This is a genomic window from Flavisolibacter ginsengisoli DSM 18119, from assembly GCF_900129295.1.
GTDB lineage: Bacteria > Bacteroidota > Bacteroidia > Chitinophagales > Chitinophagaceae > Flavisolibacter > Flavisolibacter ginsengisoli.
Genome location: NZ_FQUU01000013.1, coordinates 57,672 through 144,039 on the forward strand (window position 1 = coordinate 57,672; position 86,368 = coordinate 144,039).

The 86,368-nt window shown below is 39.5% G+C and carries 81 protein-coding genes, 1 tRNA gene, 1 pseudogene and 1 riboswitch (1 of these 84 running past the window's edge); of the genes and pseudogenes, 47 read left to right on the plus strand and 36 right to left on the minus strand.

Translation table 11 applies throughout. The annotated features are described in order from the left end of the window. Window positions 1-719, plus strand: partial view of an amylo-alpha-1,6-glucosidase gene (locus BUA53_RS14685; RefSeq protein WP_072836144.1) — the 3' end only. The gene continues 1,447 nt to the left of window position 1, outside the view; the window shows 719 of its 2,166 coding nt (coding positions 1,448-2,166); the start codon falls outside the window, past its left edge; it ends in the stop codon at window positions 717-719. A 49-nt stretch (window positions 720-768) separates the two neighbouring features. Here BUA53_RS14685 and BUA53_RS14690 read toward each other — a convergent pair whose 3' ends face one another. Beyond that, the gene (locus BUA53_RS14690) at window positions 769-1,203 is read right to left on the minus strand and encodes an RDD family protein (RefSeq protein WP_084080102.1); all 435 of its coding nucleotides are present in this window, start codon (window positions 1,201-1,203) and stop codon (window positions 769-771) included. Window positions 1,204-1,266: 63 nt separating this feature from the next. After that, window positions 1,267-1,818: a YqgE/AlgH family protein gene (locus BUA53_RS14695; RefSeq protein ID WP_072836145.1), complete on the minus strand. Its 552-nt coding sequence runs from the start codon at window positions 1,816-1,818 to the stop codon at window positions 1,267-1,269. 108 nt (window positions 1,819-1,926) lie between these two features. On the opposite strand from BUA53_RS14695, the gene BUA53_RS14700 reads away from it, so the two are divergent. Beyond that, window positions 1,927-3,264, plus strand: a complete 1,338-nt coding sequence (locus tag BUA53_RS14700; protein WP_072836223.1) for a sensor histidine kinase — start codon at window positions 1,927-1,929, stop codon at window positions 3,262-3,264. 57 nt (window positions 3,265-3,321) lie between these two features. Here BUA53_RS14700 and BUA53_RS14705 read toward each other — a convergent pair whose 3' ends face one another. Next, window positions 3,322-4,536, minus strand: a complete 1,215-nt coding sequence (locus tag BUA53_RS14705; protein WP_072836146.1) for an S-adenosylmethionine:tRNA ribosyltransferase-isomerase — start codon at window positions 4,534-4,536, stop codon at window positions 3,322-3,324. 253 nt (window positions 4,537-4,789) lie between these two features. Here BUA53_RS14705 and mraZ point away from each other — a divergent pair, with 253 nt between their 5' ends. From mraZ to ftsZ, 13 genes are all read left to right on the plus strand, one after another. Next, entirely contained in the window at window positions 4,790-5,260 is a 471-nt protein-coding gene (gene mraZ, locus BUA53_RS14710; protein WP_072836147.1) for a division/cell wall cluster transcriptional repressor MraZ, read from the plus strand. A gap of 35 nt (window positions 5,261-5,295) precedes the next feature. Beyond that, window positions 5,296-6,201, plus strand: coding sequence for a 16S rRNA (cytosine(1402)-N(4))-methyltransferase RsmH (gene rsmH / locus BUA53_RS14715; protein ID WP_072836148.1), 906 nt, complete (start codon window positions 5,296-5,298; stop codon window positions 6,199-6,201). 94 nt (window positions 6,202-6,295) lie between these two features. Beyond that, window positions 6,296-6,625: an FtsL-like putative cell division protein gene (locus BUA53_RS14720; RefSeq protein ID WP_245793158.1), complete on the plus strand. Its 330-nt coding sequence runs from the start codon at window positions 6,296-6,298 to the stop codon at window positions 6,623-6,625. Window positions 6,626-6,663: 38 nt separating this feature from the next. Then, the gene (locus BUA53_RS14725) at window positions 6,664-8,772 is read left to right on the plus strand and encodes a penicillin-binding protein (protein ID WP_072836149.1); all 2,109 of its coding nucleotides are present in this window, start codon (window positions 6,664-6,666) and stop codon (window positions 8,770-8,772) included. Next, window positions 8,773-10,239 carry a UDP-N-acetylmuramoyl-L-alanyl-D-glutamate--2,6-diaminopimelate ligase gene (locus BUA53_RS14730; protein ID WP_072836150.1) on the plus strand — a complete coding sequence of 489 codons (1,467 nt, stop codon included), beginning with the start codon at window positions 8,773-8,775 and terminating at the stop codon, window positions 10,237-10,239. A gap of 26 nt (window positions 10,240-10,265) precedes the next feature. Further along, window positions 10,266-11,543: a phospho-N-acetylmuramoyl-pentapeptide-transferase gene (gene mraY / locus BUA53_RS14735; RefSeq protein WP_072836151.1), complete on the plus strand. Its 1,278-nt coding sequence runs from the start codon at window positions 10,266-10,268 to the stop codon at window positions 11,541-11,543. Window positions 11,544-11,662: 119 nt separating this feature from the next. After that, window positions 11,663-13,003, plus strand: a complete 1,341-nt coding sequence (murD, locus tag BUA53_RS14740; protein WP_245793160.1) for a UDP-N-acetylmuramoyl-L-alanine--D-glutamate ligase — start codon at window positions 11,663-11,665, stop codon at window positions 13,001-13,003. A gap of 62 nt (window positions 13,004-13,065) precedes the next feature. Next, complete coding sequence (locus BUA53_RS14745) at window positions 13,066-14,406, plus strand: FtsW/RodA/SpoVE family cell cycle protein (protein WP_072836152.1); 1,341 nt, start codon at window positions 13,066-13,068, stop codon at window positions 14,404-14,406. Window positions 14,407-14,409: 3 nt separating this feature from the next. Next, complete coding sequence (murG, locus tag BUA53_RS14750; RefSeq protein WP_072836153.1) at window positions 14,410-15,513, plus strand: undecaprenyldiphospho-muramoylpentapeptide beta-N-acetylglucosaminyltransferase; 1,104 nt, start codon at window positions 14,410-14,412, stop codon at window positions 15,511-15,513. A gap of 130 nt (window positions 15,514-15,643) precedes the next feature. After that, window positions 15,644-17,017, plus strand: coding sequence for a UDP-N-acetylmuramate--L-alanine ligase (murC, locus tag BUA53_RS14755; RefSeq protein ID WP_072836154.1), 1,374 nt, complete (start codon window positions 15,644-15,646; stop codon window positions 17,015-17,017). Continuing rightward, window positions 17,014-18,123, plus strand: a complete 1,110-nt coding sequence (locus BUA53_RS14760; protein WP_139256458.1) for a cell division protein FtsQ/DivIB — start codon at window positions 17,014-17,016, stop codon at window positions 18,121-18,123. Before murC ends, BUA53_RS14760 begins: the two co-directional genes overlap by 4 nt. A 108-nt stretch (window positions 18,124-18,231) precedes the next feature. After that, window positions 18,232-19,602 carry a cell division protein FtsA gene (gene ftsA, locus BUA53_RS14765; protein ID WP_072836156.1) on the plus strand — a complete coding sequence of 457 codons (1,371 nt, stop codon included), beginning with the start codon at window positions 18,232-18,234 and terminating at the stop codon, window positions 19,600-19,602. A 204-nt stretch (window positions 19,603-19,806) separates the two neighbouring features. Then, entirely contained in the window at window positions 19,807-21,708 is a 1,902-nt protein-coding gene (ftsZ, locus tag BUA53_RS14770) for a cell division protein FtsZ (protein WP_072836157.1), read from the plus strand. Between the two features lie 897 nt (window positions 21,709-22,605). Here ftsZ and BUA53_RS14780 read toward each other — a convergent pair. Beyond that, window positions 22,606-23,421, minus strand: a complete 816-nt coding sequence (locus BUA53_RS14780) for an ABC transporter permease (protein WP_072836159.1) — start codon at window positions 23,419-23,421, stop codon at window positions 22,606-22,608. A 48-nt stretch (window positions 23,422-23,469) separates the two neighbouring features. Beyond that, entirely contained in the window at window positions 23,470-24,366 is an 897-nt protein-coding gene (locus tag BUA53_RS14785; RefSeq protein ID WP_072836160.1) for an ABC transporter ATP-binding protein, read from the minus strand. Window positions 24,367-24,491: 125 nt separating this feature from the next. Here BUA53_RS14785 and BUA53_RS14790 point away from each other — a divergent pair, with 125 nt between their 5' ends. Further along, window positions 24,492-25,412, plus strand: coding sequence for a TIGR01777 family oxidoreductase (locus BUA53_RS14790; RefSeq protein ID WP_072836161.1), 921 nt, complete (start codon window positions 24,492-24,494; stop codon window positions 25,410-25,412). 2 nt (window positions 25,413-25,414) lie between these two features. Here the strand turns inward: BUA53_RS14790 and BUA53_RS14795 are convergent, their stop codons facing one another. The 8 genes and pseudogenes from BUA53_RS14795 to metG all read right to left on the minus strand — a co-directional run. After that, entirely contained in the window at window positions 25,415-26,074 is a 660-nt protein-coding gene (locus BUA53_RS14795; protein WP_072836162.1) for a peptidase M10, read from the minus strand. 17 nt (window positions 26,075-26,091) lie between these two features. Next, a complete protein-coding gene (locus BUA53_RS14800) occupies window positions 26,092-28,473 on the minus strand; it encodes a 3-hydroxyacyl-CoA dehydrogenase/enoyl-CoA hydratase family protein (protein ID WP_072836163.1) in 2,382 nt (793 codons plus the stop codon). A 194-nt stretch (window positions 28,474-28,667) separates the two neighbouring features. Continuing rightward, complete coding sequence (locus BUA53_RS14805; protein WP_072836164.1) at window positions 28,668-29,543, minus strand: DUF5777 family beta-barrel protein; 876 nt, start codon at window positions 29,541-29,543, stop codon at window positions 28,668-28,670. A gap of 7 nt (window positions 29,544-29,550) precedes the next feature. Next, complete coding sequence (locus BUA53_RS14810; protein WP_072836165.1) at window positions 29,551-30,105, minus strand: YceI family protein; 555 nt, start codon at window positions 30,103-30,105, stop codon at window positions 29,551-29,553. 21 nt (window positions 30,106-30,126) lie between these two features. Further along, a complete protein-coding gene (locus BUA53_RS14815; protein WP_072836166.1) occupies window positions 30,127-30,564 on the minus strand; it encodes an OB-fold protein in 438 nt (145 codons plus the stop codon). 96 nt (window positions 30,565-30,660) lie between these two features. Next, entirely contained in the window at window positions 30,661-31,044 is a 384-nt protein-coding gene (locus tag BUA53_RS14820) for a hypothetical protein (protein ID WP_139256459.1), read from the minus strand. Next, window positions 31,025-31,744, minus strand: coding sequence for a c-type cytochrome domain-containing protein (locus tag BUA53_RS14825; protein WP_084080115.1), 720 nt, complete (start codon window positions 31,742-31,744; stop codon window positions 31,025-31,027). Before BUA53_RS14825 ends, BUA53_RS14820 begins: the two co-directional genes overlap by 20 nt. A 158-nt stretch (window positions 31,745-31,902) precedes the next feature. Continuing rightward, window positions 31,903-34,068, minus strand: a pseudogene (gene metG, locus BUA53_RS14830) (methionine--tRNA ligase); the annotation flags it as partial. Window positions 34,069-34,210: 142 nt separating this feature from the next. On the opposite strand from metG, the gene BUA53_RS14835 reads away from it, so the two are divergent. Then, entirely contained in the window at window positions 34,211-35,122 is a 912-nt protein-coding gene (locus tag BUA53_RS14835; protein WP_072836169.1) for a S66 peptidase family protein, read from the plus strand. Window positions 35,123-35,167: 45 nt separating this feature from the next. Here the strand turns inward: BUA53_RS14835 and BUA53_RS14840 are convergent, their stop codons facing one another. Both BUA53_RS14840 and BUA53_RS14845 read right to left on the minus strand, forming a co-directional pair. After that, entirely contained in the window at window positions 35,168-36,304 is a 1,137-nt protein-coding gene (locus BUA53_RS14840) for a hypothetical protein (protein ID WP_072836170.1), read from the minus strand. A gap of 431 nt (window positions 36,305-36,735) precedes the next feature. Then, on the minus strand, window positions 36,736-38,751 hold the full coding sequence (locus tag BUA53_RS14845) for a KUP/HAK/KT family potassium transporter (RefSeq protein ID WP_449401671.1): 2,016 nt from the start codon (window positions 38,749-38,751) through the stop codon (window positions 36,736-36,738). A 207-nt stretch (window positions 38,752-38,958) separates the two neighbouring features. Between BUA53_RS14845 and BUA53_RS14850 the strand changes: the two genes are divergently transcribed. The 5 genes from BUA53_RS14850 (at window position 38,959) to BUA53_RS14870 (ending at window position 44,747) form a co-directional block, all read left to right on the plus strand. Beyond that, entirely contained in the window at window positions 38,959-40,479 is a 1,521-nt protein-coding gene (locus tag BUA53_RS14850) for a hypothetical protein (protein ID WP_072836171.1), read from the plus strand. 12 nt (window positions 40,480-40,491) lie between these two features. Continuing rightward, window positions 40,492-41,475 carry a hypothetical protein gene (locus BUA53_RS14855; protein WP_072836172.1) on the plus strand — a complete coding sequence of 328 codons (984 nt, stop codon included), beginning with the start codon at window positions 40,492-40,494 and terminating at the stop codon, window positions 41,473-41,475. 49 nt (window positions 41,476-41,524) lie between these two features. Next, window positions 41,525-42,202 carry a phosphoribosylformylglycinamidine synthase subunit PurQ gene (purQ, locus tag BUA53_RS14860; RefSeq protein ID WP_072836173.1) on the plus strand — a complete coding sequence of 226 codons (678 nt, stop codon included), beginning with the start codon at window positions 41,525-41,527 and terminating at the stop codon, window positions 42,200-42,202. 71 nt (window positions 42,203-42,273) lie between these two features. Continuing rightward, the gene (locus BUA53_RS14865; protein WP_072836174.1) at window positions 42,274-42,729 is read left to right on the plus strand and encodes a protein-disulfide reductase DsbD domain-containing protein; all 456 of its coding nucleotides are present in this window, start codon (window positions 42,274-42,276) and stop codon (window positions 42,727-42,729) included. 65 nt (window positions 42,730-42,794) lie between these two features. Next, entirely contained in the window at window positions 42,795-44,747 is a 1,953-nt protein-coding gene (locus BUA53_RS14870) for a protein-disulfide reductase DsbD family protein (protein WP_072836175.1), read from the plus strand. A gap of 87 nt (window positions 44,748-44,834) precedes the next feature. On the opposite strand, the gene BUA53_RS14875 is transcribed toward BUA53_RS14870, so the two are convergent. Further along, window positions 44,835-45,056 (minus strand): DUF2795 domain-containing protein, encoded by a 222-nt coding sequence (locus tag BUA53_RS14875; RefSeq protein ID WP_072836228.1) that lies wholly within the window; start codon window positions 45,054-45,056, stop codon window positions 44,835-44,837. Between the two features lie 210 nt (window positions 45,057-45,266). Between BUA53_RS14875 and BUA53_RS14880 the strand changes: the two genes are divergently transcribed. Next, the gene (locus BUA53_RS14880; RefSeq protein ID WP_072836176.1) at window positions 45,267-45,944 is read left to right on the plus strand and encodes an ABC transporter ATP-binding protein; all 678 of its coding nucleotides are present in this window, start codon (window positions 45,267-45,269) and stop codon (window positions 45,942-45,944) included. 18 nt (window positions 45,945-45,962) lie between these two features. Here the strand turns inward: BUA53_RS14880 and BUA53_RS14885 are convergent, their stop codons facing one another. From BUA53_RS14885 to gatC, 3 genes are read right to left on the minus strand one after another with little or no spacing between them, the layout of a single operon-like run. Further along, the gene (locus BUA53_RS14885) at window positions 45,963-46,529 is read right to left on the minus strand and encodes a cob(I)yrinic acid a,c-diamide adenosyltransferase (protein WP_072836177.1); all 567 of its coding nucleotides are present in this window, start codon (window positions 46,527-46,529) and stop codon (window positions 45,963-45,965) included. Between the two features lie 8 nt (window positions 46,530-46,537). Further along, a complete protein-coding gene (locus BUA53_RS14890; protein ID WP_072836178.1) occupies window positions 46,538-47,239 on the minus strand; it encodes an ABC transporter ATP-binding protein in 702 nt (233 codons plus the stop codon). A 10-nt stretch (window positions 47,240-47,249) separates the two neighbouring features. Continuing rightward, complete coding sequence (gatC, locus tag BUA53_RS14895) at window positions 47,250-47,546, minus strand: Asp-tRNA(Asn)/Glu-tRNA(Gln) amidotransferase subunit GatC (protein WP_072836179.1); 297 nt, start codon at window positions 47,544-47,546, stop codon at window positions 47,250-47,252. Between the two features lie 238 nt (window positions 47,547-47,784). Between gatC and trpS the strand changes: the two genes are divergently transcribed. Next, complete coding sequence (gene trpS / locus BUA53_RS14900) at window positions 47,785-48,786, plus strand: tryptophan--tRNA ligase (protein WP_072836180.1); 1,002 nt, start codon at window positions 47,785-47,787, stop codon at window positions 48,784-48,786. A gap of 88 nt (window positions 48,787-48,874) precedes the next feature. Continuing rightward, window positions 48,875-49,510 (plus strand): deoxynucleoside kinase, encoded by a 636-nt coding sequence (locus tag BUA53_RS14905; protein ID WP_072836181.1) that lies wholly within the window; start codon window positions 48,875-48,877, stop codon window positions 49,508-49,510. 38 nt (window positions 49,511-49,548) lie between these two features. Here the strand turns inward: BUA53_RS14905 and BUA53_RS14910 are convergent, their stop codons facing one another. Both BUA53_RS14910 and pckA read right to left on the minus strand, forming a co-directional pair. Beyond that, window positions 49,549-50,148 carry a DUF922 domain-containing protein gene (locus tag BUA53_RS14910; protein WP_072836182.1) on the minus strand — a complete coding sequence of 200 codons (600 nt, stop codon included), beginning with the start codon at window positions 50,146-50,148 and terminating at the stop codon, window positions 49,549-49,551. A gap of 332 nt (window positions 50,149-50,480) precedes the next feature. After that, on the minus strand, window positions 50,481-52,085 hold the full coding sequence (gene pckA, locus BUA53_RS14915) for a phosphoenolpyruvate carboxykinase (ATP) (RefSeq protein ID WP_072836183.1): 1,605 nt from the start codon (window positions 52,083-52,085) through the stop codon (window positions 50,481-50,483). Window positions 52,086-52,356: 271 nt separating this feature from the next. Here pckA and BUA53_RS14920 point away from each other — a divergent pair, with 271 nt between their 5' ends. From BUA53_RS14920 to BUA53_RS14945, 6 genes are all read left to right on the plus strand, one after another. Further along, window positions 52,357-53,646 carry an aminopeptidase P N-terminal domain-containing protein gene (locus tag BUA53_RS14920; protein WP_072836184.1) on the plus strand — a complete coding sequence of 430 codons (1,290 nt, stop codon included), beginning with the start codon at window positions 52,357-52,359 and terminating at the stop codon, window positions 53,644-53,646. A gap of 72 nt (window positions 53,647-53,718) precedes the next feature. Continuing rightward, on the plus strand, window positions 53,719-54,525 hold the full coding sequence (locus tag BUA53_RS14925; RefSeq protein ID WP_084080124.1) for a CDP-alcohol phosphatidyltransferase family protein: 807 nt from the start codon (window positions 53,719-53,721) through the stop codon (window positions 54,523-54,525). Window positions 54,526-54,626: 101 nt separating this feature from the next. Further along, window positions 54,627-54,872, plus strand: a complete 246-nt coding sequence (gene purS / locus BUA53_RS14930) for a phosphoribosylformylglycinamidine synthase subunit PurS (RefSeq protein WP_072836186.1) — start codon at window positions 54,627-54,629, stop codon at window positions 54,870-54,872. A 126-nt stretch (window positions 54,873-54,998) separates the two neighbouring features. Further along, entirely contained in the window at window positions 54,999-55,682 is a 684-nt protein-coding gene (rsmI, locus tag BUA53_RS14935; RefSeq protein WP_245793161.1) for a 16S rRNA (cytidine(1402)-2'-O)-methyltransferase, read from the plus strand. 36 nt (window positions 55,683-55,718) lie between these two features. Further along, window positions 55,719-56,165 carry a PepSY-like domain-containing protein gene (locus BUA53_RS14940; RefSeq protein WP_072836187.1) on the plus strand — a complete coding sequence of 149 codons (447 nt, stop codon included), beginning with the start codon at window positions 55,719-55,721 and terminating at the stop codon, window positions 56,163-56,165. Between the two features lie 164 nt (window positions 56,166-56,329). Beyond that, window positions 56,330-58,339: a M1 family metallopeptidase gene (locus BUA53_RS14945; protein ID WP_072836188.1), complete on the plus strand. Its 2,010-nt coding sequence runs from the start codon at window positions 56,330-56,332 to the stop codon at window positions 58,337-58,339. 119 nt (window positions 58,340-58,458) lie between these two features. Here BUA53_RS14945 and rsmG read toward each other — a convergent pair whose 3' ends face one another. Together rsmG and BUA53_RS14955 are read right to left on the minus strand one after the other, a co-directional pair. Beyond that, window positions 58,459-59,106, minus strand: a complete 648-nt coding sequence (gene rsmG, locus BUA53_RS14950) for a 16S rRNA (guanine(527)-N(7))-methyltransferase RsmG (RefSeq protein WP_072836189.1) — start codon at window positions 59,104-59,106, stop codon at window positions 58,459-58,461. A gap of 66 nt (window positions 59,107-59,172) precedes the next feature. Next, window positions 59,173-60,252 carry a glycosyltransferase gene (locus BUA53_RS14955; protein ID WP_245793162.1) on the minus strand — a complete coding sequence of 360 codons (1,080 nt, stop codon included), beginning with the start codon at window positions 60,250-60,252 and terminating at the stop codon, window positions 59,173-59,175. 143 nt (window positions 60,253-60,395) lie between these two features. Between BUA53_RS14955 and tgt the strand changes: the two genes are divergently transcribed. Beyond that, window positions 60,396-61,535, plus strand: a complete 1,140-nt coding sequence (gene tgt, locus BUA53_RS14960; protein WP_072836230.1) for a tRNA guanosine(34) transglycosylase Tgt — start codon at window positions 60,396-60,398, stop codon at window positions 61,533-61,535. 484 nt (window positions 61,536-62,019) lie between these two features. On the opposite strand, the gene BUA53_RS14965 is transcribed toward tgt, so the two are convergent. Continuing rightward, window positions 62,020-63,108, minus strand: coding sequence for an LptF/LptG family permease (locus BUA53_RS14965; protein ID WP_072836191.1), 1,089 nt, complete (start codon window positions 63,106-63,108; stop codon window positions 62,020-62,022). A 180-nt stretch (window positions 63,109-63,288) separates the two neighbouring features. On the opposite strand from BUA53_RS14965, the gene BUA53_RS14970 reads away from it, so the two are divergent. Continuing rightward, on the plus strand, window positions 63,289-64,614 hold the full coding sequence (locus BUA53_RS14970) for a citrate (Si)-synthase, eukaryotic (RefSeq protein WP_072836192.1): 1,326 nt from the start codon (window positions 63,289-63,291) through the stop codon (window positions 64,612-64,614). A gap of 109 nt (window positions 64,615-64,723) precedes the next feature. Here BUA53_RS14970 and BUA53_RS14975 read toward each other — a convergent pair whose 3' ends face one another. Next, the gene (locus BUA53_RS14975) at window positions 64,724-65,068 is read right to left on the minus strand and encodes a response regulator (RefSeq protein ID WP_072836193.1); all 345 of its coding nucleotides are present in this window, start codon (window positions 65,066-65,068) and stop codon (window positions 64,724-64,726) included. Between the two features lie 202 nt (window positions 65,069-65,270). Here BUA53_RS14975 and BUA53_RS14980 point away from each other — a divergent pair, with 202 nt between their 5' ends. From BUA53_RS14980 to BUA53_RS14995, 4 genes are all read left to right on the plus strand, one after another. Next, complete coding sequence (locus tag BUA53_RS14980; RefSeq protein ID WP_072836194.1) at window positions 65,271-65,528, plus strand: YtxH domain-containing protein; 258 nt, start codon at window positions 65,271-65,273, stop codon at window positions 65,526-65,528. A 61-nt stretch (window positions 65,529-65,589) separates the two neighbouring features. After that, the gene (locus BUA53_RS14985; protein WP_072836195.1) at window positions 65,590-65,973 is read left to right on the plus strand and encodes a phage holin family protein; all 384 of its coding nucleotides are present in this window, start codon (window positions 65,590-65,592) and stop codon (window positions 65,971-65,973) included. Continuing rightward, window positions 65,960-66,367: a hypothetical protein gene (locus tag BUA53_RS14990; protein WP_072836196.1), complete on the plus strand. Its 408-nt coding sequence runs from the start codon at window positions 65,960-65,962 to the stop codon at window positions 66,365-66,367. The genes BUA53_RS14985 and BUA53_RS14990 overlap by 14 nt, the downstream gene beginning before the upstream one ends. 139 nt (window positions 66,368-66,506) lie before the next feature. Next, window positions 66,507-66,722, plus strand: coding sequence for a hypothetical protein (locus BUA53_RS14995; protein ID WP_072836197.1), 216 nt, complete (start codon window positions 66,507-66,509; stop codon window positions 66,720-66,722). Between the two features lie 256 nt (window positions 66,723-66,978). Here BUA53_RS14995 and BUA53_RS15000 read toward each other — a convergent pair whose 3' ends face one another. Then, the gene (locus BUA53_RS15000; protein ID WP_072836198.1) at window positions 66,979-67,146 is read right to left on the minus strand and encodes a DUF1328 family protein; all 168 of its coding nucleotides are present in this window, start codon (window positions 67,144-67,146) and stop codon (window positions 66,979-66,981) included. Window positions 67,147-67,834: 688 nt separating this feature from the next. On the opposite strand from BUA53_RS15000, the gene rpoN reads away from it, so the two are divergent. The 3 genes from rpoN (at window position 67,835) to BUA53_RS15020 (ending at window position 72,508) form a co-directional block, all read left to right on the plus strand. Further along, entirely contained in the window at window positions 67,835-69,250 is a 1,416-nt protein-coding gene (gene rpoN / locus BUA53_RS15010; RefSeq protein ID WP_072836200.1) for an RNA polymerase factor sigma-54, read from the plus strand. A gap of 42 nt (window positions 69,251-69,292) precedes the next feature. Continuing rightward, complete coding sequence (locus BUA53_RS15015) at window positions 69,293-70,777, plus strand: sigma-54-dependent transcriptional regulator (RefSeq protein ID WP_072836201.1); 1,485 nt, start codon at window positions 69,293-69,295, stop codon at window positions 70,775-70,777. A 288-nt stretch (window positions 70,778-71,065) separates the two neighbouring features. Further along, complete coding sequence (locus BUA53_RS15020; RefSeq protein ID WP_072836202.1) at window positions 71,066-72,508, plus strand: hybrid sensor histidine kinase/response regulator; 1,443 nt, start codon at window positions 71,066-71,068, stop codon at window positions 72,506-72,508. A 93-nt stretch (window positions 72,509-72,601) separates the two neighbouring features. Here the strand turns inward: BUA53_RS15020 and BUA53_RS15025 are convergent, their stop codons facing one another. Next, complete coding sequence (locus BUA53_RS15025) at window positions 72,602-72,889, minus strand: PLD nuclease N-terminal domain-containing protein (RefSeq protein ID WP_072836203.1); 288 nt, start codon at window positions 72,887-72,889, stop codon at window positions 72,602-72,604. Window positions 72,890-72,970: 81 nt separating this feature from the next. Beyond that, window positions 72,971-73,876: a YihY/virulence factor BrkB family protein gene (locus BUA53_RS15030; RefSeq protein ID WP_245793163.1), complete on the minus strand. Its 906-nt coding sequence runs from the start codon at window positions 73,874-73,876 to the stop codon at window positions 72,971-72,973. Between the two features lie 227 nt (window positions 73,877-74,103). Between BUA53_RS15030 and BUA53_RS21060 the strand changes: the two genes are divergently transcribed. Further along, window positions 74,104-74,250, plus strand: a complete 147-nt coding sequence (locus BUA53_RS21060) for a lmo0937 family membrane protein (protein WP_139256461.1) — start codon at window positions 74,104-74,106, stop codon at window positions 74,248-74,250. A gap of 152 nt (window positions 74,251-74,402) precedes the next feature. On the opposite strand, the gene BUA53_RS15040 is transcribed toward BUA53_RS21060, so the two are convergent. The 3 genes from BUA53_RS15040 to BUA53_RS15050 form a co-directional block, all read right to left on the minus strand. Next, window positions 74,403-74,738 carry a four-helix bundle copper-binding protein gene (locus BUA53_RS15040; protein ID WP_072836206.1) on the minus strand — a complete coding sequence of 112 codons (336 nt, stop codon included), beginning with the start codon at window positions 74,736-74,738 and terminating at the stop codon, window positions 74,403-74,405. 2 nt (window positions 74,739-74,740) lie between these two features. Next, window positions 74,741-75,121 carry a hypothetical protein gene (locus BUA53_RS15045; RefSeq protein ID WP_084080119.1) on the minus strand — a complete coding sequence of 127 codons (381 nt, stop codon included), beginning with the start codon at window positions 75,119-75,121 and terminating at the stop codon, window positions 74,741-74,743. A 154-nt stretch (window positions 75,122-75,275) separates the two neighbouring features. After that, window positions 75,276-75,740, minus strand: coding sequence for a ferritin-like domain-containing protein (locus tag BUA53_RS15050; RefSeq protein ID WP_072836207.1), 465 nt, complete (start codon window positions 75,738-75,740; stop codon window positions 75,276-75,278). 220 nt (window positions 75,741-75,960) lie between these two features. On the opposite strand from BUA53_RS15050, the gene BUA53_RS21575 reads away from it, so the two are divergent. Then, entirely contained in the window at window positions 75,961-76,422 is a 462-nt protein-coding gene (locus BUA53_RS21575) for a DUF6496 domain-containing protein (protein ID WP_245793165.1), read from the plus strand. 46 nt (window positions 76,423-76,468) lie between these two features. Here BUA53_RS21575 and BUA53_RS15060 read toward each other — a convergent pair whose 3' ends face one another. The 3 genes from BUA53_RS15060 to BUA53_RS15070 form a co-directional block, all read right to left on the minus strand. Further along, the gene (locus BUA53_RS15060) at window positions 76,469-77,566 is read right to left on the minus strand and encodes a DNA topoisomerase IB (protein WP_072836208.1); all 1,098 of its coding nucleotides are present in this window, start codon (window positions 77,564-77,566) and stop codon (window positions 76,469-76,471) included. A 2-nt stretch (window positions 77,567-77,568) separates the two neighbouring features. Continuing rightward, the gene (locus BUA53_RS15065) at window positions 77,569-78,114 is read right to left on the minus strand and encodes a low affinity iron permease family protein (RefSeq protein WP_084080120.1); all 546 of its coding nucleotides are present in this window, start codon (window positions 78,112-78,114) and stop codon (window positions 77,569-77,571) included. Between the two features lie 94 nt (window positions 78,115-78,208). After that, the gene (locus BUA53_RS15070; protein ID WP_072836209.1) at window positions 78,209-78,775 is read right to left on the minus strand and encodes a YciE/YciF ferroxidase family protein; all 567 of its coding nucleotides are present in this window, start codon (window positions 78,773-78,775) and stop codon (window positions 78,209-78,211) included. A gap of 208 nt (window positions 78,776-78,983) precedes the next feature. Between BUA53_RS15070 and BUA53_RS15075 the strand changes: the two genes are divergently transcribed. The 4 genes from BUA53_RS15075 (at window position 78,984) to BUA53_RS15090 (ending at window position 84,128) form a co-directional block, all read left to right on the plus strand. Beyond that, window positions 78,984-79,472 carry a hypothetical protein gene (locus BUA53_RS15075; RefSeq protein ID WP_139256462.1) on the plus strand — a complete coding sequence of 163 codons (489 nt, stop codon included), beginning with the start codon at window positions 78,984-78,986 and terminating at the stop codon, window positions 79,470-79,472. 15 nt (window positions 79,473-79,487) lie between these two features. Next, a complete protein-coding gene (gene ku, locus BUA53_RS15080) occupies window positions 79,488-80,267 on the plus strand; it encodes a non-homologous end joining protein Ku (protein WP_072836211.1) in 780 nt (259 codons plus the stop codon). Window positions 80,268-80,446: 179 nt separating this feature from the next. Continuing rightward, window positions 80,447-83,242: a DNA ligase D gene (ligD, locus tag BUA53_RS15085; protein ID WP_072836212.1), complete on the plus strand. Its 2,796-nt coding sequence runs from the start codon at window positions 80,447-80,449 to the stop codon at window positions 83,240-83,242. 1 nt (window position 83,243) lies between these two features. Next, window positions 83,244-84,128 carry an SMP-30/gluconolactonase/LRE family protein gene (locus tag BUA53_RS15090; RefSeq protein WP_072836213.1) on the plus strand — a complete coding sequence of 295 codons (885 nt, stop codon included), beginning with the start codon at window positions 83,244-83,246 and terminating at the stop codon, window positions 84,126-84,128. Window positions 84,129-84,137: 9 nt separating this feature from the next. Here the strand turns inward: BUA53_RS15090 and BUA53_RS15095 are convergent, their stop codons facing one another. Both BUA53_RS15095 and BUA53_RS15100 read right to left on the minus strand, forming a co-directional pair. Continuing rightward, window positions 84,138-85,022, minus strand: coding sequence for a trypsin-like peptidase domain-containing protein (locus BUA53_RS15095; protein WP_072836214.1), 885 nt, complete (start codon window positions 85,020-85,022; stop codon window positions 84,138-84,140). An 87-nt stretch (window positions 85,023-85,109) separates the two neighbouring features. Continuing rightward, a riboswitch (TPP riboswitch) is annotated at window positions 85,110-85,207 on the minus strand. Between the two features lie 73 nt (window positions 85,208-85,280). Further along, entirely contained in the window at window positions 85,281-86,147 is an 867-nt protein-coding gene (locus BUA53_RS15100; protein WP_072836233.1) for an SDR family oxidoreductase, read from the minus strand. An 85-nt stretch (window positions 86,148-86,232) separates the two neighbouring features. Here BUA53_RS15100 and BUA53_RS15105 point away from each other — a divergent pair. After that, window positions 86,233-86,306, plus strand: a tRNA-Ala gene (locus BUA53_RS15105). Window positions 86,307-86,368: the final 62 nt, after the last annotated feature.

Consider the following 86,368-nt stretch of genomic DNA (forward strand, 5'->3'; position numbering starts at 1 on the left):
TTTCCACTGAAGCCGGGAATCTCAAAAAACAATTCAATGAAAATTTCTGGGATTCTGAATTAGGATGCTATGTACTGGCACTTGATGGAAATAAAAAGCCTTGCAGGGTAATATCTTCAAATGCTGGTCAATGTTTATTTACAGGCATTGTAGATGAAGATAAAGCCCGGATGCTCACTGATACATTAATGAATGCGAATATGTTCAGTGGGTGGGGCATAAGAACATTGGCAGATGGTGAAAAAAGATATAATCCTATGTCGTACCACAACGGATCCATCTGGCCTCATGATAATGCATTGATTGCTTACGGACTTTCCTTGTACGGATTCCAGGAAGAATCTTTACGCATCATGAATGCTTTGTTTGATGCTTCCTTGTTCATCGATCTTCAGAGATTGCCTGAACTTTATTGTGGTTTTGTAAGAAAGGCCAATGAAGGACCAACTGCCTACCCGGTAGCTTGTTCACCACAGGCATGGTCGGTGACAGTCTTGTTTATGCTATTGCAGTCTTGTTTGAAGATCAGTATCAATGCAAGCACAAAAACCATTGTTTTTGATAAGCCCGATCTTCCTGCTTACCTGGAGAAGATCCACGTTTCTAAACTTATGGTAGGCGAGCATGAATTAAGTTTTGATGCATACCGCCATGAATTTGATATTGGTTTCAATGTTATACAAAAACCTCCCGGATGGGAAGTGATCATCAAGAAATAATACAAAAGCCCATTTTCATGGGCTTTATATTTTATTAGAATAAATTAACTTATGATTTAACAACCAGGGTCCCGGCCATTTTATCGTGAAGTGTTTGTTTCTTATCATCCCACAACATCATCAGGTATCCTATACACAGGATAATAGCAGATACATATTTTCCAAAAAAACGCCCGCTTGCATTGGCAAAGCTGATACGCTGACCATTCATATCAGTAACCTTCAATCCTAAGGCTCTTTTGCCTAATGTAGCCTGGTTCTCGCTGGATTCAAGAAAAGCACTATATAGCCAATTGATAAGAATGCTAACCATATAACTTGAAATATTATCCATCATATATTGCAAAATATAGGTTGGTATAATCAGGATGAAACCATCAAGTAGTGCTGCTGCAAATCGTTCCCAAAAGCTTCCATATACAATATTATGCTGTGGGAAAAGATCTGTAGTGGGGGGTTCAGAGGTGTAGTTTTGGTAATCCATTATAAAATGTTTTAACTAAGAAAAGAATTCTTTTTTAAAACATAAAGTAAAAATAAAAGATATTTAATTCAACTGGGGATCTATAGGAAAATTGATCATCATTTCATATTCACCGCCAAGGTGTTTTAAGGAATCCTTCCAAATCTCTTCGGCATTGGAATGGAATACAAGATTCCTGACTGCCTCTACTGTAAGCCATGTTTTTTCATTCATTTCTGTTTGTAATTGACCAGAACTCCAGCCAGAATACCCTATATAAAAACGGATCTTTTCAGGATCGGCTTTACCCTTATTAATGAGATCCACAACTGCGTCAAAGTCTCCACCCCAGAAAATTCCTTTTAATACTTCCACTCCACCTGGTATTTCTTCCGGATAACGGTGAAGAAAATGTATAGTGTTCATCTGCACCGGCCCTCCATAGTAAACGGGCAACTTATGACCTTCCACTTCGGGGATCAATTCATCCAGCGTGTTTTCATACTGGCGATTTAATACAAAACCGATAGTACCATCTTCACGGTGTTCGGTTAAAAAAACAACAGTGCGCATGAAGTTGGGATCTTTCAAAAAAGGGTCGGCTATTAATAATACTCCTGTTGCTGGCTGTACCATACGCTAACAATATGTGTTAAATATAATCCATAACAAACTTATGCCAACGCGAATGAGGAGCACATCAATATTTTTGCAATAGCGATTTTTTTCGCCATCTTGCTGTTAGTGAAAAGAATATTCCCCATCATATTAGTTTTAATAACGGTTTCTTTATTAGGGATCATATTTATCCAGTTGTCCTGGTTAAATAACATGGTTGCGCTCAGAAAGGACCAGGTAGAACAAAAAGTGGAAGAAATTGCTAAACAGGTAGGTGAGGACCTTGCCCAGTATAAATCTGCCCCTCTGCCCAATAGCTCCAAACCTTTTCCGGACCTCAATAACTTTTCTCTTGATTTTCCGAAAAATTATAATGTAAGCCAGCGCCTGACCACCCAGGAATTATACGATAAGATCAGGTCAACTTTTGTGGCGCAGAAAATAGAGAACATTCCATTTGAATTTGCCCTTGTTACACTTAAGAACGATGCTATTGGACAAATAGAAAGACAGTCAAATAATTTTACTACCTGGTATGAGGATTCTGCCAATTACTATCCTAAAGTTTTTCCTGTAGTCCCTCTCAGCGCTTCTGCTGCTGAAAACCTTGCTGCAGATGAATGGATCATTATTGTTGTGCCCAACGTAACGGATATTGTTTATAAAAGTTTACGAATGCCCATTGTAATAGCTATTTTGTTTACCCTGGTTATTTGTGCAGCTTTTTACCTTACCATTCATACCATGTTGCGTCAGAAAAAAGTAAGTGAAATCAAGAACGATTTCATAAATAATATGACGCATGAATTTAAGACACCTATTGCCACCATTTCACTAGCGGTAGATGCCATCAGGAATGAAAAAGTACAGAGAGATACCCAAAAACTATCTTACTTCAGCGAGATCATAAAGGAAGAGAATCAACGCATGAACCGGCAGGTGGAAACCATACTTAAATCAGCATTGATGGACAGGCAGGAGGTACAATTAAATGTAAAGCCACTGCATATTCATACCATTATAAGGGACGTTGCGGATAACTTTATGCTGCGTCTTCAGGAGAAGCAAGGCACTTTGGAATTAAACCTGGAGGCACCAAATGATTTGATTGAAGGTGATGAAGTGCATATGTCAAACCTTATCAATAACCTGATGGATAATGCAGTTAAATATTCGAAGGATAATGTCCCGCCTAAAATATGTATTACCACCAACTCCAATCAAAAGAAGTTCATAATAAAAATTGAAGACAATGGTATAGGGATGACAAGAGAAACCGTTAAGCGGATATTTGAAAAATTCTACCGGGCACATACCGGGAATATCCACAATGTGAAAGGATTTGGCCTGGGTCTGAGTTATGTGAAAACTGTTGTGGAAGGACATGAAGGAACTATCAAGGCAGATAGTACGCCTGGCAAAGGCAGTTGTTTCACAATAGAACTTCCATTAAAACAGCCATAAGCAATATCAATATCCCTAAGGACCAATAATTGCTTTAAGATTTACAGCTTTAGTATTTTATCTCCAAAGCAAACTGCTGTCACCATAACTTAAAAACCGGTAATTGTTCTGCAATGCATGGGAATAAACTTTTTTCCAGTTATCTCCAATGAATGCTGCAATCAGAAGTAATAGGGTGGAGTGAGGTTGATGAAAGTTAGTGATCAATCCGTGGGCTACTTTAAATTGATAACCAGGGATAATTATAAGGCTTGTCCGGCAATGCAGTTCAGTAACTGCATGCTCATTCATCCACTGTAACAAATATTCGAAACTTTCTTTGGCTGGTATATTTGGCAACTGTTCATCAATAGCATATGCTTCCCATTGATCAAGCATTAGCTCTGCATTGGGAGATAATTTTAACTTCAGACTGATCCAGTAAAGGCTTTCCAGGGTTCTAAGTGAGGTGGTCCCGGTAGCAATAATCTTAGCTGCTTTTATAAGTTCTTCTATCACTTGTTTTTTTACACTGAATGGTTCAGCATGCATGCTGTGGCCAGCTATAGTAGCCGATTTCACAGGTTTAAACGTTCCGGCACCTACATGCAATGTTATATAGTCATAAGCCACATTTCTTTCTTTTAATTGCTGAAATGTATTTTGAGTAAAATGCAAAGCTGCTGTCGGGGCTGCTACTGATCCTTCCTGTTCACTAAAAACTGTTTGATATCGTTCCCAATCTAATTTTTCCGCCTTTCTTTTAATATAGGGTGGTAATGGAATGGCCCCGGTTTCATGAAGTACTTCAACAAAAGAAGCTGCAGCATTATTCCAGCTAAATTCTATGAGAAAATAATCTTCTCTTTTTTCGATATAACGGGCTGTTAATATATAACCTGAATTTTCCCCGATGGGTTTGGTAAGTAACTGACCAGGTTTCCATTTAGAGGCACCACCAATTAGGCATTTCCATATAATTTTCTCATGCTGCTGCATGGCCTGTTCAATAGATAATTCATAAGGCTCGAGACAAAATAACTCTATTGTCGCCCCTGTATCTTTCTGAAATAAAAGCCGTGCTTCTATTACCCTTGTATTGTTTAGTATTAATGTGGAGCCCGGTTCAATATAAGAAGGTAATTGATGGAATACCGAGTCTATAATTTTCCCTTTCTCATAAATCAAAAGTTTTGAGTCGTCCCTGTTTAACAAAGGCACCTCTGCAATATTAGCTGAAGGGAGCTCATAGTTATAATCGCTGATATAGACTGTTTCTGGTGAAATTTTCATGCGCTATACTTGGGTATTCACAATTGGAAAATGATGATATGCACAGGCTTATTCAGGTTTAAATTAGGTTATCCACAGTTCATCCACACTGTTTTTGCTCAAAAACAATTTTTTCGGGGTAAAACCCTTGTTCCGTCTGGCTTTTATAGGTTTTAAACATGTGGAAAAATTAACTAAACGAAAAATGCTATGGCAAAGTGGGAAAAAGTGTTATTTTGTGTTAAATGAGCTCCATTCTTCCAAACCATTGATAATGACAGGTTTTCTAGGTGAATTCGAAGCTACTCTGGACACAAAAGGTCGCTTTCTCCTACCTGCAGGCTTAAAAAAGCAACTGCCGGAAGGCGAAAATACACGTTTTGTTATCAACAGGGGATTCGAGAAATGCCTGAGCTTGTATCCTTTACAAAGCTGGGAGCCACTTTTTGCCCGTATCAGCAGTTTGGATGATTTTGACCCTGATGTGAGAAAGTTCAGAAGGTTCTTTTTAAATGGAGCTATTGAAGTTGAGCTTGATTCTGCAGGAAGGCTTTTAATGCCGCCCAACCTAAAGGAATATGCCGAATTGTCGAAAGATATAGTTCTGGCTTCTGCGGTGGATAAAATAGAAATCTGGTCTACTGAAAACTATAATAAGTTCTTTGAATCCTATTCGCCTAGTGATTTTAGTTCTCTGGCGCAGCAGGTAATGGTAAAGAAAACAGAAAAAGAACAGGGGAGTTAACAATTTATGTTACCGGTTAAAACACCCTGTTCAAAATGAATGAAGCCTACCATATACCTGTTTTGCTGGATGAGGTGATTGAAAACCTCAACATTAAGCCTAATGGAATATATGTCGATTGCACATTTGGTGGCGGCGGACATTCCAGGATGATTTTGGAAAAGTTGGGAGAGAATGGCCGTTTAGTAGCCTTTGACCAAGATGCTGATGCCAGGAAAAATGTGCCTGCGGATGATCGTGTGCTGTTTGTACCACAAAATTTCAGACATCTCCAACGATTTTTAAAGCTTAATGGGATAGAAAAGGTAGACGGTCTGCTGGCGGATCTTGGAGTAAGCAGTCACCAGTTTGATGAAGGGGAAAGAGGTTTTTCAACCCGTTACGATGCTCCGATGGATATGCGGATGGATCAGCGGCAGACAAAAACGGCTTACGACGTAGTCAGTGAGTATAGCGAGCAGCAATTACACAAGTTATTTGAACAATACGGTGAGGTGACCAATGCAAAAACGCTGGCAAGGACCATTGTTGAGGTGAGAAAAACCACATCTCTTAAAACCATAAATGGTTTTAAGGCAGGAGTGAGTGGCGTGGTAAAGGGAAATCCGAACAAATATTTCGCCCAGGTTTTCCAGGCCTTGCGCATAGAAGTGAATGATGAAATGGGTGCATTAAAGGAATTACTGGTGCAATTGCCAGTTGTTTTAAAGCCAGGGGCAAGGGTAGCAATTATCACCTTTCATTCAATTGAAGACAGGTTGGTGAAAGTGTATTTCAGGGACAACAGTTTTGACCTTTCGGAAGACAACCCTTTTACGATGAGTGAAAAGGAAGTAACCCTGAAACCGGTGAATAAAAAACCAATCGTGGCTTCGCAACAAGAGTTGAAAAGGAATCCAAGATCCAGGAGTGCCAAGCTAAGGGTGGCAGAAAGGGTTTGAAGTAAAAAGATAAATTAAAAAGAAGGAGAGATTCAATACTCGCCTCCTTTAAATAAATAAAGAGTGGTCATTTAATGGCCAATGAAATTATTAAATGATGCCAGAAATAAAGAAAGGAAAAGAAAAGAAGTACCGCTGGAAAAAATGGTTGAATTATCAATCCATTGTAAAGCAGGTTCCTTTTTTCGTTTTCCTGGCTTTATTAGCGGTTGTGTATATCTATAACGGGCATTATGCAGACAAGACCATCAGGGAGATCAACAAAACAAGCAAAGAATTGAAAGAACTCCAGTATGAATACAAATCTGTAAAAGGGGATGTTTTATTCAGGAGTAAACAAAGTGAATTGATAGAAGCGGTAAAGCCTTTAGGATTAAAAGAGCTAACCGTGGAACCAATGATATTAATTGATAGCAGTAACTAATTAAAACCAATTCCGTAACAACGGTCCCAACTGAAAGAGTGGAGATAAAACGCGACATACTATGGAGGGTGTACTTAAGCTTTCTTGGCGTAGTACTGCTGAGTTTCATAGTGTTAGGTCGTGCATTTTACATTCAGAACGTGGAGGGTGACCATTGGCGCAGCATGTCAGACAGCATGCACCAGCGCTTTGTGGAACTGGACGCAGAAAGGGGTACTATTTACAGTGAAGATGGCCAGATGTTAAGTACATCTGTTCCTTATTTTGACCTATACATGGATTTTGGTGCAGATGGACTTCGTGAAAAGAACGGTAAAAGATTTAAAGACAACCTTGATTCATTTGCAATATCGCTATCGGGTATGTTCCCCGACAAAACCTCCTCAGAATATAAGAAAGAATTAAAGCAGGCATACAATACTAAAGACCGGTATTACCTGATAAAAAAAGGTTTGTCGTTTGAAGAGTACAAAGAATTTCGTGCTTTCCCCTTAGTAAGATTGGGCAGAAATAAAAGTGGCATCATTGCTGAAGTTAAAAGCAGGCGATTGAATCCTTTTGGCTTACTGGCAAAAAGAACTATTGGCCTTTCAAGGGATAATGCCCAGAATGTTGGCCTGGAAAGAAGATTTGATAGCTTGTTGAAAGGAACTACAGGTAAAAGACTGGTTCGCTTTATTGCAGGTGGGGCAGCCGTGCCTGTGGAAGGATATGAAATAGATCCTGAAAACGGAAGGGATGTTATAACGACTTTAGATATCCAGATGCAGGATATCGTTGAATCAGCATTAATGAAAATGATGGTTCAAAGTGCTTCCCAGTATGGCACGTGCCTGGTAATGGAAACCAAAACCGGAAAGATCAAGGCTATTGCCAACCTGGGAAGAGATAAAAATGGTGATTATGGTGAAAACCTGAACTATGCACTTCAAACTACCGAACCAGGATCTACTATTAAGCTGGCTACACTATTAGCAGTTTTGGATCATGGAACTTCCAGGATCACTGACCTTGTAGAGGTTGGATCTACTGGCAGTGCCTATGTTGGTGTAAGAAATGTGAACGATGCAGAACGGGCTCCCAAGCCTGTTATGACCGTTAGGGAATGCTTTGCACACAGTTCTAATGTAGGTATGAGCAAAATAGCCTACAAGGCTTTTGCCAGTGAGCCAGACCTATACAAAAACTATCTACACAAGTTTCATTTAGATAAAAGGACTGGTATTGACCTGGTGGGTGAAGATGCACCTGTATTACCTCGTTTGAAACGTAATAAAGAAGGTCTTCATGCTATGATCACTGCCAGCTTTGGATATGCTATCGAAGTTAGTCCCCTGCACACTTTAATGTTATACAATGCCATAGCCAATAATGGAAAGATGATGAAGCCATACCTGGTGAACCGCATCCGCAACAATGGCGTTACTGTAAAAGAGTTTGAACCAACGGTACTTGATGAAGCTATTGCAAAGGAAAAAGTAGTTCAGGCAGCCCGCAACTGCATGGAGGCTGTAACTACAGAAGGTACTGCCAAAGATGTGTTCAAGGATTCTCCTTTCCCCGTTGCTGGAAAAACAGGCACGGCACACGTTGCTGGTGGAGATATCAAATATTATGATGGTGTTTACCAGGCATCATTTGTAGGCTATTTTCCTGCAGACAAACCTGAATATACATGCATTGTTCTTATTAAAACAAGTCCTCATGCCCCCATGCACTATGGAGGTCAACTGGCTGCTCCTGTATTTAAAGAGATCGCCAATAAAATATATGCTATGTATGTGCAGGGGAAAAAGGGAATGACCCTTCCTGTTACTGCTGACAGTTCAATGTTTTCTTACGCAGGTTTTACACCTGATGTAAGAAACGTGTTTGAGCAGGTCAATATGAAGCCTGTTGATTCAGCCCATAAGAACACCTGGAGCATCATATACAGCAATAATTATAAACCTGTTATTAAAGGCAATCCGGTTGTTAAAAACCAGATGCCTGACCTGTTTCATATGACCCTTAAGGACGCATTGTATGAATTGGAAAACAGGAATATGAAAGTGATAGTTAAGGGAAGAGGAAAAGTGGTAGCACAGGATATTGCTCCTGGAACCGCTATCAATAATAACCAAACAGTAACCCTGTTATTAAATTAAGTGAAGAAACTAAGCGACATATTATATAAGGTTCAAACTACTGCTCTTGCAGGAATAACCGACATGGATATTACTGATGTCCAGATCGATTCCCGCAAGGTGCAAAAAGGAACCTGTTTTATAGCTGTAAAAGGTGCTGCTGCTGATGGGCATTTATTTATTTCCCGCGCCATTGAATCCGGTGCAGTTGCTATTGTATGCGAAGTGCTACCTGCTGAGAGGAACGAAGACGTAACATATGTTCAGACAACCAGCAGTGCAGAAGCTGCAGGATTGATAGCTCATAATTTCTATGACAGCCCAACAAACAGGATAAAGCTGGTAGGAGTAACCGGAACTAACGGGAAAACCACAATTGCAACATTATTATATAGGCTTTTCAATGCTCTTGGTTATAAATGTGGCCTTGTAAGTACGGTAGAAAATATTATTGCAGGCACCATCATTCCTTCCACGCATACGACACCTGATGCCATCAGCTTGAATTCATTGTTGAAGCAAATGGCAGATGAGGGTTGCGATTTTGTTTTTATGGAAGTCAGTTCTCATGCCATTCACCAGAAAAGAATAGCAGGATTGCAATTTGCAGGCGGGATATTCAGCAATATCACACATGATCATCTTGATTATCACCAGACTTTTGATGAATATATAAGAGTTAAGAAAGCGTTTTTTGATGGACTGCCTGCACAGGCTTTTGCCATCACTAACCTTGATGATAAAAGAGGGGCTGTGATGTTGCAAAACACAGCTGCTAAAAAGCTTACTTACAGCCTTCGCACTGTAGCTGACTTTAAAGGAAAGATCCTGGAGAACAGTCTTACAGGATTAGTTATGGTCATCAATGAGCAGGAAGTGCATTTCAGGTTGATAGGGGAGTTTAATGCGTACAACCTGCTGGCTGTCTTTGGAGCCGCTATAAGTCTGGGGGAAGATAAATCGCAAGTACTGCTGGCGCTGAGTAACCTGACCGGGGCAGAAGGCCGGTTTGACTATATCATTTCAGCAAAGGATAAAATAATAGGGATTGTAGATTATGCCCACACACCCGATGCATTGGTGAATGTATTGGATACCATTAAAAAATTAAAGAAAGGATATGAGAACGTGATCACTGTAGTTGGTTGCGGGGGTGACAGGGATAAGACAAAAAGACCGGTTATGGGCCAGGTGGCATGCGACAATAGTGATAAAGTAGTTTTTACGAGCGATAATCCACGTAGTGAAGAACCTGAAGCCATATTGAAAGATATGGAAGCAACACTTAGTACCGCAGCCAGGCGCAAGTACATAGCTATAGCAGACAGGAAGCAAGCTATAAAGACTGCAATAAGCATGGCGCAACCGGAGGATATTGTGTTGATTGCCGGAAAAGGTCATGAAAAATACCAGGATATCAAAGGTGTTAAACATCACTTTGATGATAAGGAAGTATTAGTGGAAATGTTTGAATTGTTGGATAAATAAATAACGATAAATAAATAATAAATAAAATGCTGTATCACTTTTTTGAATGGTTAAGAGCTGAGAATGTACACTTCCCGGGAAGTGAGCTATTCCGCTTCATCACCTTCAGGGTGTTAATGGCAGTTATTTTATCCTTATTCATCACAACCATTTTTGGTAAGAAGTTGATTAACTACCTGGTTAAGAAACAAGTTGGTGAATCTGTAAGAGATCTTGGTTTGCAGGGAGAGCAGCAAAAAAAGGGAACACCAACAATGGGTGGCATCATAATCATCCTTGCCATATTGATTCCAACATTGTTACTGGCAGATCTGAGCAAGGTGTATGTACGCCTTATGATATTCTGTACGCTTTGGTTGGGCGCCATAGGCTTTATTGACGATTACCTGAAACTGAAAGCAAAAAAGATGGCTCAGCTTAAAGGAGTAGGCTATAAAAAAACAGATGCTGATGGATTGGCAGGCCGCTTTAAAATATTTGGACAGGTAATGCTTGGGATCGTTGTAGGGGCTACATTATATTTTAATCCTAATGTAAAGATCTGGAGAGAATACCAGGGCGTGCCAACAGCCAACGATACTACAGTAATTACCAAAAGGGTTAATGAAAAGGATAAATATTTTGTTCCGGCCAAATCATTTGTTACGACCATTCCATTTGTAAAAGGCCACGAATTCAATTATGGCAAGTTATTACCCGCAGGTTTGCGTGATTACACCTGGGTGTTATATATTCTGATTGTCATTTTCATTGTTACGGCAGTATCCAATGGAGCAAACATAACAGATGGAATTGATGGCCTGGCAACAGGGACATCTGCTATTATGAGCGCCTGTCTTGGCATTTTCGCTTATGCAAGCGGCAGTCTTGTCTTTGCAGATTACCTGAATATAATGTACATACCCAACCTGGGCGAATTGTCCATATTCATAGGCGCAATGATAGGTGCCTGTGTAGGCTTCCTTTGGTACAATGCATATCCTGCACAGGTATTTATGGGAGATACAGGAAGTCTAACCCTTGGTGGACTGATAGCTGCCATAGCCATAATTGTTCATAAAGAATTGCTGATACCAATTATATGCGGAGTGTTCCTGGTAGAGAACCTGAGTGTGATGATCCAGGTAAGTTATTTCAAATACACTAAAAAGAAATATGGTGAAGGAAGAAGGATCTTTTTAATGAGTCCGCTTCATCACCATTATCAAAAGTTGGGATATCATGAGTCCAAGATTGTTACCCGTTTTTGGATCGTCACCATATTGTGTTTTGTGTTATCAATAGTAACATTAAAACTCAGGTAAGAGATTTCTGAAAAACCACCTAGAGGACTATGAAAAACCAGGATGTCCGCCAGATCATTAAGTTGCGAACAAATGTAATGCTGATGAAAAACCATTTCTTCCGTACACTGTAGAAATCAATGATGGGAAAACGTTTGGTCATATTAGGAGGTGGGGAAAGTGGAGTAGGTGCGGCCTTGCTTGGAAAGAAGGAAGGCTATGAGGTAGTGTTAATGGATGAAAGTTCTTTGAAAGATGTTTATCGTAATGAGTTGCAAAAGGCCGGAATTGATTTCCTGGAGAAAGAAATTAACAAGGAAAGACTATTCAGTGCAGATGAAGTTGTAAAAAGCCCTGGTATCCCTGAAAAGAATGAGTGGGTAAAAGCTTTAAGGCAAAAAGGAATTGCCATAATCAGTGAGATAGAACTTGCATACCGCCATAAAGGCAATAGCAGGATAGTGGCAATTACAGGAAGCAATGGTAAATCAACAACAACTTCACTCATCTATCACATTTGCATGCATGCAGGATTGGATTGTGCGTTGGTTGGCAATATTGGATATTCATTTGCCCGTCAGGTGGCCGAAGATCCAAAGCAATGGTATGTAGCGGAGATCAGTTCATTTCAACTGGACGACATTCTAACATTCAGGCCAGACATAGCGGTGCTGCTGAATATCACTGAAGATCATTTAGACAGGTATGATTACCAGTTTGAAAAGTACATACGGAGTAAGTTCAGAATTACGATAAACCAACAACCATCAGATCATTTTATCTACAATTTAGATGATGAAGTGATCAAGAATTATATAGAAAGAAATAAGATTAACTCAATTCAATTACCAATCAGTATGAAGCAGAAAGTTGAAAAAGGCGGGTACATAAAGGACGACCAGATGCATGTGAATGTTTCTGGCGATGAGCAGCAAATGAGCATTTATGATTTTGCCTTGAAGGGTAAACACAATCAATTTAATACAATGGCAGCAAGTGTGGCGGGCGCAACCATGGATATTCGCAAGAATAAGATCCGGGAAGCTGTGCAAACTTTTGAGAATCTTGAACACCGTATGGAATCTGTTGCAACTGTAAGGGGTGTTGAGTTTATTAATGACAGTAAGGCAACCAACGTTAATTCTACCTGGTATGCCCTGGAAAGTATGACAAAACCTACTATCCTGGTACTTGGTGGTGTTGATAAAGGGAATGACTATACACTGATAACCGAACTGGTGAAAGAAAAAGTAAAGGCTATTGTTTGTATGGGCCTTGACAATAAAAAGATCCATGAGGCATTTGACGATGTGGTAAAAGTGGTTGATACAGATAATGCCAGTGATGCTGTAAGGAGTTCTTATTCCCTGGCGCAGCCTGGAGATATCGTTTTATTGAGTCCTGCCTGTGCTTCTTTCGATCTTTTTAAGAATTATGAAGACAGGGGCAGGCAGTTTAAGGATGCTGTTAGAGATCTATGATCTGCTTAAGAAAAAAGATATGGTAATTGAATGAAATGAGCTGATTAGTATATAAAGCTGCAATGAGTCAACAAGCTGATATAAAATTTTCTGATCTGGCGGGCATTAAGCCAGCAAGGCTCCTGACAAAAACCAGGGGTGATAAGACCATATGGGCATTGGTGTTCCTATTGGTCCTTATTTCTTTACTTGTTGTTTATAGTGCCACAGGTTCTTTGGCTTATAAAATGTATAAGGGCAATACAGAGGTTTATTTGTTCAAGCAAATAGCCTTTATTGCTGTTGGATTTTGTGTCATTTATTTTGCACACCGGGTAAACTATACTATTTACTCGCAGGTGGCTAAAATATTATTCCTGCTTTCTATCCCGTTATTATTATATACACTCCTGTTTGGAGTGACACTGAATGAAGGCAGCCGTTGGATCAAGTTGCCTATCATCAATATGACCATGCAAACCTCTGACCTGGCGAAATTGTCCCTGTTTATGTTCCTTGCAAGGTTGCTTAGTCGTAAGCAAAACAAAATAAAAGACTTTAAAAAGGGTTTTCTTCCTGTTATTCTTCCTGTGGCGGTAACCTGCCTGTTAATTGCACCTGCCAATTTATCAACTGCTTTATTGCTGGGCGCTAGTTGCATGTTATTATTATTCATTGGACGGGTAAGTACCAAGCATTTAATGCTCACCATCAGTTGCGCAATGATACCTGTTATCTTCCTTGTGATGGCAGCTGTAATAAAGCATAAATCTTCTGCCGGGGAAGAGGTAGCTGCAACAACTACCAAGAAGGAAAAATCATCTAAACTTTTTGCCAGGGTAGATACCTGGATCAGCAGGGTGGAAAACTTTATGTATGGCAGTAAAGAGGCTGATAATGACAATAACTATCAAACGAACCAGGCAAAAATTGCCATTGCCAAGGGCGGTGCATTTGGACGGGGACCAGGCAACAGTGAGCAAAGAAATTTCCTGCCGCAGGCATATAATGATTTCATTTACGCCATCATTATCGAGGAGTACGGATTGATAGGGGGTGCTTTTATAATATTCATTTACCTGGTTTTCTTATACCGAAGCATAAGGCTTTTTAAAAAATGCCCCTATGCTTTTGGTGCTTTCCTGGCTTTAGGATTAAGCTTCACACTGGTGATCCAGGCTATGGCTAACATGGCTGTGAACGTGAATTTGTTTCCTGTTACAGGAGTAACCTTACCTCTTGTCAGTATGGGTGGAAGCAGTTTTTTGTTTACATGCCTGTCTATAGGGATCATTTTGAGTGTGGCAAGAAATGTAGAACAATTGGAAGGTCGTAAAAAAATGGAAGCGCTGGCTAAACAAGAAGAAGAGCAAGAGGGTGAAGAGCAAGAAGAAGAAGTGGAAGAGGAGCCTGAAGAAGTATAATTTATGGCAAGAGGGAAAAATATAATTATTGCTGGTGGAGGAACAGGTGGACATATTTTCCCTGCAATTGCAATAGCCAATGCCATGAAAAAACTGGCACCTGCAACTGAAATATTATTTGTAGGCGCTAAAGGGAAAATGGAAATGGAAAAAGTACCACAGGCAGGTTACAAAATAGAGGGGTTGGATATAGCAGGGTTTAACAGAAGTTCTTTGATAAAAAATATCGGTTTACCATTTAAGCTGGTAAGAAGTTTTTTTCAGGTGCGAAAAATCTTTAAGGGATTCAGACCGGATGCTGTAGTAGGTGTGGGTGGATATTCGTCTTTTCCTGTATTACGTTTGGCGCAGGCAAGGGATATTCCAAGCTTCATACATGAGTCTAATTCCTTTGCAGGAAAGTCAAATATTCTTTTGGGTAAGAAAGCAAAAAAAGTATTTGTAGCAACCGATGGCATGCAAAAGTTCTTCCTAGCGGAAAAGATCGTAGTGACTGGAAATCCTGTCAGGCCTGCAATAGTTAATGTTTCATCTATTGATAAAAACGAGGCATTACAATTTTTTGGTTTACAGCCGGGGAAAAAGACTCTGTTGATTGTGGGGGGTAGTTTAGGGGCGAAATCGATCAATACAGCCATTTCGAAAGGATTGGAAAACTTAATAAATGCCGGCCTGCAATTGATATGGCAAACCGGGAAGACTAATGCAGCTAAATGGAAAGAACAAACAGCCGACCATCCAACCGTCTGGGTCAATGATTTTATTACACAAATGGAGATGGCCTATGCTGCTGCTGATATGGTAATATCAAGGGCAGGCGCTATGGCCATTGCAGAATTGTGTGTAGTGAAAAAGCCCGTTTTGTTCGTACCCTACCCATTCGCTGCAGAAGATCACCAAACGGTGAATGCTATGAATCTAGTAGAAAAACAAGCAGCACTTATGGTTAAAGACAACGAGGCTATTGACAAAGTGGTGCCGGCAATTATTGAATTGGCCCTTGATGAAAACAAACAATCGGAACTTAAAAATAATATCAGCAAATACGCTATAGTTGATGCTGATGAACGAATAGCCCGTGAGATCATTAGATCAATAGAGGGTTGAAAGAGCAATAGACAGGATTTTAAATTTTATAAACAAACTGCTTATCAAAGAAAAGAAAACATATGGCCATGAGAAGAGCAATGAGGCTTTCTATTTACTAAAAAGTGGTGGGCTTAAGTCTGTTTACTTTATAGGAATAGGAGGAATTGGCATGAGTGCACTTGCCCGTTATTTCCATTCCCGTGGCATCCTTGTTAGTGGTTATGACAAAACCCCTACTGCCTTGACAAATCAACTTGAGGCGGAGGGAATTGCTATTCATTTTAATGAGGACATCAACATTATTCCAAAAGATGTTGACCTGGTTGTGTATACACCAGCAGTTCCAAAGGAGCATAAGGAATTAGCGTTTTATCAACAAAACAATTACACTCTATTAAAACGTAGTGAGGTCTTAGGTGCATTAACAAACTCCTCTTTTAACATCTGTGTGGCAGGAACTCATGGTAAAACAACGGTGTCTACCATGATCGCTCACATTCTGAGATCAAGTGGATATGGGTGCAATGCTTTTTTAGGTGGCATAGCTGTGAATTACCAGACCAATTTCTGGAGCAGCGAAAATGATGTATGTGTTATAGAAGCTGATGAATATGACAGAAGCTTTCTTCAATTGAATCCCGATATTGCATTGATCACCTCCATGGATGCTGATCATTTGGATATTTACGGCGATGAAGCTTCTATGCAGGATGCCTTTGTAGCTTTTGGAGATAAAGTAAAAGAGCAGGGCTTACTGTTTAGTAAGTTTGGATTAAAGCGTACTAAGGAAATTAAAGTTGCAAGGAAGAAAACATACAGCCTGCAAAATGAATCAGCAAATGCCTTTGCCGGTAATATTAAAATACAGGATGGCGGATATGTATTTGATGCCCATCTTGAAGACAAGCTCATTCCCGCAATAGAAATGAGTATTGGTGGTATGCACAATGTTGAAAACGCCATTGCAGCCATTGCTGTTGCCAATGAATTGAAAATAGACCCTCTTAAGATCGCGGAGGCAATTGCCGGTTTTAAAGGTGTCAGAAGAAGGTTTGAATACAGCATACCTCCGGTAAAAAAACAGGAAGGTGCTTATGTAAAGCCAGTGCTGATAGATGATTACGCCCATCACCCCGCAGAATTAAAGGCGTTATTGACAAGTGTGAAAAGCTTGTTTCCTCAGCGCGTGGTAACTGTAATCTTTCAGCCACATTTATTTACAAGAACCAGGGACTTTGCAAATGGTTTTGCCGAGGCCTTATCAATTGCAGATAATGTGGTTTTATTACCTATTTATCCTGCCAGGGAATTACCCATTCCAGGTGTGTCCAGTGAGATGGTCTTAGAGAAGATCAATGCAAATGAAAAGGTATTGGTAACAAAAGAAGGCTTACTGGATTGGATGAGAGAACATGTACAACATTTAAATAAAGAATTTGGAGAGGTGATAGTAATGGCTGGTGCAGGTGATATAGATGCAATGGTAATGCCTGTTAAAAATATTATTGAGGAACTAAGTTGAAAAACAAAATTGTCATAAGAAGGATATTGGTTATGGCTGCCTGGCTGCTGGTAATAGCTGGTATTACCACATTGCTGGTTGCTGCTAATAAAAAGCAGACCGAACATGTCTGTAAAATGGTGAATGTTTCTATAAAAGGAACAGGTGAGAAATATTATATAGATAAAACTGATATTCTAAAGCAATTGGAAAAGGCATACCATTCAAGCCTGTTGAATAAGCCTTTGAAAAGTATTTCACTGGTCACATTAGAGAAATCTTTAGAAAAGGATCAATGGATAGGAGATGCTGAGTTATATTTTGACAGGGAGGATGTTTTGCATGTCATCATTGAAGAAAGAACACCTATTGCCCGTGTGTTTACTACAGGCGGTCGTACATTTTATATGGATAGTTCTGCTCACCAGATGCCGGTGATAGAAAGAACTGGCATAAGGGTGCCTGTAATCACTGGGTTTCCTAATTCAAGCAAGTTCAATTCAAAGGATAGTGTATTGCTTACAGATGTAAAGAAAGTCGCCTGGTTTATCTATAGCAATGAATTCTGGAACGCCCAGGTAGGCCAGGTAGATATTACTCCTGAAAGAAAGTTTGAATTAATACCCGTTATTGGCGATCATATAATCAGGCTTGGAAATGCGGACAATCTTGAAAACAAAATGTCCCGGGTACTATTATTCTATAAGCACGTGTTAAGCAAGGTAGGATTCAATAAGTACAGTGCAATCGATGTTCAGTTTGATGCACAGGTAGTGGCAGTGAATAAGGGGCCGGTTTCAAAAGTTGATTCCATACAGTTACAGAAAAATATTCGCGAGCTTTTGGAAAAGAGCACCATACAGAACGTATCTGAAGAAATGCTCCCTGAATCCCGCGCTATGAGTACAACAGATTCTTTGAAAACTTTTGCAAAGGTGGATGCAAGCATCGAACCTTTGCCTACCAATCCTATCCCTGCTAAAAACACTGATCCGGAAAAAGTGATTGCACCCGTTGTCGGCAAAACGTTAGCCGTGCAAAAAACTAAAGTCAGTATCCCGGAAAAACCGAAAAAAGTAGAACAGACACATCAAAGGCCAAAAGCTGTGATGAAAAGAAAAGTTTAATAGTTGTCTTGTTACGTCAGCAACTGCCATTATTTATGATAAATGCAGCCAGGAGCTTAACATTTTAACTGTTCGACCAAAACGCAAACAACTAAAAACAACATAGACATGAACAACGAGCAACCAATTATTGTGGGGCTTGACATTGGAACCACCAAAATTGCCGTCATTGCAGGACGAAAAAATGAATGGGGCAAGCTGGAGATCCTTGGCTTTGGCAAGTCCAACTCCAACGGAGTAAAACACGGACAGGTTTTAAACATCGATGAAACTATCAAGGCAATCAGGCAGGCGCTTGATGCCTGTTATGCTTCCAATCCAAACCTGGAAGTGAACGAAGTATACGTAGGTATTGCAGGCCACCACATCAAGAGTTTACAAACACGTGGCGATATTGTTCGCCATGACACAGAAAACGAGATCTCTCAAAAAGAAATTGACCAGCTGATAGCAGATCAGTACAAAACGTACATTCCGGCTGGAGACCAGATCATCGATGTTATTCCTCAGGAATACACCGTTGATAATTTTCAAAACATTGCCGACCCAATTGGTTATGGAGGGGTGAAAGTTGGTGCTAACTTCCACATCATAACTGGTGATAAAAATGCTATCCGTAATATCAACCGTTCTGTTGAGAAATCAGGGTTGATCACAAAGGACCTGGTATTACAACCCCTTGCTTCATCTGCTGCTGTTATGGCGCAGGAAGACATGGAGGCGGGTGTAGCAATCGTAGATATAGGTGGCGGTACTACAGATCTTGCCGTATTTTATGAAGGCATTCTGAAGCATACTGCTGTTATTCCATTTGCAGGTGAAAATATCACTAACGATATCAAAACTGGTTTGGGTGTATTAAAAACCCAGGCCGAGCAAATGAAGGTGCAGTTTGGCAGTGCATTGTCAAATGAAGCCAAGGCAAATGCCTACATTACCATTCCTGGTCTCAGGGGCATGCCTGCTAAAGAGATCAGTGTAAAGAACCTGGCAAACATCATCCAGGCCCGCATGAGCGAGATACTGGACTTTGTTACCTATCATTTAAAGCAAGTTGGATTAGATAATAAAATGTTGAATGGAGGTATCATACTCACAGGAGGTGGATCTCAATTAAAACATTTGATACAATTAACCGAATATGTTACAGGACTGAACTGCCGCATAGGATTGCCCACAGAGCATCTTGCGGCGGGACATATCGAAGAGCTGGCTAAGCCCACGTATGCAACCTGTCTTGGATTGATACTAAAGGGATATGATGATTATGAGCACAACCGAAAGCAATTTGAACACACTTTTAAAGCTGTTTCCGTTCCTGATAACTTGCGCACAGAAACTGAAGAAATGTCTGAAGTGGTAGAAGCCAATGGTAGTATTATTACAACCGAAAGGCGAAAAGGCATGAGTAACTTCTGGGGAAAGTTTAAAACAAGTTTAATTGAAATTTTTCGCGAAGAAGAAGATCACAACTTTTAATTCTTTGTTTCAGAGATGCATTCTTTAGTACAGTATTTATAAAAAAGCTTTTACTCATTTATAAAAGGGAAAAAATGGTAAGCTTTTTGACTGGAGAATGGCCTCGAAAGAATAAAGAAGTTTTTAAACAGAAACAAATCATCATCCATTTAAAATTCATTCATCCGTTGTTGCCAAATCAGTAACGACACAAATCAAAATCTTATGATTCATTTTGATCTCCCCAAAGAGAAATCATCCATAATAAAAGTGATAGGCATAGGTGGTGGAGGCAGCAATGCTGTGAACCACATGTATTCCCAAAATATAGAGGGTGTCAACTTTATAATATGTAACACAGATGCACAGGCAATAGCCCAAAGCAATGTGCCAAACAAAGTACAACTGGGGCCACACCTTACACAAGGCCTTGGTGCAGGTGCCAATCCTGAGATCGGCCGCCAGGCTACTGAAGAAAGTCTGGAAGAGATCAAGCGTATTCTTGAAGTGAATACAAAGATGGCTTTTGTAACTGCCGGAATGGGCGGTGGTACAGGAACTGGTGGAGCTCCTATCATTTCCAAAATATGTAAAGACCTTGGCATTCTTACCGTTGGTATTGTTACCACTCCTTTTTCTTACGAAGGCAAAAAAAGACAGCAACAGGCAGAAGAGGGAATAAAAAATCTGAAGCAGTATGTCGATACTTTGCTTGTGATCAGTAACGACAAACTACGTCACCAGTTTGGTAACCTTAAAATGCGTGAGGCGTTTTCAAGAGCTGATAATGTTTTGGCCACTGCGGCTAAATGCATCACTGACGTGATCAACAGTACAGGCCAGATCAACGTTGACTTTGCGGATGTTTGCACAGTCATGAAAAATGGTGGTGTGGCTATCCTGGGTAATGCGGCTTGTGAAGGTGAAAATCGTGCTCAACGTGCTATTGAAGATGCACTGAATTCTCCATTGCTGAATGATAACGAGATCCGTGGCGCTAAATGGATCTTAATAAATATCAATTCGGCCGAAGGTGAGCATGAATTTACAATGGACGAAGTTGAGATCATCCAGAATCATTTATTAAGCCAGGCAGGAGAAAATACAGATGTGATCCTTGGATTGGGTTATGACAATACATTGGGCAGCCAGATCGGTATTACACTGATTGCAACCGGCTTCCAGCATAAAGATCCATTTACCCGCAGGGAGGCTCCACGCCAGGAAGCTCCGAAGCAACCAGAAAGGATCGTAATGACCCTTGGAGAGCAGCCCATCCCAAAGCCTGAAGCCACCACCACTCCCACCAAAGAAGATCTCTTGGCTCCAAGGCTGATAGATGAAAATACCATTGCTGAAGAAATTCCAATGCCTCAATTGCAGGATGCAGATTTTGATTTACATTTAGGATCCTTGAGCCAGGTTGAAGAAAAAGAAGAAGAGCCTGAGGCTCCTGTTCATCTGCAACTAAAGATCAAGGATGAAAGTGCAGAGGCGGAGGTAGAAAAAAAGGAACTCGAGCGCAAGAAACAAGAGCTTGATGACCGTTTTGAAAAACTTCGCAGATCTATATTATCTACCGATAACCAGGCTGCAAAGCCTGTTCAAAATACTTCCCAGGCGTCTGCAGCGTCGGGAGGATATCTGGCCAGACCATCCAATATTTATGCGGAGTCCAAACCGGAAGTTTTCACTTCCAAACCTCTGGAAGAAAAACCGGTTACACCACCTATTGCAAAAGTAGAAGACCAGGAAACCTTCGACATGCAGCTGGTGATACGTAACGACATTCCGAAAGCGGCGGATACTACTGAGAGCCACCATACTCAAACACCGAACATTCCCCCAGTCGAGGACCCTGCTTTGCAGGACGGGACGGAGGATCAAAAAAGGAGAGCGGCAGAACGATTACAAAAGTTGCGCAACTTGTCGTTCAATATTAATGCTGCAGATCCTAATAATGAGTTTGAAGCGGTTCCTGCGTATATCCGCCGCAATATGGAATTATACAACACAGTCTCCTCTGTTGAAAATTTCTATAGCAATTACACAGTGAAAGATGATGGTAAGAACAGCGCTACCATCAGTACCATTAATAGTTTTTTAGACGGGAAAAAGCCTGATTAATTCCCTGTTTTTAAAGGTTCCATGTCATAATTATGGCCTGGTCCGTTTCATTGAAGCCACTGTCCTCAGTTGTTTGGGACACCAGAATAGGCTTGTGTTTTTAGTTGTTCCCCCATCGTTTACGATGGGGGTTTTTTGTGTCTGGGCAAAAGGAGGCAGAAAATGTTAATCACTAAAAACCAAAAGCGGCTTTTAGAGTTTGAATATAGACACAATCAAAGAGGCATAACTTACTCCTCGTCAGGCTGGCTAATAAATCCCAGGTATCCATTGCAGCAAGGGCAGTATAATTCAATGGCATGTGTTAGGATAAGTTCTTCTTGTTTTATTTCAGTTCCCTTGCCTTCCCATTTACATTTTGGGCAGCTTATTTCCTGGGATAAGAGTACAGACGGAGGATACACTTTGTGCATGCTAGATTCTTTTGCAGTAAGTTGTTGTTACAATATTAGCTACGAGTTTATTAAAAAAAATACCCATAAGTAGGTACTTTTTTGTTCAGAGTTTGCAAATTTTAATGAATACTGAATACCCATGGCAATAACCTATTGACGTTCAATGAGTATTTCTATTATTAATGATTAGTCAAAGATTTTTCAATCTATTATAAGACCCATTGATTACTTAGATAAATTGAGTTATTCCCCAAAGACCGGCAAGCAGCTGCCTTACCTGCTGTATGGTTCTTATTCTATCCTTCCAGCTATCTCCAGCCTACCTCCTCCCTATCTAGGCTATAGTAACGGTATAGATACTCCGTGCCCGCACGGAGTATCTATACCGTAGATAGGGAGAAGGTAGGGAGAAGCCATGCCGTAGCTACATCGCAGGTTGCAGATTTTTTACCATCCAGCCAGGATGGAAATGGGATAAAAATTGGTCCTGCTGATGATTGGGTCAAAGGTCTCTTCGGCTGTTGATACGGAAGCAAAGGATCCATACCAGGGTTGTCAGTACCAGGGTATAAATGATGTGCGGATTTATAGCAGCCAACGCTGCCTTATAATTGGTCTCTCCCAACCGAGCCAGGAAAGCCGGCACAGGGATTAACCTGTCAGATATTTCAAGTGGCATAAACCGGCCTAGGTCATTGGCCTTCAATTTGGCAATACCAACAATGACTGGCTCGAGAATGATAAAATAAAATATGAAGATGCCTAAAGAAACAAATGCTTTTCTTACCAGGAATGCTATCAGGAAGGCAATGGATAACTGGGAGAAGGCCTGCAGGGCAAATAATCCTATATATTTTGAACCGCTCCAGATAGTTGCAGTGGGTTCACCATTATTAAAAACACCAAGTGCCAGGGCTACCAACAAATATAAAACAGTAACCAGGGCTGTCAATAATAAAACATCAATGAATTTGCTGGCGATAAACTGTTTTCTACTCCAGCCATCAATAATATTTTGCCTATGGGTCTTATACGTATACTCATTGGTAATGAACATAATAACAACCACAGATGGGATAAAGATAAAGAGGGAAGAAGCATATGCTACAGTATGCCATACTTCAGGAAAGGTAAATGGGTTGCCAACAAGCATTTTTACCATTTGTGCTGTTGTATCCCCTTTGCTAATTACTTGTTGGTAAATATGATAAAATATATAATTAACCCCGGGGTAAGACAGGGCGATAATGCCAGTCATCCACCAAAATGCCGGGTACTTTCTTAGCTTTAGCCATTCAGTATTTAAAAGACCTTTCATAATAAGCAGTATTAACTATTTTTCTTTTAATAAGTAGGGAAACGTTTATTAGTTATTGGTAAGCTCAAAGAAGCGAGCTTCCAATCTTTTCTTTTTAAGTAACAAATGAGAAAGAACAATACCCTGGCTGAAGCAATAACTGTTTATCTCTTCCGGGTGGGCTTTTCCCTTTGGAAGCTTGAGCAATACGGTGCCTGCTTCATTATTAATGATAATATCTGAACCAAATTGTTTTAATGCTGCTGCCAGTGCATTTATGTCTGCCGCTTTAACTTCAACAAGGTCCTCGTCCATTAATACATCGTCCACATCACCGGTTGTTATCAATGTACCAGATTTCAATATGGCTACATGCGTACATACTTTCTCTACTTCATCCAAAAGGTGACTGGCCATGATAATGGTGTGGCCATTATTTTTCAATTCCACTATCAGGTTCCGGATTTCGGCTATACCTACCGGGTCGAGGCCATTTGTAGGCTCGTCAAGTACCAGCACTTTTGGACTTCCTAACAACGCAGCCGCAATTGCCAGCCTTTGTTTCATGCCAAGGCTAAACGTGCTAAAACGGCTTTTTCTCCGGTCAAACAGGTTTACTTTTTTCAGGGCTATATCTATATCCTGAAGGTTTCCTCTTTTGCTGATGCTTTGGGTGATCTTCAGGTTGTCCACAGCACTGAGGTAATGGTAAAAGTTGGGGGTTTCCAGCAATGAACCTATCCTTTTTCTCTGTTCAGGCGAACCTGCATGCCCAAACCATAGAAAGTTTCCATTATTGGCCTTAAGTACATCCAGTATAATGCTAAGGAGGGTGGTTTTGCCACTGCCATTAGGTCCCAAAATGCCAAAGACGGTACCCGGTGGAACCTCGAATGAAACATTTTTTAGTGCCTGGATAGGGCCGTAGGATTTTGAAATGTTATTCAGCGAAAGAACTGCGTCCATTATTCCATAATTTTTCTGAAGATAACCGGTTATGGTTGTTTCCGCAATTGGTTTTCCACCAATTGGATTATTCTATATACCAACCATCTTTTGCTTTCCTTTGTTAGTAAATTACAAATGACCTTATGGCAATAGTAATGATAACTGGTGGTACAGGTTTGATAGGATCAGCACTTACAAAAAGCCTGGTTGAAAAGGGACACCAGGTAATTATACTCACCAGAAATAGTTCCAACAAAAAGAAAACCGGGAACTTATCTTATTCACAATGGGATCCGGGAAAGGGTACTTACAATGCCCATGATTTTGCTTCTGCAGATGCCATTATTCACCTGGCTGGGGCAAATGTTGCGGAGAAGCGATGGACTGATGAACGGAAAAAGGAAATCATTGATAGCCGTGTTCAGGGAGGGGAATTGATCATAAAAGCTTTGCGGGAAGTGCCTAATAAAGTATGCACCATTCTGAGTGCTTCTGCTATTGGTTATTACGGACCGGACCAAATGCCAGCTTCGCCTTTTGTTGAAGAAATGCCACCCTACCATGATTTCTTAGGCCAGACAGTCAGTCAATGGGAAGCTTCACTTAATCCTGTTATTCAAATGGGTAAAAGACTGGTAATTTTTAGAACTGGCATTGTGCTGAGCCGCCAGGGTGGCGCTTACAAGGAGTTCGAAAAGCCATTACATTTTGGGATTGCTTCCATTTTAGGAAGCGGGAAGCAAGTGATCAGTTGGATACATATAGACGATATGGTGCGGCTATATATTGCAGCACTGGAAGACGAGGCGTGGAAGGGTACTTATAATGCTGTAGCACCTGTTCCGGTTTCTAATAGAGAGTTAGTGTTAGCCATGGCAAGGCAAAAGAATAAAATATTTATCCCTCTACCTGTTCCTTCCATTGTATTGAAAACGCTGTTAGGCGAAATGAGTATAGAGGTTTTAAAAAGTACTACTGTTAGTTCAGCAAAGGTGGAACAAAGGGGTTTTATATTTCTCTATCCTACCATAGACAAAGCCGTAGCGGCATTATTAAAAAAATAGGTTCAAAGATTAATAGCAGCATGGTTCCAATGATAAATATTGGTGAATCCGCCTACAATAGCTTTGTTATTTTGAAACCTGAGTTTATTTAGTTTTAAACTATCTACATCTTCTATTCTAACCTTGCGGTACATAGGATGCATGGTTCCTCCTGTAACACCTGCAGGTTTGCTTGGATCATATTGGAAGGAAGGATCTACCAGCGTTCCACGGGGATACATGATCCCAGGCACACCCTGGCCGCGGATGTCAAGGAAAATAGGGTGGTCAAGTCCCAATGTATGTCCATACTCATGTGCCGCAGTAGTAGAACCCTCATATAAATTTTCTAATAAAAAGTATCCTGAGTTAGAACCCAATCCATCGACAAATGAAATGTTGCCATGCACAAAGGATTCAATACGGAAATAATTATTGAGAGGGTTGGTATTTTGTAAGACCTCCATTTGGTCAATGTCTTTCTTTAGTTCAGCACTGATGCGGAAGTTGACTTGCAGGGAGGTATTGTTGATAATACAAATTGCCCCGGGTTCATTCCACATAGTTTCAATCTCTGAACGGATGCGTTCAGTGAGTATATCATCAGCCATGGAACCATAAGTGATGATATGAGAACGTATGACAATCGATTTCTCCTCAAGGTTCAGTTCAGCTTCACCCATATTATTATACCGATAGCTTAATTGCGGACAGGTTTACCACCTTTCAAAACGCTTTGAATTCTTTCCAATGTCTTTTTCTCCCCGCAAAGTGATAAAAATGCTTCTCTTTCCAGGTCGAGCAAGTATTGTTCGCTCACCAGCGTTTGTTCACTGAGGTCTCCTCCACACATAACATAAGCCAGTTTTTTAGCTACAGTAACATCGTGCTCAGTAGCATAGTTAGCGCGCCACATGCCGTGGATCCCGGAATAAAGGGCACCGAGTGCACTTCTGCCGAGTACTCTTATATCTTTTCGCTGGGCGGGCATGCTGTAACCGCTATCATAGAATTCGATAACAGATTTTTTGGCTTCCAGTACCCTGCGATTTTGATTGACAACCACTTCATCAAGCCCTTTTCTATAGATACCAAGATTATAAGCCTCGAAAGCTGATGTGGCTACTTTGGCAGTAGCAATAGTGAGGAATCTATTCTTTAATGTGATGGTTTCCGGTTCATCCTCGTGCATTTCATCTGAAGCCCTTAATACAAACTCTTTTGTACCCCCACCACCAGGTATCAGGCCCACACCTAATTCAACGAGCCCTGTATAGGTTTCAGCTGCAGCACAAACCTTGTCACTATGCAGACTCATTTCGCAGGCACCTCCAAGTGCCAGCCCATGAGGCGCAACAACAACAGGCACAGAAGAATAACGGCAGCGCATCATCGTATTTTGAAAGGCCCGAATGGCGAAATCCAGTTCGTCATACTCCTGCTCAATGGCAAACATGAAGATCATACCTACATTGGCGCCGGCGCTAAAGTTGGCTCCTTCATTGGCAATGACCACACCTTTATAATTTTTTTCTGCCATTTCAATGGCCTTGCTGATACCAGCCAGCACATCACCACCAATACTATTCATTTTGGTGTTCCATTGAACGCCAAGCACTCCATCACCTATATCATAAATATTTGTGCTCCCATTCTTCCAAACTGTTTTGTCCTTATAATTTTCCAGGATGATAAAATCTTTGGAGCCGGGAATAGATTTATATGATCTAGAAGCTGGATCGTAGCTAAGTGTATTTCCATTTTCTACCTTGTAAAAGGTTTTGTTCCCGGCAGCAAGCATTTCATCTACCCATGTTGCCACAGGATAACCTGCAGCTTTCATGGCCTGAACTGTCTTTTCTACGCCCAATGTATCCCAGCTTTCAAACGCACCAATTTCCCATCCAAAACCGGCTTTCATGGCATCATCAATGCGATACACTTCATCGCTGATCTCAGGTATCCTGTTAGAGATATAAGAAAATAGCCCGTAATGAAAATGGCGGTAAAACTCTCCGGCTTTGTCCTGGGATGAAACCAGCATTTTCAATCGCTGCCTGAGGTCTTCAATTGGTTTTGCAGCTTCTAAAGAGGCAAATTTTGCTTTTTGCCTTGGTTGATATTCCAGGGTTTTTAAGTCAAGGGTGAAGATCTCTTTTTCACCTGAATTGCCTTTTACTTTTTTAAAGAAACCCTGGCCTGTTTTATCGCCCAGCCAATTGTTTTCTACTACTTTATTTAACCAGGCTGGTATTTGAAATACATTTCTTTGTTCATCATTGGGACAACTGTCATATACACCTTTTGCCACTTTTACCAAGGTGTCTATCCCGACAACATCTGCCGTGCGGAAGGTGGCAGATTTTGGACGGCCAATAACAGGTCCTGTTAAGGCTTCTACTTCATCTATAGATAATCCTAATTTTTCGATTAATCCAAAAATGGCCATCATGCCATATACACCAATGCGATTGGCAATAAATGCCGGAGTATCCTTAGCCAGTACTGTGGTCTTACCCAAATACAGATCGCCATAGTTCATAAGGAAATCAACTACTGAAGGGTCAGTATCCGGAGTTGGTATGATCTCAAGGAGCCTGAGGTAACGCGGGGGATTAAAGAAGTGAGTGCCACAAAAATTCTTTTTGAAATCTTCTGATCTGCCTTCACTTAATAAATGAATGGGAATGCCAGAGGTATTGGAAGTAACCAGGGTTCCGGCTTTTCTGAAACCTTCCACCTTCTCATACAGAGCCCTTTTAATATCCAGTCGTTCCACTACCACTTCAATGATCCAGTCGCATGTACCAATTTCTTTCAAATCATCATCAAAATTTCCAGTAGCAATCCTTTTCACTGCATCCTTTGTATAAACCGGAGAAGGATTGCTTTTAATGGCTGCCTGCAGTGAATCATTTACGAGTTTATTGCGAAGTAATTTGTTTGTAGATTCTTTTGCCTCGGTGGGAACTATATCCAATAAAATTACCTGCACGCCTATTCCTGCAAAATGACAGGCTATACGTGAACCCATAACTCCACTGCCTAATACTGCAATCTTCTTGATAATTCGTTTACTCATAAAATTAGTTAGTTAAACAACTATTTAGAGTGAAGATACTGCAAAAAGAGAATAGAAAAGACGAGTTTAAGACATGGAAACAGGTGTGCCTACATTGAAATAAAAGAGGAGTAAAATGCAACAAAACCCTGTCACGCCAAAGGGTTTTATCCAGGCATTTCTATTTGCTCATTCAACACTAAAAAGGGTACTGCTTAAGACCTTTTCTTTTTTAGCTGGAAGGACCTGGAAATATTGAATCCAAACTGGATGTCCCCATTATCCCAGTGATCGGCTGTTTCTGCCAGGAAAGCACGTTCATTAATGCCTTTTGCATTGGTAAAGTGTAATTGGAAAACGTGTCCACCTGTTTCTATGTCGAAACCAACAGATAATGGATTGGTTATTCCGGGCACCTGGTTGATAACATAATAATAGTCAACGTTGAAAGATATGCGTTTGGATAATTTTATACGTCCTCCGAAACCACCTGCAAAAAGGTCATTGTGCTCACCCTGTGCTACAATATTTTTATGAAGCATAGTTGGCATAATTTGTAAAGTAAGGGCGTCATTGAATTTTCTTCCTATAAGTGCCTGCCAGTAAAAAGCAAAACGATCAGAAGAATGATATCTTTTGGTAATTGTATCTGCTGCATAGGTCATTCCGGCTACTGCTACCAATGAAACAGGAAATGCTCCAGGGCCTTTGGATTGTTGTAAGGGACGATACTTTAAAAAACCATCTAACTCCTTTTTATAAGCACTCCGTCCTATGCCAAAGGAAATATTATCTGTTAGTCCATAATCTAATCCCAACCTAACGGTAGCTGGCCCATCGAGGCCAAAAAACTCGTAGGTGCCGCCACTTACCTTGCCAAAGCGATGAAGTATCCTGAAATCCAAAACTCCCTCACGCAGCATTTCAACACTATGTGACATAATGATCCTTGAGGATTTGAAAGAGGCATATACCAATTCCTTTTGGGGTTCATCTACACCCAATTGTTTGAACAGGTCGGTAGAATCCTGGCTGTTTGCTTTATTAAATAGTACAATTGCTAAAAGGAGCAGGGCTAGTTTTGGCTTCATAATCGATTTATTTAAGAGGATCCATTTTACACTCCACCATAACCACTATATTATTAGAAAGCTTTTCTTTTACCACGGAAGGTATTTTTATCTGGTAGTCAGAAAGTAAAACGTTGAAAGTTGCGTTTGTTTGCACCTTTCCATTTTCCACTTTTACTGTGCCTTTTGTTTTAAGATCCCTTGTAACACCATGTAGGGTTAGTTTGCCTATTACTTCTGCCGGATAGGTACCGTCAACAGTATAGTTGATATCCTTGTTATTTGAAATAGAACCTTTAAAGTCGCCGCGGGGATATTTATCACTTTCGATATAATTTTCATTAAAGTGCTCCTGCATCAGTGCCTTTGGAAATTCAAATCCTTTCATCAGTACAGAGAACTGCATCATTCCGGTTTTTGTATCCAGCAGCCCTGCAAGGGTTTTATTTTTTGCTTCAATATCTTCCATAGGAGCTTTTGAAGAAAATTCTATTTTACCCGTTTTTGTATAAAATTTATCCTGTGCTTGCGCATTAACTGATAAAATGAAAGCAATAACAATTAAACATTTGAATTTCAACATTGCGTTTTATTTAGAGTATGATTATTTTGTTTCTATTAGAATACACCGGTTAAGTGAAACATCAGTGCCAAAAAGTGCATCTGAGCTTGCGCCAAAACAAATGCCTTTTATAGCCACCTGGTTACCTTCTTTTACGCTTTTGTAATTAGTGTAACTGGAGTCCATACTGCACTTTACCGAAGACATGGATCCGCTTTCTCCCAATGAAATGATAACCGGGCTTCCGTCCATGTCAATACTTTTGACTGTACCTGAAACAGCAATTACCTTATCAATATATTTTTTATAGAAACCTGATGAATCTTTTTCATAGTCTGCCACCAGGGTATTCATATTGGTGGTGTAATCCGGGTTTACATTTTTAAGGTCTTTATTGGTTCGGTTATATTCCCGAATGGCATACACCAACCCAGTTATAGCAATCAAAACTATTATGATCAAAAAAACCTTTTTATTCATTTCCTGGTGTTTAATTTTCTTTAGAACAATGGCTTATCAAATCTATTTCTAACCACCCTTATTAATTGTTATATAAAAGAAAATGTTCATTGTAATTTAATTATTAGGCGCACCAGCTTTTATCCAAGCCTGAACCTTATCTATTTCACATTGGCTTATTTTGCCGGCATTCTGCGGCATGGCCACAAATCCCGAAGAGTGGTTGATAGCTCCGAACAACCTGGTTTCCATTGCTTTTACAGAATTGTAATCTGTTAACCTTATGCCCGAAATGGGATTGTTTCCGCCATGACAATCTGGTGTCAGGCAACCATTTGATTGTATGATGCCCGCAATGGTTGTTGAATAGGTAACATGACTGGTGTCACAAGTGCCAGGGTTTGGTTCAATATCATAATAGCATCCGGCAATGATCATCATACACATTAGCAGTGAGATAGATAGTATGCTTTGTTTTCTATTAATTATTGGGTGCGCCATTCGATATCCATTTATGTAATTGATTTAATTCACAATCAGAAAGCTTCTGTCCATTTTTGGGCATTGAGGAAAAACCTGTAAGAAAGTTAACAGATCCCCAGAGCCTTCCATCATCTACCCTGGCTTTTACACCACTGTATTGGCTAAGATCATAACCACCCGAGGCATTGTAATTATTATGGCAGCCGATACATTTATTGGCAAGCAGGTTTTTTATAGTTGTGGAATAAGTGACATTAACAGAATCACATTGAAGCTCCTGGCAGGCATTATTTTGAGCCCCCTGCATAATCCATTTATAAATGATATCTTTTTGCTGCTGGCTCAATGGATTATACGGTGGGGGAGGCATCCTGTCATTTGAATTTGATTCACTGATCTTTACCCATGATTTGCTCCTGGCCGGTTGTCCGGGAACTATTTTACCGGTATTCATTATAGAATTGTAATTCGTCAGTACGATGCCTTCCTGGTGGGAAGCAGCATCATGGCAACCTGCAGAAGAACAATTGGAAACGAAAATGGGCAATACCTGTTGCTGAAAATAGGCAGTATCAGCACTGCATCCTGTTGATATAATAGGCGGATTCTCACCACCGTTTTGGGGTGGGTTAGCAGCAGGAAACTCATGCTTACAGGATTGTATAAATGCAATTATAGCCAAGATAAACCCCAGGTATACAACATGCATCTTTTTCATAGAAAGGCGTAGTTTACTGAAAAATTAAAATGAAAACGCTTCCTGAAAAAGAATATTTCGGCAGCCTTGTTATGATTGAAATCATTAAGACAAGACTAACAAATATGTTTAATTCTTAAAACGAGGCAGAAAGGAAAAAGGTTGCCTGCTTATAGTACCTACCTTACTTCTGACCCATTTTCAGCTAGTGCATTTGGGTTAACCAGTATCAGTTTCCCATCTGCCTGTTCAGCTGTAAGTATCATACCCTGGCTTTCTATACCCCGCATTTTCCTGGGTGCCAGGTTTGCTACTACAATAACCTGCTTATCGACAAGGTCCTCTGGTTTAAAATGCTGCGCTATACCTGAAACAATGGTCCTTATTTGGCTGCCCATATTCACCTGCAACTTTAATAGCTTATCAGCTTTTTCAACTTTTTCCGCATGGGTAATAGTTCCAATGCGCAGATCCAGTTTGGCAAAATCATCATACTGGATCTCTGGTTTATCTTCAGGAATACGCTCTGTAGTTGCTATGCTTGAAGGCTGACTCACCGGCTGTTTATTTTGTTCCTGTTCCATTTTTGATTGTGCTAATCCTTTTTTTAATTTTTCAACCTGGAATTGTACCTCGGCATCCTCAATTTTCCTGAATAATAATTCTGGCGCCCTTAAGGAATAACCAACACTTAAAAGCTTTGTTTTACCTGCATTTTCCCATTCAAGCATTTTGTCAACCACTTTCATCATTTGACACATTTTTTTAGCTGTATGCGGAAGAAAGGGATTGATGAAAATGGCCATATTGGCACAAAGCTGTAAGCAAACATGCAGGCAGTTATCTATCTGTTCCTGCACTTCCGGAAGAATTGCGCCTTCTGCATTTACCTGTTTAGCTTTTATCCAGGGTTCCTTCTCCTGCATGTACTTATTTCCTTTCCGGGCAAGGTCTATGACATCAAATAAAGCATCCCTGAATTTGTATTCCTCAAGCAGCTTTTCTATCCTGGGCTTTGCTGATTCTATTTCTGCTATTAATTCTTTATCCTTTTCGTCAATAATGTTGTTGTGGAATCGCGGAACTTTTCCATTGGTAAGTTTGTGCATCAACACAAACGTCCTGTTGAAAAAGTTGGCAAATACAGCAACCAGTTCTCCGTTAACAGCATCCTGGAATCCTTTCCAGGTAAATTCACTGTCCTTGTTTTCAGGAAGGATAGTAGTAAGATAATACCTTAAGGCATCTGCCATTTGTGGCCCGCCATTTTCTTTTTTAAGGAAATCATCTATATAGTCCTGCATATCCAGTTTCCAATTGCGACTGGTACTCATTTTATCACCTTCGAGGTTCATAAATTCATTGGCGGGAACATTGTCAGGAACTATATAATTATGCAAATGAAGCATTACAGGGAATATCAGGCAATGGAAAACAATATTATCCTTTCCTATAAAGTGTACCAATTTGGTGTCTTTATCCTGCCAGTAAGGCTTCCAGTCATTGCCGGTGTTAAGCGCCCATTGCTTTGTGGCACTGATATAACCAATAGGAGCATCAAACCATACATACAAAACCTTGCCTTCCGCATCTGGCAGCGGAACTTTAACCCCCCAGTCAAGATCACGGGTTACAGCCCTGGGTTGAAGGCCGGCATCTATCCAGCTCTTGCATTGACCCAATACATTGGCTTTCCAATCTTTCTGGTGTTCATTCAGTATCCAGTTGCGAAGCCAGTCTTCATGCCTGTTAAGGGGTAGGTACCAATGTTTTGTTAGTTTTTTTATAGGGGTATTACCACTTAAAGTGCTGACGGGGTTTATCAGTTCATCAGGACTTAATGCAGTGCCACATCTTTCACATTGATCACCAAAAGCGCTTTCAAAGCCACAATTGGGACAAGTGCCTTTTATATAACGGTCGGCAAGAAAGGTTTGAGCCTGTTCATCATAATATTGTTCTGTTTCTTTTACTTCCAGCTCACCCCGATCATTCAGGTAAGTAAAGAATTCCTGGGTTGTTTCATGATGTATAGCATTAGAGGTACGGTCGTAAATATCAAAGGATATACCCAGGTCATCAAAGTTTTGTTTCATGATGACATGATACTTATCAATGATCTCGCGAGGGGTAGTGCCTTCTTTCATAGCCTGTATAGGTATGGCTGTACCGTGTTCATCGCTTCCGCAAACGAACACTACATCCCGCTTTTGTGCTCTTAAATACCGTACATAAATATCTGCGGGTATATAGGCTCCTGCCAGGTGTCCTATGTGTTTTTGTCCATTAGCATATGGTAAGGCAGAAGTAATTAAATATCTTTTGGGCTGGTTCATTGTATTAACTCCTCTTTTGAATCTTTAACTATCCTGTATCACCGTATTTTCAATAGTTGCATGCACAGGAAGTTTGCAAAAATACCGCAAAGGCGCCAACTGCTTTTTATTTGGCCCAACAAGGTTTATTTTGTGCTGGCAATTAAGCATTATGATTCAAATTCCTCCCTATTTAAAAAAAGGCGATTGCATTGGAATAGTGGCGCCAGCAGGATATATGCCTTTGGAAAAAATGGAAACCTGCATTAACACTCTCCAGGATTGGGGTTTTTCTGTGCGGCTTGGAGCCACTGCCAACAGCAGGTCAGGGAATTATTTTTCCGGAACAGACCAAGAGCGCCTGGCAGATCTCCAGGAAATGATGGATGACAGGTCAGTACAGGCTATTTTATGTGCCCGCGGAGGGTATGGTATGAGTCGTATAATAGACAATATCAGCTTTAAAAAGTTCAGAAAGCACCCTAAATGGGTCATAGGGTTTAGTGATATAACGGTTCTCCATTGCCATCTTTATGAGCGTTATGGAATTGCTTCCTTACATGCTCCCATGGCGGCAGCTTTTAATGATGGCAATTTTAATAATGATTATATTAAGTCATTAAAAAATGCCCTGGAGGGTACACCAGTCAAATATGAAGTACCTGTTGCAGCCAATAATAAAATGGGGGAAGCAGAGGGTGCTTTAGTAGGAGGGAATCTATCCCTGCTGGCTCATCTTATTGGTACCAGCTCTGATATTAAAACAAAGAACAAGATCTTGTTCCTGGAAGACATAGGAGAATATCTATACAGTATTGACCGGATGCTGTTACAATTAAAGAGGAGTGGCAAATTTGATAAGCTTGCTGGCTTGATCATTGGTGGCTTCACTGATATGAAGGATACAGAAAGACCTTTTGGAAAAACCATACAGGAGATAATCTATGAACATGTGAAGGAATATGAGTTTCCTGTATGTTATGATTTTCCTGTAAGCCACAGTACTGAGAACCTTTCATTGAAGATAGGAGTGGGTTATCATTTATCTGTACAAGAGGATATTGTTAGATTAGCTGAAGTTTAATGCCCGGGAATTCCGGGCACTAAATCAATTAATATAATTATTAGCCTATTGGTTATAATAATTGCGGAGGCGGTTGGACAGGTCGTTTTGTATCTGTTTGAATAGTTCCCTGGTTATTTCTTCCTGTGTGGGAGGTGTAACCTCATTTTTATTCAGAATCGTTTTATCATTATCACTTAAGGCCCTTTCATCCCCGGTATAGCTGGCAAATTCTGTTTTCCAGTTATGTTCACCAGTGAAACGGTCGCTCCAAATAGCTTTGCCCTGTGCATCCCTAATAGTGATCATCAGGTCGCCTTCTGACACCAAGGATCTTTTAATACTTGTTATTTTTGCCTTGACCGTACCATATTGTTTAATAACGGAATCTGGCTTATAAACTGTTTCCTTTATTACAACTTCTTTAGAAACTTCCCTGGAGGTCTTATTATCATAGGGTTGTCCTATAGAAATACGACTTAGGTTTAACTCCAATGACTGGTCAGGCTTTATACCTTTATTCCTGGATTCCCATTCGGAATAGAATTTTACAAATTCATTATTCATGCTATAGGATAACGTCCTGATGATCTCATTCTGAAAGTTTTGCACCTGTGTGGAGCTTGCATACTGGTAACCGCCATAATTCTGCATAGGCAATACCAGCACCTTTGTAACTGCCTGGTTGTACAGGGTATCCTTTTTTCTTTGGAGGTTAAAGTCATTCGGCTTATACCGGACTGCAATAGCCAGTTCTTTATATGCCTCTTTGTAAGACTCTTTATTAGCGGCTGCCATCCACTTTTCAGCTCTTTCTACATGAATATCCGCAATCTTATTCCGATAAGTTTCAACATATTCCGAATAATCTTTAGTCCTTATAATTCTTGCAGGGACTGGATAAGCATGAATGGTTTGATAAAGGTCCTGTAGTCTTAAATAAGACTGGTATATTTTCTCATAGCGATTGTCATCACTACTATTAGAAAGAATTCTTATTTGGTTTTCTCCCTCATTAACGGCATAGGTATATGAACTCTGTACTATTTCTTTTGTTTCATAGTCGTTAGGATCTTTTTGCAGCTTTTTAACCCCGAGTTCAATGGCATCTGCATAATCGCCTTTCTGGTAAGCTTTGTTTGCTGATTTACAGCCTGCAAAATATGTGCAACAGGCAAGTAAAAGAAGGTAGAATTTAAACATAGTCTGGTTTTATATATTGGATTCAAAACACCCCGCAAATGTTACCCGTAAAATTGATTTTAAACCTAAATTAACAGGAAAACGGGTTGAATTTGGGGACCAATATAACAAATAGGAGCGTGGAATGCAATCAGGTTGACTGAATTAGTTTTAAAAACTGGTCTTTTTAAGTGGTGTTAACTTCCTGCCTTTTTGGAACGTTATCTATTTCTCAATTATATGGAGTTACCAGGGTTTTATTTATTCCTAAACAATTGAGTTATGGTGTTTCACTTACAGGCCCTATGCTTTTATTTATTGCCTGGTAATCCAGAATTTCCTTTTCAGAAATTATAGGTATATGGTTACACAATCCATGTTCCAAATCCAATCATGGAAAGAGGTACTATATTTTAGCAACAAATGCTTTAAACTGCTGAACAAGGGAAGACCTAGTCTTCAATACGTTTCAATTTCAGGTTGGTTACAGGTGCTACAATAAGCGGAAATTTTTCAACAGTAACATTGCTTGGATCCAATCCAAAACCTCTTTCTTCGGAAAGTGAAATTTCTTTAAGCCAGAAATGAAATTTCATAACCACTCTTTCAAGGAAAGGGAGGTCATTATCCTGGCTGAGGTATTTTTCCATCACTACAAAGGAAAAATCACCAACAATATTACTTCTCTCAAGGCTTTCATACCGGCTTGTTATATTAACCTCCCGGTTGGTTACCAGGTCTTCAACTACTTTTCTGAACATGAGGTTAATACGTGGCTCAACCCTGAAACCCAGTCGGAAATCCACTCGAATAATGTCGTTAGGAATGATGTGATCCACCTTATATTCCATGGTGTATGGGTCATCCAGGGTGTCCACATGCACAAGCCAGTAGATATCTGCCCTTTTAGGCTTTTTATTAAGTATGGAGTAAATGATCTTATGTTCTATCTCTTTTGGATTATCGGCACTTGTCAGGTATACCAGGTGAGTGGCATATTTAACGATAGAACGGTCATTGCTAAGTTCCTGGATCTTTGGAATATAATGTTCCAAGCGTACAAATTCCACGTACCTGTTTTTAATCTTCCTTGCCCGGTACCAGGCATACATAACCAGGAACATCAAACCACCTATCATTAGGGTGATATACCCACCATGTGTGAATTTTTGTAAAAGGGCAAATAGGAATAATATTTCTACAACAGAGTATACGGAAAGAAATATCCAGATATAAATGGGCTTTACCCTTCGGGCAACGAGGAAATTGGAAAACAAGATCGTAGTCATCAACATAGTGACTATGATTGCCAGGCCATAAGCCGCTTCCATTCTTTGGGAGGTTCTGAAATAAAGTACCACACCTACGCAACCCATGAACATCAGTAGGTTTAAAGACGGGATAAACAACTGCCCCCTGGCTTCGGAAGGGTAGCGTATCTTCAGTTTAGGCCAAAGATTTAGGCGCATAGCCTCGCTTATAAGGGTAAAAGATCCGGAGATCATTGCCTGGCTGGCAATAATAGCCGCAGTAGTTGCTATTATAACACCTATGATAATGAACCATTCTGGCATAAGGTCATAAAAGGCATTGATTCCCAGGCTTTCTCTAACAGAGTCTGTAATAGTAAGGCCTGTATGATGACTTAAAAGGCTGGCTCCCTGGCCAAGGTAATTTAGGATCAGGCATATTTTGACGAAACTCCAGGAGCCTCGTATGTTTCCCCTGCCACAGTGACCAAGGTCACTATATAGCGCTTCGGCTCCTGTTGTACAAAGAAATACAGCTCCTAACAGCCACAATGCATTGGGATATGACCTTAAAAAATGAAAGGCATAAGTTGGACTAAATGCCCTGAAAATGGTCCAGTCGTCCGATAAGTGAACAATGCCAAGGACAGCAAGCATACTAAACCATATGAACATAATTGGCCCAAAGAACCTTCCAATTGAGGCGGTGCCGAATTGCTGTAAAAAGAAAAATAGCCCAAGAATGACAAGGACTATGTACACTACATATTCTTCAATATTGTGGAAAGTCGGGATCTTTTTAAGTCCCTCAACCGCTGAAGTGATAGAAATGGGAGGTGTAATGATGCCATCCGCAAGCAAAGCAGAACCTCCTATCATGGCTGGAATCACCAGCCATTTTCTTTGTCTTCGCACCAAAGCATATAGGGCAAAGGTTCCGCCCTCACCCCGGTTATCGGCGCGTAAAACCAAAAGAACGTATTTAATGGTTGTTTGTAAGGTGATTGTCCAGATGATACAGGATAAGCTCCCAATAATCAATTCTTCAGTGATTGTCCTATTGGTAATTATAGCATTAAAAACATATAAGGGGGAAGTGCCTATGTCTCCATAAATAATACCTAACGCTATAACTAATCCTGCAACAGTAACCTTATTAAGTGGTGCTTTCAATGTACCTGTGTTGTAATTTTTGATGGTTTCAAGGCGAATTGCCAAAGGTATATGTTAAAATTAATAGATGCACAATCAGAAACAAGGCAATAGTTTGAAATTTGAATGTGTTCACGGGATTGTGAGGAATAGTATTAAAAGCAAACTTGTGAACATCTTAACGGTCTCTCCATGCATCCGCTTTAGTTTTTATACGTCTTATTAAAATAAAATACAACGATTAACTTTAATAGTTTAAAGATTTTGCTTTTTATGCGATTTGCACCAATTATAATTACAGTATTCCTCCTTGCTTCAGGCACTGTTCTAAATGCACAAAGGATAATATATTCCCAGCCCGGTAACGATGATACTCGTAGAATGAACTTCGAGGTTATAGGTAAGGTGTCTGGTAATTTCCTGATCTATAAGAATAGCCGCAATAAAAGCTATGTAAGCGTGTACAACAATGAAATGGAAGAAGTAAGTAAGGTCGAACAGGATTATATACCGGAAGATAAGTTGATCAATGTGGACTTCTTCGCTTACAATGATTTTAGTTATATTATCTACCAGTACCAGAAAAAGAATGTTGTCTACTGTAATGCGGTGAAGGTTGACGGTAATGGTAAAAGGGCCTCAGATATCCTCACCCTGGATACTTCGCATATAGGATTTACGGCCAGTAATAAGATCTACTCCACCATAACTAATGAGAATAAGTCAAAACTTATGGTATTCAAGATCAACTCAAAGAATAAATCGAGGTTTATCATTACAACCCTACTTTTTGATGCCGAACTGATGCTTCAAAAGCGCAACCAGTTTACTATGGATATGGAGGAAAGGGATGATAACCTGGATGAGTTCAATATTGATAATGATGGGGATCTTGTATTTGTTAAGTTCAACAGGAATAATAATGAAACAATTAACCGTACTATCTTATTCTGGAAGCCTGCAGCAGTAGATACGGTAACAGCAATAGAAGTACCGCAGGATAAGATACTTTTAGATGAATTGCATGTAAAAGTTGATAATTCCAATAAGCGATACTTTCTCACTTCCTTTTATTACACCAAGAAAAGAGGAAATATTGAAGGGTTTTATTTTTATGTGTGGGATAAACTATCCAGGCAGCCGATTCTGCAGAATGCTGTGGCCCTCGGGGAAGATATAAGAAACGACGCAAAGGGTGATGCGAATATAAAAATGGCTTTCAATGATTATTTTGTCAGAAATATTGTAATTAAAAAGGATGGTGGATTTGTTATAAATGCTGAATCCTATTACACTACCTCACGTAATAATAACTGGAACAGGTATAATTATCTATACGGATACCCTTTGTCCACCTATGATTATTACAGCATGTATTCTCCATATTACAGCAATTGGTATTGGAGAGACAGGTATTACAACAATCAAAATGTAAGAAGGCATGCGGATAATGTAACCATTCTTTCCTTTGATAAAACCGGAAAGCTGGAATGGAGCGGCGTCATTCATAAAGAGCAATATGATGATGAATCTGACGACAGGATATCCTACCTTATGGCCAATACGGGTAGCCAGATTCACTATCTTTTTAATGTTGATGAAAGAAGGGCCTTACTGTTGAATGATTACACCCTTTCTCCTGGTGGAGAGTTGAATCATAACCCTACTTTAAAGAACCTGGACAGGGGTTATGAATTTTTACCTAAGTATGGCAAACAGGTAAGTAGTTACCAGTTGATCATTCCGTGTTACTATCGCAATTACATTTGCTTTGCTAAAATCGAATTTAATTAATAGCATTGCTATGTGATTGGACTGTTTAAACAAAAATCTCCAGGTAATGTCGTTGTCCTGCTGATCTTTGGCCTATTATTGAAGCTGCCACTATTCTTATTTCCAAAGAATATTACTTTTTCTGAACAGGATGGACCATTATACCAGTGGTTTATTGGTATGCTGCCTGCAAATAATGGGCTGCTTTGCAGTTTGATTTCATTTGGCTTATTGTACCTGCAGGCTTTATTAATTACTTACCTGGCCAATGAGTATCGTATGATGGCAAGGCAGAACTTCCTGCCCGGAATGTCATACCTGATGATTACATCTTTGTTGCCGGAATGGAGTTATTTATCTGCACCTCTTTTAAGCGCTACTTTTATTATTTGGATATTCATTACGCTTTTCCGGTTATATAATTCTCCTATTGCAAAAGCACAGGTGTATAATATTGGCTTAATAACAGGGTTAAGCTCCTATATCTACTTTCCTTCTGCCTGTTTTATTATATGCATAATTTTAGGACTAATGATCCTGAAACCTTTTAGGTTTAACGAGATCATTTTGTTCCTTCTTGGCTGTATTACGCCTTATTATTTTTATGGCATATACCTTTTTCTGACTGACAGGTTGAACTTTAAGAATTTTGTGCCCGAAGTTTCTTTTGCTGTTCCCCAGCTTAAAAACTCTCTGTGGCTGGCCATTAGTACCTTTCTTATTGCGATTCCTTTTATTATGGGAGGCTATTATATCCAGACACATTTAAGAAAAATGCTTATCCAGGTAAGAAAGAACTGGAGCATCATATTACTGTATCTTTTATTATCCTTTTTCGTTCCCTTTATTAACAGCCATCATGCGCTCCAGGCATGGATGCTTATAGCTGCCCCTTTTGCCCTTTTTCATGCCTGTGCGTATTTCTACCAGACCAGGAAAATCATATCATCGTTATTATTTATTATGGCTATTGGCTATATCCTGTATATGCAATATGGTACTGCAACAGTGCATTAAAAGGAAAAATGACCTCTGCAAACTATCTTTGCAGTTCAAAACTTAATATATGAAGTTTGGTGTTGTGGTTTTCCCAGGCTCTAATTGCGACAGAGATATGTACAACGCCCTGGTACATGACCTAAACCAGGAATGTATAATGTTGTGGCATAAAGACAGTGATCTTTCTGAATTTACTACTGAGGACTGTATTGTACTTCCCGGGGGATTTTCTTATGGAGATTATTTGCGTACAGGTGCCATAGCCCGATTTAGCCCCATCATGCAAAGCATTATTGAGTTTGCTAAAAATGGAGGCAAAGTATTAGGCGTATGTAATGGCTTTCAGATCTTATGCGAATCTCATTTACTGCCGGGTGCATTATTACGTAACAATAACCAGCAATATGTCTGCAAAAACCTGTATATAAAGGACGTCCAGGATAAGGTTTATAAGATACCAATTGCACATGGCGAAGGCCGTTATTATGCCGATGATGCAACGCTGGATATCCTGGAAAAAAATAACCAGGTTCTATTCCGTTATTGTGATGAAAAAGGAAATTTAGTTCCTGAAGCTAACCCCAATGGTTCAGTCCGAAATATTGCGGGTATCTGTAATGAAACCCGAAATGTTTTTGGTATGATGCCCCATCCTGAAAGAGCTTGTTCTTCATTATTAGGAAATACTGACGGCAGGAAAATTTTCGAGATATTGTTTTCCGAGGTGATGGAAGGTGTCATTTAAGGTTTCCTTACCCCTACTTTAACAAGTTTTCAAATTTTAATATTAGAAATTTGTTGACATAAATCTGGAGCATGAAAAGATTACTATTGATTCTTAGTGTTTTCTTCACTGTGGCTGTTGCATCAGCGCAAAACATCAATCCTGTTAGTTGGACATTTACCAGTAAAAAATTGGGAGATAAGGAATACGAAATACAAATGTTGGCTACAATTCAGCAAGGATGGCATTTATACTCTCAATCTCAACCTGCAGACGCTATAGCACAACCCACTTCATTTCAATTCAATAAGAACCCTTTATTGGATATGAGTGGTAAAGTGAAGGAAGTTGGCAAAATGGAAAAATTCAAGGATAAGACCCTGGATGTTTCTGCCAATCAATACAGTAATAAAGTGTTATTTGTACAGAAAGTGAAAATAAAGGGAAAGGCAAAAACCAATGTAACGGGCAAGTTGGAATTTCAAACTTGTAACGATGAGAAATGTCTGCCTCCTAAATCTGTGAATTTCTCAATAGCCTTAAAATAATATGAACCATTAGTTCAGCAAAACGAGTTCTTTTTAAGGACTCGTTTTGCTTTAAATACAGGAAGATGAAAGCAATCGTTCAGGCCGGCTTATTTATATTTTTTATACTGGCAGGAGTTTTAACACATGCGCAAGATTCAATTCAGCCATTTAAATGGAATGTTAGCAGTAAAAAAATCAGTGCTAACCAATACCAATTGATATTCTCAACAACTGGAAATAAAGGTTGGGATTTGTACGCTCCGGATCAATTATTAAGTGAGGTGCCCACCACCGAATTGCAATTGTCCGATTCGTCTATAATGGTTACAAATGGTTATGCCGATTCCGGTTATTTTAAAAAAACGCACAGCCCCTTATTTGATACTGTTGTAAAGACCTACGAGGGGCCTGCTACCTGGAAAAAAACCATAACTTTTCCAGGGGTTATTCCTGGTCATCTTCAGGGCACTTTATTGTATACTTATGGTAGGGGTGAAGAATTCTATCCTTCTACCGCACTTTCATTTAATGTTTCATTGGAAGGAGGAGTAAACACCACGGCCCAAATAAAAGTACCTACTATAGACCTCAAAAACCCTGTTAATAATTGTGGGGACGATGATACTGCAGATAAAAGCTTGTTTTCTATTTTTCTCCTTGGGTTTATTGGAGGACTAATCGCTCTTATTACACCTTGTGTCTTCCCATTAATTCCCTTGACAGTTTCCTTCTTCACCAAAAAGTCCGGAACCCGGAAAAAGGGAATACAAAACGCATTGCTTTATGGGCTAAGTATATTTATAATCTATGCCTTATTAAGTGTACCGTTTCATCTTTTAAGCAGTGTAAACCCTGAGATATTAAATAATATATCTACCAATGTTTGGTTGAACCTTACATTTTTCGTGGTGTTCATATTTTTCGCTCTTTCTTTCTTTGGACTTTATGAGATTGGTTTGCCAAGTGGTTTAGCCAGTAAAATAGATTCCAGGGCAGGTATGAGTAATTTCTGGGGCATCTTCTTTATGGCTCTTACACTTGCTATTGTTAGTTTTTCCTGTACAGGACCTATACTAGGTTCCCTGCTTGCGGGTGTGCTGACGAGTGATAATGGAGCTACCCAATTAACTTTTGGAATGTCAGGCTTTGGGTTGGGGCTTGCACTTCCCTTTGCTCTTTTTGCCTTATTCCCTAACTGGCTTCAATCGCTCCCCAAATCAGGAGGATGGCTTAATTCAGTCAAAGTAGTATTGGGGTTCCTGGAACTGGCCCTGGCCATAAAGTTCCTTTCAAATGCTGACCTGGTTAAGCAATGGCATCTGTTGGAAAGAGAAGTGTTTATTGCCCTATGGATTTTAATAGGAATAGCTATTGTACTTTACCTGCTTGGCATTATCAGGTTTGGACATGATAGTAAACCTCGTTTTTCAAAGACAAGGGTCTTCTTTATCGCCTTATTCGGATTATTTACCCTGTACCTGGTGCCTGGGGTAACAAATACCAAATGGGCAAGACTCACGCTTATCAGTGGATTCCCGCCTCCCTACGGTTATAGTATTTACCAACACCCTGTAAATTATGAAACAGGGGTAGAGCCGCTTCATAACCAGTATGCAAAGGCATTGCAAATGGCACGTGAACAAAATAAGCCCGTATTAATTGACTTTACAGGTTGGGCATGCGTCAATTGCAGAAGGATGGAAGAAAATGTATGGACAAATGAAGAAGTAAAGGAATTAATGAAAAATGATTTTATAGTCGTTTCCCTGTATGTAGATGAGAGGCAGCAATTACCAGCATCAGAGCAATTTGTTTATAACACCAAGTCAGGTACCGAAAAACCCATTATAACTGTGGGAGATAAGTGGGCAACTTTTCAATCTGAGAATTTTAATGCCGTTTCCCAGCCTCAATATGCCATTATTTCTGCCGATGAAGTGGCTTTGACTAAAACCAAAGCATATACACCATCAGCAGGTCAGTTCCGGGATTGGCTGAAATGCGGGCTGGATGCATATAAAAAGAGTAAAAAATAGGGTATACCTATTAATTCACCTTTGATCAAAGGGTTAGAAACAATAAAGCCACTCCAGGGAGTGGCTTTATTGTGTATTGTCGTACAATTAGTATTCATCTTCATTAAAAAGGAAATCATCCTGTGAAGGGTAATCCGGCCATATATCCTCAATACTTTCATACACCTCTCCTTCATCTTCGAGCTCCTGCAGGTTTTCTATTACTTCAATAGGCGCTCCCGAACGGATTGAATAATCGATCAATTCGTCCTTTGTCGCTGGCCAGGGTGCCTCTTCCAGGTAGGATGCTAATTCTAACGTCCAAAACATCTTTGTAGGTTTTTGATTGATTTTATTGAGATGGTGAAGTATAATTTCCATGCCAGTTTACAACAAACGGCCATTATATTGAACCCCCCAAATTTTTCGCAAATGTAGGTGTAATAACTAATTTTCCAAATGTTGAATATTATATGGTTAAAAACAGGGATTGAACTTTGCCGGGCAGTATTGTTTATGGATATTTGAATAATTCTAAAGATGCTAACAGCCAGGGATATACATAAAAAATACGGAACAATAGAAGTACTGAAAGGTGTAGAAATTTCTATAAATACCGGTGAAATCGTAAGTATTGTAGGCCCTTCAGGTTCTGGTAAGTCCACTTTGTTGCATATTTTAGGCACTCTTGATAAGCCCGATAAAGGGGAAGTTATGTTGCATGATATCAATGTGACCAATCTTTCAGGCAAAAAACTGGCTGATTTCCGTAATAAGCATATTGGGTTCGTATTCCAGTTTCATCACTTGCTTCCGGAGTTTTCTGCTTTGGAAAATGTATGTATTCCCGGATGGATCTCTGGAAATAATAAAAATGAAGTAAAGAAAAGGGCAGGGGAGCTGCTTAATTTATTGGGGCTTAGCCATAGGTTGCATAACAAACCGGGTGCTTTATCAGGCGGGGAGCAGCAGCGGGTAGCCGTGGCAAGGGCGCTTATCAATAATCCTGATATTGTATTTGCAGATGAACCTACAGGAAACCTGGATACAGCAAATGCCCGTGAACTTCACCAACTCTTCTTTAAATTAAGAAAGGAATTTAACCAGACATTCCTTATTGTTACCCATAATGAAGAACTTGCACAACTAAGTGACCGTAAACTCACTATGAAAGATGGTAAGATCGTATTTGAGGTTGATCTGGAGATTGAAACCTGAGGAGCTTACAAAAAATTTCTACTGACCAATTCTCGGATTCCATTTTATCTCATCTACCCCAAGCTTAAGACCCACATAGCGGGCAAGGGTAAAAAGATAATCGCTAAGCCGGTTCAGGTATTGGATCACCTTTTCATCAATAAATAGTTCATGTTGTTGCATATTTACTGCCAGCCTTTCTGCCCGGCGGCATACACAACGTACTATATGAATAGAAGAAACTATTGGATGTCCTCCAGGAAGTATAAAGGATTTCATCTCTGGCAACCGGGATGTCATCAGGTCTATACTGTTTTCCAGTATGGTTATATCTGATTGGTGAAGGTCCGGCAATCTCATTTTAGTTTCTTTCTCTGCATCTGTTGCCAAAGAAGAACCTATTGTAAAAAGCCTGTCCTGGATCTCTCTTAATTCATAGATAAACTCCGCATCATTCAACTGGTCATTAATTAATCCTATCCAGGAGTTTAATTCATCTACTGTGCCATAAGTTTCAATCCGTATATCATTCTTAGGCACTTTCGTTCCCCCAATTAATGAAGTATTGCCTTTGTCTCCTGTCTTTGTATAGATCTTGAAAGCCATTTCATTTATTATTTAACCAGCAATTGCTCTTTCCTGACGTCACTTTCTATGATGCCGTCCTTCAATCGTACGATTCTGTGTGCAAATTCAGCTATATCAACTTCATGAGTTACAAGGATTACCGTATTTCCTCCCGCATGTATTTTACTGAATATCTCCATGATCTCGTGAGAGGTTTTCGAATCCAGGTTACCTGTAGGCTCATCGGCAAGGATGATAGAGGGATCATTCACCAATGCTCTGGCAATGGCTACTCTTTGATTTTGTCCTCCACTCATCTCATTGGGTTTGTGGTGGCTCCTATCCGCCAGGTTCACCCTTGATAGTACCTCAAGGGCTTTTTCCATTCTTTGCTTACGGGGTACGCCAGCATATACAAGTGGTAGTGCAACATTTTCAGCCGCCGTCAACCGGGGAAGCAGGTTGAATTGCTGGAATACAAAACCAATCTCTTTATTCCTGACATCTGCAAGGTCATTATCCGCCATTGAGCTAACATCATGACCATTCAATATATACGTTCCACTGGTAGGTGTATCCAGGCAACCCAGTATATTCATTAGGGTGCTTTTGCCTGAACCGGAAGGCCCCATTAATGCTACATATTCATTCTTTAAAATATCAAAGGAGATACCTTTCAATACTTCAATGACTTGTTTTCCCAGGTAGTAATTTTTCTTGATATTGTCCAGGTGTATGATGGCCTCCATTACATTAAGATTAATCTGGTTTTTTGATCACTTTAGGTACTTTGAAAAACTGGCTATCATGCAAAGGCGCATTTCTTAAGGCTTCTTCCTGGGTAAGCATGTTTTTTACTTCGTCTTCACGAAGCATGTTATTATTCCCACTCATATGCAGCAAGGGATCAATACCACTCGTATCAAGTTCTTTCAGCTTATCTACAAATCCTATCATTTTTACAAGATCTGCTTTGATCTCTTCCTTTTCTGCTTCATTAAAATCAAGCATAGAGAGACGGGATAATTTTGCAATAAGGGCGTCATCTACCTGCATTAAACAAATATAAGTACAGATTCATATCAGATCTATGCTTTTGGATAGGTGGTCCTGACAAAAGTTTCCTTTAGTTAGAATGGTTAATTGAACATGAAGAAAAATAATTTTCAAAAGGTTTGTACATTCCTTCCCCTAAGGCTAAGACAAAACTTACCTGGATCTGTTGATCAGTAAGGCAAGGAAGCTTAATTTGACTATTGAGACTTCTTATCTTCGCCATCCCAAAAGAGGATTTATGGCTGCAAAAGAGATTGTATTAAGTGGAATCAGACCTACCGGGTTTTTACACCTGGGAAATTATTTTGGTGCTATGCGCAACTATGTTCGCATGCAGGAAGATTATGAATGTTATTTTTTCGTTGCCGACTGGCATTCCCTTACCACACATCCCGATACCAAAGGGTTAAGGGAAAGTGTATTGAGAGTGATAGCTGAAAACCTGGCGGCAGGTCTTGACCCTGAAAAGGTTAGTTTGTATGTTCAAAGTTCTGTTCCCGAAATTGCGGAGTTATATCTCCTTTTGAATATGCTTGCTTACAAGGGTGAATTGGAGAAGACCGTTACCTTCAAGGATAAGGTGCGTCTGAATCCCCAAAATGTAAACTCAGGCCTTTTGACCTACCCGGTTTTAATGGCTTCAGATATCCTTATTCACCGGGCCAAATATGTACCCGTTGGCAAGGACCAGGAGCAACACCTGGAAATGGCAAGGAACTTCGCACAACGCTTTAACCATAGATATGGTGACCTGTTTCCTGAACCCCTGGCTTTTAACTTTGGAGCTGACCTGGTAAAAGTGCCGAGCCTTGATGGAGCTGGTAAAATGAGTAAGAGCGAAAACCAATATGCTACCCTTTACCTGGCAGATGATGATGACCTGATCCGGAAAAAAGTTATGAAAGCTAAAACAGATGCCGGGCCTACAGAGCCTAATGCTGAAATGCCTGAGTACATAAAAAATATATTTCAGATCATGAGCCTGGTCAGTGAAGAGCAAACAGTAACTAAGTTCCGGGAAGATTTCAATAATGCTAACATCCGGTATGGTGATATGAAAAAACAGTTAGCTGAAGATATGGTCAGGTTTATAGCACCTATCCGGGAAAAAGCTAATGAAATCAGGAATGATGAAAACTATTTGAAAAAGATTATGAAGGAAGGAACTGAAAAGGCGCGCATCAGTGCTACCAAAACAATTGAGGCAGCCCGGGAATTAGCAGGCCTGAAATACTACTAGACAAAAATTAAAGTTTACTCATAAATCTCAGTACTATATTCTATTTTGTGCCCCTTGAATAACTGAACGAATCAGTCCCCATCATTTTATGGCAAAATCTAAAAAGGCAAAACATATTGCAATAGCTGGAAATATTGGTGCAGGAAAAACTACACTTACACAACTTCTTAGTAAGCATTATAAATGGATACCTCATTTCGAGGACGTAGATCACAATCCTTACCTTAATGATTTTTATGAAGACATGCCACGCTGGAGTTTCCAGTTGCAGATATACTTTTTGAATAGCCGTATCAACCAGTTATTAGAGATACATAGAGGTAGTGAGACCGTCATCCAGGATAGGACAATCTATGAAGATGCTAATATTTTTGCTCCCAATCTTCATGAAATGGGCTTGATGACCAAAAGGGATTTTGAAAATTATTATAGCTTCTTTCAAACTCTAAAAACAATGGTTCAGCCTCCCGACCTGCTTATTTACCTGCAGGCTTCTGTTCCTACACTTGTAGGCCAGATCCAGAAGAGAGGAAGAGAATACGAAGAAAACATCCGCCTGGATTATTTAAAACGGCTTAATGAATATTATACCAAGTGGATCGATACATATAAGGAAGGGCCTCTACTGATAATAAACGTAGACGAAAACAAATTTGGCGAAAAGGAAGAAGACCTGGGAATTATAATGAGCAAAATAGACGCCCAGTTATATGGCCTGTTTTAAGCTGATACAGATCTAAGTTTATTGCAATTCTATTTCACTTAAGGGTAATTAGCGTAAGGGGCTGTTTCATCAAGCAGTTGATCTATCTTCTCTAACCAGTCATATTGTATCCTCCTGTTGCGGCTATGATCAGATTCTCCATCATATTCCGCCTGCATGTTTTCTTTCTCTTCCACTATTGCCTTGTAGATCTCATTAACGTCCTTGCGGTATGTTCTCCTGTTAAACTGGTATTCTGAAAGGGCTTTATATAATTTACGGGCAAAAATTTCTGTAATGTCAAAATGCCCCTGCTCGTGAGCTAAAATATATTCCGTTTTCAGCAAGCCCCATGACTTGTGTTTAGAAAAATTACAGCTGATAGAATAGGTAAGTTCTCCATCTTCTACCTGGTAAGCTATTCCCAACGAAGTACTTGTGGAAGCTACCGCATCAGAGTTATTTTTAGGCGCACATAAAAAATCTTCCCATTCTAAACGGCGGCTAAAAGTCCACGGAATAAACTCTTCATTTTCACCTCTTGGATTAATTGATTTCTCTATTCTCGGACTTTTTTTAGTGGCAGTAATGTCTGGTGCGGGTTTTCCCGAAAAGTTTAGAGCAAGGATTATAATATAAAGTAGGTGGTGGTAGCTCATAGTGGTCTAACGCTTATCAGATTCTAAAAATTATGATGGGCTTACTGCAATTAGGTTAAAATAAAAGTAAAAAAGAGAAATTGTATCTGGCGTTAAATGAAGATGAAAGGGGTAAAGGGTATCGACCTAACCCCAAATTTTATAGTTGAAATGATGCCGGATTTATAAGGTTTTAGAGGAAATACGGGGTATGCTCGTTGCCATTACTTACCATTTTATTGAAGTAAAAAAGATTAGGGATTATAAAATGGCACTAAAGGCATTACATATAAGGTTACGAAAAACCCTCCGGGAGGAGGGCATTTCATTTTATAAATACAGAGGATGTGATTTTAAATCTTTGGACCGGCAGCCTTTACTTCTTCTTTTACTCCGGAGGCATATTTCTCAAAATTCTTTTTAAATAATCCAGCGAGGAACAGCGCCTTTTCGTCATAGGCATTTTTATCTGGCCATGTATTCCTTGGAAATAAAAGCTCGGATGGTACACCCGGAACTTCCTTGGGTATAGCAAGGTCAAATAGTTCATCTTTCTGCATTTCAGCATTATTGAGCGCCCCTGATATTGCCGCCGTAATCATAGACCTCGTATAAGCAAGTTTCATTCGTTTGCCCACTCCGTATGGACCACCGTTCCACCCGGTATTTACCAGCCATACATTTACATCATGCTTTTCCATTTTCCTACCCAACATTTCGGCATATTTGCCGGGATGTAAAGGCAAAAATGGTGCGCCAAAACACGCGCTAAAAGTAGGTTTAGGCTCAATTACTCCTTCCTCAGTACCGGCAACTTTGGCTGTATAGCCGGAAATAAATTGATACATGGCCTGTTCCTTTGTCAATTTCGCAATCGGAGGCAATACTCCATAGGCATCGCAGGTCAAAAAGAATAGGTTTTTAGGAATATCTCCAACTGAGGGCTCCTGGGCATTGCTTATAAATTCTATTGGATACGATACCCTGGTATTTTCTGTGATTGAACCATCCTCAAAATTGATCTGGTTGGTACCCTCATAAAACTTTACATTTTCCACAATGGCACCAGGCCTGATAGCATTATAGATTTCTGGTTCATTTTTAGGCGATAGATTAATCAGTTTGGCATAGCAGCCCCCCTCAAAATTAAACACACCATCATTAGCCCATCCATGCTCGTCATCCCCAATCAGTTTCCTGTTAGGATCTGCACTCAATGTTGTTTTGCCAGTACCACTTAGACCAAAGAAAATAGCAGTGTCTCCATCCTCTCCTACATTGGCAGAACAATGCATGCTTAATACATTTTTTTCCTGTGGTAAAATATAATTCAGCACCCCGAAAATGCCTTTTTTAGTTTCACCTGTATAACCTGTGCCAGCTATTAACACGGTTTTATGTTTGAAAGAAACGATCACTGCATTGTATTGCCTGATCCCACATTCTTCCGGGTCAAGACGCAGGTCAGGAGCGGAAATAATATGCCACTCGGGTTTGAAATCATCGAGTTCTTCCTCGGTTGGCCTAAGGAACATGTTGTAAGCAAATAAATTGGTTGAAGGCCTTTCAGTGACCACTCTTATGTTCAACCTGTACCTGGGGTCTGCACAAGCATAACAATCACGCACCCATACTTCTTTTTTACCGTTCAGGTAATCCATCATCTTTTTATGGACAATAAAAAAATACTTCTCCTCGATGGGGATATTGAAATTGTTCCAGTGAATGGTGTTTTCTGTGATTTCGTCTTTTACGGTGAACTTGTCGTTGGGTGATCTTCCGGTAAACTCACCGGTGCAAATGGCAAGGGCTCCTGTGTCTGTTAACTGGCCCTCTCCTAAGCGTAAGGCATCTTGTATTAATTCTTCGGGTGTGGATTGGTAGTGAAGGCTTTCAGTATATTGCAAACCAAGCTTCACTAACTTCTCTTTCGAGATAGTAATTGTAGGTACTGACATATAATAGCAATCGTTTTAAATAAAGTACAAAGGTAAGTCTATAATAATTTCATGCCTGCAACACGTGTCTTATATACACATTGCATAGGAACTGCAAATAGATTAAAATGAAGAAACATTTGCACAACCCAAGAATCGAGCTCCTCAATTTTATCCTGTTTGTTGTTTTATACTAAGGATGGTGATAGCATAAAAATTAAAAAAAAAGGCAGGGTCAGTTAATAAGTTTCATCATTTCGGTTACTTTGCCCGTGTTTAAATTAAAACAAGCATGAAAAATCTTCCTTTAAATCCGGAGTTATTCAAAACGAACAGGAAACGCTTTATAGAAAAAATGAAGCCTGGTTCCATTGCCATATTTGTAAGCAATGATGAAGTGCCCAGCAATGGCGATGCGCTGCATCCTTTCAAACAAAATAGCGACCTGTATTGGCTTTCAGGAATTACACAGGAAGATACAATGGTGGTTTTGTTTCCATCTAACCCCGATCCTAAATATCGTGAAGTGCTGGTTCTGGTAAGGCCTGTAGAATTAAAGGAAAAATGGGATGGCAAACGTTTGAGAAAGGAGGAAGCCATTGAAATGAGTGGCATACAAACAATCGTATGGCTTGATTCTATCGATGCCCTGCTCCAGACCTGGATCCATCTTGCCGATATTATTTACCTGGATACTAATGAAAATGATCGCAAGTCCAGTTTAGTGCGTTCAAGGGATTACCGTTTTGTTGATGAGATGAAAAGCCGCTATCCCTTACATCAATATGAAAGAGCTGCAAAGCTTATGAAAGAGCTTAGGGCCATCAAGACTGAGTATGAGGTAGAAGTAACAAAAAAAGCGGTAGAAATAACTCATAATGCCTTTATCAGGGTTATGAAGTTTATTCACCCGGGTGTTATGGAATATGAAATAGAGGCGGAGATCATACATTCATTTCTTTCACAAAGAGCTTCCGGAGAAGCCTATGGTAGCATTATTGCCAGCGGCGACAGGGCCAGGACCCTGCATTATGTTTCAAATAACCAGGAATGTAAAGATGGTGAACTGGTGCTAATGGATTTTGGTGCTTCCTATGGAGGATACAATGCAGATCTCACACGCACCATTCCCGTAAATGGTAAATTTTCACCCCGCCAGAAAGAAGTATACAATGCCTGCCTTCAGTTGCACAACTATGCCAAGTCCCTCTTAAAGCCTGGCATTACTATCAATGATTATACTGACAAGGTAGGGGATGAGGCTACCAAACTATTTATTCAGATAGGACTACTGAAAGAAAGTGATGTAAAGAATGAAGATCCGGAGAATAGGGCCTATCGCAAATACCTTTACCATGGTATTTCCCATCACCTGGGCCTTGATGTACATGACCTGGGGACTCGTACTGAACCTATTAAAGCTGGAATGCTCTTTACTGCGGAACCAGGAATTTATATTGAAGAAGAAGGAATGGGAATCAGGATCGAGAACAATTTATGGATAACCGAAAATGGAAACATAGATCTGTTCGAAGGTATTCCTATTACAGTAGAGGAAATTGAAGCTATAATGGCAAAATGATCATAAGCCCCATGTGAAGTGGGGCTTTCTTATATATTTGTTGATTAATTATACGCCCTGCGGGGAATGAGCATGAAACAGATACCTAATATTTTTACACTTATCAACCTGGTCTTTGGTTGCATCGCAATAGTGCTCATACTTCAGACAGGCGAAACCATTGTGGTCCTGGATAATATGGGTGCTTCCCAGGTTACGTTGCCTGAGAAGATCTGGCAGGGATCACTCTTTCTTTTTGGAGCAGCCATTGTTGATTTTCTTGATGGCTTCCTGGCTCGTATGCTTAAGGCAAACTCCGAAAAGGGAAAGCAATTGGACTCCTTATGCGATGTCGTTAGTTTTGGTGTAGCCCCGGGGATGATACTTTACCAGTTGCTACGCATAGGGTATGCAAAGGAAGAAAACGGGCTTGATGTTTCCTTGATGGCATTGTTACCAGCCTTTATCTTTTCTGCTGCTGTAGCCTGGCGCCTGGCAAAATTCAACATCAGCACTAACCAAACTTATAGTTTCAAAGGTGTGCCCTGTCCTGCAGCTGGCTTGCTGGTCGCTTCCTTCCCCCTGATTATCTGGTACGAGACACTTGGCTTACAACAGCTATTCATCAATGTATGGTTCCTTTACTTTGTTATTTTAGCTGTTAGTTATCTCATGGTCAGTAACAGGAGCTTTATGGCCTTTAAATTCACAGATTATTCCTTCAAGAACAATTCGGTTAAATATACATTACTGGTATTATCCGTAATAAGCATCATCTGGCTGAAATGGCTGGCTGTGCCTGTTATTTTTGTATTATACCTGGTATTCTCCATGTTTTCCAAAGAGCCTCCTCCTATGGTAACTGATGTTCATAAGCAAACACTGGACGTCACTGTTTAAGTCCGGCAGGCTTGCATGGTATAAAAACAACCTCATTCAACATACAATAAAGAAGGGTAGCAAAACTTTTCCTTAGGTTTGCCGGATAAATTTTTTGAGAAATGAAGTTCACCGTCCAGGTTAAAGTAATGCCCTTAAAAGAATTACTCGATCCGCAAGGGAAAGCAGTAATGACAGGGCTCGGAAATTTAGGATTGAAAGCCATTGAAGATGTACGCATTGGAAAAAATATCAGTCTCCAGGTGGAAGCCAATTCAGCAGAAGAGGCAAAACAAATAGCTGAAGAAGCCAGTAAAAAGCTATTAGCAAACCCGGTAATGGAATATTTTGAAATTACTGCTGTTTGATGTCTGATTCAATAAATGCTGTTAGATTCAAAACTGTTATTGTAATAATAGCTATCCTTCAATGCAATAAGCAGAAACTGATAAAATGGCAAAGCTGTAATAAATTGAATCCCTAAACAGGAAGTAATGGCAACTAGCGGAATGCTTTACCTTGTACCCACGCCTATCGGCAACCTGAAAGATATTACAATAAGAGCACTGGAAGTATTGCAACAGGTAGATGTTATCCTGGCCGAAGATACAAGGACCTCTTCTAAATTGTTGAACCACTACCAGGTAAACAAGCCGCTTTCCCCCTACCACCAGCATAACGAACATAAAATTGTTCAGCACCTGGTTGACCAGCTCTTAGCTGGAAAAACTATGGCTGTTATTACAGATGCCGGCACACCTGGCATATCCGATCCGGCTTTTTTATTGGTTAGGGAGTGCATCCGCAACAATATCAAAGTAGAAACTTTGCCTGGGGCTACAGCCTTTGTTCCTGCGCTTGTTAATAGTGGACTTACAACAAACAGGTTTTCATTTGAAGGTTTTTTGCCCTTAAAAAAGGGCAGGCATACCCTGCTCACAAAGCTGGCAACAGAAGAAAGAACCATGATTTTTTATGAGTCTCCTTTAAGATTGGTAAAAACCCTGGCCGATCTCATCACTTATTTTGGTGCTGAAAGGAAATGCTCAGTTAGCAGGGAACTGACAAAAATGTTTGAAGAAAATGCCAGGGGTACTTTACAGGAAGTTCACGATCATTTTCAAACTAAAAATGTTAAGGGCGAAATTGTAATTATTGTTGAGGGTAGTGATACATAATGGCATTAAAATTTCATAGACAATGAAAAATAAACTATGAAAAGAAATCTGTTACTGCTGGTGCTAGGTCTGCTGACTCTGGGAGCAACCAGTTTTGCCCAAAGTGATAATGTACCCCAGGCTGTTAAAGAAACATTTACAAAACAATATCCGGCTGCGGAAAATGTAGAATACAAGGATAATCTTCTGAACGTTTGGGTGAATTTCACTTTGAATGGAGATACTTTAAAGGCGAACTATACTAAAAAAGGTGTTTGGGAAAACACTGAAAAATCTATAACATACGATCAATTACCAGATGCGGTAAAGGATGGATTCTTAAAGAGTAAATATGCAGATCGTGAGGTGGAAGAAACAAAGATCATTTACAGGGCAGGCGGAACAGAACGTTACCGGCTGAAGACAAGGAAAAATGATCTTCAAAAGAAATACCTGTATTTTAATGAGAAAGGACAGTTAGTTGAAGATTCTATAGCTATTTAATTCATTCTAATAATTAGTGAACCCTGCATCATGCAGGGTTTTTATTTTTATTATAACACTCATTTGTCGAAATTTACCGCTAAAGCATTTGAGCACCTGATAACCTTAGCCCCAGGCAATGAATGATTGTAACCTTATGCATAAACAATAGACAATACATACATATGAAGCAACCCTTTGTTCCGTTACTTATTATTTTACTGTTTCTTTCCTGCACCCTATTTGCCCAGCCCGACAGGTGGCAGCAAAGAGTGAAATACACTATGAATATTGATATGAATGTGCAAACCAATCAATATAAGGGAAAACAAAATATTGAATACTGGAATAATTCTCCCGATACCCTGCACAGGGTTTTCTTCCATTTATATTGGAATGCATTTCAGCCAAACAGTATGATGGATGTGCGCAGCCGCAGGCAGGGCACCATTATCATGGGAAAAGACAGGAATGGCAATGAAGTAGCCGATTGGGATCCAAGGGTGGAAGACAGGATCCTAAATCTTACTCCAGAGGAGATCGGCTACGAAAAGGTGTCTGTTATTAAAATGAATGGGCGCATTCAAAAAACAAAATTGCACGAGACCATCCTGGAAGTAATGCTGGATAAGCCAATACTACCTAAGTCTAAAGTAATATTCGATATGGATTGGGATGCCCAGGTACCCCTGCAGGTGCGCCGAAGCGGTAGGGATAATCCATCTACAATGGTTCGCTATACAATGACACAATGGTATCCTAAGTTGGTGGAATATGATTATGAAGGATGGCACCCAACACCCTATATTGCCAGGGAATTTTATGGAGTGTGGGGCGATTATGATGTTAAGATCAATATAGACGGAAGTTATTTGTTGGGCGGATCAGGAACCGTTGTAAATGCTAAAGAAGTGGGTTATGGCTATGCATCCCCGACATCAAAAGGTCCTGCCTCAAAGGCAAAGACTTTGACATGGCATTTTGTAGCTCCCAATGTGCATGATTTTGCATGGGCGGCTGATCCTGAGTATAAACACATTGTTCGCCAGGTGCCAGGTGGTCCAACCATTAATGTAATCTACAATGGTCAGCCTTCCAGGGATGTATGGGAAGATATGAGCGATGCAGCACGTTCAGGCTACAAAAACGATTTCAATAATTATGTTCAGAAATGGGATGAGCAATGGGAAACAGTAGCCAATGCGGCCGTCACCGTGCTTCCTTATATTGAAAAAACGTTTGGAGCATATCCTTACAAGCAATACTCTTTTATTCATGGCGGTGATGGGGGTATGGAATATCCTAACTGCACCATGATCTCGGGTCCTTCATTGGGCACTGCCTTCCATGAATGGATGCATAGCTGGTACCAGGGCATGTTGGGTACCAATGAATCATTATACCCATGGATGGATGAAGGTTTTACAGAGTTTGCAACCAATAAGGTAGAGGAATATTATCGCCAGCAAGTACTAAGAAAAGCCTTGCTCAATAATCCTGAAGCTTTGAAGCGGTCAGATTCTATAGCAAATGTGAAACCTCTTTTACAAGCTCCAAATTATAATGGCTATTTCAGGCTGGTGAAAAGTGGAAAAGAAGAACCAATGAGTACACATTCCGACCATTATAATACCAATTATGCCTACAGTAATGCAGCGTATTCAAAGGGTGCTGTATTCCTGGAACAATTGGGATACATTATCGGGGCTAAAGCCAGGGACCAGGTTATGCTGGAGTATTATCGTCAATGGCGTTTTAAACATCCTAATGCAAATGACTTTATTCGTGTGGCTGAAAAACTGAGTAATATTCAATTGGATTGGTACAAGGAATATTGGATCAGCTCTACCAAAACAATTGACTATGCCATAGACTCTTTATGGCAGAGCGGTAATGGAACGAATATCCGTCTGCGTGATATTGGAATGATGCCTATGCCTATAGATGTTAAGGTGACATTTAAAGATGGTACAAGTGAGTGGCATTATATTCCTATGTCATTGATGTTTGGCGAAAAGCCGGCTGAAGAAGGGCAGGAAGGGCGTAAGGTATATGAGGAGTGGAAATGGACACATCCCACTTACGAGATCAGTACTTCCAGGAAGCTTACTGATATCACTTCCGTGGAGATAGATCCGTCGTACAGAATGGCAGATGTGGAAAGGAAAAATAACCGGTTGGAATTAAAATGGTAAGTTGATTCTACGTGTTTATAAAAAAGCCTCAACCATTACTGGGTTGAGGCTTTTTTATTGCACATAACTTTTTATCCTGGAATAAAATTAATTCCCATGTTTAGGCCATAACTATTGAGTTACTTCTTTACATACAACAAATACTTTTCCCTGAAATATTCTTCTTGAAACAAACTGGATACCTCTATCATCCTTGGTTTGGCCCCGCTTTCAGATATTTCCTGGGCCAGGTCGCCACCTTTCAGGCAGATCAGGCCTGAATGAAGTAACACCTGGCCTGACGCGGATTCAAATGTATAAGCTGATGACTTCAATAATGGCCGGCTCCATTGCAACAGGTCTTTTAATGGAGCCACAGCCCTGCTCACTGCAAAGTCAAACTTCCTGTTCTTTATTTCCTGTGCCCTGGCATGTTGTGTTGTCACGTTTTGTAAACCAATAGCTTCCTTAACTGCTTCTACTATTTTTAATTTCTTACCTATACTGTCAACCAGGTGAAATTTTACTTCAGGAAAATAGATAGCCAATGGAATTCCGGGAAAACCTCCACCAGTGCCTATATCCACAATCTCCAGGCCGGCAGGAAATTCAAACGCTGCAGCAATAGCGAGCGAATGCAAGACATGTTTTTCATAAAGGCTGTCAATATCCTTTCTTGAGATCACGTTGATTTTGGCATTCCATTCTTTATATAGTCCTTCCAGTGACTTGAATTGTTCTACCTGGGCATGAGTAAAATCAGAAAAATATTTTAATAGTATGTCCATCAATCAATCATTTGGTTCTGATGAGCCCTCGGAAAGTACCCATTATTCATCAAAGAGATTTTACAGTTAATTCCAGCTCTTCCTGGGCTTTTTCCATAAGGCAGGAGCAAAAATGATATAATAAATGAACATCCAGATATCCCAGAATAAAAACAATGAGAAAAGATCGTTTTCACCCAGTCGTTTCATTGCCTTATTCCAGATGATTGCCTGTGTAACCAATCGGACAACAAGGGGTATCAGACTCCATCTCCAGTCAAATGTTATAGCTGTAGCAATAAACAGGGGATAGAAAAGGAAAAAGGAAAAAGTATATAAGCCCAATAGAAACTTATGCGAGGATTTATAAAATTTGCCCGTACTGTAATGCCTGTTCTTTTGTCGCATCCATTCTTTCCAGCTGCGTTTTGGATTGGACAGGGTAAATGCTTCAGGATCCAGTACTACCGTTGTATTGTGTTTATTGGCTACTTTATTAATAAACAGGTCATCATCCCCGCTTGCAATATGGTTAATAGATGAAAAGCCTTTATTCTTAAAGAATAGATTCTTCTTATAGGCTAAATTTCTGCCTACACCCATGTAAGGCTTACCCGCCAGGGCATATCCAAAATATTGAAGGGCAGTATGAAACGTTTCAAACCGGATGATCTTATTCAAAAGGCCTGGCATCTTGGTATAAGCGCCATAGCCTAATGCTACTTCCACCCCGTTGCTAAAGGCATCCTGCATTTTAAACATCCAATGTTCACTGGCAGGCACACAATCAGCATCCGTCAATAGCACGATCTCATGTTTTGCTTCTTTGATACCAATAGACAAAGGGAACTTTTTCCCTGCTATCATTTTAGCCTCCTGCGTGAGGTCAACTATCTGCAGCTTTTTGAATGTTTTCTGCAATTCAGCCAGTATGTATTTTGAATCGTCAAGGGAGTTGTCATTGACAACAATTACTTCGTTGGTAGTAGCATACTCCTGCACTAATACGCCCGGAAGATGTCGCGCTAGGTTTTCATCCTCGTCACGTGCGCAAATGACCACGGATACCGGGTGTTGCTGTGAATTTACTTTTGGCGCAGGTTTATAAAAAGCTACGCGTCTGAAGAAAAAAAGGTAGTAAAACAGTTGTACGAGAGTAACTGCCACTAAAGCACAAAAAATAAGGAATTCCCACCTCATAAGCATGGGCGCGAAGATAGTAAAGCGCTCCATTGCAAGCGCAGACTGATTTTCACAAATTTGGTATAAATCTCTTTGCCCTTATCTTGCAGCCCAATTTTTTAGATCTTATGCCTGCTTTAGCCTTTGATTTATTGAAAACAGATGACAGGAGTGCGGCCCGCGCAGGGAAGATCACTACCGACCATGGCCTTATTGAAACACCCATATTTATGCCGGTGGGCACAATTGGTAGTGTAAAAGCAGTTTCGCAACAGCAATTAAAATCTGAGGTGGACCCTCATATTATTTTAGGTAATACTTACCATTTGTACCTGCGCCCAGGCATGCAAACGCTGGAAGCTGCGGGAGGTTTGCACAATTTCATGAATTGGGACAGGCCAATTCTCACTGATAGCGGGGGCTTCCAGGTGTTTTCGCTTTCGGGCAACAGGAAGATCAATGAAGAAGGTGTGATGTTTCAAAGCCATATTGATGGCAGCCGACATTTATTTACGCCTGAAAAGGTTATGGATATAGAAAGAATTATCGGTGCCGACATTATGATGGCCTTTGACGAATGCCCTCCGGCCAACTCTGAATATAAGTATGCACTGGATTCCATGAACCTGACCCACCGTTGGCTGGACAGGTGCTTCACTCATTTCAATGGCACCCAGGATCGTTACGGCCATACTCAAAATTTGTTTCCAATTGTTCAAGGTGCGGTATTCCACGACCTGAGAAAAGCTTCCTGTGAATACGTCTCTTCAAAGAATGCTACAGGGAATGCCATAGGGGGACTTAGCGTAGGTGAGCCAGAGCCAGTGATGTACGAGATCTGCCAGCTTTGCTGCGAAAGCTTGCCCACCGAAAAACCCAGGTACCTGATGGGAGTAGGAACGCCCTGGAACATACTGGAGTGCATAGCCCTGGGCATAGACATGTTTGACTGCGTAATGCCTACACGGAACGGCCGCAATGCCATGTTGTTTACCACCAAAGGCGTTATCAATATTGATAATAAGAAGTGGGAACAGGATTTTTCTCCTATTGATGATGGACTGGATTCGGAATTCAGCCATTATTATAGTAAAGCCTATGTAAGACATTTATTCAAGGCTGGAGAACTACTTGGGCTGACCATTGCCTCTGTTCAAAACCTCGCCTTTTACCTCTGGCTGGTTAAAGAAGCCCGTAAGCATATTCTTGCCGGAGATTTCCTCTCCTGGAAAGAAGAAATGATCCCCATTTTAAAAACCAGGCTTTAAAAATACCCTCCGCTATTATTCCTTTCCTATACGTACTGCCTGGAATGAAAGCAGGGAGTTTAGAATAATTCATTCTCGCAAATGAATGCATTCTTTCCAATGCACCAGGTTAATTGCTTTTGTTTACGCCATTCCCTGGCTTTGGTTAATAAGGGCCATTTCTTTCAGGTACCCTTAATGCCAACTTCTTCCATCTATATCCTATACATAAACCATGGATGTCCCGAGGATATCCCGACTCTATAAGAGTCGGCTTATCGTCGGCTTATCCTCGGGATATCCTCGGGATATCTATGGGACATCCCTCCTTTTGGTTAGCCTTTGCATTATATGAAAAGGCTTTGACGATTGCAGGAATTGTGGTATACATGGATTTAGATCAGAATTTAAAAAAGAGTGGGTACATAGTGAGATAGGCGAGGGCATAACCGGCACTTGCCATTACATCAGCAGATCTTATATTGAAATGTTACCGGGGCTATCCTTATTTCGGGGCTTTTTTATAGAGATAGTAGGCCACAAAAGAAAATACAAGATTTGGGATCCATGCCGCTAACAGGGGAGGAAGGTTTCCTTTTACGGAGAAAGTGGTTGAAAACCTGTCGGAAACAATGAAAATCGCTGCGATCACTATTCCGATGGCCATATGGAGTCCACTGCCACCCCTGGTTTTGCGGCCGGCGATAGTTGCACCTATCAGGGTAAGTAATAAAACAGTGAATGGTGTAGCAGTTCTCCTGTATAATTCCACCTTAAGCGGGTTGAGGCCTTCGGAAGCCCTTGTTTCTTCAGTATGGATATAGTTGGCCAGCTCCGGGGTGGTGAGGTTGTCTTTTAAATAATTGTCCACCTTCAATTCTTTTGGCTGTAGTTTCAGGTCAATATTCATGGAGGGAATATTTCTTATGGATTCCCCCAGGCTATCCAGGTTTCGCTCTACCACTGATAAAAGCTTCCAGTTATGTTTGGCAGTATCCCATTCCAGTCTTTGAGCCCTTAAGTTGTAGAACATCTTATTGTTCCTTACCTTATTTATAAATATTCCGGCGGCTGTTTTAGAAGATGTATCATAGTTCTTAATACCAACATACGTCACAGAATCAATGCGACGGTAAATTGAACTGCTGCTAAAATTGGGATTGGGACCATTATTATCTATATAGGTAGTTTGAAAACGGCTCCGTATCTCATTAGCCCTGGGTAATACATACCGGGCTGCGAAAAACAGGCCTATTGCAAAGAACAGCCCCCCAATGAAATAGGGTCTTAACCACCGGTTGTATGTGGTGCCGCTGGCTAATATGGCTATCACCTCCGACTTTAAAGCCATTTTGCTTGTGAAAAATATTACGGCTATGAAAACAAATAGGGGGTAAAGCATTCCCCAGATAAATGGTATAAACCCAATGTAATAATTATAGAATATCTCTCTAGTGCTAAGACCTGACTTTACAAAATCATCTGTTTTTTCGCTTATATCAATTGCCACTGCCAATGTGGTCATGATAAGCATGCAGAAAAAGAATGTAAAAATGAATTTTCGAAGTATGTACCAGTCGATCTTGGTAAGCATGACAGCGAAGTAAATATATAATTGGAAGAATAGCTGAAAAGAAATGATAAGTTTTGCTGCGTAAGTAAGTTATATGAGCAATGTAATTGTTTAATTGTCAGCTTTTTTTGTTGCAACAACCTCATTCTATAACTTTAGGGCCCTAACGATTATCCTACATAAACAAGTAAAATAGAAAAAATGGGTGTTATAAAGGACAGGTTTAAGGAAAAAGCGGATGTGCTTGCAGCAGAAATTAAAGATCTTTTAAAGGAGCATGGGTCTAAGGTGATCGGTGAAGTGCAATTGGCGCAGATCTACCAGGGCATGCGTGGTATAACCGGATTGGTAACAGAAACATCATTGCTGGATGCCCAAGATGGAATCCGTTTCAGAGGCTATTCTATTCCTGAACTCCAGGAAAAACTTCCCAAAGCAGAAGGCGGCTCGGAGCCTTTGCCGGAAGGCTTATTTCACCTGATGCTGGTGGGTGAACTGCCAACTGATGCTGATGCGCAACATGTAACATCTGTGTGGCAACGCAGAAGCCATGTTCCTAATCATGTGTTTGCAACCATAGAAGCATTGCCGGTAACTGCTCATCCCATGACCCAGTTCGTGGTAGCAATCATGGCTTTACAAACCGAAAGCCAGTTTGCCAAGCGCTATGCTGCGGGAATGAATAAGAAAGAATATTGGGATGCTGTATTTGATGATTCAATGGACCTTATAGCCAGGTTGCCACGGGTAGCAGCGTATATCTATCGCAGAAAATATAAGAATGGTGATCATATACAGCCTAATGGTTTATTGGACTGGGCAGGAAATTTTGCCCATATGATGGGATACCAGGATGAAAGCTTCAAGGAATTAATGCGCTTATATATGACCATCCATGCCGACCATGAGGGTGGTAACGTTTCTGCTCATACGACGCATCTTGTGGGATCTGCCTTGAGCGATCCTTATCTAAGCTATGCCGCGGGCATGAATGGATTGGCAGGTCCTTTACATGGGTTGGCCAACCAGGAAGTGATCAAATGGATATTTGAATTGCGGGAGAATCTGAATACAGATCTGCCAAGTAAAGAGCAGATAGCTGAATATGTAAAAAAGACCCTAAGTGAAGGGAAAGTAGTTCCGGGATACGGCCATGCTGTATTAAGAAAAACCGACCCGCGTTTTACTGCCCAAATGGAATTTGGTAAAAAGCATATGCCTGACGATCCATTGGTGCAAACTGTCTGGAATATTTATGAAACCGTGCCTCCAATACTTCAATCATTAGGTAAGATCAAGAACCCATGGCCAAATGTTGATGCGCATAGTGGGGCTTTGCTGGTACATTTTGGAATGGTGGAGTATGAATTCTACACCGTATTATTTGCAGTGAGCCGTGCGCTTGGCGTATTAGCTAGCCTTTGCTGGGACAGGGCTCTAGGATTTCCACTGGAAAGACCCAAATCTGTTAGTACAAGGCTGGTAAAAAAATGGCTGAAAGGTGAAGACGAGATCTGGGGTGATTAAGATTATACCCACAAAAAAATTAAAGCTCTCAATATATATTGGGAGCTTTTTATTTTAAAAGGATATCAATATTCCTTTAGGGAAGTAAGAGTCCCTCGTGAATTAGTAGTTAGAAAAAATTATCTAATGATTTGAGACTGATAGGCTTTTCCCAGATGGTAAGTTTAGCTCCATCTAGTTCAGTGGGCATGGTAGGCCGGAAAGCACTGATCAAATGAAATTGGATATCCGGGTACTTTTTAAATAGATCCGGTAGTTTATCCCATCCCAGTCCATCAGGCAGATTGTAATCAATAAACAGGTAATCCGGAACAATCTCATTTAGCCTGGAAATACCGTCACCCAGTGTATGTGCTATATATACCTCATAGTTCTTTCGCAGGAAATAGGTCTTCATGAGCAGACATAAGTCTACCTCATCATCAATAATTAATACTTTTTTCCTCGTTATCATAGCTCTTCTAATGTCTTTATTCCTAAATTATCATACCAGTCTTAAATCGGGACAATATCGATTACATCTATAAAATTATGGGATTGATGTATATCATACACATTCTCTTTCAATTATTATTATCAGTCTCTAAATGAGGTGTTTGGTATGATTATTTAAACATTACAATCAAAAATTACTCACCTCATAAATAGTTATCATTATGACAACGAAATCAAAAATCATCCTTGGATTAGTAGGAGCAGCGGCCGCAGGTGTGGTTGTGGGTTTACTTTTGGCTCCTGATAAAGGAACTGAATTAAGATCTAAGATCTCCCGGAAAACAGGCGACTGGACCAGTCATTTATCAGACCTTTTTGCGAGTGCAAAAGATGAAGTAGGCAATATGGCAAGAAAAGGATCCAGGGCTGCAGCAGATGCGGGAAATAAATTCAACAATGTAACTGAGAACTTCAGTTAATATTGAAATATGTGCAGGTCATTTATTGGCCTGCACTTCTTTTACCTGAAATACCATGCGCATGGAAGATTTTGCAACTCAAACCGGAACTACTCCAAAAGAAGATCTGAAAACGAAAGCTACTCATTTAAAGGACCATGCAAGTGAATATGTAAAGACTTATGTGCAGTTGGCCAAAGCAAAGGCTACTATTGGTGCATCTAACGCGGCTTCAGGGATCGTAATTGCCGTTTCGGCTGTTCTATTTACTTTCTTCTTTTTAATATTTGCCTTTACAGGTGTTGCCTGGTGGTTGGGTGGCTTGTTAAACAGCCCGGCTGGAGGATTTTTCTGCGTAGCAGGCTTCTTCCTGCTTTTAATTATTTTGGTAGTGGCACTACGTAAAAAGGTTATTGTTCCAATGATCAGGAATTCAATCATCAGTAAGGTTTATGAAAAAGATTAAAACATACGAAGATCTTTTACAGGAAGAACAGCGATTGTTGTCGCAGTTGAAAGCTTCCGAGCTTTTGATACGTGATGATATAGCAGGGGTAAAGGAAGGACTTAAGCCTATAGGTAAGGTTATGAAGACGATCAGCAAGTTCACTACACGGGATAAAACCGGAGCCTTTGCTAATTTCGGCTTAGACTTTAGCGTAGACCTGTTGGTACGAAGAATATTGCTGGCTAAAGCAGGCTGGCTTACCAAGATAGTAATACCATATGTTGTTAAGAACTATTCTTCACATTTCATTTCTGAACAACAAAAGGCCAAGTTGATGCAAAAGATAAGTAACATTCTTTCCAAACTGCGTCCTAAACCCGATACGGCACATACTGCAGAATCTGCTCGCTAGTGTTTTGGAATGAGAGTGCGCTGCAATAATCTGTTCCAGTGAATTTGTTAAAACAGCAGTTTAATGTACAATAAGTACCTGGCTGGCAAAACAGGTACAATTTTTAGGTACTTATAATTCATTACAAATTAAATACTGTATGGAAAGGAGCAATAACAATCAGTCAACCAGTGAAAGACTACAGGATACTAATAAAGGTTTTCCTGACATGACACCCAGAAGGATTGGTGGAGATGATAGTCTTGCTGAAACATCTCCGAACGATAGCCGTGCAGATGAAAAAGTATTAAGTAATAGAAACAGTAACTACAATTCAGATCGAAAGAATAATAACGATAGTGAGGTTGGTGAATGATGATAAAAAATGACCGGAAATGATACTAAGATGAATCAATGATAATAGACTGGTCTTTACAAAACCTGGAATGTGTCAATAAGTTTAGGTGGATGGATAATAAATTTCCAGGTATAACATTTCAAATTTTTTGTCATCAGAGGGTTAGGTTTGAAAGTGGCCTCCGTTAAATCGGTGGCCACTTCTTTTTATATAATGGTCTAAGCTTAATATAAAGGCACAGTATGCATGCGCCTTTAATAAAATAGCAATTACATTAATCTACTCTTCTAAATCCGCCTGCAATTAAGGATAATACAAACAAGACCAGGAAAATATAGAATAGAATCTTTGCAATTGAAGCTGCACCAGCAGCGATTCCGCCAAAACCAAAAATAGCTGCGATAATGGCGATTACTAAAAAGATAATTGTCCAGCGTAGCATAAGTTATAGTTTTTGTATGGTTAATAAATCTTCAATGGTAGTAATTAAAGAATTGTACCATAAAGTTTTTCTGCTGACCATACTTAGGTAGAATTGGGTAAAATAATTTGAGGAATATGTTCCACTAACAATTGATTTTCAGTCTCAATAGGGTAAATTAAAGAGGTAAAATATTATGGTACATTTTTTAATATAAAAAAGAGTAGAAGATAATCAATCATGCAAAGCAATATGAATTTCAGAAATACATCAACTATACAACCAGTTAATGCTGGAAAACCTACTATGCCTTTAGGAAGACAACCCATAGTGGAAAGAAAGATTTCTGATCCTTCATCATCACCTAAATGTGAACGGTACCCGATACCTACATTTTTTGATTACAGATCGCGCCCCAGGGAAGCAGATCTATTATAAACGGAGTTCACCCTTAACCATATAAGCGCAATCCTTTGGATTGCGTTTTTTTATGCAGAGCCTGCTTTAAAATAAAATAAATAAGAGTCAGTATGGGGAATTAACGCCCCACTTTTAAGTAAAATATTGATAATATCATTAATTAATTACTCCTTCAATCACATGCCCTTACTGCTTAAACGTTTGATTATCAATGCTATTTAACTCTTTTTTTACAATGGGAATTTTGGTGTTAGACTTGTCTTATAGAGTATAAGCCAAAATAAGCACCATGATCAATCAGCACTTAGGCCAGAAGCAGAAATTAAAGATTTTACCCCAACAGATACAGTTATTAAACTTTTTCCACCTGAATACGCTGGAATTAGAACAAAGAATTCAACAAGAAATAGAGGACAATCCATTATTGGAAGATCAGAAGAATGAGTTTGAACCTGTTGTAGATAAATTCAATAAAGATTCAGTTCAGGACTACCAGGATTGGGAGGAATATGGATATGATGACATACCCGATTATAAAGTTGAGTATGGCTGCACCTTACACAACGACAAACTGCCCGAGCGACCTATTACCAATAGCTTTGATTACCGCATTTCAGTAAAAGAACAATATAAACTTACCACCGATGATCCCAAAGAAATAGAACTGGCAGAGTTCATAATAGATTCACTCAATGAATGCGGGCTGATGGAACAAAAGCTTGAGGATTTGGCAGAAGATATTTCGTTTAAGTATAACCGGTGGGTGGAGGCTGAAGAGATAGAGACGATTTTGCTAAAGGTGCAGCAATTGGAACCAGTGGGCATAGGAGCACGTTGTATTAAAGAATGCTTATTGATCCAACTCTACAGGCTAAACACGAAAAGGCCTGATGTGCGGACAGCGGTTAAGTTATTGGAGGAACATTTCAATGACCTTCACAACCGGAACATGGATAAGATAAAAGCACACCTGCAGATAGATGAAGAAGAGCTTAAGATCGTATTAAAACTGATAGCTACCTTAAAGATGAAGCCGGTCTGTGAATTGCAGGAAGGAATTAATCAAAACATAGTTCCTGATTTTATTATTACACGTACAGGCGATACAATAGAAGTGCAATTGTTCCGTCAGAGATCTGAGAGTTTGAATATCAACTCTTCCTGGAAGGAAATGGCTGAGAATAACGCCAAGGTTACTACTGATAAATCGGCTGTACAGTATATTAAAAATAAATTGCAATCAGCGCAATGGTTTATACACGCAGTGCAGCAAAGAGAAGGAACAATGATGAAGATCATGAAAGCTATTGTAGAATTGCAATATGATTATTTCATGACAGGGGATATCAACCAGTTAAAACCAATGATCTTGAAGAATATTGCAGAAATGGTAGGTGTTGATATTTCGACGGTGTCCCGGATAACATGTAATAAATACGCTGAATCACCATTTGGTTTATTATTGCTTAAAGATTTGTTCACTGAAGGCATTGCCAATCAGAAAGGGCAGGTTATCAGCAACAAAGTGATTCAATCGGCTATTGAAGAAGTGATAGATGGAGAAGATAAGCACAATCCATATACTGATCAGCAGTTAGTGAAGATCCTTTCTCAAAAAGGTTTTTCTGTTGCCAGGAGAACAGTGGCCAAATACAGGGAACAATTGCAGATACCAGTGTCTCATGTTCGTGGTTTATGGGCATAATTTCGTTACTTTAATTTCGAACCAAATAAATAAAGATCTCAAATGCAGACCATTTTAATTATTGATGACGATAGAGACATGTGTCTTTTGTTGAAACGATTTCTTACACGTCATGGATATGAAGTACTAGAAGCTTACAACGGTAAAAAGTCCCTGGAATTATTAGAAACAGTTGAGCCCTCACTTGTTATGTGCGATTTCCGCCTGGAAGATATGGAAGGGAATGTTTTGCTGGGAAAAATAAAAGAACGGTATCCGCATTTGCCTGTAATTATAATTACAGGATACAGTGATATTAAAATTGCTGTAGAAGTAATGAAAATGGGTGCATATGATTATATAACAAAGCCATTATTTCCTGATGAGATCCTGGTTACTATAAAAAAGGCCCTGGAATCAGCTTCACTAGAAGAAGAAAGAACGCAGGCGGCGCCTGTTTCTTCCGGCAATGACGAGAAAGTGGAAAGGCCCGTAGTTGCAAAGGAGAAGACGCCCAATATTACAGTATCGGGAGATTATATATTTGGAGATACACCCGTTTTCAGACAGATATTACAACAAATTGACCTGGTAGCACCTACAAATTATACCGTAATTATTCATGGAGAAAGCGGAAGTGGAAAAGAAGCGGTGGCCCAGGAAATACATAAGCGTAGCAAACGCAAATCAAAACCCTTTGTAGCCATCGATTGCGGTGCACTGTCCAAAGAGCTGGCAGGTAGTGAATTGTTTGGCCATGAGAAAGGATCTTTTACCGGTGCCTTGAATCAGAAAGTAGGAAGTTTTGAATTGGCTAATACGGGAACCATCTTTTTGGATGAAGTAGCAAATCTTTCTTATGATATCCAGGTTTCCTTATTGAGGGTTGTCCAGGAGAGAAAGATGCGCAGGGTTGGTGGTGTAAAAGATATTGAACTGGATGTACGTATCATCATAGCCAGTAATGAACGACTTTGGGATGCCGTTCGTAAGGGAAAATTCAGGGAAGACCTTTACCACCGCTTTAACGAATTCAGCATTGATATTCCACCACTGCGTCAGCGTCCGGATGATGTTATGCTTTTTGCCAACCATTTTCTGCACCAGACAAACCAGGAATTGGGTAAGAACATCAAAAGATTCAGCAATGAGGTGGAGAATATATTCAGAACCTATGTATGGTATGGCAACCTGCGCGAATTGAGGAATGTGATCAAAAGGGCTACCTTACTCAGTGATGGAGAAGAGATAGAAGCAAGTTCACTGCCTTTCGAAATATCTCATTTTAATAAACTGCAATTTGATAAGCAGCCAGAGCCTGCTGCTACCAATTCAATTCCAACAACCATAAATGAAATAGCTGATACACCGAGAAACGTTTCTGAAACCACTTTGAAGGGTGCAAGTATTGATGCTGAATATGAAATGATTTTAAAAGCTTTAAAGAAGGTAAACTTTAATAAGAGCAAGGCTGCCAAATTATTAAATATTGATAGGAAAACGCTTTATAATAAAATGAAGCAATACCAGGAGTTTAATAACCAATAACTCCGGGTCCTGTTGATTTTTCCAGGTTTGAATGTATCATTTATTGCATAATTATTATAAAGTGTATAATAATGTCTGCTTAGTAAAACCTGGGAAGAATAATTTATAATGAAGCAGATAAGCCGGGGATGTGATGTCTATACATGTCAAAGAAAATCTATTGGCACGTATAGTATCTTGTCCCCGGAACTTATATAACCTATCACTACTGAAATAAGATTTTACTAAATAGGAAAATATAGGTGATTTAATGATTGTTATATTATGTAATTGGGAAAAAAGTAAAACATGTCTTTATTTAAAACTCCTGTGAAGATTCTTATTATTGATGATGATGAAGATGACTTTTTCATTACCTCCGAATACCTGAAGCAGATACAGGAGTATCAATTACAAATTGATTGGTGCTATAAGTTTAATGAAGCCCTGCAGCTTTTAAAAGAACGTAAATACAATATTTTCTTTGTAGACTATCGGTTAGGGGCCCGCACGGGTCTCGATTTTCTAAAGGAAGCGGTTCGGCTTGATGTTGAAGAGCCTATAATATTATTAACCGGAAAAGGTAATAAGGATGTAGATATTGAGGCTATGCAGATGGGAGCTACAGATTACCTGATCAAAACGGAACTTACTACCGACAAACTGGAAAGGTGCATACGATATTCACTTGAACGCATGGCTTATCTTAAAGCTTTGCGTGCTAATGAAAAGAAGTATCGTAGCATATTTGAATTGTCCAAGGATGCAGTATTCATAGCAGATAAAAACCTTCGATTTGTGGATATGAACAGGGCGACAAATGTTTTACTTGGTTATGAAAAGAAGGAGCTCCAGGAAAGGACAGTTTATGATTTAATATCAGATAGTACAGACAAGAGCTTACTGGAAAAGATCATGTACGAAGAAGGCGAGGTAAGCGACCTGGAGGTGGAGGTACAAAACAATGCAGGTGATAAGAAAACATGCATCTTAACAGCAACGGCAACCATAGATGAATCGGGGGCTTATTACCAGGGTTTATTGCATGATATTACAAACTTAAAACGTGCGGAGAAAGCTAATCTGTTAATTGAAAAGCTGGGAGCTACAGGAAGGTTGGTAAGAACGCTGGCTCATGAGGTCAGAAACCCTCTTAATAATATAAATATGTCTGTGGAACAATTGCTGCAGACAAATGAAGGTGGCGATGAGTCTCAGTTATTTCTGGATATTGTTCAAAGAAACAGTAAACGTATTGGTGATATCATAACTGAGTTATTGGATACATCCAGGCCCACTGATCTTGTATTTGAAACCTGTTCGCTCCAGGCTATTATGGATGATAGTATAGCTGAGGCTCTTGACAGGATCACGCTTCAACATGTGAACATGCAGATAAAGTACGCCAATGAACCCTGTGATATAATGGCAAATAAAGAAAAGTTGAAGATTGCGTTTCTCAATATCATTATAAATGCTGTGGAAGCTGTGCCCAGTATTACAGGAGAACTCACTATTGGTATAGACAGGATGAAAGATTTTCATGTAGTTACCATTAAGGACAATGGTTGCGGTATACCTGAAGAAAATATATCAAGGCTGTTTGAGCCGTATTTTACTTCTAAAAGAAATGGAATGGGATTGGGGCTGGCGGCCACATTGAATATTTTGCAATCGCATAAAGCCAATGTGGACGTTACATCGACAGTAGGACAGGGTACAACCTTCACTATATCCTTTCCCGCTGTTTAAGTATTTGCAATTCAAACTTCATTAGTTAAATGCCATTATAAAGCTTTCTTGCGTTTTAATGCTAACAACAAGAGAGCAGATGGAAGTATTGGATTACATTCTGACTGTCTTGCTCATGGTATAATAGCAAATGCCTCCAAAAGGTGGAACTATGACTACCAGGATTATCCATAAGATTCTATTCTCAGATCCTGAGTTGACCCGGTAGTTTTTAAAGACATCCAGGATAGCCCAAATCCAATGTATGAGGCCGCAAAGAAAAGTTAGTCCAAGTACGTAATCTCCTGCTTTAAATCCATTTGCTCTTAAAGTAATGCCAATGAATAGCAGCAAAAAACTGAATAATCCCAGGACCAGGTTAGGCTTCTTTAAATTTTTCATACACCCACTATTTTCAATACTTCCAGGGAAGGCAAAAAATTTGTGCCATTTGAATTACCATCAATTGGCTGAGTATAAATTCTATAGCTGAATCCGGCTTTGAGGTATCTCTTTGGCTTCCTGCTTAATGATAAAAACAGCCGTTTGTTTAGGTCGTATTCCTTCACCAGCATTCAATGCATACACTTTAGTAAACTCTGCTCCAAAATATAATATCATGGAAGAGTAATAAACCCAGGTCAGAATAATTATAATTGATGCTGCAGTTCCATATGTTATGCCCAGGTTAGACCGACCAAGGTAGAACCCTATTATGACCTTCCCCAGTAGAAATAATAAAGCAGTTAATGCCGACCCGATAAGGGCATCTGTCCAGGATATTATGGCATCAGGTAATATCTTGAAAATGACAGTAAAAAGTCCTGTGATCACTACCAATATGATAGCTGTATTTATGAAATTGAATAGGGAAACGGTATAGTCGGGGAAAAGCTTTATCAACCTGTCACTTAACACAGATAACAACGCATTGATTATTAATGACACTAATAAAAGGAAACTAAGTACCAAAACAAGTGAGAAGGAGATAAGCCGGTTAATTATATATTTTAACCAACTTTTTTTGGGATTAGCTTTTACTGACCAGATGAAATTAATAGATCCCTGCATTTCGGTAAATACTCCTGTTGCACCTAATATCAGTACAATACCACCTATAATGGCACCAGTCACAGTAGCATGCGTGTGTTGAATATTCTTTATAATATCCTGGATCTGAACGGCGGCATCGTTACCTACAATGCCATTGATTTCGTGATATATTTCTCCTTGTACCGCCTCCTTTCCAAAGAAAATTCCTGCCAGGGAAATAATAATGATCAATAAGGGACCCAATGCAAATATGGTATAATAACTTAAGGAGGCACTGAGCTTAAATCCATGATCATCTGAAAATGATAATGCAGCCTGCCCTATCAACTGAAACATTTTTCCTAGCCTTTTCATCGTTGCTCTTCCCTTATTTATTGAAAGATAAACCAGAATAAATGAATAAAAAATCAGGCTGAGCAGTGATGTGGATTATTGTACACAGAATACAGGTGGCAGAATATGTATTCTACAATAAAACCTTCATAAACAAGAAAAAATTAACTGGCAAAATATTTTCTAAGTATGTAGTGAGCCTCGTAATTATAACATTGAAATTTTTAACGATGAGAAGTATACTTTACATTATTGCGGTGATTTTAATCATAGGTTGGTTATTAGGTGTTTTTGCATGGCATGCAGGAGGATTAATACATATTCTTATTGTTATTGCAGTTATTGCCCTTTTACTGGCAATCATCAGGCGGGCTTAAATTAGAGGATTTAATCTTTCTCATATACACGGTCCATTCTATCAGCAAGGCTACAGTCTCCACTGTAGCCATTTTTTTGCTCATGTTGAACACTGACTTAGGGACAAAAAAAAGAGCCGGCAGGCTCTAACTAAATACGATTCCAATATTAGTTAAGAATTGGATGAATATGCTAACTCACTTATTTTTTGGGAACAATCCCGACAGATACGTGCACATTCTCTAAATCGTTCTTCTTCTTGTTCTTCGCATAATTCAGCACATTCTTCACAAATACCTACACAAAGCAATGCAAGGTTGCTTATGTTAGGGGAATAGCTTTTGATAGCATGGAAGGTTCCCATGCAAATCATTGCACATTCATCAATGATTTTCGAGAATTTCCTGGAAAAAGTATTTTTTACCTCAGCAAGGTTAACCAACAGGTTTTCGCAATTGATCCAGGCTTCAAAACATGCCTGCGTTTGATGGCTTGTAACGGTGATCATTATTAATTCTTTACTGTTTTCTTAATGGTTTCAACATTCTTCATGAAATTTGAGATCCTTGAGTCATTGTAAGTGCCATATGAATCAACAAGAGTCCCTTTGGTACCATCTATAGTTTCTATTATGTAGAGAATTGCATTATCATCCGGATCAGATTCTCCCTCGAAACGGTAGAAATTGACGACCTGGATTTCTTCAGGCAAATAACTATTCAGGTGCTGTATTGACCTCAGTCCTTCTTCAGTAATGGTAAAATCTTCTGTGTAACCATCATTGACCATATGGGTTAAACAGTTAGCCAGGCTCTTCATATAAGGCATACTGTTATTCTCATTCATGATCATGGTAATGATATTTCCATTATAGAACCAAATGTTTGCCAAGTTCTTTTTAAGCTGAACAACTAATATTTAAGTGTCCATGAGTAGTAAATTCCCCATATCAAGAGAGCGGTTGGGATTACAAATCGCCATTTTCGCTTTAATATCTTAACGCCCAGGCTTTCGCCTGGGTATTAAGATTTCACCTCGGCATTTATTACTTCGAAGCTTTATGCATATCTCTTAACCTCTTTACCTCGTCATGGCCAACCTTGAGGGAAGCTTTTTGACGAACTACGAGATCTCTAATTGAGGGTTCAAAATCCACATCGGAGTTTAAAGCTGTATCATATGCTTTTTGTGCTGCATCTTCACCGAACTCACAATTGTTCAATACCGTTTCCCGGTCATGACCTGTAACGGTAGCTTTTAAATCCATCCATACCCGGTAAATCTTTCCTGAATTGGTTGTTCCATCTACAGGTTCACCTCCCAGTCTGCTTACTTCTTGTTTTAATTCCTGGCCATATTGACGGCTTTCAGTAATATACCGCTGGAATAAAGTACGTAAATCAGCATCTCCATCTTTCAATTCATCAATTGCTTTTTCATATCCTACAACACGATCCTGGTTAATTCTAACAAGGTCGTTTAGTATTCCTATTACTTTTTCATTTTCCATAATTCTGATTTTATTGAAAGAAAATATGAAAAAACCATACCTGATAAAATACTAAATAAGCTATGCCGTATGCTATGAATCTATGGATAAAGTGTCCATCCCCTGATATATTCAAACACGGGTATAAAATTTATGTTATTGCTTCAAACCATTAAATCATAATTATATGGCTAAGTATTCAAAAGGAGCTGGTAAAAAAGTTGAAAAGACCATGCATGAAATGCATCAGGGAAAATTAAAAAGCGGGCGAAGTGGAAAGAAAGTGACTTCTCGTAAGCAGGCAATTGCAATTGGGTTGTCTGAAGCCAGGGAGAAGGGTGAGAAAGTACCGAAAAAATCTTCCTCCTCCAGGAGTAAAGGCTCTTCCAAAAGCTCATCAAGAAAGACAGCTTCAAAGAAAGCAGCACCTAAAAAAGCATCATCTAAATCTTCATCGAGAAGTTCCGCTGGTGCATCTAAAAAAGCAAGTTCAAAATCAGGTTCCAGGACTGCTTCAAAAAAGACAGCCTCAAAGAAAAGTTCATCTGGAGCAAGTTCTAAAAGGTCTGGAAGTTCATCTTCTAAAAGAGGTACATCGAAGAAGTCGTCTTCGAGTGGCAGAACTTCTTCAAGAAGTTCCGGAGGAGCAAAGAAGTCAGCCAGATCAAAAGCGGGAAGTAAAAGTGCTGGCAATCGTAAATAAATCCTTAAGAATATCAGGGCAGGTAGATCTTTTGATAAAAACCTGCCTATTTACTTTTATTTTTCACCAATTCTTCAAGAATCTTCATAAGTATTCTTTCATCAGATGCATAACCAGCAAGGTCATCTGGCTTTTCTATATTATCTAATTCCTCAAGATATTTATCAAGGTTCTTCTCTTCATAAAGTTTTATAATGCCAGGATGAACATAATATTTCTTGCATACTGTTCTGGTATTTCCAAGTTTTTTGCTAACGGTATCAAGGGCAGCTACAATGTTTTTTTTGCGATCAGCATCTGTAGCAGCCTGGCCAATTGATTTAAATGCCCTAAGAATATGTAATGTTCCTGCCCATGTCCGAAAATCCTTAGCGCTGAAATCTCCACCAGAATTTTCTTTAATGTATCGGTTTACCATACCCGAATCAATGGGATGTCGATTGCCTTGTGTATCATAGTATTGAAATAATTCCTTTCCGGGAATATCCCTGCATTTTTGTACCATTCTTGCCAATTTCCTGTTTCTTAGGTTTAAAGTATGCTCAATGCCTTTTTTCCCTTTAAAGCAAAAGTGTATGGTATCACCTGTAATTTTTACGTGTTTGTCCTTAAGCGTGGTCAATCCATAAGAACCATATAATTTCTCATAATCATCATTCCCAATCCTGATATAGGTTCTTTCCATCAGGCTCAAAATTGTTGCTATTATTTTTTCTTCAGTGAGTTCTTTTACTTTAAGATGTTCTTCCATTTTCAACCTCATAGTAAGAAGCACCTTTCCAAATTCATAGAGCCTGTGAAACTTCGTTTCGTTACGTAACAGGGACCATAGCTGGTGATAACGGTATTGTTTACGTCCACGTGCATCAAATCCTGTTGCCTGTATATGTCCGTTTTCTTTATAACAAATCCATACACTGGTCCATGCAGGAGGGATTGCAAGTTTTTTTATCCTTTCAAGGACTTTCTTATCTTCAACAGGTTTGTTATTATAGATATAAGTAAAGCCAGAACCTTTTTTATTTCTAATGATGCCATTGTCCTTGTCAGATACATAAAGTAGCTCAGCAACCTCAGCCGCTTTGCTATAATCCTTGTCTATCTTAAGGAATTCTTTGTGAGATAATTCTATAACCTGTTCCATAGTTAAGATTTCTTTTTCATTAACTCTATCCGTGCCTGGTGAGAGTTTCGTTTATACTGATGTAAATCACTTGCTTCATCTACAGAATGTGAACTATGCAGGTCATTTTCCGTTTTTGCCAGGTCTGAAAGCCTGATATAGAATTTTTTTAGGAGTTCTAATTCATCCTGCGTGAGGTCTTCCACCACAATCAACCTGTTACTTGCTCTCTCGTCACTGGCTATAAGTTCATTTAATTTCAACTGGATGGCCAGCGAATCTTTATTCTGTGATTGTTGTATGATGAAAACCATCAGAAAGGTGATTATCGTGGTACCTGTGTTGATCACCAGTTGCCAGGTATCGGAATAATGAAATATGGGACCTGTGAATGCCCAAATTAATATTATTGCTACAGCAACTAAGAACGCCGAGGAAGAACCTGTAACTTTTGTTACAGCTGCTGCAATTTTTTCAAACCTGGCTTTAAATCCTTTTTTCCCCTTCTTTATTTGTTCTGACCTTATTTCATCTTCTATATTATGTTCTAAATTATTAGGATTTGCCATATTGATCGTTTATATATAATTAATGAAAAAGCCAGGCCAAATGGCCTGGCTTTTTTTATTGAAGCTGTATATTGGTTATAAACCTGGGCAGCTATTAGTCTTCTGTTTCCCCTTCTGCACCTATGTTTATACCACTTATGGCAAGTTCTGTAAGCAGCTGGTCTGCTTCCTTTTCCTCGTCCAGGGTTTCCTGCAACAGATCGGCTATTTCGTTTTCACCCATGGTTTTAGCTAATTGCACCAGGCTACCATAAGCGGCAATTTCATAATGTTCTACTTTCTGTGCTGCTATAATAAGCCCTGCATCGCGAACCATAGACCCTTTTGGTAATTCCTCCATAAGGCCTTCAGCTTCTTTAACCAAACCCTCCATTGCCTCGCATTTCTTTGCGCGGGCAGCCATATCAAGTATTTCAAAAACTTCTTCCAGTCTTCCTATCTGCTGTTGTGTCACCGCAAGGTGTTCATCAAAAGCATTGGCCAGTTCTTCAGAAGTACATGCCTTTTTCATTTTAGGTAACGCTTTTGTCAGATGCTTTTCCGCCCAATAAATATCCTTTAATTCATCAACAAATAGTTCTTTCAACATTGTCTCTTCAGATTTTGAAGAAGACTTACTAGCTGTCTTCCCTGCAACAGGCGATTTTGTATTTCTTGGCATAATTGAAATGATTTATGATTAATAAATGTTAGGTAGCATATTAAAATATAGTGCCAACGACAATTCCTGTAATGCGCTACCATGGTAGTGATCTGTAGAGTTTTTTACACATGGATTGATTGTTTCATAGTCATCTATACAGGTTTTTTATGGTATCTAATTTGGAGTTATACTAATGAGCCTTTCTATCAACATCAAAAAATTATTTATGGCTACCAATCAACAGTTAAACTTTCTGCAGGAAAAAATCCAGGAAATAGGAAGCGCTATCTTCTTTAATTTGAGTGATTCAGTTCTCAAATTGCCTACCTCCCTGGTAAGTACCCTTAAAGTAGATGATTATGGTTTTGTCTGGTTCTTCGTTCAGAAACCAAAACAATGTTTAAGTCAATTTGAACCTGAATTCCCCGTACGCCTTGATTTTTTCAAAAAAGGTAATAATAATTTTTTGCAGGTTATGGGAAAAGGGTGGGTTGTAACCGATCCTGAAGAAGTGAATTTAATTGAAGTTCCTGAGGAAGTGAAGCATTTAGCTATGAATGATATGGTGCTGGTGAAGGTTAAGATTATGAAAGCTGAATACTATGAACCTAAAACAGCAGGGCGTTTATCATGGTGGCAAAATGCTGTTCATACTGTAAGTGCGTGGTTTAATAATAGCCATTACAGGCCTGATACCTATTTCCCTGCATCTTAATTTAAAATATAAGATATGAGATCAATCTGGTCAGGAGCTATATCATTTGGGTTAGTGAACATTCCTGTAAAATTGGGTAGTGCCATAGAAGCAGGAAATGAGTTGGATTTTGATATGCTCTCTAAAAAGGATCTGGCGCCTATTCGTTATGCCCGGATAGATACCAAAACAGATAAAGAAGTGCCGTGGAAGGATATAGTAAAGGGCTATCAATATGCAAAAGGGAAATATGTAGTGGTTACAGATGAAGACTTTGCCAGTGCCAGCCCGGAAAAATCAAAGACAATAGATATTGTTCAGTTTGTGAAAGAGGAGGAAATAGATCCTATTTATTACGAGAAGCCGTATTACCTGACTCCTGATAAAGGCGCTTCTAAGTCATATAATTTATTAATTAAAGCCCTGGAAGAAACCAAAACCGTTGGGTTAGCTGAATTTATGTTACGTAATCGACAACATATTTGTGCTTTAAAAGTTCGGGATGGGGTTTTATTGTTGAACCAGATGAGATATCATGAGGAAATCAGGGAAGTTCCCGAGGTGGAAGCAACTAAATCCAATAAGATTACTTCCAAGGAATTGGATCTGGCAGTTAAACTTATTGATCAGCTTACCGAAAAATTCAAACCCGAAGCCTTTAAAGACACTTATGTTAATGAATTGAAGAAGGTGATAAAGGCAAAAGCGGCTGGAAAGGCAATACATATAGCGGAACCAAAGAAAGCTTCTGCAACTGTCAAAGATCTGATGGAAGTATTAAAACAAAGCCTGGAAACAAAAAAGAAAACAGCTTAATAGTGCTCAATATATATCCAGAGCCCATTAACATGGGCTCTTTTTTGTGCCCATACCTAAGTTAATTATAGTATCAATATTTTCAATAGTTGAAGGTGAAGAGAATGAGTATTCCGGAATATTACTTCTCAATCTATTCATTGTTTTAGTGGCATAAGTTTTTTGCCTGGTATATCAATATGAGCTTATCCCTTTATAATAAAAAGCGTCATTTTGATAAGACCTCTGAGCCCAAAGGAAAAGAAAAGTCTTCTAAGGGGTCTTTGCGTTTTGTAGTACAAAAACATGATGCTTCGCATGTGCATTATGATTTCAGACTGGAAATGGAAGGCGTTTTAAAAAGTTGGGCAGTACCCAAAGGGCCTTCTTTAAATCCAGCGGATAAACGTCTTGCTATGGCAGTAGAGGATCATCCTTTTGATTACAGAAACTTTGAGGGCATTATACCAGAAGGCAACTATGGAGGTGGGACTGTGATCGTCTGGGATGAAGGTACATACGAACCAATTAACAGCGAAGGTTTAAGCCGCAAGGAAAAGGAAAAGATGTTGTTGCATCAATTACATTCCGGCAATTTAAAGTTTGTATTACATGGTGAAAAACTAAATGGTGAATATGCTTTGTTTTTAATGAAGTCAAGAGGGGAAAGATCTTGGATCCTGGTTAAAAAGAAAGATGAATATGCTAACGAAAAGGATATTACGGAGCAAAATACTTCCGTTTTATCTGGAAAGACTATAGCAGAGATTGCTGAAGAAAATGGGACAGTACCAAATCACCCTGAAGCATTGGTTAAAAAAGCAACAAGAAAGAAGGTTAGTTTATTGGAAGAGAAGAAAGCAACTCCGACAAAGAAACCTGCTACAAATAGTCGTCCAACAAAAGTAGCTCGTACCTCACCTATACATGGTAAAAAAAAAGTCCTTAAAGTTCTTCAGGTACTAGGTGACAATAAAGATAAGGCTGTAAAAGCACCTATGCCTGTTGATGTTGTTCCAATGCTTGCTACATTGATTACAGAACCATTTAATGATGATAAGTGGATTTTTGAGATCAAATGGGATGGATATAGAGCAGTTGCTTATTGTAATGGATCTTCAGTTGAATTGGCATCACGTAGGTTGCAGTCATTTACTGATAAATATGCACCTGTTTCAGATGCTTTAAGTAAGCTTCAGGTTAAAGCAGTCTTTGATGGAGAAATTGTTGCTGTTAATGAAAAGGGTGCTCCTGAATTCCAATTATTGCAAAACTGGCAAAATACTCCTGCCCAATTGCAGTATTTTATTTTCGACATTATTTGGCTCGACGGGTATGATGTTACTCAACTGCCCCTTGTTGAGCGCAAAAGAATTTTAAAGGAGTTATTACCTGAAAATGACCCAATAATAAAATACAGTGATCACGTAGAAACAAAAGGAGAAGATTTTTTCAAAATAGCTTTAAAGCAAGGGCTTGAAGGTATTATGGCTAAGAAAGCTAACAGCACTTACAAAATTGCCACGCGAAGCGATGATTGGGTAAAGATAAAAGTTAATCAAAGACAAGAGGTTGTAATTGCAGGATTTACCCAGCCCAGGAATACAAGGAAGTTCTTTGGATCTTTATTGTTAGGAGTATATGACGGTAAAGAACTTGTATATGTTGGTCATACAGGCAGTGGTTTTAATGGAAAAAGTCTTGAAGCAGTTCATAAAAAATTGCAGCCATTAATTGTTGACCAGTCGCCCTTTGACAAAAAGCCAAAAACAAATATGCCCCCTACATGGGTAAAGCCCAAATTGGTCTGTGAGATTAAGTTTTCTGAGTGGACTAAAGATCGCATGGCTCGTCATCCTATTTTTATGGGATTGCGTGATGACAAAAAGGCAAAAGATGTAATATTCGAAAAACCTAAAAATATGGCGCAACTATCAAGTTCAAAGAAATCTGCTCCTAAAAAGGATGCTTCAAAGACGAATACCAAAAAAGCAGGTGCAAAGGCTACATCAAAGAAGGCTCAAAAAAAAAGCCCGGTAAGTTTTCGTCCCAATAATATACAGGTAGATATAGATGCAGGTACCGACCAATTAATAACGATAAATGGTCACGAATTAAAACTTACGAACCTCGACAAACAATATTGGAAAAAGGAGAAGTTTTCAAAAGGAGATATGGTCAATTACTACCTCAGGATGGAACCTTTTATAATGCCCTATATGGTAGATAGACCCCAGTCTTTAAATCGCCACCCGAATGGTATTTACGGACCTAATTTTTTCCAAAAGGATGTAAAGGGAAAAGTGCCGGATTGGATGCAAACACATGATGATTTCAGTGAATCAACAAACGCAACTGTTGAATACCTGGTTTGCTCGAATGAGGCAACATTAATCTATATGGCTAACCTGGGTTGTATAGAAATGCATCCATGGCATTCAAGATCGCAAAGTTGGGAAAATCCCGATTGGTGTCTTATAGACCTTGACCCTGATAAGACTAATAGTTTTGACCAGGTCATAAATGTAGCACAGGTTGTTCGTAAAATATTAGATGCTATCGGTGCTAAAAGTAATGTAAAGACCTCGGGTTCTTCAGGTATTCATATTTATATTCCTTTAGGCGCAAAGTATAATTATGATCAGTCAAAGCAGTTGGCAGAATTGGTAGTTAATATGGTGCACCAGGAAATGCCAGATATAACCAGCATAGAGCGCAGCCCTGCCAAAAGAAAGGGATTGATTTATTTGGATTATCTGCAAAACAGGCAGACTCAGACCGCAGCAGCTCCTTATTCTTTAAGGCCTAAGCCTGGAGTGCCGGTATCAACGCCACTCGACTGGAGTGAAGTAAAAAAAGGGTTAACACCTACAACATATAATGCAAGGAATATTTGGGACAGGTTAAAAATTGAAGGTGATCTGTTTAAACCTGTGTTGGGAAAAGGTATAGACCTTGACAAGGTATTAAGTAAATTAGCTTCCTTGATGAAATGAAATGAATAAAGCTCTTACCCTCTATAATAAGAATAGCCTGGAATTTATAAATGAAGAATTCAAAATTGAGATCCTTACAAATGATTGTTTGTTTACTGAAGGACCTGTCTGGAACAAGGAAGGTTATTACCTCTTTAGTGATACAACCGCAAATGTTATTTATAAAATACTCCCACAAGGTGATAAGGAGGTTTTCTTGCAAGATGCCGGGACCGGTAATCCAGAAGATCCCGATTTGAAACCAGGGCAAGCGGGTTCCAACGGGCTTGCATATGATAACAGCGGAAAATTGCTTATTTGTCAGCATGGTGGCCATGCAATTGCCAGGTATGATGGACATCAAATAAGTCCATTTATCACTTCATTTGAAAATAAGCCTTTTAATAGTCCTAATGATTTGGTTTTTCATAATGATCAACGTTTATATTTCAGTGATCCACCTTATGGCTTAAAAGATGGGAAATTAAACCCTTCAAAGTTTCAATCTTTTGCTGGTGTATATTGTTGGAATAATGGAAATATACAATTGGTGTGTGACAAATACCAATACCCTAATGGCGTATGCCTGACTCATGATCAAAAACATTTATTTATATGCTCCAATAAACCATTTGAAAAGTTTATATCCATATATGATACATCTAATAATCTTTTTGAAAAGATATTAGCAGAAGAAAATAGTGATGGGATAGAATGCGACCGGAATGGTAATATTTATTTATGCAATAAAGATGGATTAATTATTCTTGATAAAGATGGCCAGCGATCTGCAATTGTAGAACTGCCTGCTATCCCATCCAACCTATGTTGGGGTGGTGGATATATGAAAGATTTACTCATTACTGCCAGGGAATATGTATTGTTGATTAAAGGCTTTTTGAAATAATTTAAATTATTAAGCTTCAAAAAAAACTACATTATGTTCCCTTAAAAATTGCTTAATGATATCAACATGAACACAATTGCCTACATGAAGTAATGGTTGATTTGTAATCTTTATTTTTCTTCCTTCAGAATACATCTCCTGGTTATTCATATCAAAACCAAGATGCAAATGGTTCGTCATACTTTGCATACCATAGATTAGTCCATCTGAATTGAAAAGGGGGCCTCCACTTTGCCCCTTTAAACCCGGGGTACTCATTTCCACTCCAAATATATTTCCATTCCTGTCTCCAAAATGTCGGGTTACCATTCCTTCTATTGGAAACCGAACCATTCTGATATTTTCATTATTCCAGCCTATTGTTTCAGTCTGCTCATTAAAAATAAAATTGGTGAATTCTGGAAAGGGAAATCCAAGACGACATAAGAATACGCCAGGTTGTAGTTCGTTACTTTCTTTGGCAAAAGTAGCATGGCTGGTATAATACGTTTTTGTGAAATCTTTCATTTTCAAAATAGCCAGATCATACAAAGGATGTTCAAAAACATCTATGGTCTTCAAGTCTACACAGTCAACCATTTGATATAAAAGTTGGCAAGCATTATTAGGCTTATCATATCCATATTTTGCTTTCAATTCTTTTATCTTTTTATTATAAGAGCCGGATTTTTGCAATATGGCTTTTTCTTTTTGAAAGTTTTCATATTGCCGGGTAATCTCTGCCGATTGTTTTATGAGAGAAGTAACATGTTTACATGTGATGGCTACACCATCAGCATTAACAAAAAAAAGAGTCGCTGCACCAGGCCTCACAATTTGTTCTCCGTAAACATTTGAGATGAAGTGAATAGGCCTTGTAAACTGTCCTACTTTTTCTATAGCAGTTTTGAACATCAGGGATATTTTGAGTATTGAAAGATAGGTTGTAAAAACAGATAAGAATGCTTGTGATATAAAAGAAAAAGGCTCCGACTATAAAGCCAGAACCTTTTATCTCTCTTCCTTCGCCGGAATTACCCGGATCAGGTTCAATGGGTATGTTCTCAGATTAATTAGATTAACCACCCCATGAGAGAAAAGAACTTAATAAGTAAATCACTAAAAGTATGCCTGAATGCCTTTTAAAGAGTATTTATTTGCATTAATTCCTGATCATCCATTTACAATTTCACCACCATTAGGATGTAAAACCTGTCCGGTCATATAAGATGCCTCTTCACTAGCCAGAAAAAGGTAACAGGGAGCAACTTCAGCAGGTTCCCCAGCTCGGCCTAATGGAACATCGCTTCCAAACTCGGCAACTTTTTTCCCTTTAAAACTCCCGGATATAAGTGGTGTCCAAATTGGTCCAGGCGCCACACTATTCACACGTATTCCTTTTTTGGCCAGGTTTTGAGCCAGGCTTCGGGTGAATGTTAATATTGCCCCTTTGGTTGCTGAATAATCTATGAGTTCACTGCTACCCCTATAAGCTGTAACTGATGTAGTATTGATGATGCTCGAGCCTTTTTTTAAATAGGGCAATGCAGCGCGGGTAATGCGAAACATGGAAAATATATTGGTTTCAAATGTTTCATACAATTGTTCGTCAGCTATATCAATTAAGGATTTCTGCTCTGTCTGGGTTGCTGCATTATTGATAAGAATATCTAGCTTTCCAAATTCTTTTATCGTTGCGGTAATAATCTTTTCACAGAAACGGGGTTTTCTTATATCTCCAGCCAGTAATAAACATCTTTGTTTGAATTCTTCCTCTATTAACCTTTGAACTTCAATAGCATCCTTTTCCTCTTCGGGCAAATAGGAAATACTGACGTCAGCACCTTGTTGAGCAAATAAAAGTGCAACAGCTCTGCCAATGCCACTATCACCGCCTGTTACAATAGCTACTTTGCCGCCCAGCTTTTGATTAGGTTGTGGTTTTAATGATTTGGGTTGAGGATTCATTTTTGCTTGTAATCCTGGCATACCTTGGCTTTGCCTGGGTCTTTGCTTGCGTGGTTCTTTTCCTTTCTGCATGATCCGCTTTTGAAAAAATATATAAATTATTATACCATCAATCTTTAAGAATATCAATTGAAACCCTATTTTTGCAACCCTCAAAGGGGAATTAGCTCAGCTGGCTAGAGCGCTTGCATGGCATGCAAGAGGTCGTCGGTTCGACTCCGATATTCTCCACGCTTTAAAGCCGCCTTCGGGTGGCTTTCTATTTATGTTTTACTTCTATATTATCTATAGTT

Excerpts from the sequence above, each read along its gene's own strand:
- BUA53_RS14850 (WP_072836171.1), top strand. The coding sequence starts at position 38,959 with ATGCGATTTGCACCAATTATAATTACAGTATTCCTCCTTGCTTCAGGC.
- BUA53_RS14925 (WP_084080124.1), top strand. The coding sequence starts at position 53,719 with ATGAAACAGATACCTAATATTTTTACACTTATCAACCTGGTCTTTGGT.
- BUA53_RS14820 (WP_139256459.1), bottom strand. The coding sequence starts at position 31,044 with ATGGCGCACCCAATAATTAATAGAAAACAAAGCATACTATCTATCTCA.
- BUA53_RS14940 (WP_072836187.1), top strand. The coding sequence starts at position 55,719 with ATGAAAAGAAATCTGTTACTGCTGGTGCTAGGTCTGCTGACTCTGGGA.
- BUA53_RS14945 (WP_072836188.1), top strand. The coding sequence starts at position 56,330 with ATGAAGCAACCCTTTGTTCCGTTACTTATTATTTTACTGTTTCTTTCC.
- BUA53_RS15095 (WP_072836214.1), bottom strand. The coding sequence starts at position 85,022 with ATGTTCAAAACTGCTATAGAAAAAGTAGGACAGTTTACAAGGCCTATT.
- BUA53_RS14705 (WP_072836146.1), bottom strand. The coding sequence starts at position 4,536 with ATGAAAATTTCACCAGAAACAGTCTATATCAGCGATTATAACTATGAG.
- BUA53_RS15050 (WP_072836207.1), bottom strand. The coding sequence starts at position 75,740 with ATGGAAAATGAAAAAGTAATAGGAATACTAAACGACCTTGTTAGAATT.
- BUA53_RS14875 (WP_072836228.1), bottom strand. The coding sequence starts at position 45,056 with ATGTTTTGGACGTTAGAATTAGCATCCTACCTGGAAGAGGCACCCTGG.
- BUA53_RS14720 (WP_245793158.1), top strand. The coding sequence starts at position 6,296 with ATGATGCCAGAAATAAAGAAAGGAAAAGAAAAGAAGTACCGCTGGAAA.
- tgt (WP_072836230.1), top strand. The coding sequence starts at position 60,396 with ATGCCTGCTTTAGCCTTTGATTTATTGAAAACAGATGACAGGAGTGCG.
- murD (WP_245793160.1), top strand. The coding sequence starts at position 11,663 with ATGATGGGAAAACGTTTGGTCATATTAGGAGGTGGGGAAAGTGGAGTA.
- rsmG (WP_072836189.1), bottom strand. The coding sequence starts at position 59,106 with ATGGACATACTATTAAAATATTTTTCTGATTTTACTCATGCCCAGGTA.
- BUA53_RS14695 (WP_072836145.1), bottom strand. The coding sequence starts at position 1,818 with ATGGTACAGCCAGCAACAGGAGTATTATTAATAGCCGACCCTTTTTTG.
- rsmI (WP_245793161.1), top strand. The coding sequence starts at position 54,999 with ATGGCAACTAGCGGAATGCTTTACCTTGTACCCACGCCTATCGGCAAC.
- BUA53_RS14780 (WP_072836159.1), bottom strand. The coding sequence starts at position 23,421 with ATGAAAGGTCTTTTAAATACTGAATGGCTAAAGCTAAGAAAGTACCCG.
- BUA53_RS21060 (WP_139256461.1), top strand. The coding sequence starts at position 74,104 with ATGAGAAGTATACTTTACATTATTGCGGTGATTTTAATCATAGGTTGG.
- BUA53_RS14885 (WP_072836177.1), bottom strand. The coding sequence starts at position 46,529 with ATGGCTTTCAAGATCTATACAAAGACAGGAGACAAAGGCAATACTTCA.
- BUA53_RS14745 (WP_072836152.1), top strand. The coding sequence starts at position 13,066 with ATGAGTCAACAAGCTGATATAAAATTTTCTGATCTGGCGGGCATTAAG.
- BUA53_RS14840 (WP_072836170.1), bottom strand. The coding sequence starts at position 36,304 with ATGTTTAAATTCTACCTTCTTTTACTTGCCTGTTGCACATATTTTGCA.
- ftsZ (WP_072836157.1), top strand. The coding sequence starts at position 19,807 with ATGATTCATTTTGATCTCCCCAAAGAGAAATCATCCATAATAAAAGTG.
- BUA53_RS14690 (WP_084080102.1), bottom strand. The coding sequence starts at position 1,203 with ATGGATTACCAAAACTACACCTCTGAACCCCCCACTACAGATCTTTTC.
- BUA53_RS15015 (WP_072836201.1), top strand. The coding sequence starts at position 69,293 with ATGCAGACCATTTTAATTATTGATGACGATAGAGACATGTGTCTTTTG.
- BUA53_RS15070 (WP_072836209.1), bottom strand. The coding sequence starts at position 78,775 with ATGCCAAGAAATACAAAATCGCCTGTTGCAGGGAAGACAGCTAGTAAG.
- mraZ (WP_072836147.1), top strand. The coding sequence starts at position 4,790 with ATGACAGGTTTTCTAGGTGAATTCGAAGCTACTCTGGACACAAAAGGT.
- BUA53_RS14810 (WP_072836165.1), bottom strand. The coding sequence starts at position 30,105 with ATGTTGAAATTCAAATGTTTAATTGTTATTGCTTTCATTTTATCAGTT.
- purQ (WP_072836173.1), top strand. The coding sequence starts at position 41,525 with ATGAAGTTTGGTGTTGTGGTTTTCCCAGGCTCTAATTGCGACAGAGAT.
- BUA53_RS14835 (WP_072836169.1), top strand. The coding sequence starts at position 34,211 with ATGATTCAAATTCCTCCCTATTTAAAAAAAGGCGATTGCATTGGAATA.
- BUA53_RS14975 (WP_072836193.1), bottom strand. The coding sequence starts at position 65,068 with ATGATAACGAGGAAAAAAGTATTAATTATTGATGATGAGGTAGACTTA.
- BUA53_RS14985 (WP_072836195.1), top strand. The coding sequence starts at position 65,590 with ATGGAAGATTTTGCAACTCAAACCGGAACTACTCCAAAAGAAGATCTG.
- BUA53_RS14880 (WP_072836176.1), top strand. The coding sequence starts at position 45,267 with ATGCTAACAGCCAGGGATATACATAAAAAATACGGAACAATAGAAGTA.
- BUA53_RS14825 (WP_084080115.1), bottom strand. The coding sequence starts at position 31,744 with ATGAAAAAGATGCATGTTGTATACCTGGGGTTTATCTTGGCTATAATT.
- trpS (WP_072836180.1), top strand. The coding sequence starts at position 47,785 with ATGGCTGCAAAAGAGATTGTATTAAGTGGAATCAGACCTACCGGGTTT.
- BUA53_RS14905 (WP_072836181.1), top strand. The coding sequence starts at position 48,875 with ATGGCAAAATCTAAAAAGGCAAAACATATTGCAATAGCTGGAAATATT.
- BUA53_RS15075 (WP_139256462.1), top strand. The coding sequence starts at position 78,984 with ATGGCTACCAATCAACAGTTAAACTTTCTGCAGGAAAAAATCCAGGAA.
- BUA53_RS14990 (WP_072836196.1), top strand. The coding sequence starts at position 65,960 with ATGAAAAAGATTAAAACATACGAAGATCTTTTACAGGAAGAACAGCGA.
- BUA53_RS15090 (WP_072836213.1), top strand. The coding sequence starts at position 83,244 with ATGAATAAAGCTCTTACCCTCTATAATAAGAATAGCCTGGAATTTATA.
- BUA53_RS15020 (WP_072836202.1), top strand. The coding sequence starts at position 71,066 with ATGTCTTTATTTAAAACTCCTGTGAAGATTCTTATTATTGATGATGAT.
- ligD (WP_072836212.1), top strand. The coding sequence starts at position 80,447 with ATGAGCTTATCCCTTTATAATAAAAAGCGTCATTTTGATAAGACCTCT.
- BUA53_RS14795 (WP_072836162.1), bottom strand. The coding sequence starts at position 26,074 with ATGGGTGAAGCTGAACTGAACCTTGAGGAGAAATCGATTGTCATACGT.
- gatC (WP_072836179.1), bottom strand. The coding sequence starts at position 47,546 with ATGCAGGTAGATGACGCCCTTATTGCAAAATTATCCCGTCTCTCTATG.
- ftsA (WP_072836156.1), top strand. The coding sequence starts at position 18,232 with ATGAACAACGAGCAACCAATTATTGTGGGGCTTGACATTGGAACCACC.
- BUA53_RS14790 (WP_072836161.1), top strand. The coding sequence starts at position 24,492 with ATGGCAATAGTAATGATAACTGGTGGTACAGGTTTGATAGGATCAGCA.
- BUA53_RS14870 (WP_072836175.1), top strand. The coding sequence starts at position 42,795 with ATGAAAGCAATCGTTCAGGCCGGCTTATTTATATTTTTTATACTGGCA.
- BUA53_RS15060 (WP_072836208.1), bottom strand. The coding sequence starts at position 77,566 with ATGGAACAGGTTATAGAATTATCTCACAAAGAATTCCTTAAGATAGAC.
- purS (WP_072836186.1), top strand. The coding sequence starts at position 54,627 with ATGAAGTTCACCGTCCAGGTTAAAGTAATGCCCTTAAAAGAATTACTC.
- rpoN (WP_072836200.1), top strand. The coding sequence starts at position 67,835 with ATGATCAATCAGCACTTAGGCCAGAAGCAGAAATTAAAGATTTTACCC.
- ku (WP_072836211.1), top strand. The coding sequence starts at position 79,488 with ATGAGATCAATCTGGTCAGGAGCTATATCATTTGGGTTAGTGAACATT.
- BUA53_RS14920 (WP_072836184.1), top strand. The coding sequence starts at position 52,357 with ATGAAAAATCTTCCTTTAAATCCGGAGTTATTCAAAACGAACAGGAAA.
- BUA53_RS14995 (WP_072836197.1), top strand. The coding sequence starts at position 66,507 with ATGGAAAGGAGCAATAACAATCAGTCAACCAGTGAAAGACTACAGGAT.
- BUA53_RS14890 (WP_072836178.1), bottom strand. The coding sequence starts at position 47,239 with ATGGAGGCCATCATACACCTGGACAATATCAAGAAAAATTACTACCTG.
- BUA53_RS15000 (WP_072836198.1), bottom strand. The coding sequence starts at position 67,146 with ATGCTACGCTGGACAATTATCTTTTTAGTAATCGCCATTATCGCAGCT.
- BUA53_RS21575 (WP_245793165.1), top strand. The coding sequence starts at position 75,961 with ATGCATCAGGGAAAATTAAAAAGCGGGCGAAGTGGAAAGAAAGTGACT.
- murG (WP_072836153.1), top strand. The coding sequence starts at position 14,410 with ATGGCAAGAGGGAAAAATATAATTATTGCTGGTGGAGGAACAGGTGGA.
- BUA53_RS14800 (WP_072836163.1), bottom strand. The coding sequence starts at position 28,473 with ATGAGTAAACGAATTATCAAGAAGATTGCAGTATTAGGCAGTGGAGTT.
- BUA53_RS14865 (WP_072836174.1), top strand. The coding sequence starts at position 42,274 with ATGAAAAGATTACTATTGATTCTTAGTGTTTTCTTCACTGTGGCTGTT.
- rsmH (WP_072836148.1), top strand. The coding sequence starts at position 5,296 with ATGAATGAAGCCTACCATATACCTGTTTTGCTGGATGAGGTGATTGAA.
- BUA53_RS15065 (WP_084080120.1), bottom strand. The coding sequence starts at position 78,114 with ATGGCAAATCCTAATAATTTAGAACATAATATAGAAGATGAAATAAGG.
- BUA53_RS15040 (WP_072836206.1), bottom strand. The coding sequence starts at position 74,738 with ATGATCACCGTTACAAGCCATCAAACGCAGGCATGTTTTGAAGCCTGG.
- BUA53_RS14970 (WP_072836192.1), top strand. The coding sequence starts at position 63,289 with ATGGGTGTTATAAAGGACAGGTTTAAGGAAAAAGCGGATGTGCTTGCA.
- BUA53_RS14910 (WP_072836182.1), bottom strand. The coding sequence starts at position 50,148 with ATGAGCTACCACCACCTACTTTATATTATAATCCTTGCTCTAAACTTT.
- BUA53_RS14965 (WP_072836191.1), bottom strand. The coding sequence starts at position 63,108 with ATGCTTACCAAGATCGACTGGTACATACTTCGAAAATTCATTTTTACA.
- mraY (WP_072836151.1), top strand. The coding sequence starts at position 10,266 with ATGCTGTATCACTTTTTTGAATGGTTAAGAGCTGAGAATGTACACTTC.
- BUA53_RS15030 (WP_245793163.1), bottom strand. The coding sequence starts at position 73,876 with ATGTTTCAGTTGATAGGGCAGGCTGCATTATCATTTTCAGATGATCAT.
- BUA53_RS14815 (WP_072836166.1), bottom strand. The coding sequence starts at position 30,564 with ATGAATAAAAAGGTTTTTTTGATCATAATAGTTTTGATTGCTATAACT.
- BUA53_RS15025 (WP_072836203.1), bottom strand. The coding sequence starts at position 72,889 with ATGAAAAATTTAAAGAAGCCTAACCTGGTCCTGGGATTATTCAGTTTT.
- BUA53_RS14785 (WP_072836160.1), bottom strand. The coding sequence starts at position 24,366 with ATGGACGCAGTTCTTTCGCTGAATAACATTTCAAAATCCTACGGCCCT.
- BUA53_RS14805 (WP_072836164.1), bottom strand. The coding sequence starts at position 29,543 with ATGAAGCCAAAACTAGCCCTGCTCCTTTTAGCAATTGTACTATTTAAT.
- BUA53_RS14980 (WP_072836194.1), top strand. The coding sequence starts at position 65,271 with ATGACAACGAAATCAAAAATCATCCTTGGATTAGTAGGAGCAGCGGCC.
- BUA53_RS15100 (WP_072836233.1), bottom strand. The coding sequence starts at position 86,147 with ATGCAGAAAGGAAAAGAACCACGCAAGCAAAGACCCAGGCAAAGCCAA.
- pckA (WP_072836183.1), bottom strand. The coding sequence starts at position 52,085 with ATGTCAGTACCTACAATTACTATCTCGAAAGAGAAGTTAGTGAAGCTT.